A 115343-nucleotide genomic window follows, 5' to 3' on the forward strand; every position below is an offset into this window, starting at 1 on the left:
TTGGTAAAGACCGGGAAAGGCGAAAAGACTTTGGGCAAGACCCTACCGGCAGGCACCTTGATTTACGACGATCTGGCGGCGATTGCCGCAGAACTTATCCACAAATAGAGCGCTTTCGACAGATCGGGAGTGCGCTTGAATAGTCGGGCAATGCCCGTAACGGTAAACGTCGCCATGTCGATACTGCAGGCCATCAGAATCTTCCTCTTTTACCTGCTGCTGGGTACCACTTCCCTGCTGTGGTGCAGCCTCAGCTTTTTTATTGCGCCCTTTCTGCCATTCAAGGCGCGCTATCGCTTCATCAACGTTTACTGGTGCCGCTGCGCCTTGTGGTTGAGCAAGGTGTTCCTCGGTATCCGCTACGAAGTAAAGGGCGCAGAGAACGTACCTGACCGCCCGTGCGTGATCGTGTCGAATCACCAGAGCACCTGGGAGACGTTCTTCCTGTCGGCCTACTTCTCGCCACTGAGCCAGGTGCTCAAGCGCGAACTGCTGTATGTGCCATTCTTCGGCTGGGCCATGGCGATGCTGCGACCGATTGCCATCGATCGTGACAATCCGAAAGCCGCACTCAAGCAAGTCGCGTCGAAGGGCGACGAGCTGCTCAAGGACAACGTCTGGGTGCTGATTTTCCCTGAAGGCACCCGCGTTCCGTACGGCACTGTTGGCAAATTCTCCCGCAGCGGCTCGGCCCTGGCGGTCAATGCCGACCTTCCGGTACTGCCGATTGCGCATAACGCCGGCAAGTTCTGGCCCAAGCTGGGTTGGGGCAAGAAGCAGGGGGTGATCACCGTGATCATCGGCGCACCGATGCATGCCGAGGGAAGCGGGCCACGCGCCATCGCCGATTTGAATGATCGGGTGCAGGCCTGGAACGAGCAAACGCAGCGTGAAATGGGTTCGCTGCCACCGTCTCCGCAGGCCCCGGCTGCCAGTGATCAGGTGGCCGTCTGAGATTCTGTGGATAACCTGTGTACCAATTAATTGACAGGTTTCGAATTTCCTCACTAAACACATGATTTATATAGTTATTTTTTAAAGCTCTAAAATTCCGAAAAACGTGCATAAGTTTTTTTCGGGCGCAAAAAAACCGGCTGATATAGCCGGTTTTTTTATGCCTGCAATTGGGCCGTTTCACTCTTCGTACAACGGGAACTGCAGACTGAAACAAGTGCCTTCTCCAACCACGCTGCGGCAATCGATACGCCCACCATGACGATCCACCACGGCCTTGACCATCGACAGTCCAAGCCCCACGCCATCAATTCCTTGAGCCGAGGAAAACCGTCGGTATTGGCTGAACAGATCCGGCAACTCATGCGTAGCGATCCCCTTGCCCTGATCGATAAGTTCGCAGTTGAGCCATCCGTCACTGCAACTGACCCGCAAACTCACACAGGTACCACTGTCGCTGTACTTGATAGCGTTCTCCAGCAAATTGAACATCGCACGGGTCAGCAAGGCCTGATCCGCCATGATCAGGCTTTCCTGAGCCTGCTCGTCGATCTGCTGGGACAATTCGATCTGTTTCTGCTGGGCAATGGGCAAGGCCTGGTCGAACACATCCAGCACGACCATGGCAAAAAGACTTGGCTGAAACGCATAGGCTTCGGATTCGGCCTTGGCCAACTGGACGAAACCGTCAGTCAAATTCAATGCTCGGCGCACCTGTAACTCGATCTGATCGAACAATTGCGCATCACCACCGACCTGATGGCGATGCACATCCAGCAGGGCAAGAATGGCCGAGTGGGGCGCTCGCAGGTCGTGTGACAGAAAGCGCAGCATCACGCTGCGTTGTTCCTCCGCTTCACGCTCAACGCTCAGGTCCGTCAGGCTCAGCAGCCAGCCGACTGGCGTATCACCATCCACTGGAAGCAAAGGCGCGCTTTCCAGACGCAGGCTGCGCTCCTTGATATCGCGGAACTCCAGCAACGGTAATTCCGATAACAGTGTTGGCGCACCGTGCGCCAATGCCGGATAGCCCAATTGCTTCAATTGTTCAAAAACGTCATCGCCCACCAAGTCAGCGCTGAACAATTCACGGGCCTTGCGGTTACCCAACAGGATGCGTCCCTTGGGGTCGCTGATGAGCGTTGCGACGGGCAGATACTCCAGCCCATCCGCGATGAAACGTCGCGCATCGCGAGTACGGCTGATGGCTTGCTCCAGCGCAATGACCTGGCCGCGCAAACGGTCGCCTGTAGGGAAATGTGAGCGACGGCGCTCGGGGAAGATTTTCGGTTCGCTATCGAGTCGCGCCAACTCCCAACCGAAATAGGTCAACACCACACTCAGGCGTCGCCAGTTCCAGATCAGATAGCCGAACAGAATGCCCAATATACTCGGGGTCGGGGACCACCAATATCGTTGGTCCGCCAGACCAGCGCTGGTCAGAAAGGCAATCCCCATGCCTGCCAGCGTCAGCCAAAGCGCCAGGCGCGGAAGCCACAGCAACAGTCCCAGCACCGAGATCAGCAGCGAAAAAGATAGAAGCGCGCCGAGGGCTGGAGTGTCATCGTGCAGGTTCATTTGCGTGCGATAAGACAGCAGGGCGGTCAGCGGCAACAACACAACGCTTATCCACAACCATTCGCGGACCATTTTCCTGAACAGTCGCTGGACTTGCGTCGGTTCCCGGCTTTCCCGGCGGCGCTCTTTTATCTTGGATACCCTGTCGCGAGTGAATTCGTTCATGGGGCACAGGTCTGGGTGGGTGACTGAAATCATAGCGGACGTCGACCAGCGGCGGGCTTCTTACTTTCACTCCTTCCAGCGAGAAGCTATCGTCCTTTCATTCTGGAGAGCTTTCAGAGCCAAGGAACCACCGCCCATGCGAATTGCAGTTCTCGACGACGAACCGGCTGAGTTGCGCCGGGTGGAACAGACGCTCCATCAGATGGCCGAACCTGGCGAGGACGCCTGGGCCTTGCACAGCTTTGAGAGGGGAGAGGACCTGCTGCGCCAGCTGCGCAGGGAAACCTACGATCTGCTGATCCTTGACTGGCAGTTGCCGGATCTCACCGGTATAGCGCTTCTGCAATGGACCCGCGAACACATGGACGCCCCTCCCGCGGCCATCATGCTCACCAGCCGCGATGCCGAAAGCGATATCGTCCAGGCGTTGAATGCCGGGGCCGATGATTACGTGAGCAAACCCTTCCGTCCCAACGAGCTGAAAGCCCGTGTGACGGCGGTGCTGCGTCGGCGTAGCCAGCAGCGTACCGCGGCGAGCGAAGTGCTGAGCTTTAATGACCTGGTGTTCGATGATGCAGACCTGACCATCAAGCGCGCAGGCAAGCCCATTGTCCTGACCGAGCGGGAGTACCGCCTGGCCCGCTGCCTGTTCACCAATCTCGGTCGGCCGTTGTCGCGGGAATACCTGTACCAACGGTTCTGGACGCACGAGGAAATAGACTCCTCCCGACCGCTGGACACGCACATCTATCGACTGCGCAACAAGCTCGGTTTGACCGCCGACCGAGGTTGGCAGTTGCTGACCATCTATGGGTATGGGTATCGCCTGGAGAGCGTGACGACTGCGACTTCGTAAATGGCGGAATGTTGAAGGCAATAAAAAAGGCCAACGCTTGCGCGTTGGCCTTTTTTTGGCGGCAGACCCCGAATCAGAAGTCCAGGTTGGAAACCGCCAGGGCGTTGCTTTCGATGAAGTCACGGCGAGGTTCGACCGCATCACCCATCAGGGTGTTGAAGATCTGGTCTGCACCGATGGCGTCTTCGATGGTCACTTTGAGCATCCGGCGTACGCTTGGGTCCATGGTGGTTTCCCACAGCTGATCCGGGTTCATTTCGCCCAGACCTTTGTATCGCTGAATGGTGTGACGCTTGGTGCTTTCAGCCATCAGCCAGTCCAGTGCTTCCTTGAACTCGGTGACCGCTTTCTTGCGCTCGCCACGCTGAACGTACGCGCCATCATCCAGCAGCGTGCTCAACTGCGCGCCCAGCGAAACGACGGTCTTGTAGTCGTTACTGCCGAAGAAGTCACGGTTGAAGGTGACGTAGTTCGACAGGCCATGGGAGATCAGTTCGACCTCTGGCAGCCATACGCCGCGTTCACGGTCTTCACGCAAGCTGGCCTTGTAGACCAGGCCGGACTTCTCGACGGTACGCAGACGCGCTTCGTACTGAGCCAGCCAGTCTTGCATCTTGGCATGATCGCCGAGCATTTCCAGGCTCACGGCCGGAAGGTAGATGAAGTGCTCGGTCAGTTCCTGCGGGTACAGGCGCGACAGACGCTTGAGGGTCTTCATCACCATGCGGAAGTCGTTCACCAAACGCTCCAGCGCTTCGCCAGAGATGCCCGGGGCGTCTTCGTTCAGGTGCAGGCTCGCATCTTCCAGAGCCGACTGGGTCATGTACTCTTCCATGGCCTCGTCGTCTTTGATGTATTGCTCTTGCTTGCCTTTCTTGACCTTGTACAGCGGCGGCTGGGCGATGTAGATGTAGCCGCGCTCGATCAGTTCCGGCAGCTGACGGAAGAAGAAGGTCAGCAGCAGGGTACGGATGTGCGAACCGTCGACGTCAGCATCGGTCATGATGATGATGTTGTGATAACGCAGCTTGTCGATGTTGTACTCTTCGCGGCCGATACCGCAGCCCAGCGCGGTGATCAAGGTGCCCACTTCCTGGGAAGAGATCATCTTGTCGAAGCGCGCCTTTTCGACGTTCAGGATTTTACCCTTGAGCGGCAGAATGGCCTGGGTCCTGCGGTTACGTCCCTGCTTGGCGGAGCCGCCAGCAGAGTCACCTTCCACGAGGTACAGTTCGGACAGGGCAGGGTCCTTCTCCTGGCAGTCGGCCAGTTTGCCCGGCAGACCGGCAATATCCAGGGCGCCCTTACGGCGGGTCATCTCACGGGCCTTGCGCGCCGCTTCACGGGCACGTGCGGCGTCGATCATCTTGCCGACAACCAGCTTGGCTTCGTTCGGGTTCTCCAGCAGGAAGTCGGAGAAGTACTTGCCCATTTCCTGTTCAACCGCCGTCTTCACTTCGGAAGACACCAGCTTGTCCTTGGTCTGGGAGCTGAACTTCGGATCCGGCACTTTCACCGAGATGATCGCGGTCAGGCCTTCACGGGCGTCGTCACCGGTGGTCGCGACCTTGTGCTTCTTGGCCAGGCCTTCCTGCTCGATGTAGTTGTTCAGGTTACGCGTCAGTGCAGAACGGAAGCCCACCAGGTGAGTACCGCCATCGCGCTGTGGAATGTTGTTGGTGAAGCACAACAGGTTCTCGTTGAAGCTGTCGTTCCACTGCAGGGCGATTTCCACGCCAATGCCGTCTTCACGCTGGATGTTGAAGTGGAACACCTGGTTGACCGCAGTCTTGTTGGTGTTCAGGTATTCAACGAACGCACGCAGGCCGCCTTCGTACTTGAACAACTCTTCCTTGCCGCTGCGCTCATCCTTGAGGACGATGCCGACGCCGGAGTTGAGGAAGGACAGTTCACGAATGCGCTTGGCCAGGATGTCCCAGCTGAAGTGAATGTTCTTGAAGGTTTCGCTGGAAGCCTTGAAGTGGATCTGGGTGCCAGTGGTCTCGCTGTCACCAACGATGGCCATCGGCGCCTGTGGAACACCGTGGACGTAGGTCTGTTCCCAGATCTTGCCGCTGCGGCGAACAGTCAGGACCAGCTCTTCGGAAAGGGCGTTCACTACCGAAACACCTACACCGTGCAGACCGCCGGATACCTTGTAGGAGTTGTCGTCGAACTTACCGCCAGCGTGGAGGACGGTCATGATGACCTCGGCAGCGGAAACGCCTTCCTCTTTGTGCACGTCTACCGGGATGCCACGGCCGTTGTCGCGAACGGTGATGGATTCATCCGGGTGAATGATGATGCTGATGTCGTCGCAATAGCCGGCGAGTGCTTCGTCGATCGAGTTGTCGACCACCTCGAACACCATGTGGTGCAGGCCGCTACCATCATCGGTGTCGCCAATGTACATACCGGGACGTTTGCGTACGGCATCCAGGCCTTTCAGCACTTTAATGCTCGTTGAGTCGTACGTATTTTCTTCGCTCAATGCCTTCACTCCCGATGGTCGTGGGTCTGGGTGATACGGCCCTGTTCCACGTGGAACAGAGCGACTGGCGTTTCCGTCTGCCAGCCCTCCCTCAATAATTCGTCATCTACACAGGTGATAAAGACCTGGCAGCGTAAGTCTTCCAGCAAGCGGCAAAGCGCGCGACGGTGGTGCTCGTCCAGCTCGGACGGCAAGTCATCCACCAGATAAATACACTGACCGCGCCGAGCCTGGCTGACCAGATGCCCTTGGGCAATCCGCAATGCACACACCACCAACTTCTGCTGTCCACGGGACAAGATGTCCGCGGCATTGTGTGCGCCCAATCTGAGACGCAAATCTGCGCGTTGTGGTCCTGCCTGGGTATGACCCATTTGCTGGTCCCGATGAAGGGAGCCGGCAAGCACGTCGCTCAATTCGCGGTCTTTGTCCCAGCCTCGGTAATAGCTGAGCGTTAAGCCCTCAAGCTCAACCAATTCGCTCAAAGTTTGTTCAAAGACTGGTTTCAACGCTTTGATGTAGGCGCGGCGGTATTCATCGATTTCAGCGCTGGCCTGGCACAGTTCCCTGTCCCAAACCGCTTGCGAAACGGCGTCAAGTGTACCATGCCGCAGCCAAGAGTTTCTCTGGCGCAGGGCCTTCTGCAAACGCTGCCAGGTTGACATGAAGCGAGGTTCCACGTGGAACACACCCCAATCGAGAAACTGGCGACGAATCTTCGGCGCACCTTCCAGCAAGCGAAAGCTATCCGGGTTAATCAACTGCAGCGGCAGCATTTCCGCCAGTTGTGCCGCACTGCGAGCGTTCTGCCCATCAATGCGAATCTGGAACTCCCCCTGGCGATCTCGGGAAATGCCGAGCGCGCTGTGCCCACCCTCAGCCAATTCAACTTGGCCGAATACCGTGCAGGCCAGTTGTTCGTACTGAATGACCGGTAAAAGGCGGGTGCTACGGAACGAACGGGCAAGCCCCAGCAGGTGAATGGCTTCCAGAACACTGGTTTTGCCGCTGCCGTTGGCGCCGTAAAGAATATTGATTCGGGGGGAGGGGGAGAAGGTCACCGGGTGCAGATTGCGCACCGCGGTGACCGAAACGCGACTTAAGGACATCTAGCTTCTGCTGAGCATGATCACAGACGCATCGGCATGACAACGTAAGCCGAATCGTCGTTGTCGGACTCTTGCACCAGTGCACTGCTGTTGGAGTCGGACAGGATCAGGCGAACTTGCTCGGTGGTCATCACGCCCAGCACGTCGAGCAGATAGCTGACGTTGAAGCCGATTTCCAGGGAGCCGCCGTTGTACTCAACGCCCACTTCTTCTTCCGCTTCTTCCTGCTCCGGGTTGTTCGCCTGGATCTTCAGTTGACCATTGGCCAGTTGCAGGCGAATGCCGCGATATTTCTCGTTGGACAGGATCGCGGTACGGCTGAAGGCTTCGCGCAGTGCCTGGCGATCACCGAGAACCAGCTTGTCACCACCTTTAGGCAGCACACGCTCGTAATCCGGGAACTTGCCGTCGACCAGCTTCGAGGTGAAGGTGAACTCGCCGGTGGTGGCGCGAATGTGATGCTGACCCAGAACGATACTGACGATGCCTTCAGGCTCCGTCAGCAGACGCGCCAATTCAAGAATACCCTTGCGTGGCACGATGACCTGGTGGCGATCCTGCTGACCGATGTCCGCTTGCATGGAGCACATGGCCAGGCGGTGACCGTCGGTGGCTACGGCGCGAATAATGCCGGCGGACACTTCCAGCAGCATGCCATTGAGGTAGTAACGCACGTCCTGTTGGGCCATGGCGAAGCTGGTGCGCTCGATCAAGCGGCGCAGCTTGCTTTGCTCGAGGCTGCAGGTCAGCGAGCCCGGGCCTTCTTCTACGGTCGGGAAGTCATCGGCAGGCAGGGTCGACAGGGTGAAACGGCTACGGCCAGCTTTTACGACAAGCTTCTGCTCGTCGACCTTGATGTCGATCAGCGCATCGTTCGGCAAGCTTTTGCAGATGTCCATCAGCTTGCGCGCAGGCACGGTGATGGAACCGGATTCCGCCGGCTCTTCGAGTTGAACCCGACCGACCAGTTCGACTTCCAGGTCGGTACCGGTCAGCGACAGTTGCTGGCCTTCGACAACCAGCAGCACATTGGAGAGCACCGGCAAGGTCTGGCGGCGCTCGACGACGCCTGCGACCAGTTGCAGGGGTTTCAACAGGGCTTCGCGTTGAATGGTGAAATGCATGGTCTAGTCCCTTGCCTTAATAAGCTGCGCTGGTGTTCATCAAGTGGTCAGTGTACGCAGCAGGTTCTTGTAGTCCTCGCGGATGTCCGCGTCGGATTCCTTAAGTTCGTTGATCTTGCGGCAGGCGTGCAACACGGTGGTGTGGTCACGCCCGCCGAACACATCGCCGATTTCCGGCAGACTGTGGTTGGTCAGCTCCTTGGACAATGCCATGGCGACCTGACGCGGACGGGCGACCGAACGCGACCGGCGTTTGGACAGCAAGTCGGAGATCTTGATCTTGTAGTACTCGGCGACGGTGCGCTGAATGTTATCCACAGAGACCAGCTTGTCTTGCAACGCCAACAAATCCTTGAGGGATTCGCGAATCAGCTCGATAGTGATATCGCGCCCCATGAAGTGGGAGTGGGCGATCACGCGTTTGAGTGCGCCTTCCAGTTCTCGGACGTTGGAACGAATGCGTTGGGCAATGAAGAACGCCGCATCGTGTGGCAGTTCGACTTTGGCCTGGTCGGCCTTCTTCATCAAAATCGCCACGCGGGTTTCCAGCTCAGGAGGCTCGACGGCTACTGTCAGGCCCCAGCCGAAGCGGGATTTCAGACGCTCTTCCAGGCCTTCGATTTCTTTCGGGTAGCGGTCACTCGTGAGAATGACCTGCTGGCCACCTTCGAGCAGGGCGTTGAAGGTGTGGAAAAACTCTTCCTGGGAACGTTCCTTGCGGGCGAAAAACTGAATGTCGTCGATCAGCAAGGCGTCCACAGAACGATAGAAGCGCTTGAACTCGTTGATCGCGTTCAGTTGCAGCGCCTTGACCATGTCGGCCACGAATCGCTCGGAATGCAGGTACACGACCTTGGCATTCGGGTTCTTCTTTAATAGGTGGTTACCCACAGCATGCATCAAGTGGGTTTTACCCAGGCCCACGCCGCCATAAAGGAAGAGCGGGTTGTATCCATGCTTGGGATTGTCCGCCACCTGCCAGGCAGCAGCCCGGGCCAGTTGGTTGGACTTGCCCTCAACGAAGTTTTCGAAGGTGAAAGTGCGGTTCAGGTAACTGGTGTGCTTGAGCGCACCCTCGACCTGCACGGTGCGTTGTTCAGTACGAACCGGAGCCTGCTGCGAGCTGGCGCCGGCCATCGGGTCGAAGCTTTCGCGCGAAGGTTCTTCTTCAATGACTTCGGCGGCCTTTTGAGTCGCACGCTTGGTCGGTGCGGCGACTGGCGCCGGAGCGGCGGGTGCCGGAGCAACCTGAGCCTGAGCTGCAACAGCCGCGGCAGCCAACGGTGCATTGGGTGCGGCACGCGGAGCAGAGCTGCGTTTACTACCTATTAATAAGGAAAGCGCAGGCGTCGACCCGTTGCCGTGCTCGTCGAGCAATTCCAGGACGCGGCCCAGATACTTTTCGTTGACCCAGTCCAGAACAAAACGGTTGGGCGCATAGACACGCAACTCGTCGCCTTCGGCTTCGACCTGTAGTGGACGGATCCAAGTGTTGAATTGTTGGGCAGGCAGCTCATCGCGAAGAAGCTCCACGCACTGCTGCCAAAGTTCCACTGACACGGACATCCCCTAAGTTGAAAGCCGGTGAGGCAAAAACAAGCGGCCATTGTAACGATCAGACGCCGACTTATCCACACGTAGGTGGGTGATCGGCCAAGAAGAATCAACGCTTTATATGCCAGAAAGACGACCAATGGTCTGTGTATAAGCTCTGTGGATAACCAGCCTTGAGATCATTGCACAACTGGGGGCGAAACTCAGTGGATAACCCGCCTGTGGATAAACTCCACTTTCACACACAGGTTTTCCGACAGTGCAGCACAGGCTCATCACTGTTTTCCACCGTAGTTGTCATTCTCTGTACAGCCCGTCAAATAAGGCCTAGAACTAGTTATCCACAGATGAGGTCGTCCCTAGCCTTTATAAGCTTTACAGAAAAGCTTTAAATACTTTCCTTCTTTATTTTTATGTTTGATGAACGATCAGTGTCCAGGCAGAAGCACGGAAAGCTGCTTATAAGGAAATGTTGGTTGGAAATTGACCTGCGGGCTTGCTTTCTCTAGAATCCCCGGTCTCTTAAAACGGGGGCCATTCCGGCCCGTTGTGGACGAACCAGGTAACACGACATGAAACGTACTTTCCAACCAAGCACTATCAAACGCGCTCGTACCCACGGTTTCCGTGCTCGCATGGCTACCAAGAACGGTCGTGCCGTCCTGTCGCGTCGTCGCGCCAAAGGTCGCGCACGTCTGGCAGTTTGATAATCCGGCACTGGAGGTGAGTCAGGACTTCAGTCGGGAAAAGCGTCTGCTTACACCCCGGCATTTCAAGGCAGTCTTTGACTCCCCTACCGGCAAGGTTCCGGGGAAAAATCTCCTGCTCCTTGCACGCAACAATGATCTCGATCACCCCCGTCTCGGGCTGGTTATCGGGAAAAAGAGCGTAAAGCTCTCGGTTGAACGCAATCGCCTCAAACGTCTGATGCGCGAATCGTTTCGCCTGAACCAGGATTCACTGGTCGGCTGGGACATTGTTATCGTCGCGCGCAAGGGTTTGGGTGATGTAGAAAACCCCGAATTGATTCAGCATTTCGGCAAGCTCTGGAAACGTCTGGCACGCAGCAAGCCGGTACCGGCAGTCAAAACCGAAACTGTAGGGGTAGACAGTCCAGATGCGTAAACTGGCACTCGTTCCGATCCAGTTTTACCGCTATGCCATTAGTCCCCTGATGGCCAATCACTGTCGTTTCTACCCCAGTTGTTCCTGCTACGCGTTGGAAGCCATCGAAAATCATGGCCTTCTGCGCGGTGGCTGGCTGACCTTTCGTCGTTTAGGTCGCTGTCATCCGTGGAATCCCGGTGGTTATGACCCGGTTCCACCTATCCCTACCTCCCGTTCTTCTTCGATGGCCGAGTAATCATGGATATCAAACGCACGATCCTGATCGTCGCCCTGGCAATCGTGTCCTACGTCATGGTTCTTAAATGGAACCAGGACTACGGTCAGGCTGCCTTGCCGACTCAGAATGTTGCTTCCAGTACGACCGCACCGGGTCTCCCGGATACGGCAACTGGCAATAAAGCGTCCGTCAGTGACGACATTCCACACGCCGCAAACGATACCAGTGCACCTGCCGAAACTCCGGTCGCTGCAAGCACAGACCTCATCCAGATCAAAACGGATGTGCTCGACCTGGCCATCGATCCACAAGGTGGTGATGTCGCCCAGCTCAAACTGCCGCTGTATCCGCGTCGCCAGGACCATCCGGAAATTCCATTCCAGCTGTTCGACAATGGCAACGAGCGTACTTATCTGGCTCAGAGCGGTCTGATCGGCACCAACGGTCCGGATGCAAGTCCTGCCGGTCGTCCGGTTTACTCCTCGGAGAAGAAGGTTTATCAACTGGCCGACGGTCAGGACCAATTGGTCGTGGACCTGAAGTTCAGCAAGGACGGTGTCAATTACATCAAGCGTTTCACTCTGAAACGCGGACTGTATGACGTAACCGTCAGCTATTTGATCGATAACGAGAGCGCGCAGCCGTGGTCCGGCGCGATGTTCGCGCAATTGAAACGTGACGCCAGCTCGGATCCTTCCTCCAGCACTGCTACCGGCACCGCGACTTACCTGGGCGCCGCCCTGTGGACAAGTTCCGAGCCGTACAAGAAAGTGTCCATGAAAGACATGGACAAGGGCGCGCTGAAGGAAACCGTTACCGGTGGTTGGGTTGCCTGGTTGCAACACTACTTCGTGACTGCGTGGATTCCGGCGAAGGGCGAAAACAACATCGTCCAGACCCGCAAAGACAGCAAAGGCAACTACATCATCGGCTACACCGGTCCTTCGCTGACCGTTGCACCGGGTGCCAAGGCTGAAACCAGTGCCATTCTGTACGCCGGTCCGAAAAGCCAGGCCGTACTGAAAGAGTTGTCCCCAGGTCTGGAATTGACCGTCGACTACGGCATTCTGTGGTTCATCGCTCAACCGATCTTCTGGTTGCTGCAACATATCCACGCCATTGTGGGTAACTGGGGCTGGTCGATCATTTTCCTGACTATGCTGATCAAAGGGCTCTTCTTCCCGTTGTCGGCCGCCAGCTACAAATCCATGGCCCGCATGCGTGCAGTGGCTCCGAAACTGGCTGCGCTGAAAGAGCAACATGGCGACGACCGGCAGAAAATGTCGCAAGCCATGATGGAGCTGTACAAGAAAGAGAAGATCAATCCGCTGGGTGGTTGCTTGCCAATCCTCGTGCAGATGCCGGTTTTCCTTTCGCTGTACTGGGTTCTGCTGGAAAGCGTTGAAATGCGCCAGGCGCCATTCATGCTGTGGATTACTGACCTGTCGATCAAGGATCCGTTCTTCATTCTGCCGATCATCATGGGTGCAACCATGTTCATCCAGCAGCAGTTGAACCCGACTCCACCGGATCCGATGCAGGCCAAGGTGATGAAGCTGATGCCAATCATCTTCACCTTCTTCTTCCTGTGGTTCCCGGCTGGTCTGGTGCTGTACTGGGTAGTGAACAACTGCCTGTCGATCGCCCAACAGTGGTACATCACTCGTAAGATCGAAGCGACTACCAAAGCAGCCGCCTGATTTACACTGTGGACAACCACTCAAAACGCCCCCTAGTGGGGCGTTTTGCTATCTGTCATTTTTGTCTGGATACCGGTTTATGAGCCCTCCCCGCGAAACCATTGCCGCCGTCGCCACTGCTCAAGGTCGTGGCGGTGTCGGCATCGTCCGTATTTCCGGGCCGTTGGCCAGTGTGGCGGCCAAGGCCTTCAGCGGTCGCGAACTCAAGCCGCGATTTGCCCACTATGGTTCGTTCCTTGGTGAAAACGACGAAGTGCTGGATCAGGGACTCGCACTGTATTTTCCGGGTCCGAACTCGTTCACCGGTGAAGACGTGCTCGAGTTACAAGGTCACGGCGGACCGATCGTTCTGGATATGTTGCTCCAGCGCGCTCTTGGATTGGGCTGCCGTCTGGCCCGACCAGGAGAATTCAGCGAACGTGCGTTCCTGAATGACAAACTCGACCTGGCCCAGGCCGAAGCCATTGCCGATCTGATCGAGGCCAGTTCTGCACAGGCTGCTCGCAATGCATTGCGCTCGTTGCAGGGTGCATTCTCGGCGCGTGTGCATAACCTGACCGAGCAGTTGATCGGTTTGCGCATCTACGTCGAGGCGGCGATCGACTTTCCAGAGGAAGAAATCGACTTTCTTGCCGATGGCCATGTGTTAAGCATGCTCGATAAAGTACGCGACGAACTATCCACAGTCATGCGTGAGGCCGGGCAGGGTGCCTTGCTTCGCGATGGTATGACGGTGGTGATCGCTGGTCGGCCAAATGCCGGCAAATCAAGCCTGCTCAATGCCTTGGCCGGTCGCGAAGCCGCCATCGTTACCGAAATTGCCGGTACGACCCGGGATGTCCTCCGCGAACATATCCACATCGATGGCATGCCGCTGCATGTGGTCGATACCGCGGGTTTGCGTGATACCGATGATCATGTGGAAAAGATCGGTGTCGAGCGTGCTTTGAAAGCCATTGGCGAAGCGGATCGCGTTCTGTTGGTAGTCGATGCCACGGCTCCCGAAGCACTCGATCCCTTTGCACTGTGGCCGGAGTTTCTCGAAACCCGCCCCGATCCCGCGAAAGTCACCCTGATCCGTAACAAGGCTGATCTGACAGGTGAAGCGATTGCTTTGGATGTCAGCGACGATGGCCATGTCACCATCAGTCTGAGTGCGCGGTCTGCAGGTGCCGGGCTGGAGCTGCTGCGCGAACACCTCAAGGCCTGCATGGGTTACGAACAGACCTCGGAGAGCAGTTTTAGCGCTCGCCGGCGCCATCTCGAGGCGTTGCGCCACGCCAGTGATGCACTTGAACACGGCCGTTCACAGCTGACTTTGGCGGGTGCCGGAGAGCTGCTGGCCGAGGATTTGCGCCAGGCCCAGCAATTCCTGGGAGAAATCACCGGCGCATTCAGCTCCGATGATCTGCTTGGACGGATTTTCTCCAGCTTCTGCATCGGTAAATAGCCCCTTCTGTTGTCCACAGACAGGCCATTCGTGCCTGTCTGTTTCCTCCTTTTTCTGAAAAACAACACCAGTGCTGAGCAGGTTCATCCTGCTTGAGCGGATTTTCTGCGCCTGGATATCCTTCAATTAGCAAATTTCTGTGGATTAAGCCCTGTGAATAACCGCAGCTGAGCACAGTTGATAACAGGGCCCGAAAACTGAATATAAACGCCGTTGTGGATAACCATCACTCTAATCCACAGGCTTACACCGGTTATCCAAGGGCCTCATTGGCACATGAACACAGGGTTATGAATCTCTGTACATCACGAATATAAAGGCTTACATAAATCTATCCACAGAAAGGCAGGTCCGTAGAAATAAACATAAAAACAAAGGTTTTATAAATTTCTCTCTTTTTAATTTCTATAACGCCGACTTCTCCACAGCTGGTTAAATTTTGTGCAAAGGGTTCTTTAGGAAGGGCGAAGTCCCTATACTTGTCGACCAGGTCCAGAAACCTGAGCCCAACTATTCCTGAATTACCTACTTAAGCAGGCACGAGGTGCGTGGTGGATTTCCCTTCCCGTTTTGAAGTGATCGTCATCGGCGGCGGTCATGCCGGTACCGAGGCAGCACTGGCCTCAGCACGTATGGGGGTAAAAACCCTGTTGCTGACGCATAACGTGGAAACCCTCGGTGCCATGAGCTGCAATCCCGCGATTGGCGGGATTGGCAAAAGCCATCTGGTCAAGGAAATCGATGCCCTGGGTGGCGCGATGGCTCTGGCCACCGACAAAGGTGGTATCCAGTTTCGTGTATTGAACAGCCGCAAAGGCCCAGCTGTACGTGCAACCCGGGCTCAGGCAGACCGGGTTCTGTACAAGGCCGCTGTCCGCGAAATCCTGGAAAACCAGCCCAACCTGTGGATATTTCAACAGGCCGCCGACGATCTGATCGTCGAGCAGGAACAAGTCCGTGGTGTTGTTACCCAGATGGGCCTGCGTTTTCTCGCGGACTCTGTGGTTTTGACCACAGGTACCTTCCTCGGTGGACTTATCCACATTGGTTTGCAGAATTTTTCTGGCGGTCGCGCCGGTGATCCACCGTCGATCGCGTTGGCTCACCGTCTGCGTGAACTGCCGTTGCGCGTGGGTCGCTTGAAAACCGGCACTCCGCCGCGCATCGACGCCCGGTCTGTGGATTTCTCCGTGATGACCGAACAACCGGGTGATACGCCGATCCCGGTGATGTCGTTCATGGGCAACAAGGAACAGCATCCACAGCAGGTCAGTTGCTGGATTACCCACACGAATGCGCGTACCCATGAAATCATTGCTGCGAACCTCGACCGTTCGCCGATGTATTCCGCAGCCGGTGAGATCGAAGGCATCGGTCCGCGTTATTGCCCGTCAATTGAAGACAAGATCCATCGCTTTGCCGACAAGGCGAGTCACCAGGTCTTCATCGAACCGGAAGGTCTGACCACAAACGAGTTGTACCCGAACGGGATATCCACATCCCTGCCGTTCGACGTGCAATTGCAAATCGTGCAATCGATCCGCGGCATGGAAAACGCGCACATCGTTCGCCCGGGCTACGCCATCGAGTACGACTATTTCGATCCGCGAGATCTCAAGTACAGCCTGGAAACCAAAGTGATCGGCGGGTTGTTCTTTGCCGGTCAGATCAACGGTACAACCGGTTACGAAGAAGCCGGCGCACAGGGTTTGCTGGCCGGAACCAACGCTGCGCTGCGTGCACAGGGCAAAGAAGCCTGGTGCCCGCGTCGCGACGAGGCCTACATTGGGGTGTTGGTCGACGACCTGATTACACTCGGGACCCAAGAGCCTTACCGGATGTTCACGTCCCGTGCCGAATACCGATTGATCTTGCGTGAAGACAACGCCGATCTGCGCCTGACCGAAAAAGGCCGCGAACTTGGCCTGGTGGATGATACGCGTTGGTCTGCTTTCTGCAAAAAACGCGAAAGCATCGAACTGGAAGAGCAGCGTCTGAAAAGCACCTGGGTTCGTCCGAATACTGAACAAGGCGATGCCATTGCCGAAAAATTCGGCACGCCGCTGACGCATGAGTACAACTTGCTCAATCTCTTGAGTCGTCCGGAAATCGACTACGCTGGTCTGGTCGAAGTGACCGGTGGCGGCGCAGAAGATCCACAGGTTGCCGAGCAGGTCGAAATCAAGACCAAATACGCGGGGTACATCGACCGTCAACAGGACGAAATCGCTCGCCTGCGCGCCAGCGAAGACACGAAACTGCCTGTGGATATCGATTACACGAATATTTCCGGTCTCTCCAAAGAGATCCAGAGCAAACTCGGCGCGACCCGTCCGGAGACCTTGGGCCAGGCATCACGTATTCCGGGTGTTACCCCGGCAGCGATTTCGCTGTTGATGATTCATTTGAAAAAACGCGGCGCGGGCCGTCAGTTGGAGCAAAGCGCTTGAGTTCGTTGGTCACCTCGCAACATTCCGAAGAGTTATCCACAGGTGCTCGCCAGCTTGGTGTCACGCTGACAGAAACCCAGCACACACAGCTGCTGGGTTATCTGTCCCTGTTGATCAAATGGAACAAGGCTTACAACCTGACCGCTGTACGTGATCCGGATGAGATGGTGTCGCGCCATCTGCTCGACAGCCTCAGCGTGATGTCATTCATCGAAAACGGTCGCTGGCTGGATGTTGGTAGCGGCGGCGGAATGCCCGGCATTCCGCTGGCTATCCTGTTTCCGGAGTCTCAAGTGACTTGCCTGGACAGCAATGGCAAGAAAACCCGCTTCCTGACCCAGGTCAAACTCGAACTCAAGTTGGATAACCTGCAAGTTATCCACAGTCGTGTCGAGGCGTTCCAGCCCGCCCAGCCGTTCAACGGGATCATTTCCCGTGCGTTCAGCAGCATGGAAAACTTCACCAACTGGACACGTCACCTCGGGGACGCCGATACGCGCTGGCTGGCAATGAAGGGCGTTCATCCCGCTGATGAACTGGTAGCATTGCCGACAGACTTCCACCTCGATAGCGAACACGCCCTGGCCGTACCCGGTTGCCAAGGCCAACGCCATCTGCTGATACTGCGCCGCACGGCATGATTGGGAACACAAGCAAGAATGGCTAAGGTATTCGCGATAGCGAACCAGAAGGGTGGTGTGGGCAAGACCACCACCTGTATCAACCTCGCTGCATCACTCGTCGCAACCAAGCGCCGGGTGTTGTTGATCGATCTCGATCCACAGGGCAACGCCACCATGGGTAGCGGTGTGGATAAACATGGCCTGGAGAATTCGGTCTATGACCTGCTTATCGGTGAATGCGATCTGGCTCAGGCCATGCATTTCTCCGAGCACGGCGGTTATCAACTGCTGCCGGCCAACCGTGACTTGACCGCGGCCGAAGTGGTTCTGCTGGAAATGCAGATGAAGGAGAGCCGCCTGCGCAGTGCGTTGGCGCCTATCCGTGAAAACTACGATTACATTTTGATCGACTGCCCGCCGTCGCTGTCGATGCTGACGTTGAATGCCCTGGTTGCCTCGGATGGGGTCATTATCCCCATGCAGTGCGAATACTTTGCACTCGAAGGTCTGAGCGACCTTGTGGATAACATCAAGCGCATCTCTGAGCTGCTTAATCCGGACCTCAAGGTAGAAGGGCTGTTGCGTACGATGTACGACCCGCGCCTGAGCCTGATGAACGATGTGTCGGCGCAACTCAAGGAACACTTCGGTGATCAGCTCTACGACACCGTCATTCCGCGCAACATCCGCTTGGCCGAAGCTCCGAGCTACGGCATGCCTGCGTTGGCTTACGACAAGGCGTCGCGTGGTGCTGTCGCTTATCTGGCCCTGGCAGGCGAAATGGTGCGCCGTCAGCGCAAAAACTCACGTATCGCCGCCGCTCAGGCAACTTAAGGAATCCCCATGGCCGTCAAGAAACGAGGTCTCGGACGTGGACTGGATGCACTGCTGAGTGGTCCGACCATCAGCTCGCTGGAAGAACAGGCCGCGCAAGCCGATCACCGCGAGCTGCAGCATTTGCCTCTGGATTTGCTCCAGCGCGGCAAATATCAACCGCGGCGCGATATGGATTCGCAAGCGCTCGAAGAGTTGGCGCAGTCGATCAAGGCCCAGGGCGTCATGCAGCCAATCGTGGTTCGTCCGATCGGCAGCGGTCGCTATGAAATCATCGCGGGCGAGCGCCGCTGGCGCGCCAGCCAGCAAGCCGGGCAGGAAACCATTCCGGCGATGGTGCGCGATGTTCCGGATGAAACCGCGATCGCCATGGCGCTGATCGAGAACATTCAGCGCGAAGACCTCAATCCGATCGAGGAAGCGGTTGCCCTGCAGCGCTTGCAGCAGGAGTTTCAGCTGACTCAGCAACAAGTCGCCGAGGCCGTGGGCAAATCCCGGGTGACCGTGGCCAACCTGTTGCGCCTGATCTCGCTGCCGGAAGTCATCAAGACCATGCTGTCCCACGGTGACCTGGAAATGGGCCACGCACGTGCATTGCTCGGTTTGCCGGACAATCAACAGGTTGAAGGGGCGCGACATGTTGTCGCACGCGGACTGACCGTGCGCCAAACTGAAGCACTGGTTCGCCAGTGGTTGAGTGGCAAACCGGAGCCTGTCGAACCTGCAAAACCGGACCCGGATATTGCCCGTCTGGAGCAGCGTCTGGCCGAGCGCCTAGGCTCTGCGGTGCAGATTCGCCACGGTAAGAAGGGTAAAGGCCAGTTGGTGATTGGCTATAACTCCCTTGATGAACTACAAGGTGTACTCGCACATATTCGCTGAAACATTTCCTCATGTAGCGCGCAGTCGGAAATCACTACCCGATAGTTGAATAGGGGCCAAACCGCCCCTATACTCTGCGCGCATTTTGTCGGCACAAATTATGCCAAGTTATTGAATTTCGGCAGCCGACCATTGGAGAGCAATAGTGATGGAAACCCGCACGCCAAACCGCTTGCCGTTCCATCGCCTGGCAGTTTTTCCGGTGTTGATGGCCCAATTTATCGTTTTGCTCATCGCCGCTTTGGCGCTTTGGAAATGGTACGGAGTCGTCGCTGGATACTCAGGTCTTTGCGGAGGCTTGATAGCCTTGCTGCCCAATGTTTATTTCGCTCATAAGGCATTTCGGTTTTCCGGCGCCCGAGCAGCCCAGTCCATCGTCCGGTCGTTTTATGCCGGCGAGGCAGGGAAACTGATTTTGACGGCAGTGCTGTTTGCACTGGTGTTTGCAGGTGTGAAGCCATTGGCACCGATTGCTGTATTCGGTGCCTTCGTGCTGACTCAGTCGGTCAGCTGGTTCGCTCCCCTGCTGATGAGAACAAGACTTTCGAGACCTTAGGGCGTTTGAGGCAACCATGGCAGAAACAACGGCTTCGGGCTATATCCAGCACCACTTGCAGAACCTGACTTTCGGTCAGCACCCTACCGGCGGCTGGGGCTTTGCCCACACCGCAGCAGAAGCCAAGGAAATGGGCTTCTGGGCATTCCACGTCGATACTCTCGGCTGGTCGATTGCACTGGGTCTGATCTTCGTTTTCCTTTTCCGCATGGCGGCAAAGAAAGCGACTTCCGGTCAGCCAGGCGCTTTGCAGAACTTCGTTGAAGTATTGGTCGAATTCGTCGATGGCAGCGTGAAAGACAGCTTCCATGGCCGTAGCCCGGTGATCGCACCGCTGGCACTGACCATCTTCGTCTGGGTCTTCCTGATGAACGCCGTCGACCTGGTACCGGTCGACTGGATTCCTCAGTTGGCCATCCTGATCTCCGGTGACCATCACATCCCGTTCCGCGCCGTGTCGACCACCGACCCGAACGCGACCCTGGGCATGGCGTTCTCGGTTTTCGCACTGATCATTTTCTATAGCATCAAGGTCAAGGGCATCGGCGGCTTCATCGGCGAACTGACCCTGCACCCGTTCGGCAGCAAGAATATCTTCGTTCAGGCGCTGCTGATTCCGGTGAACTTCCTGCTGGAATTCGTGACCCTGATCGCCAAACCGATCTCTCTTGCTCTGCGTCTGTTCGGCAACATGTATGCCGGTGAGCTGGTGTTCATTCTGATCGCTGTGATGTTCGGCAGCGGCCTGCTCTGGCTCAGCGGCCTGGGCGTTGTCCTGCAGTGGGCGTGGGCGGTATTCCACATCCTGATCATCACCCTGCAGGCGTTCATCTTCATGATGCTGACCATCGTTTACCTGTCGATGGCGCATGAACAAAACCATTAAGACCAGTTTCGACTAGTCTGATGTCCCTCTCGGTCAAACGGGAGGGTGCCCTTCACAGGGCCTCTGAAACGATTTGTTTTACCGCTTTAAATTAAAAAAACCTAAACCATACGACGTAAAAGTCGGGAGGAAAGATGGAAACTGTAGTTGGTCTAACCGCTATCGCTGTTGCACTGTTGATCGGCCTGGGCGCACTGGGTACCGCAATTGGTTTCGGCCTGCTGGGCGGCAAGTTCCTGGAAGGCGCAGCGCGTCAGCCAGAAATGGTTCCAATGCTGCAAGTTAAAATGTTCATCGTTGCCGGTCTGCTCGACGCCGTAACCATGATCGGTGTTGGTATCGCTCTGTTCTTCACCTTTGCGAACCCGTTCGTTGGTCAGATCGCTGGCTAATTACTCGGATCTTCCGGGTAATTTGGTGTGATGGACAACGTAACTGCGAGGTGTTGGCGTGAACATTAATGCGACCCTGATTGGCCAGTCCGTTGCGTTCCTGATTTTTGTACTGTTCTGCATGAAGTGCGTATGGCCTCCGGTCATCGCAGCACTGCGTGAACGTCAAAAGAAGATCGCTGATGGTCTGGACGCTGCCAGCCGAGCAGCTCGCGACCTGGAGTTGGCCCAAGAGAAAGCGGGTCAGCAACTGCGCGAAGCGAAAGCTCAGGCAGCTGAAATCATCGAGCAAGCCAAGAAACGCGGTACCCAGATTGTCGACGAAGCCCGTGAACAGGCTCGCGTCGAAGCTGACCGTGTGAAGGCTCAGGCTCAGGCCGAGATCGAACAGGAACTGAACAGTGTCAAAGACGCGCTGCGCGCCCAAGTGGGTAGCCTGGCCGTTGGTGGTGCTGCGAAGATCCTGGGCGCCACAATCGATCAAAACGCGCACGCAGAGCTGGTTAACAAACTGGCTGCTGAAATCTAAGCGAGGGCGATCATGGCAGAACTGACCACGTTGGCCCGACCTTACGCTAAGGCGGCCTTCGAGCACGCTCAGGCCCACCAGCAACTGGCCAATTGGTCAGCCATGCTCGGCCTGGCAGCAGCGGTGTCGCAAGACGACACCATGCAGCGCGTGCTCAAGGCCCCGCGACTGACGAGCGCACAAAAGGCCGCCACGTTTAATGACGTGTGCGGCGACAAGTTTGATGACAAGGCACAGAACTTCATTACCGTCGTTGCCGAAAACGACCGTCTCTCGCTGTTGCCGGAGATTGCCGCTCTGTTCGACCTGTACAAGGCCGAGCAAGAGAAGTCGGTAGATGTTGAAGTCACCAGTGCGTTTGCATTGAACCAAGAACAGCAAGACAAACTCGCCAAGGTTCTCAGTGCACGACTCAACCGGGAAGTGCGCCTGCAAGTCGAGGAAGACAGCTCCCTTATTGGTGGTGTTGTCATCCGCGCCGGCGACCTGGTTATCGATGGCTCGATTCGCGGCAAAATCGCGAAACTTGCCGAAGCATTGAAATCTTGAGTTTGAAGGGGCAGCAGAGCAATGCAGCAACTCAATCCTTCCGAAATAAGTGAAATTATCAAGGGCCGCATCGAAAAACTCGATGTGACCTCCCAAGCCCGTAACGAAGGCACTGTCGTCAGCGTATCTGACGGTATCGTGCGGATTCACGGTCTGGCCGACGTAATGTCCGGCGAGATGATCGAGTTTCCGGGCGGCGTCTACGGTATGGCCCTCAACCTGGAGCAAGACTCCGTAGGTGCCGTTATTCTGGGCGCTTACCAAGGTCTGGCTGAAGGCATGAGCGCCAAGTGCACTGGCCGCATCCTGGAAGTTCCTGTTGGTAAGGCACTGCTGGGCCGCGTAGTCGACGCACTGGGCAACCCGGTTGACGGCAAAGGTCCACTGAACAGCACCGAGACCGACGCGGTCGAGAAAGTTGCTCCAGGCGTGATCTGGCGTAAGTCGGTAGACCAGCCTGTACAGACTGGCTACAAGGCTGTCGATGCCATGATCCCTGTCGGCCGTGGCCAGCGTGAGCTGATCATCGGTGACCGTCAGATCGGTAAAACCGCTCTGGCGATCGACGCGATCATCAACCAGAAAGACAGCGGCATTTTCTGCGTCTACGTAGCCATCGGTCAGAAGCAATCGACCATCGCCAACGTGGTTCGCAAGCTGGAAGAAAACGGCGCACTGAAAAACACGATCATCGTGGCTGCCAGTGCTTCGGAATCTCCTGCGCTGCAATACCTGGCTCCGTACGCCGGTTGCACCATGGGCGAATACTTCCGCGACCGCGGTGAAGACGCGCTGATCGTTTATGACGATCTGTCCAAGCAGGCAGTGGCTTACCGCCAGATCTCCCTGCTGCTGCGCCGTCCACCAGGCCGTGAAGCTTACCCAGGCGACGTGTTCTATCTCCACTCCCGTCTGCTGGAGCGCGCATCCCGCGTTTCGGAAGAGTACGTAGAGAAGTTCACCAACGGCGCAGTGACCGGCAAAACCGGTTCCCTGACCGCACTGCCGATCATCGAAACCCAGGCTGGCGACGTTTCCGCGTTCGTTCCGACCAACGTGATTTCCATCACCGACGGTCAGATCTTCCTGGAATCGGCCATGTTCAACTCGGGCATCCGCCCTGCAGTGAACGCCGGTGTTTCGGTATCCCGTGTGGGTGGTGCCGCTCAGACCAAGATCATCAAGAAGCTGTCCGGTGGTATCCGTACCGCTCTGGCTCAGTACCGTGAACTGGCGGCATTCGCCCAGTTCGCTTCTGACCTGGACGAAGCGACCCGTAAGCAACTTGAGCATGGTCAGCGCGTTACCGAGCTGATGAAGCAGAAGCAATACGCGCCAATGTCGATCGCCGACATGTCGCTGTCGCTGTATGCCGCTGAGCGTGGGTTCCTGACTGACATTGAAATCGCCAAAGTCGGCAGCTTCGAACAAGCGCTGATTGCTTACTTCAACCGCGATCACGCCGATTTGATGGCCAAGATCAACGTGAAGGGTGACTTCAATGACGAAATCGACGCTGGCCTCAAAGCCGGTATCGAGAAGTTCAAGGCCACCCAAACCTGGTAAGCCGCAGCGGGAGTCGCAAGGCTCCCGCTTGCTAACCTGATAGGTGTTACATGGCAGGCGCAAAAGAGATTCGCAGTAAGATTGCGAGCATCAAAAGCACGCAAAAAATTACCAGCGCCATGGAAAAAGTGGCGGTCAGCAAAATGCGCAGGGCACAAATGCGCATGGCAGCTACCCGTCCTTATGCGGAGCGTATCCGCCAGGTTATTGGCCATCTGGCCAACGCTAACCCGGAATATCGCCACCCGTTCATGATCGACCGTGAAGTAAAGCGTGTCGGTTATGTCGTTGTGAGCAGTGACCGTGGTCTGTGTGGTGGCTTGAACACCAACCTGTTCAAGGCTTTGGTCAAGGACATGGCGGTAAACCGTGAAAACGGTGTAGAGATCGATCTGTGTGTGATTGGTAGCAAGGGTGCGGCTTTCTTCCGCAACTTCGGCGGCAACGTCGTTGCAGCTATCAGCCACCTGGGTGAAGAGCCGTCGATCAATGACCTGATCGGCAGCGTCAAGGTGATGCTGGATGCTTATCTGGACGGCCGTATCGACCGTTTGTCCGTGGTATCCAACAAGTTCATCAACACCATGACGCAACAGCCTACCGTGGAGCAGTTGGTTCCGCTGGTGGCAACCCCGGATCAAAACCTCAAGCACCACTGGGACTATCTCTACGAACCTGACGCCAAAGAGCTGCTTGACGGCCTGATGGTGCGTTACGTGGAGGCGCAGGTGTACCAGGCGGTGGTCGAGAACAATGCGGCTGAACAAGCTGCGCGGATGATCGCGATGAAGAACGCTACCGACAACGCCGGTGATTTGATCAGCGAATTGCAGCTGGTCTACAACAAGGCGCGTCAGGCTGCGATCACCCAAGAGATCTCGGAAATCGTCGGCGGCGCTGCCGCGGTTTAACGGTTCAAATTTTCAGAGGATCCAGCTATGAGTAGCGGACGTATCGTTCAAATCATCGGCGCCGTTATCGACGTGGAATTTCCACGCGACAGCGTACCGAGCATCTACAACGCGCTGAAAGTACAAGGCGCGGACACTACCCTGGAAGTTCAGCAACAGCTGGGCGACGGCGTAGTTCGTACCATTGCGATGGGTTCCACCGAAGGCTTGAAGCGCGGTCTGGACGTAGTCGACACCAACGCTGCCATCTCCGTACCGGTCGGTAAAGCGACCCTGGGCCGGATCATGGACGTTCTGGGCAACCCGATTGACGAAGCTGGCCCGATCGACACCGAAGAGCGCTGGGGTATTCACCGCGCTGCTCCGTCGTTCGCAGAGCAAGCGGGCGGCAACGACCTGCTGGAAACCGGCATCAAGGTTATCGACCTGGTTTGCCCGTTCGCCAAGGGTGGTAAAGTCGGTCTGTTCGGTGGTGCCGGTGTAGGCAAGACCGTAAACATGATGGAACTGATCCGTAACATCGCCATCGAGCACAGCGGTTATTCCGTGTTCGCCGGTGTGGGGGAGCGTACTCGTGAGGGTAACGACTTCTACCACGAGATGAAGGACTCCAACGTTCTGGACAAAGTGGCACTGGTTTACGGTCAAATGAACGAGCCGCCGGGAAACCGTCTGCGCGTTGCTCTGACTGGCCTGACCATGGCCGAGAAGTTCCGTGACGAAGGTAACGACGTTCTGCTGTTCGTCGACAACATCTATCGTTACACCCTGGCCGGTACCGAAGTATCCGCACTGCTGGGCCGTATGCCTTCCGCAGTAGGTTACCAGCCGACCCTGGCTGAAGAGATGGGCGTGCTGCAAGAGCGCATCACTTCGACCAAGCAGGGTTCGATTACGTCGATCCAGGCCGTATACGTACCTGCGGACGACTTGACTGACCCGTCGCCAGCGACCACCTTCGCCCACTTGGACGCCACCGTCGTTCTGTCCCGTGACATCGCTTCCCTGGGTATCTACCCAGCGGTAGACCCACTGGATTCGACTTCGCGTCAGCTGGACCCGAACGTGATCGGCAACGACCACTACGAAACCGCTCGTGGTGTTCAGTACGTTCTGCAGCGTTACAAAGAACTGAAGGACATCATCGCGATCCTGGGTATGGACGAGCTGTCGGAAGCCGACAAGCAGTTGGTAAACCGTGCTCGTAAGATCCAGCGTTTCTTGTCGCAGCCGTTCTTCGTGGCTGAAGTCTTCACTGGCTCCCCAGGCAAATACGTTTCCCTGAAGGACACCATTGCTGGCTTCAAAGGCATCCTCAACGGTGACTACGACCACCTGCCAGAACAAGCGTTCTACATGGTTGGCGGCATCGAAGAAGCGATCGAGAAAGCCAAGAAACTGTAATCCCGGCGCCCGGAAACGGGCGCTAATTTAGGGTGAGGCAATCAGATGGCTATGACAGTCCATTGCGATATCGTCAGCGCGGAAGGAGAAATCTTTTCCGGTCTGGTCGAGATGGTGATTGCGCACGGTGCACTGGGTGATCTTGGTATCGCTCTGGGTCACGCGCCGCTGATCACTAACCTGAAGCCAGGCCCGATTCGCCTGGTCAAGCAGGGCGGGGAAGAGGAGGTGTATTACATCTCTGGTGGTTTCCTCGAGGTTCAGCCGAACATGGTCAAGGTACTTGCAGATACTGTGCAACGTGCTGCCGACCTGGACGAAGCCTCCGCTCAGGAAGCCGTCAAGGCTGCCGAGAAGGCGTTGCATGACCGGGGCGCAGAATTCGATTACGGTTCTGCTTCCGCACGTCTGGCCGAAGCCGCAGCTCAGCTGCGCACCGTCCAGCAGATCCGCAAGAAGTTCGGCCACTAAGGCGCGCTTGTTGTGTGATTGATTAAAAAGGGTAGCCTCGGCTACCCTTTTTTCTTTTCCGATTTTCTTCACTTTGGTCGCAGCCGCTGACCACCCAGGATTGGTAGCCAGTCATGTCTCTCGAAATCGTTATTCTCGCTGCTGGCCAAGGTACGCGTATGCGTTCGTCCTTGCCGAAAGTCTTGCACCCGATCGCCGGCAACTCGATGCTTGGTCATGTTATCCACAGCGCCCGGCAACTTGATCCACAGCGGATTCACGTGGTGATCGGCCACGGTGCCGATGTCGTGCGCGAGCGTCTGGCCGCCGACGATCTGAATTTCGTCCTGCAAGACAAGCAATTAGGTACCGGTCATGCCGTAGCCCAAGCCGTTCCGTTCATCGAAGCTGACACCGTGCTGGTGCTTTACGGCGACGTGCCCTTGATCGAAGTCGAAACGCTGCAGCGCCTGCTCAAGCTGGTCACCCCAACGCAAATGGGGCTGCTGACTGTCGAACTGGACGATGCCACCGGCTATGGCCGAATCGTTCGTGACGCAGACGGCAAGGTTGCCGCCATCGTCGAGCACAAGGACGCCAACGAAACCCAACGCGCTATCAAGGAAGGCAACACCGGTATTCTCGCGGTGCCTGCCGACCGCCTGTCTGACTGGACCGGTCGCCTGTCGAACAACAACGTTCAGGGCGAGTACTACCTGACAGACGTGATCGAAATGGCGGTCAAGGATGGTTTGGTTGTGGCGACTGAACAACCGCACGATGCCATGGAAGTGCAGGGCGCCAATGATCGCAAACAGCTTTCCGATCTTGAGCGCCACTACCAGCTGCGCGCCGGTCTTCGACTGATGGCCCAGGGCGTTACGCTGCGCGACCCGGCTCGATTCGACGTTCGCGGAGAAGTGACGGTTGGCCGCGACGTGCTGATCGATATCAACGTGATCCTCGAAGGCAAGGTGGTCATCGAAGACGACGTGGTGATTGGCCCGAACTGCGTGATCAAGGACAGCACCCTGCGCAAAGGCGTGGTGATCAAGGCGAACAGCCATATCGAGGGTGCCATTCTGGGTGAAGGCAGTGATGCCGGTCCTTTCGCTCGACTGCGCCCAGGCTCCGTGCTGGAGGCAAAGGCGCATGTGGGTAACTTCGTGGAGCTAAAAAATGCACATTTGGGCGAAGGCGCGAAGGCCGGTCATCTGAGCTACTTGGGCGATGCCGAAATCGGAGCACGCACCAACATCGGCGCCGGCACGATCACCTGCAATTACGATGGTGTGAATAAGTGGAAAACCGTGCTGGGTGAAGACGTCTTCATCGGGTCCAACAATTCGTTGGTAGCGCCTGTGGATATCTCTTCCGGTGCAACCACCGCGGCGGGTTCGACCATCACCCAGAATGTGGATAAAGACCAGTTGGCTGTCGGTCGCGCTCGGCAGAAGAACATTGATGGCTGGAAACGGCCTGAGAAGGTCAAAAAAAGCTGAGCTATTCACAGCCTTGGATATTTAAAGTTATACACAACTTGATCCAATGAGTTCGCGGGCAATCCTCACTCCTACAGGAGCAAGGCTTGCCCGCGAATGCTTTTATCCACAGATTTTTTATCTCACCACGCTTGACGAAGTTTCACTGATAGGTTTTGATTGGCTCTGTTAACTTTCGAAACGAAACTTATCTCCTCATGTCGAAGCGCAACACACCCCAACGTCGGCACAACATTCTTGCCTTGCTCAACGAGCAGGGCGAAGTCAGTGTGGATGAGCTGGCAAAACGTTTCGAAACCTCAGAAGTTACGATTCGCAAGGATCTGGCTGCCCTAGAAAGCAACGGCTTGTTGCTTCGTCGTTATGGTGGCGCGATCACTATGCCGCAGGAGCTGGTGGCCGATCTTGGCCAGCCTGTCTCCAAGTACAAGCAAGCCATCGCTCGTGCTGCAGTCACACGAATTCGCGAGCATGCGCGGATCATCATCGATAGCGGCAGCACTACCGCCGCGATGATTCCGGAACTCGGTCAACAACCGAGTCTGGTGGTGATGACCAATTCCCTGCACGTCGCCAATGCCTTGAGTGAACTCGAGCACGAACCCGTGTTGCTGATGACCGGTGGAACCTGGGATCCGCATTCCGAGTCATTTCAAGGGCAGGTCGCCGAGCAAGTACTACGCTCCTACGACTTTGATCAGTTGTTCATCGGTGCCGATGGCATCGATCTGGTTCGCGGAACAACCACCTTCAACGAACTGCTGGGGCTGAGCCGCGTCATGGCCGAAGTTGCCCGGGAAGTGGTGGTGATGGTCGAGGCCGACAAGATCGGTCGCAAGATTCCCAACCTGGAGCTGCCCTGGAGCAGCGTCCATACCCTTATTACCGATGATCGACTGCCACGAGAGGCACGCGATCAGATTCAGGCCCGCGGCATCAATTTGATTTGCGCGGCTGTCAGTCAGGAGAAATAGCATGTGTGGAATTGTTGGAGCAGTTGCAGAACGTAATATCACCGCCATCCTGGTCGAGGGCCTGAAGCGTCTTGAATACCGTGGGTATGACAGCGCTGGTGTTGCCGTTTATACCGATGAAGAAAAGCTGGAGCGTGCGCGTCGTCCAGGCAAGGTCAGCGAGCTGGAACAAGCACTGGCAGAATCGCCGCTGAACGGACGCCTCGGGATCGCCCACACTCGTTGGGCCACTCACGGTGCCCCTTGCGAGCGCAACGCGCACCCGCATTTCTCTGAAGGTGTGGCCGTTGTGCACAACGGCATCATCGAAAACCACGAGGCGCTGCGTGAACAACTCAAGGCGCTGGGCTACGTCTTTACTTCGGACACCGATACCGAAGTCATCGCTCACCTGCTGAACCACAAACTCAAGGACCTGCCTGATCTGACCGAAGCCCTCAAGGCAACCGTCAAGGATTTGCATGGCGCCTACGGCCTGGCGGTCATCAGTGCCAAGCAGCCTGATCGCCTGGTTGCAGCCCGTAGCGGCAGCCCGCTGGTGATCGGTCTGGGCCTCGGGGAAAACTTCCTCGCCTCTGACCAGTTGGCCCTGCGCCAGGTCACCGACCGTTTCATGTACCTGGAAGAGGGCGATATCGCTGAGATTCGCCGCCACAGCGTGCAGATCTGGGACGTAACCGGCAAGGCCGTTGAACGCAAGATGGTGCAATACAACGATGGTGCGGAAGCCGCTGACAAAGGCGAATTCCGTCACTACATGCTCAAGGAAATTCACGAGCAACCGTCCGTTGTACAGCGCACCCTGGAAGGTCGCCTGAGCCCGAACCAGGTGCTGGTGCAGGCTTTCGGTCCGCAGGCTGCCGAACTGTTCGCCAAAGTGCGTAATGTGCAGATCGTTGCGTGCGGCACCAGCTATCACGCCGGCATGGTCGCGCGTTACTGGCTGGAAGAACTGGCCGGTATCCCGTGCCAAGTCGAAGTCGCCAGCGAGTTCCGCTATCGCAAAGTGGTGGTGCAGCCTGACACGCTGTTCGTCACCATCTCCCAATCCGGTGAAACCGCCGACACCCTGGCCGCGCTGCGTAATGCCAAGGAACTGGGTTTCCTCGCCAGCCTGGCAATCTGCAACGTTGGCATCAGCTCGCTGGTGCGTGAGTCCGATCTGACCCTGCTGACCCAGGCCGGTCGCGAAATCGGTGTGGCGTCGACCAAAGCCTTTACCACCCAACTGGTCGGCCTGCTGCTGTTGACCCTGTCCCTGGGTCAGGTTCGCGGCACTTTGGCCGATGGCGTTGAAGCCGCATTGGTCGAAGAACTGCGCCGTCTTCCGAGCCGTTTGGGTGAAGCGCTGGCGATGGACAGCACCGTGGAGAAAATCGCCGAGCTGTTCTCCGAGAAGAACCACACCTTGTTCCTGGGCCGCGGTGCGCAATTCCCGGTGGCAATGGAAGGTGCGCTCAAGCTCAAGGAAATCTCCTACATTCACGCCGAAGCCTATCCAGCCGGCGAGCTGAAGCACGGTCCATTGGCGCTTGTGGATAACGACATGCCTGTGGTGACTGTTGCACCGAACAACGAACTGCTGGAAAAACTGAAGTCCAACCTTCAGGAAGTCCGTGCCCGTGGTGGTCAGTTGATCGTTTTCGCCGACGAGAAAGCCGGCATGACCAATGGTGAAGGCACGCACGTCGTGAACATGCCGCACATCCACGACATTCTGTCGCCTATCCTCTACACCATCCCGCTGCAGCTGCTGTCGTACTACGTGGCGGTGCTCAAAGGCACTGACGTCGACCAGCCGCGCAACCTGGCGAAATCGGTGACTGTGGAATAAGTTATCCACAGTTGTTCGAACCCTTAAAAATCGCAGCCCATTGGTTGCGATTTTTTTTATCTGAATCAAGGAGCCGCCCATGGACCGCTTCCAGGAAATGCAGGTCTTCGCCGCCGTTGCCCAGGACCAGGGGTTTTCCGCGGCAGCGCGGCGATTGGGAATGTCCGCGGCCAGCGTCACCCGGGCGGTGGCGGGGCTGGAGAAGCGCATTGGTACTCAGCTACTTACGCGCACCACGCGCAGTGTGCATTTGAGCGAAGCGGGGCAACGTTTCCTCGAGGACTGTCGGAGAATTCTCGCGGAAGTGCAGGAGGCCGAAGATTCAGCGGCGGGCAGCCACATCCTGCCCCGCGGGCAGCTGACAATCACCGCGCCGGTTTTGTTTGGTGAGCTGTTTATCACACCGCTCATGGTGAGTTTTCTGACCCAATTTCCCGACGTCACCATCAATGCACTGTTGGTTGATCGAGTGGTCAGTGTGGTGGAGGAGGGGATCGACGTAGCGGTTCGCATCGGTGAACTGCCTGACAGCAATCAGCACGCGATTCGGGTGGGACAAGTGCGCAGGGTGATCGTGGCGTCGCCGCAGTTTCTCGCGACTCATGGCCGGCCAGCACACCCGCAGGATTTGGCAGAGGCGCCAATCATTGCAACGTCGGCGATTGGGCAGCTCAAGAATTGGCCGTTTCTTGAAGGTGATGAGCCCCTGTCCGTACGTGCAGATCCGCGACTGATGGTGACGGCGAACCGGGCCGCCATCAACGCGGCAGCGCTCGGGCTTGGTTATACCCGAGTGCTTTCTTATCAAGTCGCGAGCAAGGTGGCTGAAGGGGAATTGGAAATCGTCCTGGCCGATTATGAGCTGCCGCCGCTTCCCATCCACGTCGTGTATCAGGGCGGACGCAAGGCCCCGGCGCGGGTCCGCAGTTTTGTTGATTTCACCGTGAAGGCACTGCGGGAGAATTCGGCGTTATGGGGCTGATCAGTTATTTCGCTTATTGAAATAATGGATTGCGTTCGGTGGTTATTCTGTTGTCTGCGGGACTGGTAGAAGATGGCCGCCATCGGTGCTGATCCTTTCGAACAGCGCCACTCACCCGCGGAGTCGTCCATGCAAGCCATCAAACTCTACAACTTCCCACGTTCCGGCCATGCCCACCGTGTGGAGCTGATGCTCTCGCTGCTGAAACTGCCGACCGAGCTGATCTTTGTCGACCTGGCCAAGGGCGAACACAAGAAGCCTGAGTACCTTGCACTGAATGCATTTGGTCAGGTGCCGGTATTGGACGATCAAGGTGTGGTGCTCGCGGATTCCAACGCGATTCTGGTTTATCTGGCGCAAAAATACGGCAATGGCCGCTGGTTGCCTGCTGATCCGGTCGGTGCGGCAAAAGTGCAGCGCTGGTTGTCCGCCGCCGCAGGTCCGATTGCATTCGGCCCGGCCCGCGCCAGGCTGATCACTGTCTTCGGTGCGCCTTACAACGCTGAAGAAACCATTGCGTACGCCCATACCGTGCTCAAGGTCATCGATCAGGAATTGGCCAAGTCGCCCTATCTGGTGGGCAGCGAGCCGACTATTGCCGACGTGGCCGCCTACAGCTACATCGCCCATGCGCCGGAAGGCAATGTGTCGCTGGACGACTACGCCAACATCCGCGCCTGGCTGGCCCGTGTCGAAGCCTTGCCTGGTTTTGTCGGTATGCCGCGCACGGTTGCGGGTCTGCAAAAAACTGCCTGATGTGATGGGTTGTTGGTGAACGTTCCACGTGGAACACACCGGTGCCATCTTTCCATTGCCGGGCTGCGTTAGACTCGCAGCTCGGCAATTGCGAAGGGACCGGGAGCTTTATGGATTTTTACGTGCGTCTATCGGCGTTGCTGATAGCGCTGGCGCTGCTCCCAGGTTGCGAACGAAAAGCCGCACCACCGCTGGATCAGCAACTTTACGTTTGGCAGCGGCAGTGGACGGCGGAACATGCACCGGCTCTGAGTGACAGTCGTACCGATTTTTCAACCTTGCGCGTGCTGGCCTTGCAGGCCTTCCCCAAAGCGGGGTGGAGCCTGGCGCAGATTGATCCTGTTCTGCTCAAACGTGATGGTCGCCCACTGATTGCGGTGATTCGCCTCGATGGGCAGCTCAAGGCTTTGGATCAGCAAGACATCACTACGCGGATTCAACTGCTGATCAGTGATTGGCAAACCTCGGGATTGAGTCTTGCCGGCGTGGAAATCGATCACGATGCGGGCAATGCCCGGTTACCCGCCTATCGCGAATTTCTCACGCATCTTCGCGCCGTACTTCCTTCCTCCATGCCATTGAGCATCACTGCGTTGCCAGCCTGGCTCGACAGTCCCGAATTGCCAGCGTTGTTATCCACTGTCGATAGCAGTGTGCTGCAGGTGCATGCGGTGACGGATCCGCGTCGCGGTTTGTTCGATCCAGATCAAGCCCGGCAATGGGCGAAGGACTGGAGCCGCATCACGGTTAAACCTTTCTACCTGGCACTGCCCGCCTATGGCGTCGCGCTGTTGCCGAGCGCCGGCGGCGCACCCATCGTGGAAAGCGAAGTGAGCATTGAGCGCGATGGAAAACGCCAGGAGCTGATGGCCGACCCACGACAATTGAGTCAGCTGAGTAGCGAGTTGCGCGCTGATCCGCCGGTTCATCTGGCCGGTCTGATCTGGTTTCGCCTACCGTTGGCCAATGATCGCCGCGCCTGGAGCCGGACCACGTTGCGCGCGGTGGCCAGGGGAGATGCGTTGGTCAGCCATCTGAAGCTGAGCCTCTCAACGCAACAGGACCTGTATGACATTGGTCTTCGTAACGAAGGCAATCTCGACAGTGCCTGGCCGGAACGCCTGACATTGGTTGCGCACGGTTGCGAAGGCGCCGATGCACTGGCCGGTTATACATTGCAACAAGAGGCCGATCTGCTTACCTTCACTCGCCAGCGCGAAGGTCGGATTGCGGCCGGTGGGCAGCGCGCCATCGGTTGGGCGCGCTGTGCAATCATCAATCAAGGAGAGTCGAATGTTCAGCCGTAACTGGTCACGTCATCTGTTGTGTCTGAGCCTGAGCCTGCCGCTGGGTTCGGCGTTGGCGTGCGGTCCCGACTTTCCCGCGCGTTTGCTGGACAACCGAGAACAGTCGCTGGCAGAACTGCCGGAGGGCAACTTCCGATTTGAGATCAATCGCCTTGGCCATGCGATCGCAGGACTGAAAGAAGTCGCCGAAGTGACCTATGGCCTGTCCGCTACCGACTATGTGGAACAGCGCAACCAAGCCGAGCAAGACGGTCTGAGCGCAGAGCAACAGGTGTTGGTGAAACAGTTGCGCGAGCTGACCGATGCGCATCAGGTCGAGGCTCAAGGGGCGAGCCTGCCTGCCGAACTCAGGTTATATCTGGCCGGGGCCGTGGCCTTCGCTTCCGGCGATCAAGGTTTGGCGGCGGAGTATTTTCAGAAGGTGCTGGCCTTGCCGGCGGATCAACGTGCGTTGCGCAGTACCTGGGCCGCCTATTCGTTGGGCCGTGCATTGTTCGCCATGAGCTCGCAAGCAGGGGCCCAACCAGATCTCCTGGAACAATCCAGAAAGGCGTTCGAGCAAGCTCGGCAATTGAGTATCGATGGCTTCAGCGACCCGCTGGAATTGGGCGTCGCCAGCCTGGGTGAGGAGGCACGGGTGGCTCGTGCCGCAGGTGACTGGGACAACGCCATCGAACTTTACGCCACGCAAAACCGACACGGCTCAACGGTGGGTTACACATCGTTGAAACTGTTGATGGCGGACCTGGCGGCCATGCCAGAGGATCAACTGGCCGGGTTGCTCAAGGACAAACCGGTGCAGCAATTGGTGACGGCTGGCTTGATCAGCCGGCTGGGCTGGTCGTTCGGCGACCAGCCAGCGAACGATAAAAAGCTGATCGAGCTCCTGCAAAACAGCACCCGTGGCAGTCTGGATAATGCCGACCGCCTGGCGGCGATGAATTATCAACAGGGCGATTACGCCAGCGCCAAAGCCTTCCTCGATCACGCTGGCGAGGGTGGTCTGGCGTGGTGGCTACGAGCAAAACTGGCCGTGCGCGACGGCGATAAAAGCGCAGCGGCTGCGGCCTATGCGAAAGCGGCCCAAGCTTTTCCACAGAATGAATCCTGGGGCGAGCGACGCACGCCGGACTATGCGTTCGAAACCTTGCAGCCCAAGTGTCGTGTGGAAGGCGAAAGCGCGATTCTGGCCCTGCAACGCGGGGATTACCTGCAAGCTTTCGATCAGCTTTACCGCAGTAAGGACATCTACTGGTTCGATGCGGCGACGGTCGCCGAGCGGGTGCTGACCCTCGATGAGCTAAAGCATTACGTCGACACCCAGGTGCCGGCACCGCCACCGTTGACTCAGCAGGATCGCGATAACTATGTGCCGTTGCCGGTGGCGGCCAAGCTGCGCAACGTGCTCGCGCGACGATTGCTGCGTGAAGGGCACTACGAAGAAGCGCCCGCGTATTTCGATAACGACGGCCTACGCCACAAGGCCGAGTTGTATGGGCAGCAACGTCTCGCTGCCGATTCGGCGTGGTGGCCGACGCGTCGCGCTTCTGCACTGTTCAAGGCGGCGTGGACGGCGCGCGAGTGGGGAATGGATATCCTCGGCTACGAGATGTCCCCGGATTACGCCACGTTCGGTGGTAGCTACAGCCTCGAGGACACGCAGTTGAAGGTCGGCCCGCTGGTGGCCGAGGACGAGGTGAAGCGACAGCAGGCCAGCGCGGCTCAACCCGACCAGCGCTACCACTATCGGTTTGTCGCCACGGCGTTGGCCAGCCGCGCGGCCGACAATTTACCCCGCACCAGTCATGCGTTCGCCGCCGTGCTCTGTGAGGCGGCGGGGTGGAACAGCAGTCCGCAAGAGCAAAGTGCAATCTATCGACGTTACGTCAAGGAAGGCCCGTACGTGACATGGGCGGCGGATTTCGGTCATCAATGCCCGTATCCCGACTTCGAGAACGCGGATAAACGCTATGTCACCCAAGTCACTGATGCGACCCGCTCCGCACTGCGACCCTACAAGACACCGCTGCAGATAGGCGGTGGGCTGGTGGTGATCGCCACTGCGCTGTGGGTGCTCATTCGTCGTCGGCGCAAGGCTCAGTGAGCTCAAGCCTGCTGAACAAAGGTCAGCCGCACGGCGAATCCGATCAGCAGGCTGCCGAATAGCCATTGCTGCAGGCGCTGGGCCGATGGGCTGCGTTGCAGCCATCGGCCAAGAGCGGCACCGGCCAGGGCGTAGGTGCTGTCGAACAGCAAACCGACGGCAACCAGCACTACACCGAGCGCGGCGAATTGCCCGAGCACCGGTCCGGCCTGTGGATCGATGAACTGCGGCAGCAGTACCGAGCAGAACAACAGGGCCTTGGGATTGAGAAGATTGGTCAGCAAACCGCGCTGTATCGCTTCCCGATAGCGCGGCTGTTCGCTCGTTGTGTTTGAACCCTGCAGGCTTGGCAGCAAGGTGGTGCGCAGGCATTGGATACCGATCCACAACAGGTAAGCCGCGCCCGCCAGACGAACCACGTCGAAGGTCCAGGGCGCCGCCTTGAACAACGCCGCCAGCCCCAATGCCGCCAATGCCACATGACAGCCTCGGGCGATTGCCAATCCCACCGCGGTGGCCAACGCCGCCCCTTTTCCTTGTCGGGCGCCGGTCTGCAACAGCAGGATCATGTCAGGTCCCGGCAGCAGGTAAACCACCGCCAGCGCCATGAAAAACAGCCACAAACCTTCCATGTTGCACCCCATTCGTTGTCGATTCGGTAGGGCCAGTCTATGCCGCAAGGGCAGGGCAGGTGCTTGCGTAGTTCGCTTCCGGAAGGCCGTGGATTGGCATAACCTGCCACGTATTCACCACTCCACCATCAGGATCTGCCAAACGATGAAACTCGACGCTTACGACCGCAAGATCCTCGCCGCACTGCAACGGGACGGCCGTCTGAGTAATGTGCAACTGGCCGACGAGATCGGCCTGTCCGCCTCACCGTGCTTGCGCCGGGTGCGGATGCTGGAAGAGGCCGGAGTGATCCGTGGTTATCAGGCCAATCTGGATCGCGATGAGGTCGGGCTCGGTTTGACGGTGTTCGTCGGGGTGAAAGTCGAGCGCCATAACGACGAACAGGCCGAGGCCTTTCGACTTGCCGTGACGGCGCTGCCCGAGGTTATCTCGGCGTTTCTGGTGTCAGGGGAATCGGATTTTCTGTTGCAGGTGGTGGTACCGGATTTGCGCGCCTATGACCGGTTTCTCACCGGGAGCTTGCTCAAGTTGCCGGGGGTGAGTGATATCCGCAGCAATTTTGCGATTCATACGGTCAAGGCGCCTGGAGAGTTGCCGTTGGGGCATTTGCCGCTTTAAACCGAGTCGACCCATTCGCGAACAGGCTCGCTCCCACAGGGAATCATTGCTCTTCTGTGGGAGCGAGCCTGCTCGCGAATGCGGTAGCCCAACCACCGCCAATCACATGGCTTACATCTGCGTCGCCATCCCCTCCACATTCATCGCCGCCTGACGCAAAGCCTCGGAGCGGGTCGGGTGTGGATGGCAAGTCAGGGCAATGTCCTCGGCCGAAGCGCTGAACTCCATCGCCACGCAGTACTCGCCAATCATTTCACTGACGCTAGGTCCGACAAGGTGCACGCCAAGAATTTCGTCGGTGCGTTCATCGGCCAACACCTTGGCGAAGCCTTCGGTTTCGTGATTGATCTTCGCCCGGCTGTTGGCGGTAAAGGGGAATTTGCCGACCTTGTACGCGCGCCCTTCGGCCTTCAGTTGTTCCTCGGTACTGCCCACGCTGGCCAGTTCAGGCTTGGTGTAGATCACGTTGGGAATCAGCGCATAGTTGACCTCGCCGGCCTTGCCGACAATCTGCTCGACGCAGGCCATGGCCTCGTCTTCGGCCTTGTGGGCGAGCATCGGCCCGGACGTCACGTCGCCGATCACCCAGACGCCGGCAGCTTCGGTGCGATGACCTTTGTTGGCCAGCATGCCGCGTTTGTCGGTGGCGAGGCCGACGTTTTCCAGTCCCAGGCCTTGCGTATAAGGCCGACGCCCGATGGCCACCAGCACATAATCGGCTTCGAGCAGTTCGGCGCTGCCACCGGCCGCCGGTTCAATGCTGAGCTGCACGCCGGTATCGCTCGCGGTGGCGCGAGTCACCTTCGAACTCAACTTGAAGCTGATACCTTGCTTGCTCAGGGAACGCTGCAGGGTTTTGCCGGCTTCGCCATCCACTCCCGGGCAAATCCGGTCGAGGTATTCGACCACGGTGACTTGCGCACCCAACCGCCGCCACACCGAGCCAAGCTCCAGACCAATCACACCGGCGCCGATCACCACCAGATGTTTTGGCACTTGCGCCAGTGACAGCGCACCGGTGGAATCGAGGATGCGTTTGTTATCGATCTCTACGCCGGGCAGGGGAGTGGGTTCGGAGCCGGTGGCGATGATGATGTCCCTGGCGTTCAGTTCGGTCTTGCCGCCAGCGTGATCGGTCACTGTGACTTTGCCCGGCCCGTCGATGTGGCCCCAGCCCTTGATCCAGTCGACCTTGTTCTTGCGAAAGAGAAACTCGATGCCTTTGGTCAGCCCGGTCACGCTTTCATCTTTCTGTTTCATCATTTGGGCGAGATTGAGGGTGGGTTTGACCTCGATGCCCAGGTTGGCGAACTCGGTTCCCATGGCCGCGTCGTAGAGCTCGGAGGCGTGCAGCAATGCCTTGGAGGGCATGCAACCGACATTCAGGCAGGTGCCGCCGAGGGTGGCGCGTCCTTCCACGCAGGCCGCTTTCAAACCCAGTTGCCCAGCACGAATGGCTGCGTTGTAACCGCCGGGGCCACCGCCAAGTATCACGACATCATAAGTGCTCATGGATCTGCTCCTGGAGGGAAGGAATCGAGAGGGTAAACGTAGCCTTGAAGAAAAATTACGCTCGTAATATGAGCGTTTTGGAGCATTTCGGTCAAGGCTTCAGGCAAGCGACAGGTTTTCCGCTTTTAGATAGCGCGACTATGTACAGAAATTTCACTGTTATCGTTATATCGTAACGAATTTTGATGAGAACAAGCCGGCACTGGAGTGGTATGCAAGTCGATCTCGAAGTGGAGGAGACGCAGGTAGCCGAGCTGCCGCGTTTTCAGCAGGCAGTTTTTCAAGGGCGGCGATTGCGTCAGCTCGCGATTGGCTGCGGTGTTTTAGTGAGCATGGGGCTGGTGCTGGGATTTTTTGTCGGGTTGTTTGCGCCGCAATCCCTTTGGCCTGCCTTACTGTTCAATCAAAGCGCTGCCTTGCTGGTGGTGATGGCTGGCCTGCAATCGGCTTGGTTTGTGGCCCGATGGCGTGTGCGGGCCATGAGTCCGGAAGAGCCCCAGACGGTAGTCCAGGAGATGGAAAGCCCGTCGGGTTGGTATGAGCGACTGCTGGACCGCATTGGGCAGCGTTGGCTCAACCTGCTCCGGCAGATCGGCGCGCCAACGCTGTGGCTCGGCGGGTGGGCGTTGCTGACACTGTATTGCGTTGTGCAGGTGTGGAACCTCGGCTTGCCGCCCGCCGCGCTCGGATTGTCGGCCACCGTCGGCGCAGCCCTGGCATTGCTGCTGGCGTTCGGCTTGCTGGTGCTGGAGCGCCACCTGGCTCAGGAAAACCCGGCTCAATGGCCAGAAGCTAGCGCCTTGGCGCAGCTGGTTCGCGTGTCGATCATCAGCCTGGTGCTGGGCGCGTTGTGCCTGTTGTTTGCCAGTGAGAATGCGGTCTGGCCCATGCGCCTCGCGGTAGTGATCGGCGTGCTGCCGGGATTGGTCGCCGCTGAGCTGTTGCTGCGTGCGGTGTTGTCGTTGTTCAGCCCTCGCCGTGAACAGCTTGAACCAACGCTACTCGCGCGCAGTTTTGTCGCGGACATGCTGCGCTGGCCACCACAGCCGCTGTTGGCGTTGCAGCATGAATTGCACAACCGCTTCGGCATCGACCTGCGACAAATCTGGGCTTTCACTTACATGCGTCGCGCGTTTTTGCCGGTGCTGGCGGTGGTGGCCGTGGTCGGTTGGGCACTGACCGGTATTCACGAAATACCGCTGCAAGGGCGGGGCATTTATGAACGTTTCGGCAAACCGGCGACGGTGTTCGGCCCCGGTTTGCATGCCGGTTTGCCTTGGCCGCTGGGCCGGGTGCTGAGTGTCGAGAATGGCGTGGTGCATGAGCTGGCCACCAGTGTCGGCGAAACGCCGGCCCCGGTTCAGGCGGATCCCGCCGAAGGTCCACCGCCGATTACCGCCAATCGGTTGTGGGACGCCAGCCATGTGAATGACAAATCCCAGGTGATCGCCAGCAGCCGGGGCGATCAGCAGAGCTTTCAGATTGTGAACATGGACGTGCGCTTTGTTTATCGCATCGGCCTGAGCGATGAGGCGGCGCTGGCGGCAACCTACAACAGTGCGGATGTACCGACGCTGATCCGCAGTACCGCCAGTCGTATCCTGGTTCACGATTTCGCCTCGCGCACGCTGGACGGTTTGCTCGGTGAAGATCGGGTGGGACTTGCCCAGGAGATCGGTCGTGCGGTGCAGGCAGACTTGGAAAAACTCGACAGCGGTGTGGAAATTCTCGCCACCGTGGTCGAGGCAATTCATCCACCGGCCGGTGCGGCGAATGCCTATCACGGTGTGCAAGCTGCACAGATCGGTGCCCAGGCGTTGATCGCCCGGGAGCGTGGCGCCGCCACCGAAGCCACCAATCAGGCGCAGTTGCAGGCCAGCATCGCCCGCGATCAAGCCACCGCCAGCGCCCGTGAAATCAATGCGGGTGCACAAGCCGCCGATCTCAAGTTCAGCGCCGAGCAGAAGGCTTACGCCAGCGCCGGGCAGGCCTTTGTGCTGGAGCAATACCTCGGTCAACTGTCCCAGGGTTTGGCCAACGCCAAGTTGCTGGTGCTCGATCACCGCCTGGGCGGTAGCAGCAATGCACCGACCATCGACCTCAGAACGTTCACGTTGCCGGCTGACCCTGCGTCGCCGCGCAAGGCCGCTCAGCCAGGAGCTTCCAATTGAGCCAGTCGCACACTCACGACCACGATCACGATGACCACAGTGGCCATGATCACGGCCATGGCGGGCATCACCACCACGGACATCACCACCATCACCATCACGGCGATCCTCAGGAGGCGGGACCCTTCCCGTGGCGACGCATGGGGTGGGCGGCATTGCTGGTGGCATTCGCCGTGGCTGCTGCAAGCCTGGTGCAGGTGAGGTCGGGGGAGGCGACCGTGATCACGCGTTTCGGCAATCCGTCGCGGGTGCTGCTTGAGCCGGGTCTTGGCTGGCGCTTGCCAGCGCCGTTCGAGGCGGCGATTCCGGTTGATCTGCGACTGCGCACCACCTCCAGCGGACTGCAGGATGTCGGCACGCGGGACGGCTTGCGCATCATCGTTCAGGCCTATGTGGCCTGGCAGGTTCAGGGCGATCCGGACAACGTGCAGCGCTTCATGCGCGCCGTGCAGAATCAGCCGGACGAAGCCGCGCGGCAGATTCGTACTTTTGTCGGCTCTGCGCTGGAAACCACGGCCAGCAGTTTCGACCTGGCCAATCTGGTGAACACCGATGCCAGCCAGGTGCGCATTGCCGATTTCGAAGCGCAATTGCGCCAGCAAATAGATCAGCAGTTGCTGACCACCTATGGTGTGCGTGTGTTGCAGGTTGGCATCGAGCGTCTGACCTTGCCATCGGTGACCCTCACGGCAACGGTCGATCGCATGCGCGCGGAGCGTGAAACCATCGCCACCGAACGCACTGCCATCGGCAAGCGCGAGGCGGCGCAAATCCGTTCGGCTGCCGAGCGCGACGCGCGGATCGTACAGGCCGATGCCTCGGTGAAAGCCGCTGAGATCGAAGCGCAATCCCGGGTGGAAGCGGCGCAAATCTACGGCCGCGCCTACGCCGGTTCACCGCAGCTGTATAACTTGCTGCGCTCGCTCGACACCCTCGGCACGGTGGTCACACCGGGAACGAAACTGATTCTGCGTACCGATGCGGCGCCGTTCCGTGTGCTGGTGGATGGCCCGCCGAGCCTCGACAACAAAACCGGATCGCAACCATGAGTTGGGTTCCACGTGGAACACATGAGTTGAGCAGCCCGTGGATTCAAGCCGGGCGCCTGGCCTTTTTTGCTTTGTACGCGGTGACGGCCCTGGCCGCATTGGCATGGGCGTTCTCCAATGTGCGGCAGATCGATCCGCAGGATCGTGCGGTGGTTCTGCACTTTGGTGCGCTGGATCGCATCCAGAATGCCGGCCTGTTGTTGGCTTGGCCGCGGCCCTTTGAACAGGTCATCTTGCTACCGGCTGCGGAGCGGGTGATTGAGCGTCGCGTGGAAAATCTGCTGCGCAGTGACGCGGCACTGCAAGCCGATCGAGTGGTCAGTTTCGCCACGCCGATCAGTGATGCGCTGGCAGGCTCAGGGTATCTACTGACCGGGGATGCCGGCGTGGTGCAATTGGATGTGCGGGTGTTTTACAAAGTGACTGATCCCTATGCCTTCGTGCTGCAAGGTGAACATGTGTTGCCGGCACTGGATCGACTTGTCACGCGAAGCACCGTGGCGCTGACGGCGGCACGGGATCTGGACACCATTCTGGTGGCGCGACCGGAACTGATTGGTGCGGACAATCAGGCGGCGGAAAGGCGTGAACGTCTTCGCGGTGATCTGGTGCGGGGCATCAATCAACGTCTCGCCGAACTGGCCGCAACGGGGCAGGGACTGGGCATCGAAGTGGCGCGGGTGGATGTGCAGTCGAGTTTGCCCAGCCCGGCGGTGAATGCCTTCAACGCGGTGCTGACAGCCAGTCAGCAAGCCGATAAAGCCGTGGCCAACGCGCGCACGGAGGCTGAGAAATTGACCCAGTCTGCCAACGAGCAAGCGGATCGAACGCTGCAAGTCGCCCATGCCCAGGCCAGTGAACGATTGGCCAAAGCTTCCGCCGATACCGCCACGGTGTTGAGTCTGGCGAAGGCGCAACAACAGGGGACCGACCCGCAGATGCTGCTGCGAATCTACCGCGAACGGATGCCGAAAATTCTCGGACAGGCCGGTTCGGTAACCACTGTCGATCCCAAAGACGATTCCCGCCTGATCATTCAGGGAGCTGCACAATGACCGCGCAAACCGCCGCTGCACCGAGCCTGTTGTCCTCGGCTGAACAACGCAGCGCCGCCCGCCAATTGACCCTGGCCATGCTCGCACTCGGCTTGCTCGCACTCGGTCTTGTCTGGCGCTGGCTGGCGCCTGAGCAGTACGGCGTCAGCCAGTTGCTGTTGGGTTTTGCTTCTGTGCTGGTGGCCGTGCCGGTGATGCGTTCGGCCTGGTACAGCCTGCGTTATCCCAGCCTGCATGGCATCACCGATCAGTTGATCGCCCTGGCCATGCTCGGTGCCTGGGCAACCGGTGACCTGCTGACGGCGGCCTTGCTGCCGATCATCATGATCTTCGGCCACGTACTGGAAGAGCGCAGTGTCATCGGTTCACAGGAAGCCATTCACGCCCTCGGCAAACTGACGCGCAGCCACGCACGTTTGATTCAAGCCGATGGCTCCATCGTCGAAGTCGATAACGGCAAGCTCAAGGCCGGGGATCAGGTGGAGGTGCGGGCCGGGGATCGGGTGCCGGCCGATGGTCTGGTGTTGTCCGGCCAGGCGAGTCTCGACACCGCTTCCATCACCGGTGAATCGGTGCCCATCGAAGCAGGCGCCGGGATGCAGGTGTTCGGTGGTGCGATCAATCTCGATGGCCTACTGCACATCGAAGTGACCCGCACCGGGCGCGAATCAACCCTCGGCAAGGTCATTGCACTGATGCAAAACGCCGAGCGTTCCAAGCCGCCGATCACCCGGTTACTGGAGCGTTATGCCGGCAGCTACATGGTGCTGGTGTTGCTGTTGGCCGCGGTGACCTGGTTCATCACCAACAACGCCCAGGCGATGCTTGCGGTGTTGGTGGCAGCCTGTCCGTGTGCATTGGTGTTGTCGGCGCCGGCAACGGCGATTGCCGGCGTGGCGGTCGCCGCGCGCCACGGGATCCTGATCCGCAGCTCTGCGTTCCTGGAGGAACTGGCCGATCTCACTTCGCTGGTGGTCGACAAGACCGGGACCCTGACCTACGGCACCTTGCGCCTGCAAACCGTCGACAGTCCTTTGGACGATCATTCGCCAGTCCTCAGGCTTGCCGCCAGCCTCGGTTCGGCCAGCAGTCATCCGGTCAGTCGAGCGCTAGCCGGCCTGGTGACCCAAGACCACTTCCTGTTGATGAGCGATGTTCGTGAGCATCAGGGCCTGGGTGTGGTGGCCATGACCGAACAGGGCGAGGCGGCACTCGGACGACCTGAGTTGTTCGCCCAATTGCAGATTCCGACCTCGGCAGTTCCCGAGCACGATGGCCCGATTGCAGGGCTGGCGCTCAACGGTGAATTCCTCGCCTGGCTGCTGTTGGCCGATAGCGTCAAACCCGAAGCGAAATTCGCCCTCAATGAACTGCGCGACCTTGGCCTGGGTCGGCAATTGCTGCTCACCGGTGACCGCAAGAGCGTTGCGCACGCGCTCGCCCGTGATATCGGCATCAGCGATGTCGAGGCGCAGGCCCTGCCTGAAGACAAGCTCAATCGCGTGCTGAAAGAAATTGGTAACGGTTTCCGGCCTATGGTGGTGGGGGATGGCATCAACGATTCACTGGCCCTGAAGGCGGGTGTGGTGGGCGTGGCGATGGGCGCGGGTGGCGCGGACATTGCTCTGGCGTCGGCAGATGTGGTGCTGATCGGCAGCGATTTGCGCCGGCTTGGAACCTGCGTGCGCTTGAGTCGTCAGTGCCGCCGCACATTGCAGGTCAACGTGATCATCGGTCTGGGCTGGACCCTGGCGATTGTTGCCTTCGCTGCGTTTGGCTGGCTGGGCGCAGCGGGGGCGATGATCGCTGCCGTGTTGCACAACCTCAGCACCTTGCTGGTGCTGGGTAACGCCGGTCGCCTGCTGCGCTTTCAGGAGCCGCTGCTCAAACTGTAGGAGCGAGCATGCTCGCGATGGTCGTTAACGATGACGCGTGTGTTCTGGGTGAACGCGGCGCTCTTTAGTCCATCGCGAGCAGGCTCGCTCCTACAGGTTGGGTGGGTGAAGGTTTATAGAACTGTGGGGTGAATTCGCAGTCACTAGGGATATAGCAGTCATTTCCGTGGATTTTTTGCTTTTTTTGGATCATAGGAAACGGCTATAAAATCGATAGCCAGCTATTTTTCAATGATGGTCTAACCTCTCAGGCAGACGTCTGAAACAAGGGGGATTATCCATGCTCGCGCAACTTCCACCGGCCTTACAGAATCTGCAGTTACCGCTACGCCTGCGACTCTGGGACGGCCATGAATTCAATCTGGGGCCGACGCCCAGCGTCACGATTGTGGTCAAGGACCCGCAAATGGTCACCCAGTTCACGCATCCCAGCCTCGATGCGCTAGGCGCGGCGTTCGTCGAAGGCAAGCTGGAACTCGAAGGTTCCATCAGTGATGTGATCCGCGTCTGTGATGAGTGGAGTCAGGCACTGTTGGAAGAAGACGAGGGTGGAGAGACCATCCGCACTGCCCACGACAAGGAAACCGACGCCAAGGCGATTTCCTATCACTACGACCTTTCCAACGATTTTTATCAGCTGTGGCTCGACAGCGACATGGCCTATTCCTGCGCCTATTTCGAGACCGGCAGTGAAACCCTGGAGCAGGCCCAGCAAGCCAAGTTCCGCCATCTGTGTCGCAAATTGCGCCTGCAACCTGGGGAGTATTTGCTGGATGTCGGCTGTGGCTGGGGTGGGCTGTCGAGGTATGCGGCGCGTGAATTTGGTGCCCGGGTTTTCGGTATCACCCTCAGTAAGGAACAACTGGCGCTGGCGCGGCAGCGGGTGAAAGAAGAAGGCCTGGAGGACTTGGTCGAACTGCAACTGCTCGACTACCGCGACCTGCCGCAGGACGGTCGTTTCGACAAGGTGGTGAGTGTCGGCATGTTCGAACACGTCGGCCACGCGAACCTGGCGCAGTACTGCAAAACCTTGTTCGGTGCGGTGAAAGAGGGCGGCCTGGTGATGAACCACGGGATTACCGCCAAGCATACGGATGGCCGGCCAGTGGGACGCGGCGCCGGGGACTTCATCGAGAAGTACGTGTTCCCCAACGGCGAGTTGCCGCACCTGTCGATGATTTCCGCCGAGATCAGCGAAGCGGGGCTTGAGATTGTCGACGTTGAAAGCCTGCGCCTGCATTACGCCCGCACGCTGGATCACTGGAGCGAACGCCTGGAGGACAATCTTGAGGCGGCCGCGAAACTGGTGCCGGAACAAGCGCTGCGGATCTGGCGGTTGTATCTGGCAGGGTGCGCCTACGCGTTCGCCAGGGGCTGGATCAACCTGCACCAGATCCTGGCGGTCAAGGCACACGCCGATGGCAGTCATGAACTGCCATGGACGCGGGACGACATCTACAACCCCTAGAATCCCGTTAGAGAATCGGTGAGATAAGCCGGGCGATCCGCATGCCGACCTGTTGCAGTCGGTGGGTCTCCCGGCTTTCTTCCTTGGCGATCTCGTGGGCCTGGGCAAAGTCATCGTTGAGCATCTGTTCCACCTTGGCGGCGAACGCGCTGTCGACGGTCAGCAACATCACTTCGAAGTTCAGGCGGAACGAACGGTTGTCCATGTTGGCACTGCCGATCGCGCTGATCTCATTGTCGATCAACACCACTTTCTGATGCAGGAACCCGGGTTCGTAGCGGAATACCCGCACCCCGGCGCGCACGGCTTCGAAGGCAAAGAGGCTGGAGGCGGCGTAAACGATTCGGTGATCGGGACGGGAGGGCAGCAGGATCCGCACATCGACGCCGCGCAAGACGGCCAGGCGCAGGGCAGCGAACACCGCTTCGTCGGGGATGAAATACGGGCTGGTGATCCACACCCGTTCGGTGGCGGCATGGATTGATTCGACGAAGAACAGCGAGCAGGTCTCATAGGGGTCTGCCGGTCCGCTGGCGAGTAATTGGCATAGCACACCGTCGTCCGGGTACACCTCCGGCAGGATCAGCGGAGGCAGGGCGCGCGCCGCCCAGAACCAGTCCTCGGCGAACGACTCCTGCATGCTGGCCACCACCGGGCCGCGGACCTGCACGTGGGTATCGCGCCAGGGTGCCAGGGGCGGTTTCTCGCCCATGTACTCGTCGCCAACGTTGTGCCCGCCAACGAAGCCGAGAATGCCGTCGACGACGACTATCTTGCGGTGATTGCGGAAGTTGACCTGGAAGCGATTGAGCCAGCCGCTGCGCGTTGCGAAGGCTTTGACCTCGACACCACCCTCACGCAACGCCTGGACGTAACTGTGGGGCAGGGAGTGGCTGCCGATGCGGTCGTAGAGCAGGTGAATCGCCACGCCTTGGGCGGCTTTCTCCAGCAGCAGTTTTTGCAGGCGCTGGCCGAGGCGATCGTCGTGAATGATGAAGAACTGAATCAGCACCGCTTCCCTGGCCTGGCTGATGGCATTGAAAATCGCATCGAACGTGGCCCGGCCATTGATCAACAGCCGTACTTCGTTGTTGGCCAGGCAAGGCATGCGCCCGAGCTTCGGCATGGCCCGCAGGGATGCATAAGCGTTGGAGGCGCGGGCGGTGAGTGCTTCCTCCACCCAGGGCCGCCAGTTGAGCTCGGAGACGGCTTTGCGCATCTCTTCGTTGGCCTGGCGGCGGGCCTTGATGTAGCCGTCGAAGGTGCTGCGGCCGAAGACCAGGTAGGGGATGAGTGTCAGGTAGGGCATGAAGACCAGTGACAGGGCCCATGCGATCGCGCCCTGGGCGGTTCGTACGGTCAGTACGGCATGGATCGCTGCAATCGTGCCTAGCGAGTGCAGCAATGCGATGGTGTAGCCGAAAATATGGGGTCCAAAATAATCCATGGGGGCAGCCTTGCTCCTGAAGATTCAATGCGTAACAGACCATGTTCCGGGCAGAATGTCGCTATTTAATTGGCCCATGAACCGAAGCCCGTGGCTGGCGTCTAACGGCCACTACTGATCAGGAGTTACACGATGAACGTTCGTCTGCTGGGTTTGGCCATCTCGCTGGGTTTGGCACTTCCTGTGGCTGCGCAAGCGCAGATGCTTCAGCCGGGTTTGTGGGAATTGACCACCAGCAACATGAAGGTCGATGACCAGAACATGCCGGATCTGCAATTGATCCTGGGTCAGCTGCAAAGCCAGATGACGCCCGAGCAGCGCGCGCAGCTGGAAAAGCAGGGCATCACCATGGGTGGCAAAGGCATTCGCGCGTGCCTGACGCCGGAGCAGGTCAAGTCGGACGATATCCCGCTGACGGATCCGCAATCGGGCTGCAAACAGCAAATCACTGATCGCACGGGCAACCAGTGGAAATTCCGTTTCAGCTGCCCGAAAGCGCAGGGCGCGGGCGTCGCCACGTTCCTCAGCGATCGTGAGTTCACCACCAAGGTCAGCGGTACGTTCAATGCAACCGGCATTCAGCAGAAGGGCAGTCTGGATACCCGGGCTGTGTGGCTGGGGCAGGATTGCGGGACCGTCAAGCCAAGAGCTTAAAAGCATCGCGGGCAAGCCTCGCTTATTTGTAGGAGCAAGGCTTGCCCGCGATGGCGTCAGTAAGGTCGATATCAAACCTGAGGCTGCCCCAACCACTCACACACCGCCTCAACCTCCATCCTGCCCAAATCCTCCCCGCTGCGACTGCGCACACTGACAAACCCGCCTGCCTTTTCCTTCTCTCCGACCACCACCAGATACGGCACCGTCTGACTGTGCTGGCGAATCTTGTGATGGATTTTCTCGCTCCGCAGGTCCGCGAGGGCACGCACACCACTGCGGCGCAGGCGCTCGGTGACTCTATGGGCGTAGTGGGCCTGACGGTCGTCCATGCTGACGACCATCACCTGCGGCGGCAGACGCCATTGCTGCAGCTCCTCGTGGCTGGACCAGCACGTGCCGTAGATGCGTTGCTGCAAAGTGCCGCTGATGTGATCGAGGGCGAATGCCTGCAAGACCCTGGTGGTGGGGACGTGTGGGCCCGTCGTCAGATAGTCGGTGTCCCCGAGACGGTACAACGAGGGATGTTCGGAATAGGGGAAGGGCGTGGAGCGTCGGCGAATGGAGTGGTTCGAGGCTGCCAGCGATTGCATGCGTGATTCGATCTGAAGCAGATCGGTCGCCGTCAGAGGACGCTCGACCGAGAATTCGCAATAGAACCCGTCACCCAACTCGGAGCCCATTCGCCACTGCGCATGGGCATGCAATTGCTTGACCGCCATCGCCAGCATCAGTGCGCAGGAACGGCGCAGAATCTCCAGCCCATCGGGTTCCTGCGGTGTCACCAGGCTCACCCGGGCGTTTGCGCGGATCAGGAACTCACAATCCACCAGCACACCGTCCACCCGTCCCGCGACGGCTGCATTGGCCAGGCCCGGGCCGATGCTCGCGGCTACTTCATGCACAGTCAGTGGCTGATCGTATTCACGCAATGAACCATCCGGCAGGGTGATCTGGATCATGGTTATTGTTCTCTGCTTCGATCACATGCTCATTAACCTTAGAGGTAATTGGTAGCGGTTGTCATCTAGACGTTTGTCGAGGCGAACCCAGGGTCGATTTCACGGCTCCAGCGACTTTCAGCCACGGCGTCGTGGGCGTGGAGGCTTTCGGCGTGAACAACCCGAATATGAAAACCGTTGATGCCGGGCGAGTGTTTCATGGCCAGGTTAAGGCGTCGCGCGGCGTCTTCGCAGAACATCAGATTCTGGCCGTTGGCCAATGCGAAGGCTTGTTCATCGGCGCGTTTGACGGCGGTCTGCACGGCCGTTCCGAGGGCCGCTTCGGCGTTATTGATCAGTGCGATGTGCGGCAGGTCATCCAGATAATCATCGAGATGCAGCGTCAATTGCGCGGTGCTTCGTTGACTGTGCGGCGTGGCGACGATGCCTTTTGGAGAGCCAAGCCACGCCAAAACGTCGGCCTGATTGACCGTTCGATTAAGGAAATCTTCCGCGAATTTTTGCTGGATAAGCTGTCGAGACAGCGCTGCCGAGCAAGGGCAGGTTGAGGAATAAGCCATCTCGATTTTTAGTTCCACGTGGAACATCGCGTTTTCCAAACGGGCTTCGATGCTGATCGGATAGGTTTTCCATCCTGCCAAAGGACTGATAAGCGCCGGCCTTTTCAACAATAATTGGCTGTGGATTTTCAGGAAGGCGCTGTTCGACAGGCCTTCATGACTGTCGAGGAATTGCTGCAAGACCTGCCGAAGTAGCGCTGGCGAGAGGCTTTCCTGCTCAAGCTTTTCCAGCGTCAGATAGAGCCGCGACATGTGAATGCCACGTGCTTCGCCGTTATCGAGACTCACACCAGCATCGACTTTAGCGGGCAGACGCTCGCCATCAAGCAACACAGGAAGTGCAATGCCGCACATACCCACCCAATCCAGGGGCAGGGCTTGGTGTGAGATCTGCGCGGCGATATCCGGGAGAGTCAGCGCATTCATGAGCAGGTCCATGGTAAAGGTCGAATGTTCGTTACGTTATAACAATTATTGCGACGATGCCATTTTCATGAACAGTTATTCATTACGCACGGATGACCTGCTTGTCCTCCGAGCTGACCTTAACAGCCGGCGATCCGGCTGCAAGTGAACTTGCCGCTGCTGCCCCCAGAACTGGAAAACCGGTTGATCGTGGTCCAGCCAACACGCCGGTTGTAACCCACCCACGCTTCGCCGTCCGAGGCGATGCCGGTGAAGAAAGTCAGCTGGCCATAACGACTGTTGGTTTGAGCCCAGTAGCGATTTTCAGCGGCTTCGAAGCCGCGCAAATAGATCGTGCTACCGGCGGTATTGACGCTGTAGGCATTGCCCTGGCCGTCCACACAGGCCAGCAGGTTGGCGCTGCGAGTGCAGTTGGCGAGGGTTGGCACTTGCGCCTCGATATCGACTGCCACTAGCAGCGCAGCGATCAGCAGCGCGAATTTCAGGGCATTACCCATGGTTTTTCTCACCGATCAGGACGGCCTTCAGCATCGTGTGCTTTGGCACCGCAGACAACAGGGCTGGATAAATAATGTTGTTACACTATAACATTATAAAGGCCCGACGATATGACCGGGAAAACCTGTGAGGAACCTCAAATGCCTAATCGTTTACCCGTCACGGTGCTGTCGGGCTTTCTTGGAGCGGGGAAAAGTACACTTCTTAATTACGTACTACGTAATCGTACTAATCTGCGTGTTGCTGTAATCGTCAATGATATGAGTGAAATCAACATCGATGGCAGCGAGGTCCAGCGTGATGTCAGTCTCAATCGTGCCGAGGAGAAGCTCGTCGAGATGAGTAATGGCTGCATCTGCTGCACTCTGCGCGAGGATCTGCTGGAGGAGGTGAGCAACCTTGCCCGGGAAGGGCGTTTCGATTATCTGCTGATCGAGTCCACGGGCATTTCCGAGCCGCTGCCCGTGGCGGAGACGTTCACCTTTCGCGATGAGAGGGGTCAGAGCCTCAGCGATATCGCGCGCCTGGACACACTGGTTACCGTCGTCGACGGCCTGAATTTCCTTCCTGATTACCAGGCTGCGCAAAGCCTGGCTTCCCGTGGCGAAACCCTGGGCGAAGAGGATGAGCGGGCCATCACGGACCTGCTGATCGAGCAGATCGAATTTGCCGACGTCATCCTGATCAGCAAGATCGACATGATCAGTAGCCAGGAACGCCAGGAGCTGACGGCAATCCTCCAACGGCTTAATTCTCAGGCAGAGATCATTCCCATGGTCATGGGCGAGGTACCGCTGGAGAAAATCCTCAATACCGGTCGCTTCAACTTCGAGAAAGCCGCCCAGGCACCTGGCTGGTTGCAGGAGCTGCGCGGCGAGCACACACCGGAAACCCAGGAATACGGCATCGCTTCCAGTGCCTATCGCGCGCGCCGTCCCTTTCATCCACAGCGCTTTTTCAATTTCATCGATGGTGAATGGCTCAACGGTAATCTGCTGCGCTCCAAGGGCTTCTTCTGGTTGGCGAGCAAGCCGATGCACGCCGGCAGTTGGTCACAGGCAGGCGGGATGATGCGCCATGGCTACGCTGGTCGCTGGTGGCGTTTCGTGCCGAAGGAACAGTGGCCGCAAGACGAGGAAAGCACGGCCGCCATCATGAAGAACTGGAATGCCGATGCAGGCGATTGCCGGCAGGAACTGGTGTTCATCGGCCAGAATATCGATTTCGCGCAGCTCACCCGTGAACTGGACAATTGTCTGCTGACCGATGACGAAATGGCCTTGGGGGCCGAGGCTTGGCGCTTGTTGCCCGATCCGTTTGGTCCCTGGTTCGATGAGGCCGCCTGATCGCGCCACCGCTCAAGGTTTGAGCCAGGTTCCCTGGCTCTGGGCTTCGCAGAACGGTTTCAGATACGCCGCATCGGTGGCGACGCCGTAATAGTGAATATCCTGCCGGTAAGGCATATTGGCCACTTGAGCGTTGCTGCACACGCCGAATGCACCGCCGGGACACTGGTCAACGTATTGCACTTCGACTTTCTGCCCGGCCAGGGTGGGCTGGCAGAAACCGTCGGCGAACAGTTTTTCCGGGATGTTGCGATTCTGCTGACAGACTTTCACGTCCAGTCGTTCTGCCTGGCTGTGGACAACGCAGGCCTGGGCGAGCGCCTCATTGGCAGCCAGCATCAGCAATAATGACCATCCCATCCAACGCATCCGCACCTCCCAAGAAGCCTTCAATCATGTTGCAGAACATTCCCACCCACGTCATCGCAGGCCCCTTGGGGGCCGGCAAGACCAGCCTGATCAAGCACCTGCTGGCGCAACGCCCGGCCGGCGAGCGTTGGGCGGTGCTGATCAATGAGTTCGGCCAGATCGGTCTCGACGCTGCGTTATTGACCCGCGATGGCGATGGTATCGCACTGGGTGAAGTGGCCGGGGGCTGTTTGTGTTGCGTCAATGGCGCGCCGTTTCAAATCGGCCTCGGTCGGCTGCTGCGTAAGGCGCGACCGGACCGGCTGTTCATCGAGCCGTCGGGGCTGGGGCATCCGGCGCAATTGCTCAGGCAACTGAATGAAAAACCGTGGCAAGGTGTACTAAACGTACTACCAAGTGTACTGGTTTTGGACGCTGAGGCGCTCGCGACGGGCAAAACGCTGCCGCAAGCGCAGCAGGAGGCATTGGGTAGCGCTGGATTGCTATTGATGAACAAATCGGAAAACCTGGGTGAAGCAGATCGTCAGCGTCTTATTGCTCAGTTTCCAGGGCGGCCAATGTACTGGACGCAGCAGGCGGTAATGCCATTGAGCCAGTTGCCTGGCCTGTCAGTGCAGGCCGTAGCTGCTGTGGATAAAGCTGTATTGCCCAAAGGGGGGGAGCAACTGACAGCAATTTGGACTGACCCGGCATTACCGATTTGTCTGAGTCAGGAGCAGGAGGGCGGTTGGAGCATCGGCTGGCGCTGGCATCCGAGCCAGATCTTCGATACGGCGCTGGTGGATCAATGGCTCGCCAGCTTGGCCTGGCAGCGGGCAAAGCTGGTTATCCACAGTGCCGTGGGATGGGTATCAATGAATGCAGTGGATAACTCGGTACTGCAATGGCAGGCGAGCGAGTGGCGCAAGGATTCGCGGATGGAACTGATATTCAGTGAGCCGCAGAAGATTGAAGTACTGCAAAGAGGTCTGGATAGCTGTCGCGTGGGGTAGAAATCAAAAGATCGCAGCCTGCGGCAGCCCCTACAGTAGGCTGCGATCTTTCAATTCATGGGCGCCATTTACTGTGTTCCTGCCGCCAATGGCTCAGCTCGACCACATTGCTCCCGGGCTTGACCACATCGGCCACGGGTGGTGTTTCGTCGAAGGGCATCGGGTAGGGCGCCAGTTCAATCTGCGCACTGTGGGCGCCGAACTGGGTGATGGTGCCGTTATGACGGCTTTCACCGGTCACGGTGAATTCGAAGTTATACACACGAGCCAGGCGCCGCTTGCCGCGTCCGTCCTTGATGAAGGCGATTTTTTTCAGCGCCACGTTGCCATCCAGCAACTCGACCCCGAGGTTGCTGCAATGCTGCTTGACCCGCTCCAGTGCGCGCTCGCGCAAACCGTGGTTGTGCCACAGCCAGGCGCCGGCGGTGGCGAACAGCATCAGCACGAAAATATTTCCAAGGGTCAGCATCAACAGGGTGCTCCAACGAGAGAGTGTCAGCTTAACTGCGTCGCCGGTCTGTCGTACAGGCTGTGTTTCGTCGCATACTGCGCCGCTCGAATTTCAATCGTTTTACGGAAACTCACCGCATGAAACGCACGCCCCATCTGCTCGCTATCCAGTCCCACGTGGTGTTCGGTCACGCTGGCAACAGTGCCGCGGTTTTCCCGATGCAGCGGGTCGGGGTGAATGTCTGGCCGCTCAATACCGTGCAGTTCTCCAACCACACCCAATACGGGCAGTGGGCCGGCGAAGTGCTGGCTCCGCAACAGATACCGGATCTGGTGGAGGGCATTGCGGCGATTGGCGAACTGGGCAACTGCGATGCAGTGTTGTCGGGCTATCTGGGCAGTGCCGCGCAGGGCCGGGCGATCCTGACCGGTGTAGCGCGAATCAAGTCGATGAACCCGAAGGCGCTCTACCTGTGCGACCCGGTGATGGGGCATCCGGAGAAGGGCTGCAGCGTGCCGGCGGAAGTCAGTGACTTTCTGCTGGAAGAGGCTGCCGCCGTAGCCGATTTCATGTGCCCGAACCAACTTGAACTCGACAGTTTCTCGGGGCGCAAGCCGCAGTCGCTGTTCGACTGCCTGGCGATGGCTCGGGCGCTGTTGGCGCGTGGACCTAAGGCAGTGCTGGTCAAACATCTGGACTATCCTGGCAAAACGCCGGATGTGTTTGAGATGCTGCTGGTGACGGCGGAAGGCAGTTGGCATCTGCAGCGTCCACTGCTGGCGTTTCCGCGACAGCCGGTGGGTGTTGGCGATCTGACGTCCGGCTTGTTTCTGGCGCGGGTTCTGCTGGGTGACAGCCTGGTGGCCGCTTTCGAATTTGCCGCGTCGGCGGTGCATGAGGTGTTGCTGGAAACCCAGGCCTGCGCCAGCTATGAGCTGGAGCTGGTCAGGGCACAGGACCGGATTGCACATCCGCGGGTGCGGTTTGAGGCTATCCCGATCAGCCTCTGATCGGCGTTGTGCCAATCGCGAGCAAGCTCGCTCCCACAGGGTTCTGCGGCGTGCATATTTTTTGCGCAACACAGCGAATCACAGTGGGAGCGAGCTTGCTCGCGATGACTATCTCAACAACACCATCAGAATTGCTTGCCCAACTCAGGCATCGCCCTTGATTTCCTGATACCGCTTTTCCAGTTCCTGACGAATCTGCCGACGCTGCTGCGCCTGCATGAAGCGCCGCTTGTCTTCGCTGTTTTGCGGTTGCAGGGGCGGTACGGAGGCAGGTTTGCGCTGGTCGTCCACCGCGACCATGGTGAAGAAGCAGCTATTGGTATGGCGCACCGAGCGCTCGCGGATGTTCTCGGTCACCACCTTGATGCCCACCTCCATCGAAGTGTTCCCGGTGTAGTTGACCGAAGCCAGAAAGGTCACGAGTTCACCGACATGGATCGGCTCGCGGAAAATCACCTGGTCCACCGACAGGGTCACCACGTAGCGTCCGGCATAACGGGCTGCACAGGCGTAAGCGACTTCGTCGAGGTATTTGAGCAGGGTGCCGCCGTGAACATTGCCAGAGAAGTTGGCCATGTCGGGGGTCATCAATACCGTCATCGACAGCTGGGCGTTTCCGGGTTCCATAGCGCTCTCACGGGTCAGGGCAAGGTTTGAGGGATGCACCTCTGCGGGTGCCTTGCTGGTTTTTCAAACCAACAGTTATCGGGACGCCGGGCGAGAAGCCGCCGTCACGCCGGATCGATCTGTTTCCATATATTGCACCGCCTTTCTGCCGTAAGTCGCGGTGTTACCCTGCAAAAGCCCGCCCCGAAGGGAAAAATCCTACGCGGAAAACGAATTTTATCTCCGCTTGATCGGACGCTTCCCGCGTTCGCGATTGAGCGATGCGACCAAGGAGCCCCACGCCATGCATGCCATCAGTTTCATTCAAGATCTGGCAGTGATCATGTTGGTCGCAGGCGTGGTGACCGTGCTTTTCCACCGTTTCAAACAGCCGGTGGTATTGGGCTACATCGTGGCGGGTTTCATCATTGGCCCGCATACCCCTCCTTTCGGCTTGATCCACGACGAAGACACCATCAAGACCCTCGCGGAACTGGGGGTGATTTTCCTGATGTTCTGCCTCGGCCTGGAGTTCAGCCTGCGCAAGCTGTTCAAGGTGGGCGCCACGGCGTTTATTGCGGCATTCCTGGAAATCGTACTGATGATCTGGATCGGCTACGAAATCGGCCGCTGGTTCGACTGGAACACCATGGATTCGCTTTTCCTCGGCGCGATCCTGGCCATTTCCTCGACCACCATCATCGTCAAGGCACTCAACGATCTGAAGATGAAAAACCAGCGCTTTGCGCAGCTGATTTTCGGGGTACTAATCGTCGAAGACATTCTGGGCATCGGCATCATTGCGCTGCTGTCGAGCATCGCGGTCAGCGGTACGGTCAGCTCCGGCGAAGTGTTTTCCACCGTCGGCAAGCTCTCGCTGTTCATGATCGTCGCGCTGGTCATCGGTATTCTGCTGGTGCCGCGTTTGCTGGCCTATGTGGCCAAATTCGAAAGCAACGAGATGCTGTTGATCACCGTGCTGGGCCTGTGTTTTGGCTTCTGCCTGCTGGTGGTCAAGCTCGAATACAGCATGGTGCTCGGTGCGTTTCTGATCGGCGCGATCATGGCCGAATCTCGGCAGTTGCTGAAAATCGAGCGACTTATCGAGCCTGTTCGCGACTTGTTCAGCGCGATTTTCTTCGTGGCGATCGGCTTGATGCTCGACCCGATGATCCTGCTGCAATATGCGTGGCCCATCGCCGTGATCACGGTCGCCGTGGTGCTCGGCAAGATGTTGTCCTGCGGCCTTGGTGCCTATATCGCCGGGAATGACGGACGCACCTCGCTGCGCGTCGGCATGGGGCTTTCGCAGATCGGCGAGTTCTCTTTCATCATTGCTGCGCTGGGCATGACCCTGCAGGTCACCAGCAACTTCCTGTACCCGGTGGCCGTGGCGGTTTCGGTGATCACCACGCTGTTGACGCCTTATCTCATTCGCGCGGCTGACCCGCTGTCGATCAAGTTGGCCGCGGTCATGCCTCAGCGGCTAGGGCGGGTGCTGGGAATGTACGGTGAATGGTTGCGCAGCATCCAGCCTCAGGGCGAGGGCGCGCTTCTGGCTTCGATGATTCGGCGGATTCTGTTGCAGGTCGGCGTCAATCTGGCGCTGGTCGTTGCGATCTTTCTCGCAGGGGCGTTTTTCGCCGAGCGCATCTCGGTCAATCTGCAAGAGTGGATTGGTGACCCGAGTTGGCAGAAAGCATTGATCTGGGGAGGGGCGCTGCTGGTGTCACTGCCGTTCCTGATCGCCGCGTATCGCAAGCTCAAGGCCCTGTCGATGTTGCTGGCGGAAATGGGGGTGAAGCCGGAAATGGCCGGGCGCCACACGCAGCGAGTGCGCCGGGTGATCGCCGAAGTGATCCCGATTCTCTCGCTGTTGGTGATTTTCCTGCTATTGGCAGCCTTGTCGGCCAGTATTCTGCCGACCAACAAGTTGCTGATGCTGATTGCCGTGGTAGCGGCGGGTGTGGCGGCGCTGCTATGGCGCTGGTTTATCCGCGTCCACACGCGCATGCAGGTGGCTTTGCTCGACACCCTGGATAATCACAAGGATTCGCCAGGGCACTGACGCCGTGGGGCGTCAGCTGAATCAGCTTTCCAGCCAGACGTCCCGCGCCCAATGCCACACCGACTCCCAGGATTCTTCGGTGATCAATTCTTCTTCGCCCGACCACAACACCACGGTCCCGTCCTCTTCGACGCAATAGTAGTCGTCACCGTCCTGGCAGATCGGGATCAGGTCGCGCGCTACACCGGCATCCCAGGCATTGGCGGCAACGTCCGGCAGATAGGTATGGGATTGTGGGTCGGTGACGGTCACCGGCTCCAGGCTGCCGTAGACCACATCGCTGACAGTCAGCAGGAATTCCTTGAAGACAAATGGAATGTTGATGAAGAGTTCTTCTTCGATTTCGACCAACTGGTCTTCGTCGGGCAACTCCAAGGGGACCGGTACCGGTTCGTTGGCTTCACGCAGTTGTTCGATGATTTCTTCCACGTCCGGGATCCTCTTGCTTGAATGGCGCGGTTTATATGGGGCGGTTTATACAGTAGCTCGCTATGGATGCAACCGCGAAATAGAAAACCCCGGCCGAAGCCGGGGTTTTTTATTACAGCACGTGAAGCGCGAGGGGCAATCAGCCGTTCTGGCGGATGCCTGCCACCAGCCAAGGCTGGTTTTCGCCCTGGGCACGTTCCATGTTCCAGCTTTCGCTGAACACTTCGCCCTGGTCGAAACGAGAGGTTTTCGACACGCCGCTGAACGTCAGGGTAGCGATGGTCTTGTCGGCGCGATCATCCACACCGTCCAGTTGCACATTGAGGTTATCAATGTAGGTGGACTGGAAGCCGTCACCCAGATCGGCACGTTCGCGCTTGAGGAACTCCAGCATCTGAGGGGTGACGAACTCGGCGATCTTGTCCATTTCATTGGCGTCCCAGTGCTGTTGCAGGGACTGGAAGTGATTGCGGGCCGCTTCTACGAAGTTATGTTCATTGAACCAGGCGGGTGCGTTGATCACTGGGCGGGCGGCGGCAGGAGCGGCCGAGCCACCGAAGATCGAGCCCATGGCAGGTTTCTGTTCGAAGGCTTCACGCTGCATCGGCGCGTGACCGGCCGGAGCGTATTGCTCCTGCTGCTTGCGACGACGGGCGGCGATGAAACGGAAGACCAGGAACGCGATGACGGCCATGATCAGGATGTCGAAGATTTGCATGCCCTGGAAGCCACCGCCCATGAACATGGAAGCCAGCAGGCCACCGGCGGCGATACCGGCCAGAGGACCGAGCCAGCGCGAAGCACCGCCGGCCTTGGCAGCGGCGCCAGCGGCACCGGCAGCACCAGCGGTCGCCGCAGCGCCGCCCATGCCTGGAGAAGAAGGAGCCATCTGGCTGGTCTGGTGAGTAGGCGCAGCGCCTGCGCTTTTGCCACCACCGAAGCGCTTGGCGGCATTGACGTCGAGACTCATCGTCAGGCCGATGCACAACGCCATGGCGATGCTAAGAAAACGTTTCATAAAGGGAATTCCCGTTTGTGGAAGGCACGCGCGCCATGTTGCACAGCTGAGGTGTTACTGGCTAGCGGCAGAGTGTTTCGGGCTTTTGCCTGACAGGTCGGGTTCAGCTTCAGTCAGGCAATAAGGCTGTTCAATTTTGTCCGTCGGATGAAGGGATAAGTTCTGTAGGAAAGATGCCTAGCGTCTCAGCGCCAGCATGACCACCCCGGCTGTGATCAGACCGATTCCACCCCATTGGCGCAGATCGAGTTTTTCGCCCAGCAGGACCACGCCGAGGACGGCGACGAGCACCACGCTGAGTTTGTCCACCGGAGCGACCAGCGAGGCCGGGCCGACCTTGAGTGCGCGAAAGTAGCAGATCCATGATGCACCCGTGGCCAGGCCGGACAACAGCAGGAACAGGTAACTCCTGCCAGAGATCTCTCCCAGAGACTGATATTGGCCCGTGGCGTACAAAATCAAGGCCAGGCTGACCAGCACTACGATCGTCCTGAGCAGCGTGGCGAAGTCGGAGTTGACGTTCTCCACGCCGATCTTCGCGAAAATGGCAGTCAATGCCGCGAATGCTGCCGACAACAGGGCCCAGAATGTCCAGGAAGAAAAGAAGCCAGAGCCCATGTTTTAGCGCCTTTAGTCAGATCAACCTGTGGGAGCAGGCTTGCTCCCACAGAAAAGCATCCAGTTTGTCCTTAAATGGCTTCCAGCTTGGCGTACCCCAGCATCAACCACTTGCTGCCTTCGCTGAAGTTCACCTGAACCCGCGCCTGTGCACCTGCGCCTTCGAAGTTGAGGATCACTCCGTCACCAAACACTGAGTGCCGTACCGCCTGGCCCAGGGAAAAACCGGTCTGCGGAATCTCGCTGCCACTGAACAGGTTGCTGCCACTCATTGACTGAGTACCGCCGAACGGTCGACTGACGCTGTTTGACAGCCGCACTTCCTGAATCAGGCCCTTGGGCACTTCGCGTACGAAACGCGACACCTTGTTGTAGGTTTCGCTGCCGTAGAGGCGACGGGTTTCAGCATAGGTCATCACCAGATTCTGCATGGCCCGGGTGACGCCGACATAGGCCAGGCGACGTTCTTCCTCAAGACGTCCTGGCTCTTCCAGGCTCATCTTGTGCGGGAACAGGCCTTCTTCCATGCCCACCAGGAACACGTAGGGGAACTCCAGGCCCTTGGCACTGTGCAGGGTCATCAGCTGAATGCTGTCTTCGTGCTCGTCGGCCTGGGTATCCCCGGCTTCCAGCGAGGCGTGACCAAGGAAAGCCGCCAGCGGCGTCAGGTCCTCATCTTCTTCGCTGGTTTCGAAGTTGCGCGCGGCGCTGACCAGTTCCTCAAGGTTTTCTACCCGGGCCTGACCCTTCTCGCCTTTTTCCGCTTCGTGGTAGGCAATGAGTCCCGATTGCTCGATGACGGTTTGGGTCATCAGGTGCAACGGCATTTCCATGCACTTGGCGGCAAGGTTTTCGATCAGTTCCATGAACGCACCCAACGCGCTGGCGGCACGACCGGTGAGGCCCTTGTTGGCAACCAGCTGACGCATGGCTTCCCACATGGAGACATCGCTGTGGCGGGCGTGCTCGCGAATCGCTTCGACGGTTTTCTCGCCGATGCCGCGAGCGGGCACATTGATCACTCGCTCCAGCGCGGCATCGTTGCCACGGCCTTCGAGCAGGCGAAGGTAAGCCATGGCGTTCTTGATTTCCGCCCGTTCGAAGAAGCGCTGGCCGCCATAGATGCGGTACGGAATGCGCTCGCGCAGCAAGGCTTCTTCCAAAACCCGCGATTGGGCGTTGGAGCGGTACAGAATCGCGATGTCACTGCGGGACAAGCCGGTTTTCAGCGCGCTCTCGATGGTTTCGACAACATAGCGCGCTTCGTCGTGTTCATTGAACGCGGCGTAAAGGTTAATCGCTTCGCCATCGCCGCCTTCGGTCCACAGCTCTTTGCCCATGCGCCCGGTGTTGTTGGCGATCAAGGCGTTGGCAGCTTTCAGGATGCCGGCGGTGGAACGGTAATTCTGTTCCAGACGAATGAGTTCGGCATCCGGGAAGTCGTCGGAATATTGGTAGATGTTCTCGATTTTCGCGCCGCGCCAGCCGTAAATCGACTGATCGTCATCGCCTACCACCATCAGGCTGTCGCCGCCCTTGGCCAGCAGGCGCAACCAGGCGTACTGCACGGCGTTGGTGTCCTGGAATTCGTCCACCAGAATGTGCCGAAAGCGCTTTTGATAATGCGCCAGCAACCCGGGGTGATCGCGCCACAGGTCGAGGGCGCGCAGTAGCAGTTCGGAGAAGTCGATAACGCCGGCGCGCAGGCAGGCAGCCTCGTAGGCTTCATAGATGCTGCGCATGGTGGCCAGGAACAGATCGCCGCTGGCTTGAATGTGTTGCGGGCGCAGACCTTCGTCTTTCTGCCCGTTGATGAACCATTGGGCCTGGCGCGCTGGCCAGCGTTGTTCATCCAGGCCGAGCTCGCGGATCACCCGCTTGACCAGGCGTTGCTGGTCGTCGCTGTCGAGAATCTGGAAGGTCTGGCTCAAGCCCGCTTCCTGCCAGTGCGCCCGCAACAAGCGGTGCGCCAGGCCGTGGAAGGTGCCGACCCACATGCCGGCCGGGTTGATACCCATTAGCTGTTCGATGCGCTGGCGCATCTCGGCAGCGGCCTTGTTGGTGAACGTCACCGACAGGATGGAGTGCGGCGATGCGTTTTCGACCTGGATCAACCAGGCGATACGGTGCACCAGCACTCGGGTTTTACCGGAACCAGCACCGGCCAGGACCAACTGACGACCCACGGCGGCGGCTACGGCCTGGCGTTGGGCATCGTTGAGGGAGTTCAGCAGAAGGGAGAGATCATCGCGCATCGGGGCATTCTAGGGGGCGGCGACACACCGGGCAAACACCGCTTTGCTTTAGCCGATGAAAGAGGCGCGAGGACGACCGGTCAGTCACCGGCTGCAAGCGTTGTCAGGTCTCGCCTGATGGCTTTGACGCGAAGTCGGGGGGGCGAGAATTTTGTCTGTTTTTTGACCGGGAGCAGTTTGGTCCGATCATTTGCTTGTGTATGCTCCGTCGACGTTTCGGGCGCATGCCCACCCTAATAAGAACAAGAATATTGATTATGACCCTCAGTTCCGACCTGTCGGGCCCTTCTGTGGAACCCCGGGTTATCCGTAAACGATACGCCGTGGAAATGGCCGTCGAACGCACGCGCCTGCTCTATCAAGGCTCTTTGCTGCCTACGCTGTTCATGTTGATCAATGGTCTGGTCTGCGCCGGCTTGCTCTGGAGTCCGCAGCGCTACTTCCTGATCACTGTCTGGCTGGTTTGGTTGTTGTCGTTGGTGGCCTTGCGGGTGATTCAGGTCGCGGCCTTTGATTCGGCGATTCCCAATCGTCAGGCCCATCCCATCTGGTTGCGCATGTTTTTGCTGGGTTCGGGCCTCACCGGTCTGACCCTGGCGGGCGCCGGTATCGCCCTGGTGCCCGCCGACAACTTTATCCAGCAAGCCTGGGTTTTCGGCCTGATCGGCGCGGCAGCGCTCTCGGCCAGTGTGGCCTACGCCGTCAGCCTGCCGGCGTTTCTGTCGTTTACCTTGCCTTGTTTATTGCCAGCCATCGCCTACATGTTCTGGGGCGAGGAGCAGGGGTGGGGCTGGTTTGGCCTGATTCTGCTGGGTGCGTTGAGCGTGGTTGCCTGGCAGGTCAATCGGCTGATTGATCGCAGCTTGTTGCAACGTTTTCAGAATCAGGCGCTGATCGAGCACCTGCAGCAGGCGCAAAGCTGTAGCGACCAGCTTAATCAGAAGCTGGGCAGGGAAGTCGAGCAGCGTCGGCGTGCCGAGCAAGAGTTGCGTGAAATCCAGGTCGATCTGGAAAGCCGCGTGGAACAGCGCAGTCTGGAGCTGGATGCCGCCAATCAGGCGTTGAGCAAGAGCGAGGCGCGGCTGGCGCTGGCTTTGAAGGCCAGTGAGTTGGGGCTATGGGACTGGAACCTGCAAACCGACGAAGTCCATCACACGCATATCCAGGAGTTGTTCGGCCTCGACCCTGAGTATGTCACGGCCATGCTGCGCCACCTCAAGCCACGCTTGCATCCGGAGGACCTGCCTGCACTGAGAAGGGCCTTGGTCGAGCATTTGAAGGGCCTGACCGAGGACTATCAGGTCGAGTACCGCGTGCGACATAGCGATGGGCGTTGGGTCTGGATCGAGGACCGCGGTCGAGCGGTCGAGCGTACCGCCAGTGGTCGGGTGATTCGCATGGTCGGCACCCGCCGCGACATCAGCGTCAACAAGGCGCTCGAGGAGCAACAACAACTGGCGGCGATGGTGTTCGAGGCTGCCAGCGAAGGTATTGTGATTTTCGACCCCCAATACTCGCTGATCGCGGTCAACCAGGCGTTTAGTCGGGTAACCGGCTATGAGATCGACGACATCATTGGCCGCAACGTCGTCGAGTTACCGTGCAGCCGCGATGCCCGCCGTCATTACGCCGCGATCCATCATGCGCTGGAGCAGCACGGCAGTTGGCAGGGAGAGCTGGTGGAAACCCGCAAGAACGGCGAGATGTACCCGCAATGGCTGCATCTGAATGCCGTTCGCGATAGTCGGGGAAATGTCAGTCATATAGTCGGCTTCTTCGCGGATCTATCCGCTCGACGAGAGTCCGAAGAGCGCATGCGCTATCTGACCCATTATGACGAGCTGACAGGCCTGGCGAACCGCTCGATGTTCCGTGAACGGCTAAGCGAGGCCTACCAGCGCGTGCGCCAGGGTGGTTATCGCAGCCTGGCGCTGTTGCACATCAATCTGGATCGTTTCAAGCAGCTCAATGACAGCCTGGGACATGAAGTCGCCGATCAACTATTGCAGAAAATGGCCCGGAGACTGGTCAATGCACTCCCGGAAGCGGACACCATCGCCCGCCTGTCCGGCGATGAGTTTGCGGTGTTGTTCAACACCTATGGCAACCTGTCGAGCCTGGCGCGGGTGGCGACACGCTTGTCCAACAAATTACGTATACCGGTGACGATCGAGGGCCATGAACTGGTGGTTAGCGCGTCGATGGGCATCAGTCTGATACCCGACAACGCCCGGGATATTTCCGCGCTGGTCAGTCAGTCGAACATGGCCATGCAACACGCCAAGCATTTGGGGGGCAACAACTTCCAGTTCTACACCGACAGCCTGCAGGCCAGCACGCTGGAGCGTTTGCAGCTGGAAAACCAGCTGCGCAAGGCGGTTGAAGAGCGGCAACTGAAGGTGTTTTACCAACCGAAGCTGTGCCTGGCCACGGGCAAACTGAATGCTGCCGAGGCACTGGTGCGTTGGGATCACCCGACCATGGGGCGCGTGCCACCGGGGGATTTCATCGGTTTGGCTGAAGAGACCGGACTGATCGGCCCGATCGGGGAGTTCGTGTTGCGTCAGGCCTGCCTGCAAGCCTGTGAATGGCAGCGGCAAGGGCTCGAGCCTATTCGGGTTTCGGTCAATCTGTCGGTGCACCAACTGCGCCAAGGCAAGCTCGTCAGCCTGGTGCGGCAAGTGCTGGAAGACACCGGACTGGCGCCGCGCTATCTGGAACTGGAGCTCACCGAGAGCCAGTTGCTGGACAGCGTCGAGCACATCATTGCGACGTTCCAGCAACTGCGCGACATTGGGGTGAAGCTGGCGATCGATGATTTCGGCACCGGGTATTCATCCCTGAGCTACCTCAAGCGCATTCCCGTGGATTACGTGAAGATCGATCAGGCATTCATTCGCGGCCTGGGAGAGGGTACGGAGGATGCGGCGATTACGCGGGCAATCATTACCATGGCGCATGGTTTGTCGTTGAAAGTCGTGGCGGAGGGGGTGGAGCGGCTCGAGCAGTTGGACTTTCTCAAAAATGAGTGCTGCGATGAGGTTCAGGGGTATCTGATCAGTCGGCCGGTAGAGGCGGAGGGGCTGGCGAGTCTGCTACGTGAACAACCTGTGGATTGAAGAAACACTTCCCGCCGAACGCTTTAAAGCTCGGCGGGAAGTGGATTTGCTATTTAGTCGGTAATCATGATGTTGTCGATTTTGTGCAGCAGTTTTCCTTCATGGTAAATACTGACGCCGGTGACATTGGAATTGCCCATTACTTTGAATTCGACGGGTTTTTCAGTTACGACTTGCAGCGATGCCTCATTGGAAGTTTCGAGTTTCAACTCAAGCCGGATATTGAATGATTTGTCCTGCAGTTTCATATGTTCCAGCCTGGGTGCGACACCTGTGTGGGCAACGGTTACCGTGCCGTGGACGCGGAAGGATTGGTTACCTGGCATCCTGTCGATTTGTGCAGTCCAGTCTTTGGTTTCAATGCTCATGATGTGTAACTCCTGTAGTTAATTTAGTTGCTTCCTGCCGGATCAATATATCCATCTGAAAGTAAGAGTGGAGAGCGCTTATAGTTCGGTTTTGTAAGGTCGTATGTTTTGTTAGTTATGAGTTAGATGCGCAAGTATTTAGCTTTGATGTTGGGCAAAGCTTTTCATGCGTTGTAGGGGTGGAGGGGGTGAGGGTTGAGCACAGGGGCTACATGAAGCGCGAGCACCTGAAATCGTGGGATCCGGTTACGCATTGAGCAGGCAAAATGCCGTTTCATGTAGTATAACTACAAGCGTGCTACATCCCCGGCGCCTGCCAATAACAAAGAGTCCATACCTTTGAATCTGCTGCAACACATCGCCCAGTCTCGTCACCTGTTACGCAAGTCGGAGCTCAAGGTCGCCGATCACGTGCTGCTTGACCCCGCGGCCGTGATGCACAGTTCCATGGCCGACCTGGCCCACAGCGTCGGCATCAGCGAGCCGACCATCGTGCGTTTTTGCCGTGCCATCGGCTGCTCAGGGTTCCAGGACCTGAAGTTGAAGCTGGCCCAAAGCCTGGCGGCGGGTGCAAGTTTCGGCCAGTTCGCAATCCATGAAGATGATTCGGTCGCTGACTACAGCCTGAAAATTTTCGACACTACCCTGCACACCCTGATGGAGGTTCGCGAGAAGCTCGATCCGGTGGAGTTGCAGCGCGCGGTGACGCTGATGTCGCAAGCCCAGCGCGTGGAGTTCTACGGCTTCGGCGCCTCGGGCGCGGTAGCGGCGGATGCACAGCACAAGTTTTTCCGCCTGCTGCTGACCGCGGCGGCCTATTCCGACCCGCACATGCAGGCGATGTCGGCGGTAACCCTGAAGCCGACCGACGTGGCGATCTGTATTTCCCAGTCCGGGCGTTCCAAGGATCTGCTGATCACCGCCAACCTGGTGCGTGAAAGCGGTGCTTCGCTGATTACCCTGTGCCCCAGCCAGACGCCGCTGGCCGAACTGTCGACCGTCAACCTGGCGATCGATGTGCACGAAGACACCGAGATATATACACCGCTGACTTCGCGGATCGCCCACCTGGTGGTGATCGATGTGCTGGCAATGGGTGTGGCCATGGCTCGTGGTCCGAGCCTGGTGAATCACCTCAAGAGCGTCAAACGCAGCCTGCGCAGCTTGCGGTTGTCGCCCAAGTCGGTAAAAGCGCTGGATGATTAAAAAGATCGCAGCCTTCGGCAGCTCCTACACGAAACCCTGTAGGAGCTGCCGAAGGCTGCGATCTTTTGATTTTCATCCATCTGTAACGATCCCGCCGCTAAAGCGTAACCCCCTGCACCTATCTTGAAGCTCCCGTACTCGCCTTGGGAGACTCGAAATGGCCCAGCACTACGAAGAACGCAACAGCGCCGTCAGAACCCGCCGTCAGCAGGAAGATCAGCGCCGCATGGAGTTTCGCCGCGCTATTGAGTATCGCTCCGAACAGCGTCAACTTCTGGCCGAAATCGGCGATTTTCCGGAAGATTTCGAGCTTAATTTCTGGCAGACAGCGTCGTCGCCTTCCCGTCGAAACGCTCAACCAGCCCGCTGATCTGTACCCGCTCGCTGCGCACGAACGCAAGGAAAGCGTGGGCCACCGGTGACAGTCGCTTGGCTTTGGCCTGCACCAGGCACCAGCTGCGGTACAACGGCAATTCTTCGACCGGCAGTTCAATCAGTCCGCCGGTCGCCAGTTCCAGGTTCAGGGCGTGGCGCGTCAAAAGCGCAACGCCCAACCCGGCCAACACACATTCACGCTGGGCTTCGGCCGACGAGACTTCCTGGGTCTGGTTGAAGTGCACGCGCTTCTCCTTGAAATACTCCTCGCACGCCATCCGTGTTCCCGAGCCGGGTTCGCGCAGCAGCAACGTGTAAGGCTCAAGGTCCTGCAAGCGCAGCGGCCCCATGTGGCACAGCGGATGGTCCGGTGGAGCGACGGCGACGATCGGGTTGTTGAGGAATGGCAGGAATTCCAGCCCCATGTCTTGCGGCACCATCGACATGATCACCAGATCATCGCGGTTGTCAGAGAGACGGCGGATGACCTGGCCACGGTTGACTACCGTCAGTTGCAGGTTCACTTCCGGATGTTGGCGCTTGAACGCAGCGAACAGGTGCGGGACGAAATACTTGGCGCTGGATTCGACCGCCAGTTTCAACTGGCCCTGCAACGAACCCTGCATGTCGGACAGCTGCATATCGAGGTTTTCCAGGCGCCCGAAAATGTCGCGGCTGGCGCGTTGCAGTGCTTCAGCGGCCTCCGTCATGTAGAGTTTTTTGCCGACGTAATCGAACAAAGGTTGGCCAATCAGCTCCTCCAACTGGCGAATCTGCAGGCTGACCGCCGGTTGTGTGAGTGACATTTCGTCGGCTGCGCGGCTGTACGAGCGCAAATCACAGACTTCATTGAAAATCTGCAATTGACGCAATGTCATACGCATCAATGACTTACGCATTTTTAAAGCACCTTCGGCGCAGGCTGGAACATCAACTATAAGTCTTTACTTATGCGTGACCCAATTTTTATTCATTTTTTTTAATCCCTTGTGGGCGCTAGTGTGGCCCTGCGACCAAACTGAAACATTTGGTCACGCGTCGACCTGGGTCTAGCAGGTCGTGGGTACTACCGGCTCAAGGGAAACTCCAAGTGATAACAAAGATCCTGATCGCCAACCGTGGTGAGATTGCCGTACGAATCGTACGAGCCTGCGCCGAGATGGGTATTCGCTCGGTGGCGATTTATTCCGACGCCGACCGCCATGCCCTGCATGTGAAGCGCGCAGACGAGGCCCACAGCATTGGCGCCGAGCCACTGGCCGGTTACCTGAACCCGCGCAAGCTGGTGAACCTGGCGGTGGAAACCGGTTGCGATGCGCTGCATCCCGGCTACGGTTTCCTCTCGGAAAACGCGGAACTGGCGGAGATCTGCGCCGAACGCGGTATCAAATTCATCGGCCCATCGGCAGAAGTCATTCGCCGCATGGGTGACAAGACCGAAGCGCGCCGCAGCATGATCAAGGCGGGCGTGCCGGTCACTCCGGGCACCGAAGGCAATGTCTCGGGCATCGAAGAAGCCCTGAGCGAAGGCGACCGCATTGGTTATCCGGTGATGCTCAAGGCCACGTCCGGTGGTGGCGGTCGCGGTATCCGTCGCTGCAACAGCCGCGAAGAACTCGAACAGGCTTTCCCGCGGGTCATTTCCGAGGCCACCAAGGCTTTCGGTTCGGCGGAAGTGTTCCTGGAAAAGTGCATCGTCAACCCGAAGCACATCGAAGCACAGATCCTCGGCGACAGCTTTGGCAACGTGGTGCACCTGTTCGAGCGTGACTGCTCCATCCAGCGTCGCAACCAGAAGCTGATCGAGATCGCACCGAGCCCGCAACTGACCCCGGAACAGCGCGCCTACATCGGCGACCTGTCGGTGCGCGCAGCCAAGGCCGTGGGCTACGAGAACGCCGGTACCGTGGAGTTCCTGCTCGCCGAGGGCGAGGTGTACTTCATGGAGATGAACACCCGGGTTCAGGTGGAGCACACCATCACCGAAGAAATCACCGGCATCGACATCGTTCGCGAGCAGATCCGCATCGCTTCCGGCCTGCCGCTTTCGGTGAAGCAGGAAGATATCCACCATCGTGGTTTCGCCCTGCAGTTCCGGATCAACGCCGAAGACCCGAAAAACAACTTCCTGCCGAGCTTCGGCAAGATCACCCGTTACTACGCCCCCGGCGGTCCCGGCGTGCGTACCGACACGGCGATCTACACCGGTTACACCATTCCACCGTTCTACGACTCCATGTGCCTGAAACTGGTGGTGTGGGCGCTGACCTGGGAAGAGGCGATGGACCGTGGCTTGCGCGCCCTGGACGACATGCGTCTGCAAGGGGTCAAGACCACCGCCGCGTACTACCAGGAAATCCTGCGTAACCCGGAATTCCGTAGCGGCCAGTTCAATACCAGCTTCGTTGAAAGCCACCCTGAACTGACCAACTACTCGATCAAGCGCAAACCCGAAGAGCTGGCCCTGGCCATCGCCGCCGCCATCGCCGCCCACGCAGGCCTGTGAGGAATAAAACAATGTCCAAGAAGATTCACGTAACCGACACCATCCTGCGCGACGCCCACCAATCGCTGCTCGCGACCCGCATGCGCACCGAAGACATGCTGCCGATCTGCGACAAGCTCGACAAAGTCGGCTACTGGTCGCTGGAATGCTGGGGCGGCGCCACCTTTGACGCCTGCGTGCGCTTCCTCAAAGAAGACCCGTGGGAGCGTCTGCGCCAACTGCGCGCCGCGCTGCCTAACACTCGTCTGCAAATGCTCCTGCGCGGCCAGAACCTGCTGGGCTACCGCCACTACAGCGACGACGTGGTCAAGGCGTTCGTGGCCAAGGCAGCGGTCAACGGCATCGACGTGTTCCGTATTTTCGACGCCATGAACGACGTGCGTAACCTGCGCGTGGCCATCGAAGCGGTGAAAGCGGCGGGCAAACACGCCCAGGGCACCATCGCCTACACCACCAGCCCTGTGCACACCATCGACGCCTTCGTGACTCAGGCCAAGCAAATGGAAGCCATGGGTTGCGACTCGGTGGCAATCAAGGACATGGCCGGCCTGCTGACTCCGTACGCTACCGGCGAACTGGTCCGGGCATTGAAAGCCGAGCAGTCGCTGCCGGTGTTCATCCACTCCCACGACACCGCTGGCCTGGCCGCGATGTGCCAGCTCAAGGCCATCGAAAACGGTGCCGACCACATCGACACCGCGATCTCCAGCTTCGCCTCCGGCACCAGCCACCCAGGCACCGAGTCGATGGTCGCCGCCCTTAAAGGCACCGAATTCGACACCGGCCTGAACCTGGAACTGCTGCAGGAAATCGGCCTGTACTTCTACGCCGTGCGCAAGAAGTACCACCAGTTCGAAAGTGAATTCACTGCGGTCGATACCCGTGTGCAGGTCAACCAGGTTCCGGGCGGGATGATTTCCAACCTGGCCAACCAGCTCAAAGAGCAGGGTGCCTTGAACCGCATGGCTGAAGTGCTGGCGGAAATCCCGCGCGTTCGCGAAGACCTCGGCTTCCCTCCGCTGGTGACCCCGACCTCGCAGATCGTCGGCACCCAGGCGTTCTTCAACGTGCTGGCCGGCGAGCGTTACAAGACCATCACCAACGAAGTGAAGCTGTACCTGCAAGGCGGCTACGGCAAGGCGCCAGCCCCGGTGAACGAGCAACTGCGTCGTCAGGCCATCGGCAGCGAAGAAGTGATCGACGTGCGCCCGGCCGACCTGCTCAAGCCGGAAATGGCCAAGCTGCGTGCCGATATCGGCGCACTGGCCAAGTCTGAAGAGGACGTACTGACCTTCGCCATGTTCCCGGATATCGGTCGCAAGTTCCTCGAAGAGCGCGCGACCGGCACCCTGACACCGGAAGTGCTGCTGCCAATCCCGGAAGCGGGCAAGGTGGCCTCGGCAGGCGGCGAAGGCGTACCGACCGAGTTCGTCATCGACGTCCACGGCGAAACCTACCGTGTGGACATCACCGGTGTCGGCGTCAAGGCCGAAGGCAAGCGTCACTTCTACCTGTCCATCGACGGCATGCCGGAAGAAGTGGTGTTCGAACCGCTGAACGAATTCGTCGGTGGTGGCAGCAGCAAGCGCAAGCAAGCCACTGCACCGGGTCACGTCAGCACCACCATGCCGGGCAACATCGTTGATGTACTGGTCAAGGAAGGCGACACCGTCAAGGCGGGCCAGGCCGTGCTGATCACCGAAGCGATGAAGATGGAAACCGAAGTGCAGGCGGCCATCGCCGGCAAGGTCACCGCCATCCACGTGGCCAAGGGCGACCGGGTGAATCCGGGCGAAATCCTGATCGAGATCGAAGGCTGAGATAACAGCCTCGGTACAACGCTTTAAACCTCGGGGGAGCATGGGCTCCCCTTTTTTTTGCCTGCAATTTCGCTTCTGGAAAGGCCATGAGGGTGGTGTCGGTTGATTAGAACCTCATCCGCAATTACTCAATCAATCCGTGATTGCGGTTTATGCCGATCTCCTCGTTGTGTCCGATATCCAAGAACGGCCTGTGGAGAGGCGGATACCCACCTTGCATTCTTTTGCAGTTTTCTCGGGTATGAACACATTTATACGCAATTTAATGCATGTTACGACCAGTCTGCCGCTGTTGATATGCATTATTTTGCATGTCGTTATGCTTGTTGAGATGGAGGTGAGCGGTATGACGATGTCTGTCATGGAGCGGAGGATTCTGCTCGAAAGCATTCTTGAGGAGCTTGCGAATGACACACTCAGTATCCATCAAGCAGTTCGGCGTTTGCGAGTCGAGGTGACGGGTCTAAACCAAGCCAAGTTCGCAAGGATGTGTAAAATTTCGGTTCGGTCTTTGGTACAAATGGAACAAGGGGAAGGGAATCAGACGTTGAAATCTCTAAACAAGGTTTTCTGTTTGTTTGGAATGAGAGTTGGGGTTTTGAAGCTGCGGCGCGATAGTTGATGAGTTTGGATTAGGCGGAAAGATGCGAAAGGGCAGCCAGCAATATGCGGGGTTGTCATCTCAATCTCGGTTTCATGTAGGACGCATCTGAGATTAGAAAAGCGGGTATTACTTCGTTTGAGGCTTGCCTATCATCCCCCCGTCACCGACAAATCGGTGACCGACTTTAGCCGGTCGTAACAGATGATGCACAAGCGCCCGTATAATCGCGGCGCTTTTTGCTGCCTGGCATTCGTATGTCTATGGTGGCTGTGCGTGGGACACCTTCGGGTGTGCCGGGTGCATCTGTCCGGTCGGCTAACCTGCGTACAGCTACCACCCCAATTCGTTTAGCCGCGATGGGTGGGAGATTTTCCTATCAGATGAGAACAATGCCATGCCCGAATTCCGTCCGCTTCAAGGCAACTTCAGTGCCGGCAACACGTTGTATATCGATACCAATGCCCGCATTTCCGATCTTTTGGAAACCGCCACACACCGAATCAAAGCCGCACGCAATCTACTTAACAGCGTCACATGCCTGTGCGTGAAAGAGTCGGAAGGTCATGATCTTGAGCATTTCGCCAATGCAGCGCATATCTTGATTCAAGATGGCTGTGACGCTTTGGATGCGTTGGGGTGGAAGCTCGAAAAGGCTGCATCTTAAATATCATTAAAAGCTTCGCGGGCAAGCCTCGCTACTACAGAGGTCCGCGTTAAACCTGTAGGAGCGAGCCTGCTCGCGAAAGACGTAAGTTCAGAAGCTGATTAACTCCGACACTCGGCAAGCGTTTTCACCTGCCCCGAACCACTCTGGTTTTCATCACTCAACCACTTCTCGAACCCCGCGCCAATCGCCGGCCATTCCGAGTCCAGAATCGAATACCACGCGGTATCCCGGTTCTGTCCCTTGACCACCATGTGCTGGCGGAACACCCCTTCAAAACTGAAGCCCAGACGCTCGGCGGCGTACTTGGAGCGCGCATTGCCGTTGTTGCACTTCCACTCCAGACGCCGGTAGCCGAGGGCGAAGGATTCCTTGGCCAGCAGATAAATCGCCTCGGTGCTTTTCGGCGAACGCTGCATCGGCGCGCCGAAGGTCACGTGGCCGATTTCGATGCGGCCCTGGGCCGGGACGATGGACATCAGGCTGAGGATGCCTTGCACGTCGCCACTGGCGCGGTCGATCACGCTGAAGAAATACGGGTCGCTGTGGGCGGCGTGGTTGTTCAGCCAGTCGTTGAAGGCGCTGCGCTCGGGGAAGGGGCCATAAGGCAGATAGTCCCAAAGTTTCGGGTCGGCGCCCGGGCCTTGCAGGGCCTTGAACAAATCGTCGCCGTGACGCGCCGGATCAAGCTTTTCCAGGCGGATGAAACGCCCCTCAATGGTTTGAACCGTTGGCGCCGGGACGCCTTTCCAGTCCGCGAGTGAAGTCGACATGCTGTTCTCCTTGAACCTTAAATGGCCTTGCGAAACTGGATGAAACCGGGACGTTCGGCGATGCGCTCGTAGAGCTGGATCGCGGTGGCGTTGGTTTCGTGGGTCAGCCAGTGGACCTTGTTGCAACCGTCAGACTTGGCCGTGGCGTAGACGAACTCAATCAGCTTGCGACCGACTCCGGTGCCTCGGGTTTCCGGCGCCACCAGCAAGTCTTGCAGGTAGCAGGAGTTTTCGATGGCCCAGTTGGAGCGATGGTAGATGAAGTGCACCATGCCCACCGCCTTGCCATCGGCCCAGGCCAGCGCGGCATGGGTCGGCTCGTTCGAGTCGAGCATGCGCCGCCAGGTGCTTTCAGTCACCGCCTCGGGCAATTCGGTCTTGTAGAAACGCAGGTAGGCCTGCCACAGCGGCAGCCAAGCGGCGTGGTCATCGGCGCTGACCTGGCGAATGTCGATCTGACTCATGTTCATTCCTTATCGCATCAATTGGGCGAGGGCCTGGTCTTGCGCATCGGGGCTGGCGGACAGCCCTTCGCGCACACCGGCGATGTCGGCGGGATTGCGGTTCTGGCTGAGCTTGCGTTTGCCCTCCAGGCGTTCGATCGGCACGGCGAAACCGACGATGGCCTTGAGCATGCCGTCGATGTAATCGGCGGGTGCATCTTCGACTTTCCACGGTTGGGCACGGCCGCTCTCATGGCGGTCGGTCAGGGTGCTGACGATGTCGAGCAGCCGTCCGCCATCGCTGAAGGTTTCGGCGCGGCCATAGGCGTGTACGGCGACGTAGTTCCAGGTCGGCACGACTTTGCCGTGTTCGGCCTTGCTCGGGTAAAAACCCGGGCTGACGTAGGCGTCGGGACCGGAAAAAATCAGCAGGGCCTCGGCACCGTCACGCAGGTCTTTCCACTGCGGATTGGCCTTGGCCAGATGCCCATACAGCGTGCCGTTCGGGCCTTGTTCGCGATGCAGCAGTACCGGCACATGACTGGCCTGCAAGCCGTGTTCGCCGTGGGTGACCAATATGGCCAGGCGTGTGCCGAGGATCAGTTCGTGCATCTGTGGCAATTCATCGATGGCAAAAGCGCGGGGCGTGTACATGGCGAAATTTTCCTTGGCGAATACCTGCATCCTAGGCAGGCTATTGGTCTGTTGTAAGAGCCATTAATGACCAATTTCATAGGTCCATTGCCATGTCGGATTCGCCCGCACTGTCGTTGCCATTCAACCCGGCCGGGATTGAACTCGACCGCCGAAAAGGCTTGAGCCGCCAGCTCTATGAAGCCCTGCGCATGCGCGTGCTCGATGGGCGACTCTCCAGCGGCACACGGTTGCCGGCCAGTCGCGATCTGGCAGCGGCGCTGGCGATTTCCCGCAACAGCGTGGTGCGTGCCTACGATCAGCTCTACGCCGAAGGCTTTATCGAAGGGCGTGTGGGTGACGGCACTTATGTTGCGCAGCTGCCTCAGGCGAAAAAACTATCCACAAAAGTATCCACAGGGTTTTCAACAGGCTTACCCACAGCCTTATCCACAAAAACGCCGGAGTTACCTGGGATTTCATCCAGTAAAGTTATCCACAGCGGTGTTTTGCAACGCCTGGAAAACAATCATTTGCCTGCGCCACCAAGCGGGCCGCCGAGGGCTTTTCGGGTGGGCGTTCCGGCCTTCGATCTGTTCCCGTTCGACGTCTGGGCCAAGCTGAATGCGGCTTTCTGGCGAAAACCGGATCTGCAGCAGCTGTGTTATGGCGACCCGGCCGGCGATGCGAGGTTACGGGGGATGATTGCCGCTTATTTGCGCAGTTCCCGTGGCATGCAGTGCACGGCTGAGCAAATTGTGATCACCAGTGGTGCACAACAGGGGATCAGCCTTTGTGCACAGTTGCTGGTGGAGCCCGGCGACGGGGTGGCGGTTGAAAACCCAGGGTATCGAGCCGCCGGTCATGCCTTTGCTGTCGCCGGGGGCCGATTGCACGGCGTCGCAGTGGATAGCGAGGGCATCGACTGCGCCGAATTGAATGCACTCGGCGATTGTCGCCTGGCTTATGTCACGCCTTCGCATCAATACCCGACCGGCGTGGTCATGAGTCTGGCGCGGCGTCTTGAGTTACTGGCGTGGGCCGAGCGCACCGAGGGCTGGATCGTTGAGGACGACTACGACGGCGAATACCGTTACAGCGGCGCGCCATTGGCACCGTTGGCGGCGTTGGATCGGCAGGGACGGGTTTTGTACGTCGGGACGTTCGGCAAAGTGGCTTTCCCGGCCTTGCGCCTGGGATATCTGGTGTTGCCGCCGGCGCTGGCGCAGGCGTTTTCTCAACGCCGGGCGGTGGACGTTCGACATTCCGAAGTGAGCACTCAAGCGGTAATGGCCGAGTTCATGGCCGCCGGGCACTTTCAGCGACATATTCGTCGCATGCGCCGTGCGGCCTTGAGTCGGCGTAACGCCCTGTTGAACGGTTGGCCCCGGGACATCGTGGGTGTTGAAAGCCTACCGAGTGTCGCGGCGGGGCTGCATCTGACCATTGCAGTCGACTCACATGCTCGTGAGCAAGAACTGATCGCGAAGGCCGTCAGCGTTGATGTCGAGATCAATGCATTGAGCAGCTATTGGTTGCCCGACACACCTAAACCGCTGGACCAGCGCGCCGGGCTGGTCCTGGGATTTGCAGCGGTGCCTGAAGCAGCGATCAGCGCCGCATTGGAGCGGTTGGAAAAGATTTGGCGTTTGTAGGAGCGAGCACGCTCGCGATGGACTCAAGAACACCGCGTTTAACCAGTAAGCACGCGTAATCGTTAACGACCATCGCGAGCGGGCTCGCTCCTACAAATGGCTCTACGTGTTCAAGAACAGCGAATTGGCCAGTTGCGGGCTGATCTCGCTGCGATAGATGGCGATCATTTCACTGTTGGACGTGGCTGTTCGCATATCAAATCCACCACCCAATCTTCTTTGAGACACGGTTTTCAGATGGGCCGCGGTATAGCCCTCGACGGGCGTTCCAAGTGCGGGGTAATGAAAGTGCGCGTACCAAAGCACAGCGCCATCGGCGTCGTCAGTGCCTGCCTTTTTCCCGCGCTCACGAATTTCATACTCATCGAGAAAGTCCTTTCGCTGCCCCTTCAGCCGGGTTCGCCCCTTGAGCTTGACGATGTCGACCAGGCCTTCGCTATGCAGCCATTCAACGCGGGCAGCGGTGGGTGGTTGTTGTTTGGTCATGCGGACTCGGGCCAGGCGGCCCTTTTCGTAAAGGCCGGTCGCCTCATCATTGAGCCGCTTTTGCAGAGTCACAGCCGAATCCGGGCCATCATCGACGGAGTTCTTGTCAATCAGTGCTTTTTCAATCGCATTGGCCGCGTCTGTCATCCGACGGGCCTGCTGATGGAAGATCTCTTCGATTTCCACCGGGATACGTCCGGCCTGACTGGCGTGTGACTCGGTTCGACGGATAAAGGGCAGCAATTGATTGAGCAGCAATTTGCCGTTCTTGATGCTGGCCTCGAGCGTGACGCGCATGGGCATCGGCGCTTCGATCTGTTCGGGTACATGTTCGAGCCAATTGCCCGGTGTTTTTTCGTGGAACGTCGCGATGACTTGCCCGGTCAGGGGTGACGTTACGTCAATCAGGTCAAGCTCACTACCGGCCTCTCGTTGGCGAAGGGTGCCGACGACTGTCCCTTTGAAACGAGTCTTGATGATGCGTTTGGCAGCCGGTGCCGGTCGGGACGGTCCCGGTGTTGGCTCAAACACTCGTCGCTCGTGCAACAGGCTCGCGAGTTGCTTCACGGTGGGTTCGTTGAAGGCCTTGATTCGTTCGCGCATGAGCGCCAGAGGCTGCTCCAGCAACTGCTGGGGGAACTCTTCCGGCAGATCGGCAATCCGTTGATCGAGGTTGGCAAACTGCTCCACCAGATCACTCAAACCGTCTATTTGCTCGGACAATGGGAGTGCCTCGCCCGCTTCAGCCAGGTCCAGCGAAGACTGGACGGTCAGCCCCGCCGCTTCGACGACCCTGCGCATTGCCTGCCGGGCCGATGCCGTGTCGGACGTGGCGCTGTCGTTCAGGCATAGCTCCTGAGCCATGCTGATCTGGAACAGTTTCAGATCTTCCAGCTTGAACGCCGGTAACAGGGCAATGTGTTCCCGGGCCACTTCGCTGGCTTCTTTTCCGAGTCGTGCCAGTTCGTCGATTCGAGACCGGGCGAATTCGATCTTTTCGATAAACGCCTGTGTCAGGTCGCTCGTGAGCTGATGAGTCTGGCGTGGTGTCTGTGTACCTTTGACGGTTTCGTTGTCCAGCAGCGCAAGGGATTGACGCATGCGCTCACCGAAAACACGATTTTGCCGAACGAACCATTTGTGTATCAATGACAGCTGGAGGTCCAGGCAACTGACCATGACCGGGCGATAGTTGGTGATGGGCTCAAGGGCGTTGAAGGTCTTGAGTTGTTCGATGTAGGTGCCATACGCCAACAGCTGTGATTCCAGCGTCTGGATCAAGGTTGGAAGATTGGCATCGGTGGTGACTTTTTCCGCCGCTTCCAGTTGCGATTGCAATTCCAGTTTGCGGTTATCAAATGCCTTGAGCTGTTCCTTAAGGTTCTCCTTGCGTTGCCGGTTGGCCTGCTCCAGGGCTTTGCGACGTCCGCCACCACGCAGCCGAAGGCGTGTGTCGATGAACCATTCTCCCTTCGCGGAATGCCTCAGCAGTGGGCCTTTAGCCACAGGCGTCTTTCGTGAGTCGATGATCTGCACATCTTCGTTTTCGTTAAGTATGACTTCGAACCAGCGTTGACCGACCTTGGCGTACCACTGTCGGTTGAGTCTGCTGAGATGTTGATGGGGGCCTGCGGCGGTCGAAGGTGCTGTCAGGTCTCTGGGTTCGGCAATGCTCAGTTCATCGAGAAGGGCGCCCAGGCCAGTGGGCGTCAAAGTGCCGGCTGCGTGCAGTGAGGTTTCATGGGAGGTGGGTAGTTGACGTGCCTGATGGTCGGGCAAGCGAGTGACTGTCGGTTTGGGGGCGGGCAAGGATTCGGGGGCAGGACGCGCGGCGGTGGTTTTTTCAACGGATGGCCTGAACGGTTTGTGGCGAGTGGCAGCCTGATGAGCGAGGACCATGCCGAGTGTCAGCAGCAAGTCGGTCATGGCGGACCAGGCATCCTGGCTTTGGCCATTCTCGATGGCGTCGGTCGTGGCCTGCAGGTCGTCCATGATTTGCCAGATCCAGGCGGCCGTACCGACAGTAGAGCCAAGGAAAGGCAGTGCGATGTTGAACAGCATCCACGCGCCTTGCTTGAGCGTCGCCCAGCGCGCTTCGGCGTTGGATAGGGATTGGCGATCTGCCAGCGAGACCATTGCGTTGGCATTCGCTTTGAACAAGGCTGCGAACGGGTCCCCATCAAGCGCCTTGGTGCTGAAAGCCACGTCTCCCATCTTTGCCAACGTCGATGCGGGTTCTACCAGCCACTGCACCAGGGCCCAGACCGAAGGCAGTTCGCCGGGAAAAACATACTGGCAGTAGTTGAAACGCACACGGTCTGGCAGCCAGGCCAGTACCGATTGACGAAGGTCTTTGTTCTGCTTGATCGCATAGAGCAAATTTGTCTCGCTCGGAAATTGCCATAGCGGGTGGTCGAGCAGTGGCCGGTAGAGCAGGCAGGGGCCCTGCGCAGTGAGTCGCGGCCCGATTAAAAACATGTTGGCGACTTCATCGACCTTGCCGTCGGTGCGGTCTCCGGTAATGAACGCCAGCGGGCGAATGATGATTTCCTGTCCGTCGACAAAGCGGTCTGCCGGCTTTTCCTGCATGGCTGCGAGGACATGGCGATAGCCGCGCTCATCGAGGCCGGCCTGGCCGCGGATCTTGTATTGCAGTGCCAGCAGCGGTAATTGGAGGCGCAGATGTCGGCTATAGAGTCCTTGCCTTCTTAATGATTCCTGGGGATCCGTGAGCATTTTTCCCTTGATCAGGGCCAGGTAGGTAGCGCCGATGTCCACCTGCGTCACGAGCTTTTCCAGGTAAGCCGCCGTCATCCATGTAGGTGTTGCTTCACCGCTTTTGAGCCTTACTGCCTTGTCGCCAAACGGGGCGCTGATCAGGTTTTGCAGGGCAAGGTCCACCAGCGACAGGGTGAGGGTCTGGGTCTTGCCGGGCACTACGAAAGTCCCGAGGACGACAAGAGTGGTAATACTGAACTCGACATCCTCAAGATTCAGGGTGGCTGCTGCCGGATGATCCTTGATCATTTGCGCGCGCAGCCTTTGCAACGCAAACGCCGGCAGCGATGGAATATCGTCGAGGAAGGATTTTCCGGCGTCCTGATCACGCAGCTGGGCAATGTCCATCAAATGCCGGCTGTATCGGGTGAGGTCTGCCGGCGATGCATTTCTCAGCCAGTGCGGCAGCAATCGCAGGACCTGGCTGAAGCGTGATGCCGGTAGTGCATCAAGGTCAGTCAGGCTTTGTGCCGGGGAATTGTTGCGTGGTGAATCACTTGGCGGGGAATTGCCTTGAGAGGTGCTCAGCGCACCGATGGCGTCGACTTCAAGCGCAATCAGCGCGCAGGCCTGATGGTGGAAAAAATTGCCGTCGGGTTCATACAGGCGCCACTGCAAGTTCTGACGGGCGAGCAAGGTGGCGCCCAAAGCCTCTACTGAATCATAGCGCTGGAACCCCCCGGCGATGGAGTGTGTAAGCACTACCGTACGATTGCCCTGAGTGCCCAGGAGCACGGCGATATCCAGAATCAGTGAATGGTTGATTGTCGCTTCTTCGGCCAGGTCGATATCGATCAGGCAGGCCCTGGTCTGGTACCTGTCCTGCGCGAGTCGTGTCGCCCGGTCAGGGTGGTTGAACACCGCGCGGGCCATGGCCTTTTCATCCTCGCTCCAGTCTGTGTTTGTGTCGATGTTCCAGATGTTGCGCAGCGATTGTGAAAGCTGGTGCCAGCGCGGTGTCGTCGGGGCCGTTTCGTGATTCCAGTAATCAAGTTGCTGTTGCTGCCAGGCGTTGAACAGCAGTGGGGCGAGTGTGTTGATCAGCTGGCCTATTACATCGACTTTCGCCGCGAGCTGAACCACCGGTTCGACACCCGGCTGCAGGGTCAGAAAGTGCTCACCGTCGATGTAGGCAACGGTCGATCCCGAGAGGGCGAGGCGTACCAGGACATCGGTGAGGGATTCAAACAAGGGGTCGCCGGCCACCACCCGATCTTCGGTAATGATCCAGGTCGGGGTGACGACCATGACGAGCGACGGGTCGATCTTCAACTGCGGATACAGCGTGTTGAGTTCGGGCTTGAGGAATGTCGCAGCCACTTCAATGATGGATGGGCCGGAGACCAGTTCGGTCAGTATGTCTTCGGTTTTTTGCGCGGTGGTTTCGGGCATGTTCGTCTCCTGACGGCAGGTGCGAGCCGCATTACGCGGCTGCAAGGCAGGGGACGCTAACGAGTGATTGCAGATGCCTGGCGGTAGATAGCTATCGCCCAAAAAAAGACCCGCGCTACAGCGCGGGTCCCCCGATGCATAACGAAAATCAGGTTCCGGACTTGATCTTCGTCCAGGCCCGGGTGCGCGCACGTTCGGCATCGCGCGGCAGCGGTTGCAGGGTGTAGAGAGTAGCCATCGCCGTATCGGTCGGGTACAGGTTCGGGTTGTTGCGGATCGCCGGATCGACCAGTTCGGTGGCGTCCTTGTTCGGGTTCGGGTAGCCGACGAAATCGCTGACCGGCGCGATCACCTGAGGTTGCAGCAAGTAGTTGATGAAAGTGTACGCATCCTCTGTGTCCTTCGCGCCCTTCGGAATCGAGAGCATGTCGAACCAGATCGGCGCGCCTTCTTTCGGCAGGCGCATGTCGACGGTCACACCGTTCTTGGCTTCCTTGGCGCGGTTGGCGGCCTGGGAGAAGCTGCCGGAGTAACCGACTGCCACGCAGATGTCGCCGTTGGCGATGTCAGCCATGTACTTGGAGGAGTGGAAGTAGGTGACGTACGGGCGGATCTTCATCAGCAGCGCTTCAGCCTTGTCGTAGTCCGCAGGCTTCTTGCTGTTGGGGTCCAGGCCGAGGTGTTGCAGGGCCAGCGGCAGGATCTCCGACGGCGAGTCGAGCAGGGCGACGCCGCACTGCTTGAGCTTGCTGATGTTCTCTTCCTTGAAGATCAGGTCCCAGCTGTCCACCGGCGCATCGGCGCCCAGCGCGGCCTTGACCTTGTCCGGGTTGAAGCCGATCAGGATGGTGCCGTACATGTATGGCACGGCGAATTTGTTGCCCGGGTCGTTGGCCTCGATCAGCTTCATCAGTTTGGGGTCGAGGTGGTTCCAGTTCGGCAGTTTGCTGCGGTCCAGCGGCTGGAACACACCGGCTTCGATCTGCTTGGCCAGGAACACGTTGGACGGCACCACCACGTCATAGCCGGAGTTGCCGGTCAGCAGCTTGGCTTCGAGGGCTTCGTTGGTATCGAAGATGTCGTAGACCAGCTTGGTCTGGGGGTTCTGTGCCTTGAAATCTTCCAGGGCCTTGGGGGTGATGTAGTCGAACCAGTTGTAGACGCGCAGGGTTCGTTCCTCGGCGTGCACGGCGCTGCTGAGTACCGTTGCGCATAAAGCCGGCAAGACAAAACGCTTAAGATTTTTCATTGCTCTACTTCCTCATCAAGCGCTTTCAAAGCCTTCGAGAACGTTCACGGCGTTGATGCCGATTTCCTCAACCGCGTAACCGCCTTCCATCACGAACAGCGTCGGTTTGCCGAGGGCCGCGATGCGCTTGCCCATGGCCAGGTAGTCCGGGCTGTCGAGTTTGAATTGCGAGATCGGATCGTCCTTGAAGGTGTCGACGCCCAGGGACACGACGATGATGTCGGCACCGTAGCTTTCGATTTCCTTGCAGGCCTTTTCCAGCGCCGCGCTCCAGACATCCCAGCCCGAACCTGCGGCCAGTGGATAGTTGAAGTTGAAGCCTTCGCCGGGTCCTTCGCCCAACTCATCGTCATAGCCAAGGAAGAACGGGAATTCGGCTTCCGGGTGACCGTGAATCGAGGTGAACAGCACGTCGCTGCGCGCGTAGAAAATCGATTGGGTGCCGTTGCCGTGGTGGTAATCGACGTCGAGGATCGCAACCTTTTTGTGGCCTTGATCGAGGAACGCCTGTGCGGCGATGGCGGCGTTGTTGAGGTAGCAATAGCCGCCCATCAAATCGCTGGCGGCGTGGTGTCCCGGTGGACGGCACAGGGCGAAAGCACTGCGGGCGCCGCGCTGGATTTCCGCTTGCGCGGTCAGCGCCACTTGCGCCGCGCTGTACGCCGCTTGCCAGGTGCCTGCGGTGATCGGTGCGCCGCCGTCGAAGCTGTAGTAACCCAGTTCGCCGTGCAGGCTGGTGGGCTTGATGCGGCGCAGGGTGCGGGCTGGCCAGGTGTAGGGCAGCAAATCGCCGTCGGTGTTGAACTCGGTCCAGCGGGCCCAGGCGCCTTTGAAGAAGTCGAGGTAGTCGCGGCTATGGATACGTGCGATCGGATCGAGGCCGAAATCCTTCGGTCCTTCGACCGGGCCGAGGTTCTGGTTTTGCACGCGGGCCAGCACGTGGTCGGCACGGGACGGCATTTCGAAGCAAGGCTTGAGTTGCCCGTCGATCAATTCACAACGGCCGTGGTGCAGGTGGTGATCATCAGAGTAAATCGTCAGCATTTCTTGTTCTCCGCAGGCTGATTCGGTTGAACACAGTCTTGCGGCGCGGACGATTTTGGAGAACGGCAGGAAAGGCCAAAAGGGGATTAATATGGCCAAAACGTTTGACCGAAATTCGCCCCTTGATGATTCGGCTGTGCACTCGTACTGGGCATGGAATGCAGAACCTGTGGGAGCGAGCCTGCTCGCGAAAGCGGTGTGTCAGTCACAGTTTTATTGGATATTCCGACGCTTTCGCGAGCAGGCTCGCTCCCACAGATGGTCGTCAGTGCGGACGGAACTGGCTTGGCGCCACGCCGCTCCAGCGTACGAACGCATGACGGAAGCTCGCGGTTTCACTGAAACCCAGCGCTTCGGCGATCCGGTAGATCGGCATCTGATCCTCGCAGAGCATTTGCTTGGCTTGTTCGAAGCGCAGTTCGTCGAGCAGTTCCTGATAGCTGCAACCCATGTCCTTGAGGTGTCGACGCAAAGTCCGTGTGGAGCAGTTCATCTGTTCGGCCAGGCCTTCGAGGCCCGGCGCGGCATGCAGTTGGGCGCTGAGCAATTGGCGAATCCGCCCCAGCCAGGCCTGTCGCCCGGTGAACTCGGTGTTCTGCTTGCGGCAGCGTTCGGCCATGGCTTGGTGAGTGATGACATCCGCCAGCGGCAAGGGCTGGTCGAGCCACTTTTTATCGAAGGCAAAGGCGTTGTCTCGCGCACCAAAGTGCAACGGGCAATCGAAGTGTTCGGCATAGGTCGCTTCATAATCAGGCGCGGCATGTTCGAAGCGCGACGCCAGCAGCGGCAACGGGTGGCCGAGCAAGTCGTCGCAGATGACTTTTAGCGAGACCAGACAGAATTCAGCGTTGAACACGGCCATGGCCGGGCTTTCGCGGTAGTCGGCGGCGACGAACCAGACGCGCTCGCCGTCGTCCTCAAGGCTCAGTTCGAAAAGTGTTCCCAGCAACGCCGGGTAGCGTATCGCCAATCGTAATGCGTCACCGAAGGTGGCACAGGTGAGCAACGCGTAACCGAGAATGCCGTAGCAGGAAACATGCATCCGCCGGCCCAGTTCCAGGCCGATATCGCGCTTGAGGGCGACGGCGTTGGCACAGACCTGCATCTCCTGATTGGTGGTGATGCGCGTGTCGGCCCGGTTGAGGTCCGCCGCGCTGATGCCACTGCCGGCCAACAGCGCCTCGCTCGAGAGGCCTTGCGCCTTGAAGGTGTTGAGCACCAGTGAAACGGCGTTGAGGGTCGTGAGATGGGAGTGCAGCATGGTTGGCTTCCAGCCTTGGGATGGCTGGATTACAGCAAGTTACATGCCGGGCGATGGACCCTGTAGGAGCGAGCCTGCTCGCGATGGTCGTGAACGATAACGCTGGCAGCGGCACTGCGCGGCGATCTCGCTCATCGCGAGCAGGCTCGCTCCTACAGGTGTTTTGTGTGGTGTCAGCTCAATTCGCCGCACAGGTCGAGTTCGACCAGGCTTCGTACTTCAGCGGTTTCAATCCCTGCCCCCAGCAGTCCATGCAACTTGCCGAACGCTGCCTCACGGGTCATGCCGCCACCGGAAAGCACGCCAACGCCACGCAAGCGGCTGCCGGCTTCGTACACATCCAGCTCGACGCCGCCCTCATGACATTGAGTCACGGCAACCACCACTACGCCTTTGTCCTGCGCCCGTTTCAGGCTGGCGAGGAACTCGGGATTATCGCTGGGCCCGGTGCCGCTGCCGTAGCACTCCAGCACCAGGCCTTGAATGCCGCTATCGAGAAGACCATCCACAATCTCGGCGCGAATGCCGGGAAACAGCGGCAGCACGGCGACATTCGCCAGTTGCTTGCTCTGGTTGTAATTCAGCTGCGTGGGGATCGAGGACGCTTTCACGCCGCCGCCCTGACGCTCCAGGCGCTTGAACGGATGACGGCCGAAACTGCGCACCTTCGCGCATCGGGTCGGGTCCAGCAATTCGCCGTGGAAGTACAAGTGCACACCTGGCGCCAGGCCCTGGCCCAACGCAACCAACGCACCACCAAGGTTTTCCCAGGCATCGCTGTCAGTCACACCCGCCGGCAGCATCGAACCGGTGAAGCACACGCGGGCGTTCAGGCCCAGCAATTGGAAACTCATGGCCGCCGCGCTGTAGGCCAGGGTGTCGGTGCCATGCAGGATCAGCACACTGTCGCAGCCCTGCACATCAACTGCATCGACCACGGCTTCACGCAGTTGCTGCCAGTAGGTGGGCGTCATGTTGGCGCTGTCGATCAGCGGTGACATCTCGCGAAAGCGCCACTGCGGCACCACCAGATCAGGCTGGCTGTGCAGGTACTCGCGCATCCGCGCTTCGAAGCCCGACGCCGGGGCCAGGCCATTGGCGCTGGCTTGCATGCCGATGGTGCCGCCGGTGTAGAGGACCATGACGTGCTGGGCGGCAGGGTAAGTCGAGGAATTCATCGAGGTTCTCCGAGAACAATGACTTCCCTTGTAGGAGCGAGCCTGCTCGCGAATGCGGTTGATCATTCAACATTCATGTCGACTGACACAGCGCTATCGCGAGCAGGCTCGCTCCCACAGGGTTTTGCGCACTGTAACCGATCAGTGAAAAGGTCAGCATGAGCACTGCAAAATCCGAACAAAAAAAAGGGCCTGGAGAGTGATCTCCAAGCCCTCAAAAGGTGAGAGGTGTCTAGTCCCTCGACCTGGTGAGCGGTGCTACTAATGACGCGTCGGATCAGGCCTTCAGAGGCACCAGACGCGGGGCAATCATGTTTTCCGGGCGCAGGATGTCGGCGAGCATGGCGTCGTCGAGCAGGCCTTCTTCGCGCACCAGTTCCAGTACGCCGCGGCCGGTTTCAAGGGCGATACGGGCGATACGGGTGGCGTTTTCATAGCCGATGTACGGGTTCAGCGCGGTGACCAGGCCGATCGAGTGCTCGACCAGTTCACGGCAACGTTCTTCGTTGGCGGTGATACCGGTGATGCAGTGCTCGCGCAGCATGTCCATGGCGCGCTGCAGCAGGCGGATCGAGTCGAGGATCTTGAAGGCGATCAGCGGCTCCATCACGTTCAGCTGCAGTTGGCCGCCTTCGGCTGCCATGGTCAGGGCCAGATCGTTACCGATGACCTGGAACGCGACCTGGTTCACGGCTTCCGGAATGACCGGGTTGACCTTGCCTGGCATGATCGAGCTGCCTGGCTGACGCGCTGGCAGGTTGATTTCGTTGATGCCGGTGCGCGGGCCGCTGGACAGCAGGCGCAGGTCGTTGCAGATCTTCGACAGCTTGACCGCGGTGCGCTTGAGCATGCCGGAGAACAGCACGAAGGCGCCCATGTCGGAAGTGGCTTCGATCAGGTCGGCTGCCGGTACCAGCGGATGACCGCTGATGGTGGCCAGGCGCTGAACGGCCAGGTGCTGGTAGCGCGGGTCGGCGTTGATGCCGGTACCGATCGCGGTGCCGCCCAGGTTCACTTCGGTCAGCAACTCCGGTGCCAGAGTCTTCAGGCGTGCCAGGTCTTCGCCCAGGGTAGTGGCGAAGGCGCGGAATTCCTGGCCGAGGGTCATCGGCACGGCGTCTTGCAGCTGGGTACGGCCCATTTTCAGGACGTGTGCGAACTCTTCACCTTTGGCCGCGAACGACTGGATCAGGCTGTCGAGGCTGGCCAGCAGCGCGTCGTGACCCAGCAGCAGACCCAGGCGGATCGCCGTCGGGTAGGCGTCGTTGGTCGACTGCGCCATGTTCACGTCGTTGTTCGGGTGCAGGTACTGGTATTCGCCTTTCTGGTGACCCATGGCCTCCAGTGCGATGTTGGCGATCACTTCGTTGGCATTCATGTTGGTCGAAGTGCCAGCGCCGCCTTGAATCATGTCCACCACGAACTCTTCGTGGAAATCGCCGCGGATCAGACGGGCGCAGGCTTCGCTGATGGCTGCGTGCTTGGCTTCGCTCAGGTGACCCAGTTCGCGGTTGGCGTCAGCGGCGGCTTGTTTGACCATCGCCAGGCCGACAACCAGTTTCGGGTAGTGCGAAATCGGCACACCGGAGAGGCGGAAGTTATTCACCGCTCGCAGGGTCTGGATGCCGTAGTACGCATGAGCCGGTACTTCGAGTTTGCCAAGCAGGTCTTTTTCTGTGCGGAAGGATGCAGCGGAGGACATGATAGAAATCATCTCGATATGGACCCGGTCTGTGCCGGAACACTGCAAATGCTAGGCTTGTGGAGAATTTAGGGCCAATGCTGTTAAACACTGCCCTATGCATATTCGGCATAATGCCCGTGTGACGCCGTGTTCACGGCGAGCGTGTGACCTAATTTGGTGCGTGTCCGGGAGGACGTGATGAATCTCGAAAGTAAATGGCTGGAGGACTTCAGTGCCCTGGCCGCCACCCGCAGCTTCTCCCAGGCCGCGGAACGACGCTTCGTGACCCAGCCGGCGTTCAGTCGACGGATTCGCAGCCTGGAAGCCGCGCTGGGGCTGACTCTGGTCAACCGTTCGCGTACGCCGGTGGAGCTGACGGCGGCCGGGCAGTTGTTCCTGGTCACTGCGCGCACCGTGGTCGAACAGCTCGGCGAAGTGCTGCGCCATCTTCATCACCTGGAAGGCGGGCAGGGCGAAGTGATGCAGGTCGCTGCCGCGCACTCGCTGGCCTTGGGTTTTTTCCCGCGCTGGATCGCGCAACTGCGCAACGAAGGCCTGAACATCGCCACACGGCTGGTGGCGACCAACGTCGGCGACGCCGTGCATGCCCTGCGTGAAGGCGGCTGCGACCTGATGCTGGCGTTCTACGATCCGGATGCGGCGATGCAGATGGACCCGGAAATTTTCCCGTCGCTGCATTTGGGTCATACCGAGATGCTGCCGGTGTGTTCGGCGGACGCCGATGGCAAGCCGTTGTTCGATCTGGAGGGTGAGGGCAGTGTGCCGTTGCTGGCCTACAGTGCAGGTGCTTTTCTCGGTCGCTCGGTGAACATGTTGCTGCGCCAGCGGGCGCTGCGCTTCACCACCGTCTACGAAACTGCCATGGCCGACAGCCTGAAAAGCATGGCCCTGGAAGGCCTCGGCATTGCCTGGGTACCGCAGCTGAGCGTACGTGCCGAATTGGCCCGGGGTGAGCTGGTGGTGTGTGGCGGGCCGCAGTGGCATGTGCCGCTGGAAATTCGCTTGTATCGCTGCGCGCTGGTGCGCAAGGCCAACGTGCGATTGTTGTGGCGCAAGCTGGAAGGTGGTGCAGCACAAGGTACGACCGGTTCTTGAACACGATGACCCCCCCCCCTGTAGGAGCGAGCCTGCTCGCGATGAACCTGAGAGCAACACGGGGTGTCAGGCCTCCAGCATTATCGTTGACGACCATCGCGAGCAGGCTCGCTCCTACAAGGTTCGTTGGCTGACTTGAAGGTCAATAAAACCGGGCCTTTGCGCCGTATGACAGATGGTCGAAACAGGGGCTGTTTATCTGCCGTATTGCGGTATACTGCGCGGCCTTCGGCCGGTGTAACCGGCTATTTTTCGTACAATCAAGCCACGCATAATGCGTGGCTTGTTGTTTTATGACGCGCCCGCGGGCGCCCAGAGAGAAGAGGCACGACGATGAGTGCACTGGTTGGCGTGATCATGGGCTCCAAGTCCGATTGGTCCACCCTTAGCCACACCGCCGATATGCTGGAAAAGCTCGGCATCCCCTACGAGGTGAAAGTGGTCTCTGCCCACCGAACCCCGGACCTGCTGTTCCAGTACGCTGAAGAAGCCGAGGCGCGTGGCATCGAGGTGATCATCGCCGGTGCCGGTGGCGCGGCCCACTTGCCTGGCATGTGTGCGGCCAAGACCCACCTGCCGGTGCTGGGCGTGCCGGTGCAGTCAGCGATGCTCTCGGGCGTCGACTCGCTGCTGTCCATCGTGCAGATGCCGGCCGGCATCCCGGTCGCCACCCTGGCCATCGGCAAGGCCGGTGCGATCAACGCGGCGCTGTTGTCGGCCAGTATCCTGGGCGCCAAGCACCCGCAGTTCCATGAAGTGCTGAAAACCTTCCGTGCTGAGCAGACAGACAGCGTCCTGGAAAATCCAGACCCACGCATCGCCTGAGGTTGTTGACGATGAAGATCGGTGTAATCGGTGGCGGCCAGTTGGGTCGCATGTTGGCGCTGGCGGGCACTCCGCTGGGCATGAACTTCGCTTTCCTGGACCCGGCGCCGGACGCCTGTGCGGCTGCATTGGGCGAGCACCTGCGTGCCGATTACGGTGATCAGGACCATCTTCGTCAGTTGGCCGACCAAGTCGATCTGGTGACCTTCGAGTTCGAAAGCGTGCCGGCGGAAACCGTGGCGTTCCTGTCGCAATTCGTCCCGGTCTACCCGAGCGCCGAAGCGCTGCGCATCGCCCGCGATCGCTGGTTCGAAAAGAGCATGTTCAAGGACCTGGGCATTCCAACCCCGGCGTTCGCCGACATCCAGTCCCAGGCTGACCTGGAAGCCGCCGTGGCGTCCATCGGTCTGCCGGCCGTGCTCAAGACCCGCACCCTGGGTTACGACGGCAAGGGCCAGAAAGTCCTGCGCACCCCTGAAGATGTGGTCGGCACCTTTGCCGAACTGGGCAGTGTGGCGTGCCTGCTGGAAGGCTTCGTGCCGTTCACCGGTGAAGTCTCGCTGATCGCCGTGCGCGCTCGCGATGGTGAAACGAAGTTCTACCCACTGGTGCACAACACCCACGACAGCGGCATTCTCAAGCTGTCCGTGGCCAGCACCGATCACCCGCTGCAAGCCCTGGCTGAAGACTACTCCAGTCGTGTGCTCAAGCAGCTGGACTATGTCGGCGTGATGGCGTTCGAATTCTTCGAAGTCGACGGTGGCCTCAAGGCCAACGAAATCGCCCCGCGCGTGCATAACTCCGGGCACTGGACCACCGAAGGCGCCGAGTGCAGCCAGTTCGAAAACCACCTGCGGGCGGTGGCCGGCCTGCCGCTGGGTTCGACTGCCAAGGTCGGCGAAAGCGCGATGCTCAACTTCATCGGCAAAGTGCCCGAGACCGAAAAAGTCCTGGCCATCGCCGATTGCCATCTGCATCACTACGGCAAGGCGTTCAAGGTCGGCCGCAAGGTCGGTCACGCCAACCTGCGTTGTGCAGACCGCGAGACGCTGGCCGCGCAGATCCTCAAGGTCGAAGCGCTCATCGCCGAGTAGCATCACCCGGTAAATCCGGTTTCATGTGGCAGCGGCGGAACCATTCAGGTTTCGCCGTTCTCTCATGGCAGGATGCCAAAGTCTGACTAGGCTTTTGCATATCTTCCAATTCAGAGGGAAATGCCATGGGAATCATCGGAACCATCTTTATCGGCCTGATCGTCGGCCTGCTGGCGCGGTTCCTGAAACCGGGCGATGACAGCATGGGCTGGATCATGACCATCCTGCTCGGTATCGGCGGTTCGCTGGCGGCCACCTACGGCGGCCAGGCCCTGGGCATTTACCAGGCGGGTCAAGGTGCCGGCTTCATCGGCGCGCTGGTGGGCGCCATCGTGTTGCTGGTGATCTACGGCCTGATCAAAAAGAACTGATTCAAGCGGCAAAGTCCTCTCGGCTGCGCAGGCCGAGAGGACTAGAATGCTCGGCGTTTCATGTCCTTTCCTTTACCGAGCACCTTCATGCGCCGTTTTCTGTTGACTCTTCTCTTGGTGGGCACGGGTTTGGCCCACGCCGGCGAACTGCCGGAAACCGACTGGCTCGAATTGATGCCCAAATCGGACCAGAAAGCGCTCGAGGCCATGCCCGAGATCGATCACAACTCCCCCGAAGCCAATGGCACCTTTACCGCAAAGGGTGGCATGAAGCAGGCCAAAGGCCTGCCGGCGGTGATGTATTCGACCAAGACCGTGGCGTCGATGAACGACAAGAACATCCGTCTGGGCGGTTATCCGGTGCCGCTGGAAACCGACGCCAAGGGCCACAGCACCTTGTTCTTCCTCGTGCCGTATCCGGGCGCCTGCATCCACGTGCCGCCACCGCCGCCTAACCAACTGGTGCTGGTGCGCTATCCCAAGGGTTTGAAGCTCAATGATATCTACACGCCGCTGTGGGTCACCGGCACGCTGAAGATCGAGAAGGTCAGCAATGATTTGGCGGATGCGGCGTATGCGCTGGATGCGGCGAAGGTCAGAGTCGTGAAAGAGTCGGATTTGTAGGCACTCAAAACTGTAGGAGCGAGCCTGCTCGCGATAGCAGTCTATCAATCAACATGGATGTTGATTGTGATGACCTCATCGCGAGCAGGCTCGCTCCTACATTGGTTTTGCGGTGCTACAGAGACTTGCCGGCGATGCTCACACCCAGGGTATGACTGGCACCCGGCGCCAGTGTCACCACGTCGTCCATTACATTCGCCGTTTCGATGCACAGCATGCGCTGCCAGCCATCGTCGGCCATGTCGCTGAACGCCGCGGCGCGGTCGATCCATGGGTTCCAGATCACCGCCGTGCGCGAGCCGCTGCTGGTCAGCTCGATACGCCGTTCCCAGGCCGGGTCGACGATGCTCAGTTTCGAAGGGGCATTGAGGTAGATGCGGTCGGTTTCGCCGGTGAACTGCAGGTCACCGGTTTGCGACTTGGTCTTCCAGTCTTCCAGCGTTTCGATGTAGCTCAGGCCGTTCACGCCTTCAACGTGCACGTCGCGCACATCGCTGACGGCGAAATAGCTGTGCAGCGCCTGGCTGATGGTGACGGTATCAGTGCCCTGGTTATGGCTGGTCAGGCAGATGTGCAGTTGCTCATCCAGACGGATGCTCAGCTTCAGGTCCACCTGATGCGGCCAGCCTGGCAGGCCACCTTCGGGATACGGCAAGAGGAATTCGACCTTCAGGCTTTCGCCCTCGGTTTCGATGCCGCCCAGTTCCCAGTCCATTGCTCGCACCAAGCCATGGGCCGATGCCGGCTCCTGGCTGACGCGCATCGCTTTCACGCTCTGCGGGTTGCGCTCGAAGTTACCGAACCACGGCCAGCAAACCGGCACGCCGGCGCGGATGCTTTTACCGGTCTTGAACACGGCCTCGTCGTTGAGCCAGATCAGCGGCGGCTGACCTGCCACCTGATAGCTGAGGATGTGCGCACCTTGCTGGGCCACCAGTAATTCGGCCTGACCGTGGCGAATACGCCAGCAGTTCAGTTCATCCAGTTTTACGGCTTCAACATTGGGCGTGCTCATGGGACAGCTCTCGATCAGTAACAGGACTGCAATGGACCGCAAAACGGTCGCCGGGTTTAACGAGGCTCTTTAACGGGTTAACGGGCGCGAGGCGGAACCGAACGAGTGCGACCGCTGCCATCAATGGCAACGAACACGAAGACCGCTTCGGTCACCTTGCGCCATTCGCTCGATAGTGGGTCGTCGCTCCAGACCTCGACCATCATCTTGATCGAGCTGCGACCGATTTCCAGTGCCTGGGTATAGAAGGAGAGCTGAGCGCCCACCGCTACCGGGACCAGAAACGCCATGCGATCGATCGCCACCGTGGCGACGCGGCCACCGGCCACCTTGCTAGCCATCGCGGTACCGGCCAGATCCATCTGCGCCACCAGCCAGCCGCCGAAAATATCGCCAAAGCCGTTGGTCTCGCGGGGAAGCGCGGTGATTTGCAGGGCCAGGTCGCCTTGCGGGATCGGATCTTCTTGTTCGAGCTCTATCATGCCGGGGGTGCCTCTGACCCGTGACTCTTCGTTGGTCTTTCAGTGAATAGCCGTCTTCGGAAAAACGATTCAGCACCGAACATACTACGTTCGTCACGTTTTCCATAAAGGCGTCTAAAGGGAAACTCTGCGAAATCGCCTATGAACCTGACAGGCGTTTTCGCACAGCAACCCTTTCAAGATGTTGCATGGTTGCGAGTATATCGGTCGGTAGACTCCGATACGACCGTCCGGTTCTCATTTTGACTGTCAAATACGCGCTTCTATGTGCTTTTTCGAACAATTTGTTATCGTGCCGGACCTGCCCGAGCCCTTGCCAGCGTTGTTGGGGCGACAGACCTGACTATAAGAGAAACCTTTGCCATGACCCCAGCGCCCTCGAGTATCGCGCAGCCAACCCCCTCCGCACGCCCGCTGACCCGCAGCGACTACAAGACCCTCTCGCTGTCCGCTCTGGGCGGTGCGCTGGAGTTCTACGACTTCATCATCTTCGTGTTCTTCGCCACGGTGGTGGGCAAGCTGTTCTTCCCGGCGGACATGCCCGAGTGGCTGCGCCTGATGCAAACCTTCGGCATCTTCGCCGCCGGTTACCTGGCGCGGCCGCTGGGCGGCATCGTGATGGCGCACTTCGGTGACCTGTTGGGACGCAAGAAGATGTTCACCCTGAGCATTTTCATGATGGCCGTACCGACCCTGATCATGGGCATGCTGCCGACCTATGCGCAGATCGGCATGTGGGCGCCGATCCTGTTGCTGCTGATGCGGGTGATCCAGGGCGCGGCGATTGGTGGTGAAGTACCAGGCGCGTGGGTCTTCGTTTCCGAACACGTGCCGCAACGCCATATCGGCTATGCCTGCGGCACCCTGACCAGTGGCCTGACGGCGGGCATTCTGCTTGGCTCCTTGGTCGCCACGGCGATCAACAGCATTTATACCCCGGTGGAAGTGTCGGATTACGCCTGGCGGATCCCGTTCCTGCTGGGCGGTGTGTTCGGTCTGTTCTCGGTGTACCTGCGCCGCTGGCTGCACGAAACCCCGGTGTTCGCCGAACTGCAACAGCGCAAGGCTCTGGCCGAGGAAGTGCCATTGCGTGCGGTGCTGCGTGATCATCGCGGCGCCATCGCCATTTCCATGTTGCTGACCTGGCTGCTGTCGGCGGCGATCGTGGTACTGATCCTGATGACCCCGACCGTGCTGCAGACGGTCTATCACTTTTCGCCAACCACCTCCCTGCAATCCAATAGCGTGGCCATTGTGTTGTTGAGCTTTGGTTGCGTGATTTCCGGTGCGCTGGCGGACCGTTTTGGTGCCGGTAAAGTCTTTGTGTTCGGCTGTGCCGCGTTGCTGGTCAGTTCCTGGACCTTCTATCACAGCCTGGCCGACCATCCCGATTGGCTGTTCCCGATGTACGCCCTGACCGGCCTGCTGGTGGGTACCATCGGCGCCGTACCGTATGTGATGGTCAAGGCGTTCCCGCCGGTGGTGCGTTTCAGCGGCCTGTCGTTTTCCTACAACGTCGCTTACGCGATTTTCGGCGGCCTGACGCCGATGGTCGTCAGCCTGCTGCTCAAGGAAAGCGCGATGGGGCCTGCTTACTATGTGGCGGTGCTGTGCGGGGTCGGGATTCTGGTAGGGGCGTATCTCTGGAAGAAAGGGCGCTAGGGCGAACTTCTTCATCGTCTTTACTGGCGTCATCGCGAGCAGGCTCGCTCCTACATGGGTTCTGTGTTCAACACGGATCTTCTGTAGGAGCGAGCCTGCTCGCGATTGGAGCGCGCGAAATATCTTGTAGAAGCCGAATACTGGCCTTTCATCCAATTGTCATATTTCAGCCATAGAGTGTTCACACGGCCTGCTGATACTTGGCCCCGAATTAACACACCCTATCTGCTAGGAGTAAGGCATGAAACTGAAGCGTTTGATGGCGGCAATGACTTTTGTCGCTGCTGGCGTTGCGACCGCCAACGCGGTTGCCGCTGTTGACCCTGCTATCCCGAGCTACACCAAGACCACTGGTGTGTCGGGCAACCTGTCCAGCGTCGGCTCCGATACCCTTGCCAACCTCATGACCCTCTGGGCTGAGAACTACAAGAAAGAATACCCGAACGTAAACATCCAGATTCAGGCCGCCGGTTCCGCCACCGCGCCACCTGCGCTGACTGAAGGCACCTCCAACCTGGGCCCGATGAGCCGCAAGATGAAGGACACCGAACTGGCTGCCTTCGAACAGAAGTACGGCTACAAGCCAACCGCTATCCCGGTTGCCGTGGACGCCCTGGCTGTATTCGTGCACAAGGACAACCCGATCCAGCACCTGACCATGGAACAAGTTGACGCGATTTTCTCGTCCACTCGTCTGTGCGGCGCTAAAACCGAAGTGAAAACCTGGGGCGACCTGGGCGTGACCGGCGACCTGGCCAACAAGCCGGTTCAACTGTTCGGTCGTAACTCGGTATCCGGCACCTACGGCTACTTCAAGGAAGAAGCCCTGTGCAAAGGCGACTACAAGGCTAACGTGAACGAGCAACCAGGTTCGGCTTCGGTCGTGCAGTCGATCAGCTCCTCGCTGAACGGCATCGGTTACTCGGGTATCGGTTACAAGACCGCTAGCGTGAAGACTGTGGCCCTGGCCAAGAAAGGCAGCACTGACTTCATCGAAGACACCGAAGAAAACGCCCTGAACGGCAAGTACCCGCTGTCCCGCTTCCTGTACGTCTACGTCAACAAAGCCCCGAACAAGCCTCTGGCCCCGCTGGAAGCCGAGTTCGTGAAACTGGTTCTGTCCAAACAGGGTCAGGAAGTTGTAGTGAAAGACGGCTACATCCCACTGCCAGCCAAGGTTGCTGCAAAAGCACTGGCTGACCTGGGTCTGGCGGAAGGCGGCGCTGAAGTCGCAAAAAAGTAACAAATTGAGTCCGGGGTGAACCCCACCCGGACTCCGACTGGGGGCGGCAGGAGCCGCCTCCATTCACTTCCCAATTCCTATCCACTGCTGGTTACGCCAGCGGCGGATTAGTTGCGTCTCAGCACTGTCATCTTTCTGTCATACAGGATCGCTAGGGTGTGCGAATGAATGATCTGGCCAATTCCAACATGACTACAAATCCCCCCAAGCGAATTGATTTCAATACGCCTGAGCTACAACGCAAGCGTCGCATTCGCGCGCTCAAAGATCGCCTGACCCGCTGGTACGTCCTTGTGGGCGGCCTCGCTGTTCTGGGTGCGATTACCCTGATTTTCTTCTTCCTTGCCTACGTCGTCGCGCCTCTGTTCCAGGGTGCCAGCCTGACGTCCAAGGACGCCATCTCGCCTGCCTGGATGCAAGATGCCGGCAAGCCGCTGATGATCTCCCTGGAAGAACAGAACCAGGTGGCCATGCGGGTTTCCGACAAGGGCCAGGCACTGTTTTTCGACATCGACAGTGGCGCTGAACTCAAGCGCGTCGATCTGCCTGTTCCAGCCGGGACTACCGTAACTTCCATCGGCGAAGACCAGCCAGGTCACCCATTGGTTGCAGTAGGTCTGTCCAACGGCCAGGCCCTGGTGTTCCGTCACACTTATAAAGTCAGCTATCCGGACGGCAAGAAGACCATCACACCGGCCGTCGAGTATCCATACGGCGAAGCGCCTATCGCGGTGAACGAAGCCGGCGGTGCGCTGGAGCATGTCAGCCTCAACGCTACCGACTCGACCCTGATGCTGGTCGGTGCCACCGGTTCGCAACTCAATGTTCTGTCGCTCACCAGCGAAGAAAACATGATGACCGGCGAAGTCACCAACGAGCAGAAGCGCATCGACCTGCCGCAAATGACTGAAGCGGTGAAGAACATCTTCGTCGACCCGCGCCAGCAGTGGCTGTACGTGGTCAACGGTCGTGCCCAGGCCGACGTGTTCAACCTGCGCGACAAGAGCCTCAATGGCCGCTACAAACTGCTGGAAGACGCTGACGCCCAAGTCACCGCCAGCACTCAGCTGGTCGGCGGTATTTCGCTGATCGTCGGCGATTCCAAGGGTGGCCTGGCCCAGTGGTTCATGGCTCGTGATCACGATGGCGAGCAACGCCTGAAGCAGATCCGCACCTTCCAGATGGGCACGACGCCGATCGTGGAAATCACCGCTGAAGAGCGCCGCAAGGGCTTCGTTGCTCTGGATGCATCGGGCAAGCTCGGCGTGTTCCACAGCACCGCGCATCGCACCTTGCTGGTCGACCAGGTGGTCGAAGGCCAGGGCCTGTTCGGTCTGTCGCCACGGGCCAACCGCGTGATCGTGGAAGCCGGCGGCAAGATCCATCCGTTGCTGCTGGACAACCCGCACCCGGAAGTGTCGTGGAGCGCGCTGTGGAGCAAGGTCTGGTACGAGAACTACGACGAACCTAAGTACGTCTGGCAATCGACCGCCGCCAACACCGACTTCGAACCCAAGCTGAGCCTGTCGCCGCTGACCTTCGGTACCCTGAAAGCCGCGTTCTACGCCATGCTGCTGGCCGCGCCTCTGGCCGTCGCCGCTGCAATCTACACCGCGTACTTCATGGCACCGGGCATGCGCCGCAAGGTCAAGCCGGTGATCGAGCTGATGGAAGCGATGCCGACGGTGATCCTCGGTTTCTTCGCCGGTCTGTTCCTTGCGCCATATGTGGAAGGACGCCTGCCGGGCATCTTCAGTCTGTTGATGCTGCTGCCGATCGGCATTCTGGTCGCCGGCTTCACCTTCAGCCGCCTGCCTGAGTCGGTTCGCCTGAAAGTCCCTGATGGCTGGGAAAGTGCCCTGCTGATTCCGGTGATCCTGTTCGTGGGCTGGCTCTCGCTGTACATGAGCCCGTACCTGGAGAACTGGTTCTTCGGTGGCGACATGCGTCTGTGGATCTCCCACGACCTGGGCATCACCTACGACCAGCGCAACGCACTGGTGGTCGGTCTGGCCATGGGCTTCGCGGTGATCCCGAACATCTACTCCATCGCCGAAGACGCCGTGTTCAGCGTGCCTCGCGGCCTGACCCTCGGTTCCCTGGCCCTCGGCGCCACGCCGTGGCAGACCATGACCCGCGTGGTGATCCTCACCGCCAGCCCGGGCATTTTCTCGGCGCTGATGATCGGCATGGGTCGTGCGGTCGGTGAAACCATGATCGTGCTGATGGCCACCGGTAACACCCCGGTCATGGAGATGAACCTGTTCGAAGGCCTGCGCACCCTGGCCGCCAACGTCGCGGTGGAAATGCCCGAGTCGGAAGTCGGCGGCAGCCACTACCGCGTGCTGTTCCTCTCGGCGCTGGTGCTGCTGTTGTTCACCTTCGTCATGAACACCCTCGCGGAACTGATTCGTCAGCGTCTGCGCAAGAAATACTCGTCGCTTTAAGAAAGGTAGAAGTCTGTGAAACAGAACTCCTTGAAAGGATGGTTCAAGAGCGGCGCCCCAGGCGTCTGGATCAGCGGTGGCGCGGTGTCCATTGCGGTCATCATGACCATTGGCCTGCTGGCGGTGATCGCCGTGCGCGGTCTGGGTCACTTCTGGCCGGCGGATCTGATCCACGCCAGCTACGACGTACCGGGCCAGGCCAATCACCTGGTCATCGGTGAAGTGGTGCAGAAGGAAGAAGTCCCGCGCGCTCGCCTGAAGAGTGCTGGCTTGCCAGTTCCGGACGAAGGTCCGGAGTTCATGACCCGCGAGCTGATCAAGGTCGGCAACCGTGACCTGAACGGCAACGACTTCACCTGGATCGTGGGCGAGTGGCTGACCAATCAGAAAACGCCGGTGGAGCTGATGGCCATCGAACGTCGCGAGTGGGGCAACTTCTACGGTTACCTGGTCAACGTCAAACAGGATGGCAAAGTCATCGCTGAAGGCGAGGCGGCATGGCCTGAGCTGCAAGCGCGGATCAACCGCGTGAACCAGCTGGCCGCGCAACTCAAGACCCTGGAAAAAACCGACATCGGCGCGATCAACGCCGGTCTCGAGCGCATCCGCCTGCACGGCCGCAAACTGGAACTGGAAGGCAAGCTCGACCCGGCCGCGCAAGCGGACATGGATGCCGAGCGCGCCGAGCTCAATGCCCGTTATCAGGACGTGGAAGCGCGCCTGAGCGACCTGCATGCACAGTTCAACCGCGACAGCCTGACCGCCCGTGATGCCAACGGCAAGGAAGTCGAAATCGGCCTGGGCAAAGTGGTTCACGCCTATCAGCCGAACGCCATGGGCACCTTTACCAAGGTCGGTTTCTACTTCAACAAGGTCTGGGAATTCCTGAGCGACGACCCGCGTGAAGCGAATACCGAAGGCGGTATTTTCCCGGCGATCTTCGGCACCGTGATGATGACCCTGATCATGGCGATGATCGTGACCCCGTTCGGCGTGCTGGCGGCGGTGTACCTGCGTGAATACGCCAAGCAGAACGCGCTGACCCGGGTGATCCGCATCGCGGTGAACAACCTGGCGGGTGTACCGGCCATCGTTTACGGCGTGTTCGGCCTGGGCTTCTTCGTCTACGTGCTGGGTGGCTCGCTTGACCGGCTGTTCTTCCCCGAAGCCTTGCCGGCACCGACCTTCGGTACGCCGGGCCTGCTGTGGGCTTCGTTGACCCTGGCGCTGCTGGCGGTGCCGGTGGTGATCGTGGCCACTGAAGAAGGTCTGGCGCGGATTCCTCGCACCGTGCGTGAAGGTTCGTTGGCACTGGGCGCCACCAAGGCGGAAACCTTGTGGAAGATCGTGCTGCCAATGGCCAGCCCGGCCATGATGACCGGCATGATCCTCGCCGTGGCCCGTGCCGCGGGCGAAGTGGCGCCGCTGATGCTGGTGGGTGTAGTGAAGCTGGCGCCGTCGCTGCCGGTGGATGGCAACTACCCGTACCTGCACCTGGACCAGAAGATCATGCACCTGGGCTTCCACATTTATGACGTCGGCTTCCAGAGCCCGAACGTAGAAGCCGCGCGGCCGCTGGTGTACGCCACGGCGCTGCTGCTGGTGCTGGTGATCGCGACCTTGAACCTGTCGGCCGTTTATATCCGTAACCACCTGCGCGAGAAGTACAAGGCGCTGGATAGCTGATACCGCCGCCGCTCCCTGTAGGAGCACAGCTTGCTGGCGATGGCGATTTCAAGGACGCCATCGCGGGCAAGCCTTGCTCCCACAAGAGCGGTGCCACCGCAGGCCTTGATGCCCGCGGCCAATTGAACCGAATTTGTTAGCACAGGGAGCCTCCCATGCAGCACGAAGCACATACCCACGGCATCAACATGTCGGCCCTGGGTCGCGACAAACAGAGCCTGAGCCTCGAGCAGGAAACCGTAGCCATCGAAGTGCCGGGCCTGAGCCTGTTCTACGGCGAGAAACAAGCGCTGTACGACGTCAGCATGAACATTCCGAAACAGCGCGTGACTGCCTTCATCGGCCCGTCCGGCTGCGGCAAGTCGACCCTGCTGCGTACCTTCAACCGCATGAACGACCTGGTCGATGGCTGCCGTGTTGAAGGCGAAATCAACCTGTACGGCAACAACATCTACCGCAAGGGCGAAGACGTGGCCGAGCTGCGCCGTCGCGTCGGCATGGTGTTCCAGAAGCCGAACCCGTTCCCGAAAACCATTTACGAGAACGTGGTTTACGGCCTGCGCATCCAGGGCATCAACAAAAAGCGCGTGCTCGACGAAGCCGTTGAGTGGGCGTTGAAAGGCGCGGCCCTGTGGGATGAGGTCAAGGATCGCCTGCACGATTCGGCACTGGGCCTGTCCGGTGGTCAGCAGCAGCGTCTGGTGATTGCTCGCACCATCGCCGTTGAGCCGGAAGTGTTGCTGCTCGACGAACCGTGCTCGGCACTCGACCCGATCTCCACGCTGAAAGTCGAAGAGCTGATCTACGAACTGAAATCCAAGTTCACCATCGTCATCGTGACCCACAACATGCAGCAGGCCGCGCGGGTTTCCGACTACACGGCGTTCATGTACATGGGCAAACTGGTGGAATTCGGCGATACCGACACGCTGTTCACCAACCCGGCGAAGAAGCAGACCGAAGACTACATCACCGGTCGTTACGGCTAGCAGCAGCTACACGCCGCAAGCTTCACGCGGCAAGTATTGGCGGTTCGGGTTCGACACACATCAGCTTGCAGCTTGTAGCTTGCAGCTCACAGCTTTTGCGGAGCAGACAACATGATTTCTAAGGAAGGCCTTACACACCACATCTCCCAGCAGTTCAACGCCGAGCTCGAGGAGGTGCGTAGTCACCTGCTGGCCATGGGCGGGCTGGTCGAGAAGCAGGTCAATGACGCGGTCACCGCGCTGATCGAAGCCGACTCCGGTCTGGCGCAGCAGGTGCGTGAGATCGACGACCAGATCAACCAGATGGAACGCAACATCGACGAAGAGTGCCTGCGCATCCTGGCCCGTCGTCAACCGGCGGCGTCGGACTTGCGTCTGATCATCAGCATCTCCAAATCGGTGATCGACCTGGAGCGCATCGGTGACGAAGCGACCAAGATCGCCCGTCGCGCCATTCAGTTGTGCGAAGAAGGCGAAGCGCCACGCGGTTACGTCGAGGTGCGTCACATCGGCGACCAAGTGCGCAACATGGTGCGCGATGCCCTGGACGCGTTCGCCCGTTTCGACGCCGACCTGGCGTTGTCGGTGGCGCAGTACGACAAGATCATCGACCGCGAATACAAGACCGCCCTGCGCGAGCTGGCAACCTACATGATGGAAGACCCACGCTCTATCTCGCGGGTCTTGAGCATCATCTGGGTGCTGCGTTCGCTGGAGCGTATCGGCGACCACGCGCGCAACATTTCCGAGCTGGTGATTTACCTGGTGCGCGGTACCGACGTGCGTCACCTGGGCCTCAAGCGCATGAAAGAAGAAGTTGAAGGAACAAGCGGCGAAACCGCTAATGTTCCGGGCAAAGCTGACGATAAGTAAGGTTGCCCCTGGACGCGCCCGGCCCTATGGCCGGGCGTTTTCATTTGTGGCTCTCGAATTCGAAAAGCAGCACCCGCGAACGAAAAGTCCCGGCGTGACTGAAGGTTTTTTGGCAAAGTGCTATCAGTAAAGCGGTATGCTGGCCGGGATTTTTTAAAGGGGTGTTGGATGAGTAAGGTCAGTGTATTGGTCGTGGACGACGCCTCGTTCATTCGTGACCTGGTGAAAAAATGCCTGCGCAATTATTTTCCGGGCATGCGCATCGAAGATGCGGTCAACGGCAGAAAGGCTCAGGCCCTGCTGGCTCGGGAAGCGTTCGACCTGGTGCTGTGCGATTGGGAAATGCCGGAAATGTCGGGTCTGGAACTGCTGACCTGGTGCCGTGAGCAGGAAAGCCTCAAAGGCATGCCTTTCGTCATGGTGACCAGTCGTGGCGACAAGGAGAACGTGGTTCAGGCGATCCAGGCGGGTGTGTCTGGCTACGTCAGCAAGCCGTTCACCAACGAGCAACTGATCACCAAGGTCAAGCAGGCGCTGCACAAGGTCGGCAAGCTCGATGCCTTGATCAACACCGCCAGCACCAAAACCGTCTCGGCGTACGCCAATGATTCGCTGAATGCGTTGACCGGTGGCAAGGCGCCCGTGGCGACGCCGACTGTCGCTGCCCCCGCAGCGCCTGCGGCCGCGGCCCCATCGCGCGGTGGCTTGCTCAACAGCCCGCCGGTCAAGGCGCCTGTCGCCGCTGCGGCAGCCGGGGGAGGGCGTGGTCAAGGGCAACTGCGCTTGCCGAACGGCATCCAGCAATGCGTGATCAAGGCCTTGAGCCTCAAGGAGGCGTTGCTGGTGGTCAAGCGTGCCGAGAGCCTGCCGCAAGTGCTCGACAGCGCGGTGCTTGACCTGGAGCAGGGCGAGAGTGCTGAGACGGCACGTCTGAACGGTTATCTGCATGCGATCGTCGCCCATGAGCAGAAGCCTGACAGCGAATGGCTGCAGCTGACCTTCCGCTTTGTCGATCAGGATGCGCAGAAGCTTGATTACATTTCGCGATTGATTGCGCGGGGTACTGCGCAGAAGCACTTCATTCCAGGAGCGTGATTTTCGTCGCCTGTTGGTCCGTCATCGCGAGCAGGCTCGCTCCCACAGTTGAAATGCATTCCAATGTGGGAGCGAGCCTGCTCGCGAAGGGGCCATTACATACACCACACATCACTCTGACCCACCCCTCCTGAAACATCTGCCGACTACGCCGGTCAATTCCGACTGCTAGGCTCACTCCCAGGCCTTACTCGACAGACTTCTGCCCATGCTCGCGCGCCTGTTTTTTCTCTGTGGTCTTATCGTGGCCTCCACCCCGACTGTGGCCATGACGATCTACACCTCAAAAGACGCCAATGGCGTGGTCTCCTACAGTGATCGTCCCACCAAGGGCGCGAAGGTCTTCGTTTTTCGCGATCAGATGGTCGAACACCTGGAGCGTCAGGTTTACCTCGATATCAAGAAGCTCAAGGGCATGGACAGCGTGTTCGTGCGCAATGACCTGTATGCGCCGGTAGAAATCGAGTTGAGTTTCGCCGGCCTGAACAATGTCAGCGGCGGGCCGAGTCGACCGATTCGCAGGGTGATGCCGGCACGCAGCAGCATTCGCCTGGCGCTGCTCAAGGCGACGCGGCCCGGGAAGCCGCTGACATACACCCCAAGCTTCCAGTACTTCCTAGGGGACCCGTCAGGGGCTGCCATGGCCTATCAATACCCGTTCCCCTGGCGTGGCGGACCCTTTCGCCTGAGTCAGGGCGCCAACGGCCAATACAGCCACTACGGGCCGAAGAACCGCTACGCCATGGACATCGCCATGCCCGAAGGCACGCCGATCATCGCCGCAAGGGGCGGGGTGGTGGTGAAAACCGAAAACGGCCAGACCGGGCGCGGCTCCGACCCCTCAGGCAATTTCGTGCGGGTGCTGCACGATGACGGCACCATGGGTGTGTACCTGCACCTGAAAAAAGGTTCGGTGTGCGTTCGCGAGGGGCAGCGGGTGGCGGTGGGCAGTGCTTTGGCGCTGTCCGGCAATACCGGCAACAGCAGCGGGCCGCATCTGCACTTCGTGGTGCAGCGCAATACGGGGATGGGGTTGGTGTCGATACCGTACCGGTTCAAACAGCCGGTGGGGGCGTTGCCCAACTTTGCGTTGGGCAAGCCGTAGGAGCAAAGTTTGCTCGCGATAGCGGTGTGTCAGTTACTCCAATATCGGATGTTCCGCCATCATCGCGAGCAAGCTTTGCTCCTACAGGTAGTGCAATTAATCCAGCATCAACACCTTGGCCAGAATGATCTTCGGTCCTTTCATCTTCTTGATGATGATCCGCAAACCCTCGACTTCCAGCACCTCTTCTTCTTCCGGCACCCGCTTGAGGCTCTCGTAGACCAGCCCGGCGAGTGTTTCGGCTTCGACGTGATCCAGGTCGATTCCCAGCAGGCGCTCGACCTTGAACAGCGGTGTGTCGCCACGTACCAGCAACTTGCCCGGCTGGTAGGCGAGGATGCCGCGCTCGGCCTTGCGGTGTTCGTCCTGAATGTCGCCCACCAGCACTTCCAGCACGTCTTCCATGGTCAGGTAGCCGATGATGTTGCCGTCGGCCTCTTCAACCACGGCAAAGTGCGAGCCACCCTTGCGAAATTGTTCCAGCAGTTGCGACAGCGGCATGTGCCGGGATACACGCTCCAGCGGACGGGTCAGTTCAGCCAGGTTGAACGACTCGGGAATGTGGTCCAGGGCCGCCAGTTCCAGCAGCAGGTCCTTGATGTGCAGCAGGCCCACGAACTCCTGGCGCTCGCTGTCGTACACCGGATAACGGCTGAACTTGTGGCGACGGAACATCGCCAGGATTTCCTTGAGCGGTGCGTTGAACTCCAGGGTCACCAGGTCTTCGCGGGAGTTGGCCCAGTCGACCACTTCCAGCTCGCCCATTTCCACCGCCGAGGCCAATACGCGCATGCCCTGGTCGCTCGGGTCCTGACCCCGGCTGGAGTGCAGGATCAGCTTCAGTTCTTCGCGGCTGTAATGGTGCTCGTGGTGCGGGCCAGGTTCGCCTTGCCCTGCGATACGCAGGATCTGGTTGGCGCTGGCGTTGAGCAGGTAGATGGCCGGGTACATGGCCCAGTAGAACAGGTACAGCGGAACGGCCGTCCACAACGACAGCAACTCCGGTTTGCGGATGGCCCAGGATTTCGGCGCCAGTTCGCCGACCACGATGTGCAGGTACGAAATGATGAAGAACGCGGTGAAGAACGAAACCGCCTTGACCACCTCCGCCGATTGCACGCCGACCATTTCCAGCACCGGACCGAGCAGGTGCGCGAAGGCCGGCTCACCGACCCAACCCAGGCCCAGGGAGGCGAGGGTGATACCCAACTGGCACGCCGACAGGTAGGCATCGAGCTGACTGTGTACGGTGCGCAGGATGTGCCCGCGCCAGCCGTGCTGTTCAGCGATGGCCTCGACACGGGTCGAGCGCAACTTGACCATGGCAAATTCCGCCGCAACGAAAAATCCGTTGAGCAAAACCAGGATCAGAGCAAAAAGAATCATGCCGAAGTCGGCGAATATTGTTGCGAGGGTCAAGCCAGGGGAAGGGTCCATGATGGAGTTTTGCGGGTTCCGTGTATTCGAATGGAAAGAAAAAAGTGCGCCTGAAAAGGCAGGCGCAAGTCAGCCAATGTAGCGGCTGACTTGGCGATTGCCTAGTGGGCAGTGCTGGCCGGTATCAGTCGGCGGTGCTGATTACCCGGGTTTTGCTGACCTGGGCGGGGGCGAAATGGCAGGTAAAGGTACTGCCGTGGCCGGGCACGCTGCTGATCTCCATGCGTGCGCGATGGCGCAGCAGCACATGTTTGACGATTGCCAGGCCGAGTCCGGTGCCGCCGGTGTTGGAGTTGCGGCTGGAGTCGACGCGGTAGAAGCGTTCAGTCAGGCGTGGCAAGTGCTTGGCGTCGATGCCGATTCCGGAATCCTGCACGCTCAGGTGCGCACCTTGCTCGTCACCCCACCAGCGAATGCGGATATTGCCTTCGGCCTGGGTGTATTTCACCGCGTTGAACACCAGGTTGGAAAAGGCGCTGCGCAGTTCCGCTTCGCTGCCCTTGAGCAGAATGGTCGGATCGGCTTCGAGGGTAATGCGCTGGTTTTTCTGCCCCGACAACTGCTGTGCATCGCTCTTGATCGATTGCAGCAGACCGTCGATGGCCACCGGTTGGTTGTCCGAGGGGTAATCGGTGGCTTCAAGCTTGGCCAGCAACAGCAAGTCGTTGAGCAGGGTCTGCATGCGTCCGCCCTGTTGCTGCATTTGCTGCAGGGCGCGGGTCCAGCGCGGGTTCACTTCCTCGACGTTGTCGAGCAGGGTTTCCAGGTAGCCGCAAATCACCGTCAGCGGCGTGCGCAGCTCATGGGAAACGTTGGCGATGAAGTCTTTGCGCATTTGCTCGAGCTGATGGATGCGCGTGACATCGCGCACCAGCATCAGGTGCTCGTTGTTGCCGTAGCGGGTGATGTACAGCTGGATGCGCATCCGATCGTTGGTCGGCGAAGGGATTTCCAGCGGTTCGGCGTAGTTGTCCTGCTCGAAGTATTCCTTGAAGCGCGGATGGCGCACCAGGTTGGTCACCGGTTGGCCGCTGTCCTGGGGCGTCTTGAGGCCCAGCAGGGTTTCGGCGGCGCGGTTCCACCATTCCAGGTTGCCGTCGGTGTCGAGCATGACGACTGCGTCTTTCAAGGCCGCGGTGGACTCCTGAACCCGGTCGATCACCGCTTGCAGGCGCCCGCGTACTCGTTGGTCACGACGTTGCAGGTGGTAGATGCTGTCGAACACCTCGCCCCACAGGCCGTAGCCATCGGGTGGTGCTTCATCGGGTTTGTGCAGGCGCAGCCATTCGTGAAGACGTAGCAGCTGTTTGAGGGTCCAGGCCAGGTAAATACCCAGCCCGGCAGCGAGGCTCCAGCCGTAGTAGCCGGTGATCAAGCCGATCACCAGGCAAGCGGTGACCAGTAGCAGCATGTGGCGAATCAGGGTGCCATGCCAGTTTTGGTTCACTTTAACGCGCTTCCTTGTCTACTTCTGAAGCGGGAGAGGTCCGGGTCAGGCTTTTGTAGAAAAGCGGTAACCGGTGCCGCGCACGGTTTGTACCAGATTTTCGTAGGCATCGCCGAGGGCTTTGCGCAGGCGACGGATGTGTACGTCGACGGTGCGCTCCTCGACATACACGTTGCCGCCCCAGACCTGATCCAGCAACTGGCCACGGGTGTAGGCGCGTTCCTGGTGGGTCATGAAAAATTGCAGCAGACGGTATTCGGTCGGCCCCATTTCCGCGGGCTTGCCATCGATGGTCACGCGGTGGCCGATCGGGTCCAGCAGCAGGCCGCCGACTTCGATCGGCGCTTCGCCATCGGTCGGGCCAGCGCGGCGCAGTACGGCCTTCAGGCGCGCAACCAGTTCGCGAGGGGAAAAGGGTTTGGTGATGTAATCGTCGGCACCGACTTCCAGGCCCTGGATCTTGTTGTCCTCTTCGCCCTTGGCGGTGAGCATGATGATCGGGATATCCCCGGTCAGCTCATCGCGCTTGAGGCGGCGGGCCAGCTCGATACCGGAGGTGCCGGGCAGCATCCAGTCGAGCAGGATCAGGTCCGGCTTGCGGTCAACGATAATGGCGTGGGCCTGCTGGGAGTTCTCGGCCTCCAGGCAGTCATAGCCGGCCATTTCCAATGCAACGGCGATCATTTCGCGAATAGGCGCTTCGTCGTCGACGATCAGAATGCTCCTGCCAACCATGCCTTAACCCTCTTGTCATTTAACTGTCTTGCGCCGCATTAGATAACGGAATTATTGCAGTCGTGTGACAGTATTTTAGCCGCCCGGCGATTGTCACGAACCTGAACTAAGCTCTAAGTCCGAATCCTGACAACCACAAAAGGAAGGTTTCCATGAAGCACGTTGCTCAATCCTGGAAGGCTCTGCTGGTCACTGCTGCGCTAACGCTGCCGACACTGGCTTTCGCCGCTGAGCCGGCGATGATGAAAGACGGGATGATGGTCGATCACAAGGGCATGACCCTTTACACGTTCGACAAGGACTCCGGTGGCAAGTCGATGTGCAATGACGAGTGCGCCAAGAACTGGCCGCCAATGATGGCCCCGGCGGGCGCCAAGGCCGAAGGCAAGTGGACCGTCATCAAGCGTGACGATGGGCATATGCAATACGCCTACGACGGCAAGCCGCTGTACACCTTCATCAAGGACAAGGCGCCTGGCGACATGACGGGCGACAAGATGAAGGACGTCTGGCACGTCGTTCACGAGTCGCAGAAGTAACGACAGCGCTTATCTGCAGGAGCAAAGCTTGCTCGCGATAGCGCCTTCAAAATCGCCATCGCGGGCAAGCCTTGCTCCTGCAAAAGCGATCTAGCGCAACGCGTAATCCAGCACGATCCCGACAAAAATCGCCAAGCCCGCCCAGTGGTTGTGCAAAAACGCCTTGAAACAGCGCATCCGGTCCTTGCCCCGGGTGTACCAGAACTCCCAGGCAAAGCATCCCGCCGCCACGGCCAGGCCCAGGTGGAACCAGCCGCCCAGCTCGAATTTCGAACCGGCCAACAGCAGGCAACCCAGCGCCAGGCTTTGCAGGGTCAGGATGATCACCCGGTCCGCCTCGCCAAACAGAATCGCCGTGGATTTCACGCCAATCTTCAAGTCGTCGTCACGATCGGTCATCGCGTAATAGGTGTCGTAGCCCACCGTCCACATCAGGTTGGCGATCCATAGCAGCCACGCCGCTGCGGGCAGTTCACCCGTTTCGGCGGTGAATGCCATCGGCATCCCCCAGGAAAACGCCGCGCCCAGCACCACCTGCGGGTAGTAGGTGTAGCGCTTCATGAACGGATAAGTGCACGCCAGCGCCAGGCCGCCGAACGACAACCAGATGGTTGCCGCGTTGGTGCACAGCACCAGCAGGAAACTCAGGCCCATCAACAAGGCGAAGAACACCAGCGCTTCTTTGGAACTGATCTTGCCGCTCGGCAGCGGCCGTTGCTCGGTGCGCTTCACATGACCGTCAACCTTGCGGTCTGCCCAATCGTTGATCACGCAGCCGCCGGCGCGGGTCAGCACCACACCGAGGACGAAGATCACGATATTGGCCAGCGACGGCGAGCCCTTGCCGGCAATCCACAGCGCCCATAGCGTCGGCCACAGCAGCAGGTAAATGCCGATCGGCTTGTCCATGCGCGTCAGTTGAATGAAGTCCCAGGCCCGAGGGTTCACGCGATTCAGGGACTTGAGCAGGCTCTGGTACATCAGCAGTTCTCCGCTTGGGCGCGGGCGGCGCTCCACAGGGTCGGCAGGAAGATTTCGGCCACCAGCACGCTCAGCGTCCCGCGATCGAAGCGCGAGCGGCGACCCCACAGTTCAGGCGCGCTGACTTCGTTGGGCAGCCATGCTTGAGGATAGTGGCAAACCTCGATGGCGCGGCGCTGGAAGGCGTGATCGCAAAACAGCAGTTCGCCCAGTGAGCGGCTGCCCAGCTCGTCCATATGCAAGCCGTCGCCCTGCAACGCGCTGCGTGCGGCAACGCTGCGGGCGAACACCCAGGCCTCGCCATGCCCGCGCAAATACACTTCGCGCACCCAGCCTTCGCTGCCTTCGGCCAGGTCCAGGGCGAGACATTCATCGTCGCGCAGGGTTTGCCAGCCTTCGAACAGCGGCGTGACGCTGAAGCCGTCATTCGACAGGCGGGTCAGGCGTCGGGTCAGCGATCCTTCGTCGAACAGCCAGTCGAGGGTAAACGGGTCGGGGAGGGGCATCAGCAGGCTTTGAGGGAGCCAGGGCGGGGCCGAACGGGGGGAGTTTGAGTGCGGCACAGTGAGTCATTATTGGCAGCAAATGAGGCGGCGAGCTTAACATGTCAGCTTATAAATTTGAGTGATCCGGCAGCCGGTTGCGCCGAACAGGCTTGCATCCGGCTGCCCCCATCAGTACAAAACGCCCTGAGCCGGACGGCAGCGCTTCAATCATCGACCGTTCGCGCCGGCACAAGCCTGAACCCTGAGGAAGTACCTGAATGAAAAAGTGGCAATGTGTGGTCTGCGGCCTGATCTACAACGAGGCCGACGGCTGGCCGGATGACGGCATTGCGCCGGGCACCCTGTGGCAAGACGTGCCAGAAGACTGGCTGTGCCCGGATTGCGGCGTCGGCAAAATGGATTTCGAAATGATCGAAATCAACTAAGACTTTGACAAAGGAGTAGGGAATGAACGCACCTGTCGTAATCGTCGGCACCGGCCTGGCGGGCTATAACCTGGCCCGGGAGTTTCGCAAACTCGATGGTGAAACCCCGCTGCTGTTGATTACCGCCGATGACGGGCGCTCCTACTCCAAGCCGATGCTGTCCACCGGTTTCGGTAAAAACAAAGACGCCGATGGATTGAGCATGGCCGAGCCCGGCGCAATGGCCGAGCAATTGAAGGCCGAAGTGCGGACCCACACCCGCATCAGCGGCATCGACCCGGGCCACAAACGTCTGTGGATTGGTGAAGAAGCGGTGCATTACCGTGACTTGATCCTGGCCTGGGGCGCGGAAACCGTGCGGGTGCCCATCGAAGGTGACGCTGCAGATTGCGTATTCCCGATCAATGACCTGGAAGATTACGCGCGCTTTCGTGCGGCGGCGGACGGCAAGCGCCGTGTGTTGTTGCTCGGCGCGGGACTGATTGGCTGCGAATTCGCCAACGACCTGAGCCTGGGCGGCTATGAGGTGCAACTGGTTGCACCGTGCGAGCAGGTCATGCCGACCCTGCTGCACCCGGCGGCGGCCGCTGCGGTGCAGGCAGGCCTGGAAAGCCTTGGTGCTCGCTTTCATCTCGGGCCGGTGCTCAACCGCCTGCAACGAGTCGCCGGTGGCCTGGAAGCTCACCTTTCCGACGGCCAGATCATTGCCTGTGACGTGGTGGTTTCCGCCATTGGCCTGCGTCCGCGCATCGACTTGGCTGCGGCGGCGGGTTTGCAGGTCAATCGCGGCGTAATGGTCAATCGTCACCTGCAAACTTCCCACGCCAACATCTACGCCCTGGGCGACTGCGCCGAGGTCGATGGGCTGAATCTGCTGTACGTCATGCCTTTGATGAGCTGCGCCCGGGCGCTGGCGCAGACCCTCGCCGGCAACCCGACTGCGGTCAACTACGGCCCAATGCCAATCACCGTGAAAACCCCGGTGTGCCCGTTGGTGGTGTCCCCACCGCCACGGGGGTTGGAGGGCAGTTGGACGGTGGAAGGGCAAGGCACCGATATCAAGGCGCTGTGTCGCGATGCCAGCGGCAAACTGCTTGGTTATGCCCTTACGGGGGCTGCGGTGATGGAAAAACTGGCCCTGAACAAGGAGCTTCCGGCACTGCTGGCGTAAATACCGGTCGTTCTGTCGGAATCACCCTCAAGTTGACCCGATAAAGGCCTGATCGATACTGGCGCGGCTCTTCGGTGCGTGCCATCCTCACTCCCGTCTGCCGCAGAGTAGAGCACCTGCGGCGCTTTGGGCGCTGCTCCGCAGAGAGCAGCACGGACATAACAACAAAAAACCGTCAAAGGGGCTTCACTAACATGCGTAAACCAGAACTCGCCGCCGCTATTGCTGAAAAAGCAGACCTAACCAAAGAGCAGGCCAACCGCGTCCTCAACGCCGTTCTCGAAGAAATCACCGGCGCCCTGCACCGTAAAGACAGCGTGACGCTGGTAGGTTTCGGCACCTTCCTGCAACGCCACCGCGGTGCCCGCACCGGCAAAAACCCGCAAACCGGTGAACCCGTAAAGATCAAGGCCAGCAACACCGTTGCATTCAAGCCAGGTAAATCGTTGAAAGACAGCGTCAATCCGTAATCTGTTTCCCGACCCTGCATGGCGGGGGAGCGGAATGAAAAATGGGCACGCCAACGTGGTTGGGTGCCCATTTTTTGTGACTTAAAACTGCACTTGAACAGCTGTCAGACAACTCCTGACGCCGCAATCAAACCAAGTACTACCGAGCCAGTGAGTAGCGTCAGCAAACTCCATTGCAGCATTACAAGTTTGCGTCTGAGGTCATTGGGGAATTCGTCGATATCTTCAGCACTGACGAGGCCGCGTTTCATAAATAAGCGGGGAAACGTAACGACACTGGATACTGAGTAAACCAGCCGAACTTTACCTCTAAGCCCTTTATCGATGCGCGCCGGTAGAGTTATGAGTGAAGAGCTGTTTTTGAAGTGATCCGATAGGACATCTCCCTTGGTGTATCCCAAGTACAGTGCAATCCCAAAAACAATCAGTGCTCCGCCAACAATTGTCAGCCCAACGATTACGAACAGTGCATCTGCAAAGCTGATATTCATTGGGTCGCCTCAAAAATCCTCTCGCCGATCATTTCACCTGCAATCCCCCCAAGAGCGCTTGAACCATATGAGCCTGCACCCGCAACAAGAATGCCGCAGGCCAACATCCCCAATCCGCCTGTTGGAACACTCAATCCCACACAAATTACTCCGACAGTCGTGGTTGAGAGAGCCGCACCCGCAATACCACCAACTACAACTCCTCCAGTAAAACTGCCCGCCTCAGTAAACCTAACTCGCTCACACGCCTCGGTGTTTCCCGCAGTGCATACCTCCTGAATCTTCAACGCAGACGCTCCTCCACCAATCGCCGTCCCCAACCAACCCCCGTACTTAACGTACTTAGAAGCCTTCGCCACCCCCTCAAGATGAGTCGCATGCCCCGGTATCTGCCCCGTCGGACTGGCCTCGGTCCACAGGTGCACCAGGCTTTGACTGGAAATCCCCAACTTCTTTTTCAAGTTGACATGGTCAGGCATCCCGATGCTCTTGCGGGTCAGTTTCGTCAAATGGGTATTGAGTTGCGCCAGCAGGCGTTGGCGTTCTGCGAAAAACTTCGGCGAGCGCAGGTTTCCATCTCTTTGCAGCGTTTTTTGCTGCAACTCTTCGAGATCCTTGATGGCCTGGCCAACGTTATCCAGATTGTTTTTGAAGATGCTCGCGCCGACACCGATTGCGTTCGAGCCATAACCGAGGAATGCCTGGAGCGTGTCGCGGTGTTGCGCCAGAAAGTCCGCCTCTTGTGCACTGAGCGTTTCGATAATCCGGTTGGTCTTCGCCGCCACATCCATGAGCAAGACTTCTTGCCGGGTGCATTGGTAATTGTTCGGATCACTGAGCACGATCATCGAGCCGGCTTTCACATCCCCCAAGTTGGGATTGAGCAACTTGAATTTGCCCATCACCGCCGGATCACGAAGGGTGAACAGACTGGATTCCAGTTGTTCGCGGGTCGTGCTCTTGGGAACGATGTAGAAGCCGGGCTCCGCCGCCGGCGTGTCGTTGGCGCGCTCGGGTAGCGGATTGTTTCGCCGAGTCACGACGCCCGATGGATACGAGGCTACGAATTCACTCGGTGATGGGGCTGGCTGAGCTCCAGTCAGAGCGGCTCGCAGTGAAGTGGCGCGGCGGGACTCATATTTGTGCTGGGTAAACGAATGGATCAGCTCGGCTGTACAGGGGCAGCTGCTGACGCTGTCCAGCGTGCCCGCAACCAATCGTCCATGACTGTTGATGAATGAAATGCCGCCCTCAATGTGGTAGGTCTTGCCGTCCTTGCCGCAGGTGACCGGATCCCCTGCGCGAGCATGGGCGATGCCAAACATCGAGACCCGTGTATCGGCGTCCATCACCTCGCCACCGCAGGTGGTCTTGTCGCCCTTGCGAATGAAATAGCCTTTATCCATTGATTGCGTTCCTTGTCTATTACGTTGCGAGACACCCACTCGGGATCAAGTAGGCGTCACGCAAGGTACGGCGGCAAAGACACAATTCAAGGCAATTGGGGTAAGTTCAGACGTTTCCTACGCGCACCTCAGAAAGAGAGAAGAGAACCTGTGAGATTTTTGCTTCAGGTGGTGTGCTGCGAGTCATGGCGTGCCAAAAGAGAAACCCTTGATGAGTGGTGCACACTCATCAAGGGTTTCCGTTTCGCGATTCAGCGGGTTTACCTTCCGCGCTCATTTGAGCGTTGATATCAAGGTAACTCCAACCCCCCCGAAGCCTTGTGCAGTTTGCGCAGATGCTCGCCAATCTGTTTCACGTTCTCCTCATTGGCCGCCATCTCCGCCGCTCGCTCCGGTTCCAGCAGCGCCCGTACTTCCTTATCCAGATCGCCGCTCAACCGCAGCAACTGTTTCTGACGCTCGCTGCTTTCCGATTCCAGGCGCTGCCATTCATTCGGTTGCGGCAGGCCATAGCCGCCGCTGCCGAGCAGTTCGGCCGGGCGGCTGAGGAAGCCGCTGTTGTCGAGGATTTCTCGCAGGGTCTGGTTGGCCCTGTCCATGCCGCCGTTTTTCAGCTCTCGGGCACCCAGGTAGCGTTGCTTCACTTCATCCTGAGCCAGCAATAGTTGCCGGCGGAAGCTGGCTTGTTCGAGCAGTAGCAGGGCGGCGCTGGCGCGCAAATCCGCCTGTTCGAACCATTGGCGGCGCTCCTGGGCTTTCAGGTCCAGCCAGTCTTCGACCTTGTCCTGTTTGATCGGCAGGCGTTTTTTCAATACCTCGAACATGGCCTGATAGCGGTCGCGGAAGGAGTCGAAGCGATAGCCCAGGCGCAGTGCTTCCTTGGGATCGTCCAGCACGCTGGTATCGGCCAATCCCCGACCCTTGAGCACTTCGAGCAGGCCGTTGGGCATGATGTTGTCCAGGGCGACCAGTTTTGAATTGCCAGTGCCGACGCGCAGCAGTTTCAGCTCCTCGACCGCGCAATTGTTGGAGAGGAAGAAGTAGTTGCCGTCGTAACTCCAGTGCATCTCGGCGGCGCGTTCCACCATGTTTTCGATTTCATCGCGCGACAGGTTCAACGGCACTGAGGCCAGGCTGCGCAGTTCGGTCTTGGTGTATTCATCGATCACCTGGGCCAGCGGCAGCACGAACAGACGGGAAGGGTATTTGCCCACCAGCCCATCCCAACTCGACAGCTGCACGTCGCCGACGAAGGCGCGGTAGGACAGCACCAGATGCTGGTCCAGGTCGAGCCGACAATCAGGGCCGCGTGGGCGTCCCGGTTTGCAGATCACCAGCCGCAACATGCTGTGCCCCCAGCGGCTGACCCAGTTCTGATTGGCCTCGGCCAGCAGATAGTCGACGGCGTACACGCGCTCCGGGTCGACCTGACCCAGCGGCGTCTTGGCGAAGTCGTTGCCGGCATTGAGGAAGGCGAAGGTTTTGCTGCAGGCGTCCTTTGCAGCGGGTGCCCAGCCGAAATGTTCCTTGTAGTAGCGGTACAGCGCTGGACGGCGGCAGGCGTAACTCGGATCGAGGAGGAAGTACTCCATGTTCACCGCGACGAATTCCTTGGGGCTGCTCGTCTCGTAGATGTCCGGGCTGCGCGCGATCTGGCGGTTGTGCTGTTCGCGCTCGCCGCGACGGCCGACATATTGCTGCCAGCCGGCGAGGTCGAGCAGGCGCGGGTCGTCGCTGAGGGTAAAGCGGCGGCCGGGCTGGCTACGGCATTCGTCGGGAATGCCGACCAGTCCCGAGCTGTTGTCCAGGCGGGTGCAGCGTTGGATCAACGTGCGTTCCGCCTTGGACCACAGGCGTGATCGATCGTAGATGTGGGTCAGCTCGTGCAGGACCGTGGCGAGCATTTCCCGGCGCACGGTGCCGTGCGGGCGATAGGTTTTTTT

General features: G+C 58.9%; 103 protein-coding genes (2 of these 103 running past the window's edge). 64 read left to right on the top strand and 39 right to left on the bottom strand.

Annotated features, from left to right (window positions below; genetic code table 11):
• Both gmhB and DKY63_RS19810 read left to right on the top strand, forming a co-directional pair.
• Nucleotides 1–108, top strand: the 3' portion of a protein-coding gene (gmhB, locus tag DKY63_RS19805; protein WP_110965634.1) for a D-glycero-beta-D-manno-heptose 1,7-bisphosphate 7-phosphatase. The gene continues 426 nt to the left of window position 1, outside the view; the window shows 108 of its 534 coding nt (coding positions 427–534); its start codon lies beyond the left edge, outside the window; it ends in the stop codon at nt 106–108.
• A 66-nt stretch (nt 109–174) separates the two neighbouring features.
• Entirely contained in the window at nt 175–954 is a 780-nt protein-coding gene (locus DKY63_RS19810; RefSeq protein WP_110965635.1) for a lysophospholipid acyltransferase family protein, read from the top strand.
• 180 nt (nt 955–1134) lie between these two features.
• Here the strand turns inward: DKY63_RS19810 and DKY63_RS19815 are convergent, their stop codons facing one another.
• Nucleotides 1135–2697, bottom strand: coding sequence for a sensor histidine kinase (locus DKY63_RS19815; RefSeq protein ID WP_110965636.1), 1563 nt, complete (start codon nt 2695–2697; stop codon nt 1135–1137).
• A 136-nt stretch (nt 2698–2833) separates the two neighbouring features.
• Between DKY63_RS19815 and DKY63_RS19820 the strand changes: the two genes are divergently transcribed.
• Nucleotides 2834–3553, top strand: a complete 720-nt coding sequence (locus DKY63_RS19820; RefSeq protein WP_110965637.1) for a response regulator transcription factor — start codon at nt 2834–2836, stop codon at nt 3551–3553.
• A 73-nt stretch (nt 3554–3626) separates the two neighbouring features.
• On the opposite strand, the gene gyrB is transcribed toward DKY63_RS19820, so the two are convergent.
• The 4 genes from gyrB to dnaA are packed head-to-tail and all read right to left on the bottom strand — an operon-like array spanning nt 3627 to nt 9837.
• Nucleotides 3627–6044, bottom strand: a complete 2418-nt coding sequence (gyrB, locus tag DKY63_RS19825; protein ID WP_110965638.1) for a DNA topoisomerase (ATP-hydrolyzing) subunit B — start codon at nt 6042–6044, stop codon at nt 3627–3629.
• Nucleotides 6045–6049: 5 nt separating this feature from the next.
• Nucleotides 6050–7153, bottom strand: coding sequence for a DNA replication/repair protein RecF (gene recF / locus DKY63_RS19830; RefSeq protein WP_110965639.1), 1104 nt, complete (start codon nt 7151–7153; stop codon nt 6050–6052).
• A 20-nt stretch (nt 7154–7173) separates the two neighbouring features.
• On the bottom strand, nt 7174–8277 hold the full coding sequence (gene dnaN / locus DKY63_RS19835) for a DNA polymerase III subunit beta (RefSeq protein ID WP_110965640.1): 1104 nt from the start codon (nt 8275–8277) through the stop codon (nt 7174–7176).
• A 39-nt stretch (nt 8278–8316) separates the two neighbouring features.
• Nucleotides 8317–9837, bottom strand: coding sequence for a chromosomal replication initiator protein DnaA (dnaA, locus tag DKY63_RS19840; RefSeq protein ID WP_110967949.1), 1521 nt, complete (start codon nt 9835–9837; stop codon nt 8317–8319).
• A 566-nt stretch (nt 9838–10403) separates the two neighbouring features.
• Here dnaA and rpmH point away from each other — a divergent pair.
• From rpmH to DKY63_RS19970, 25 genes are all read left to right on the top strand, one after another.
• Nucleotides 10404–10538, top strand: a complete 135-nt coding sequence (rpmH, locus tag DKY63_RS19845; protein ID WP_003213577.1) for a 50S ribosomal protein L34 — start codon at nt 10404–10406, stop codon at nt 10536–10538.
• 16 nt (nt 10539–10554) lie between these two features.
• A complete protein-coding gene (gene rnpA / locus DKY63_RS19850) occupies nt 10555–10956 on the top strand; it encodes a ribonuclease P protein component (protein ID WP_010465490.1) in 402 nt (133 codons plus the stop codon).
• Complete coding sequence (gene yidD, locus DKY63_RS19855) at nt 10949–11194, top strand: membrane protein insertion efficiency factor YidD (RefSeq protein ID WP_003213574.1); 246 nt, start codon at nt 10949–10951, stop codon at nt 11192–11194. Before rnpA ends, yidD begins: the two co-directional genes overlap by 8 nt.
• A 2-nt stretch (nt 11195–11196) precedes the next feature.
• Nucleotides 11197–12876 (top strand): membrane protein insertase YidC, encoded by a 1680-nt coding sequence (yidC, locus tag DKY63_RS19860; RefSeq protein ID WP_110965642.1) that lies wholly within the window; start codon nt 11197–11199, stop codon nt 12874–12876.
• 79 nt (nt 12877–12955) lie between these two features.
• On the top strand, nt 12956–14326 hold the full coding sequence (mnmE, locus tag DKY63_RS19865) for a tRNA uridine-5-carboxymethylaminomethyl(34) synthesis GTPase MnmE (protein ID WP_110965643.1): 1371 nt from the start codon (nt 12956–12958) through the stop codon (nt 14324–14326).
• Between the two features lie 551 nt (nt 14327–14877).
• Complete coding sequence (gene mnmG, locus DKY63_RS19875; protein WP_110965644.1) at nt 14878–16776, top strand: tRNA uridine-5-carboxymethylaminomethyl(34) synthesis enzyme MnmG; 1899 nt, start codon at nt 14878–14880, stop codon at nt 16774–16776.
• Nucleotides 16773–17417: a 16S rRNA (guanine(527)-N(7))-methyltransferase RsmG gene (gene rsmG / locus DKY63_RS19880; protein WP_110965645.1), complete on the top strand. Its 645-nt coding sequence runs from the start codon at nt 16773–16775 to the stop codon at nt 17415–17417. The genes mnmG and rsmG overlap by 4 nt, the downstream gene beginning before the upstream one ends.
• An 18-nt stretch (nt 17418–17435) precedes the next feature.
• Nucleotides 17436–18233 carry a ParA family protein gene (locus DKY63_RS19885; protein WP_110965646.1) on the top strand — a complete coding sequence of 266 codons (798 nt, stop codon included), beginning with the start codon at nt 17436–17438 and terminating at the stop codon, nt 18231–18233.
• Between the two features lie 9 nt (nt 18234–18242).
• Nucleotides 18243–19115, top strand: a complete 873-nt coding sequence (locus DKY63_RS19890; RefSeq protein WP_110965647.1) for a ParB/RepB/Spo0J family partition protein — start codon at nt 18243–18245, stop codon at nt 19113–19115.
• A 148-nt stretch (nt 19116–19263) separates the two neighbouring features.
• A complete protein-coding gene (locus DKY63_RS19895; protein ID WP_110965648.1) occupies nt 19264–19671 on the top strand; it encodes a F0F1 ATP synthase subunit I in 408 nt (135 codons plus the stop codon).
• 16 nt (nt 19672–19687) lie between these two features.
• Nucleotides 19688–20557 carry a F0F1 ATP synthase subunit A gene (gene atpB, locus DKY63_RS19900; RefSeq protein ID WP_110965649.1) on the top strand — a complete coding sequence of 290 codons (870 nt, stop codon included), beginning with the start codon at nt 19688–19690 and terminating at the stop codon, nt 20555–20557.
• 134 nt (nt 20558–20691) lie between these two features.
• Complete coding sequence (gene atpE, locus DKY63_RS19905; RefSeq protein ID WP_003097235.1) at nt 20692–20949, top strand: F0F1 ATP synthase subunit C; 258 nt, start codon at nt 20692–20694, stop codon at nt 20947–20949.
• A 58-nt stretch (nt 20950–21007) separates the two neighbouring features.
• Nucleotides 21008–21478 (top strand): F0F1 ATP synthase subunit B, encoded by a 471-nt coding sequence (locus DKY63_RS19910; RefSeq protein ID WP_110965650.1) that lies wholly within the window; start codon nt 21008–21010, stop codon nt 21476–21478.
• Between the two features lie 12 nt (nt 21479–21490).
• The gene (locus tag DKY63_RS19915; protein ID WP_110965651.1) at nt 21491–22027 is read left to right on the top strand and encodes a F0F1 ATP synthase subunit delta; all 537 of its coding nucleotides are present in this window, start codon (nt 21491–21493) and stop codon (nt 22025–22027) included.
• Nucleotides 22028–22048: 21 nt separating this feature from the next.
• Nucleotides 22049–23593, top strand: coding sequence for a F0F1 ATP synthase subunit alpha (gene atpA, locus DKY63_RS19920; protein WP_110965652.1), 1545 nt, complete (start codon nt 22049–22051; stop codon nt 23591–23593).
• Between the two features lie 50 nt (nt 23594–23643).
• Nucleotides 23644–24504, top strand: a complete 861-nt coding sequence (atpG, locus tag DKY63_RS19925) for a F0F1 ATP synthase subunit gamma (RefSeq protein WP_110965653.1) — start codon at nt 23644–23646, stop codon at nt 24502–24504.
• A 27-nt stretch (nt 24505–24531) separates the two neighbouring features.
• Entirely contained in the window at nt 24532–25908 is a 1377-nt protein-coding gene (gene atpD, locus DKY63_RS19930; protein WP_110965654.1) for a F0F1 ATP synthase subunit beta, read from the top strand.
• Nucleotides 25909–25953: 45 nt separating this feature from the next.
• Entirely contained in the window at nt 25954–26379 is a 426-nt protein-coding gene (locus tag DKY63_RS19935; RefSeq protein WP_110965655.1) for a F0F1 ATP synthase subunit epsilon, read from the top strand.
• A gap of 113 nt (nt 26380–26492) precedes the next feature.
• Nucleotides 26493–27860, top strand: a complete 1368-nt coding sequence (glmU, locus tag DKY63_RS19940; protein ID WP_110965656.1) for a bifunctional UDP-N-acetylglucosamine diphosphorylase/glucosamine-1-phosphate N-acetyltransferase GlmU — start codon at nt 26493–26495, stop codon at nt 27858–27860.
• Between the two features lie 197 nt (nt 27861–28057).
• Nucleotides 28058–28834: a DeoR/GlpR family DNA-binding transcription regulator gene (locus DKY63_RS19945; protein ID WP_110965657.1), complete on the top strand. Its 777-nt coding sequence runs from the start codon at nt 28058–28060 to the stop codon at nt 28832–28834.
• A gap of 1 nt (nt 28835) precedes the next feature.
• Nucleotides 28836–30668, top strand: a complete 1833-nt coding sequence (gene glmS / locus DKY63_RS19950) for a glutamine--fructose-6-phosphate transaminase (isomerizing) (RefSeq protein WP_110965658.1) — start codon at nt 28836–28838, stop codon at nt 30666–30668.
• Between the two features lie 79 nt (nt 30669–30747).
• The gene (locus DKY63_RS19955; protein ID WP_110965659.1) at nt 30748–31650 is read left to right on the top strand and encodes a LysR family transcriptional regulator; all 903 of its coding nucleotides are present in this window, start codon (nt 30748–30750) and stop codon (nt 31648–31650) included.
• 129 nt (nt 31651–31779) lie between these two features.
• Complete coding sequence (locus DKY63_RS19960; RefSeq protein ID WP_110967950.1) at nt 31780–32406, top strand: glutathione S-transferase family protein; 627 nt, start codon at nt 31780–31782, stop codon at nt 32404–32406.
• A gap of 110 nt (nt 32407–32516) precedes the next feature.
• Nucleotides 32517–33713 carry a DUF3142 domain-containing protein gene (locus DKY63_RS19965; RefSeq protein ID WP_110965660.1) on the top strand — a complete coding sequence of 399 codons (1197 nt, stop codon included), beginning with the start codon at nt 32517–32519 and terminating at the stop codon, nt 33711–33713.
• Nucleotides 33700–35817 carry a hypothetical protein gene (locus DKY63_RS19970; RefSeq protein WP_110965661.1) on the top strand — a complete coding sequence of 706 codons (2118 nt, stop codon included), beginning with the start codon at nt 33700–33702 and terminating at the stop codon, nt 35815–35817. The genes DKY63_RS19965 and DKY63_RS19970 overlap by 14 nt, the downstream gene beginning before the upstream one ends.
• Before the next feature lie 2 nt (nt 35818–35819).
• On the opposite strand, the gene DKY63_RS19975 is transcribed toward DKY63_RS19970, so the two are convergent.
• On the bottom strand, nt 35820–36449 hold the full coding sequence (locus tag DKY63_RS19975; protein WP_110965662.1) for a LysE family translocator: 630 nt from the start codon (nt 36447–36449) through the stop codon (nt 35820–35822).
• 145 nt (nt 36450–36594) lie between these two features.
• Here DKY63_RS19975 and DKY63_RS19980 point away from each other — a divergent pair, with 145 nt between their 5' ends.
• Nucleotides 36595–37068: an Lrp/AsnC family transcriptional regulator gene (locus DKY63_RS19980; RefSeq protein ID WP_110965663.1), complete on the top strand. Its 474-nt coding sequence runs from the start codon at nt 36595–36597 to the stop codon at nt 37066–37068.
• Between the two features lie 111 nt (nt 37069–37179).
• Here DKY63_RS19980 and lpdA read toward each other — a convergent pair whose 3' ends face one another.
• Nucleotides 37180–38580, bottom strand: a complete 1401-nt coding sequence (lpdA, locus tag DKY63_RS19985; RefSeq protein WP_110965664.1) for a dihydrolipoyl dehydrogenase — start codon at nt 38578–38580, stop codon at nt 37180–37182.
• Nucleotides 38581–38792: 212 nt separating this feature from the next.
• On the opposite strand from lpdA, the gene hflK (DKY63_RS19990) reads away from it, so the two are divergent.
• The 5 genes from hflK (DKY63_RS19990) (at nt 38793) to cfaB (ending at nt 46218) form a co-directional block, all read left to right on the top strand.
• Nucleotides 38793–40751 (top strand): protease modulator HflK, encoded by a 1959-nt coding sequence (gene hflK / locus DKY63_RS19990; protein ID WP_110965665.1) that lies wholly within the window; start codon nt 38793–38795, stop codon nt 40749–40751.
• Nucleotides 40748–41800 (top strand): protease modulator HflC, encoded by a 1053-nt coding sequence (gene hflC / locus DKY63_RS19995; RefSeq protein WP_110965666.1) that lies wholly within the window; start codon nt 40748–40750, stop codon nt 41798–41800. Before hflK (DKY63_RS19990) ends, hflC begins: the two co-directional genes overlap by 4 nt.
• Nucleotides 41797–42855, top strand: coding sequence for a protease modulator HflK (gene hflK / locus DKY63_RS20000; RefSeq protein WP_110965667.1), 1059 nt, complete (start codon nt 41797–41799; stop codon nt 42853–42855). Before hflC ends, hflK (DKY63_RS20000) begins: the two co-directional genes overlap by 4 nt.
• The gene (locus DKY63_RS20005) at nt 42852–44750 is read left to right on the top strand and encodes a cation-translocating P-type ATPase (protein WP_110965668.1); all 1899 of its coding nucleotides are present in this window, start codon (nt 42852–42854) and stop codon (nt 44748–44750) included. Before hflK (DKY63_RS20000) ends, DKY63_RS20005 begins: the two co-directional genes overlap by 4 nt.
• Nucleotides 44751–45030: 280 nt before the next feature.
• Entirely contained in the window at nt 45031–46218 is a 1188-nt protein-coding gene (gene cfaB / locus DKY63_RS20010) for a C17 cyclopropane fatty acid synthase CfaB (protein ID WP_110965669.1), read from the top strand.
• 7 nt (nt 46219–46225) lie between these two features.
• Here cfaB and cls read toward each other — a convergent pair whose 3' ends face one another.
• Nucleotides 46226–47665, bottom strand: coding sequence for a cardiolipin synthase (gene cls, locus DKY63_RS20015; protein ID WP_110965670.1), 1440 nt, complete (start codon nt 47663–47665; stop codon nt 46226–46228).
• 132 nt (nt 47666–47797) lie between these two features.
• On the opposite strand from cls, the gene DKY63_RS20020 reads away from it, so the two are divergent.
• Nucleotides 47798–48319, top strand: a complete 522-nt coding sequence (locus tag DKY63_RS20020) for a DUF3617 domain-containing protein (RefSeq protein ID WP_110965671.1) — start codon at nt 47798–47800, stop codon at nt 48317–48319.
• Between the two features lie 71 nt (nt 48320–48390).
• Here the strand turns inward: DKY63_RS20020 and DKY63_RS20025 are convergent, their stop codons facing one another.
• The 3 genes from DKY63_RS20025 to DKY63_RS20035 all read right to left on the bottom strand — a co-directional run bounded on the left by DKY63_RS20025 (nt 48391) and on the right by DKY63_RS20035 (nt 50764).
• Nucleotides 48391–49281: a His/Gly/Thr/Pro-type tRNA ligase C-terminal domain-containing protein gene (locus DKY63_RS20025; RefSeq protein ID WP_110965672.1), complete on the bottom strand. Its 891-nt coding sequence runs from the start codon at nt 49279–49281 to the stop codon at nt 48391–48393.
• A gap of 65 nt (nt 49282–49346) precedes the next feature.
• A complete protein-coding gene (gene folE2, locus DKY63_RS20030) occupies nt 49347–50267 on the bottom strand; it encodes a GTP cyclohydrolase FolE2 (protein WP_110967951.1) in 921 nt (306 codons plus the stop codon).
• 119 nt (nt 50268–50386) lie between these two features.
• Entirely contained in the window at nt 50387–50764 is a 378-nt protein-coding gene (locus DKY63_RS20035; protein ID WP_110965673.1) for a glutamine synthetase, read from the bottom strand.
• A gap of 141 nt (nt 50765–50905) precedes the next feature.
• Between DKY63_RS20035 and zigA the strand changes: the two genes are divergently transcribed.
• Nucleotides 50906–52111 (top strand): zinc metallochaperone GTPase ZigA, encoded by a 1206-nt coding sequence (gene zigA / locus DKY63_RS20040; protein ID WP_110965674.1) that lies wholly within the window; start codon nt 50906–50908, stop codon nt 52109–52111.
• 12 nt (nt 52112–52123) lie between these two features.
• On the opposite strand, the gene DKY63_RS20045 is transcribed toward zigA, so the two are convergent.
• Entirely contained in the window at nt 52124–52480 is a 357-nt protein-coding gene (locus tag DKY63_RS20045; RefSeq protein WP_110965675.1) for an NADH:ubiquinone oxidoreductase, read from the bottom strand.
• Between the two features lie 26 nt (nt 52481–52506).
• Between DKY63_RS20045 and DKY63_RS20050 the strand changes: the two genes are divergently transcribed.
• On the top strand, nt 52507–53472 hold the full coding sequence (locus DKY63_RS20050) for a CobW family GTP-binding protein (protein ID WP_110965676.1): 966 nt from the start codon (nt 52507–52509) through the stop codon (nt 53470–53472).
• Between the two features lie 55 nt (nt 53473–53527).
• On the opposite strand, the gene DKY63_RS20055 is transcribed toward DKY63_RS20050, so the two are convergent.
• Nucleotides 53528–53941: a DUF3301 domain-containing protein gene (locus DKY63_RS20055; RefSeq protein WP_110965677.1), complete on the bottom strand. Its 414-nt coding sequence runs from the start codon at nt 53939–53941 to the stop codon at nt 53528–53530.
• Between the two features lie 119 nt (nt 53942–54060).
• Between DKY63_RS20055 and pdxY the strand changes: the two genes are divergently transcribed.
• Nucleotides 54061–54933, top strand: a complete 873-nt coding sequence (gene pdxY, locus DKY63_RS20060) for a pyridoxal kinase PdxY (protein ID WP_110965678.1) — start codon at nt 54061–54063, stop codon at nt 54931–54933.
• A gap of 144 nt (nt 54934–55077) precedes the next feature.
• Here the strand turns inward: pdxY and DKY63_RS20065 are convergent, their stop codons facing one another.
• Nucleotides 55078–55560: an acyl-CoA thioesterase gene (locus tag DKY63_RS20065; protein ID WP_110965679.1), complete on the bottom strand. Its 483-nt coding sequence runs from the start codon at nt 55558–55560 to the stop codon at nt 55078–55080.
• A gap of 283 nt (nt 55561–55843) precedes the next feature.
• Between DKY63_RS20065 and DKY63_RS20070 the strand changes: the two genes are divergently transcribed.
• Nucleotides 55844–57607 (top strand): cation:proton antiporter, encoded by a 1764-nt coding sequence (locus DKY63_RS20070; RefSeq protein ID WP_110965680.1) that lies wholly within the window; start codon nt 55844–55846, stop codon nt 57605–57607.
• A 21-nt stretch (nt 57608–57628) separates the two neighbouring features.
• Here DKY63_RS20070 and DKY63_RS20075 read toward each other — a convergent pair whose 3' ends face one another.
• The 4 genes from DKY63_RS20075 to uvrD form a co-directional block, all read right to left on the bottom strand.
• Nucleotides 57629–58036, bottom strand: a complete 408-nt coding sequence (locus DKY63_RS20075; protein ID WP_110965681.1) for an SMI1/KNR4 family protein — start codon at nt 58034–58036, stop codon at nt 57629–57631.
• A gap of 139 nt (nt 58037–58175) precedes the next feature.
• Nucleotides 58176–59054, bottom strand: coding sequence for a Tim44 domain-containing protein (locus DKY63_RS20080; RefSeq protein WP_110965682.1), 879 nt, complete (start codon nt 59052–59054; stop codon nt 58176–58178).
• A 177-nt stretch (nt 59055–59231) separates the two neighbouring features.
• The gene (locus DKY63_RS20085; protein ID WP_110965683.1) at nt 59232–59672 is read right to left on the bottom strand and encodes an EamA family transporter; all 441 of its coding nucleotides are present in this window, start codon (nt 59670–59672) and stop codon (nt 59232–59234) included.
• Between the two features lie 71 nt (nt 59673–59743).
• On the bottom strand, nt 59744–61927 hold the full coding sequence (gene uvrD / locus DKY63_RS20090) for a DNA helicase II (RefSeq protein ID WP_110965684.1): 2184 nt from the start codon (nt 61925–61927) through the stop codon (nt 59744–59746).
• 257 nt (nt 61928–62184) lie between these two features.
• Between uvrD and DKY63_RS20095 the strand changes: the two genes are divergently transcribed.
• The gene (locus DKY63_RS20095) at nt 62185–65046 is read left to right on the top strand and encodes an EAL domain-containing protein (protein WP_110965685.1); all 2862 of its coding nucleotides are present in this window, start codon (nt 62185–62187) and stop codon (nt 65044–65046) included.
• 53 nt (nt 65047–65099) lie between these two features.
• Here the strand turns inward: DKY63_RS20095 and DKY63_RS20100 are convergent, their stop codons facing one another.
• A complete protein-coding gene (locus DKY63_RS20100; protein ID WP_110965686.1) occupies nt 65100–65414 on the bottom strand; it encodes a hypothetical protein in 315 nt (104 codons plus the stop codon).
• Between the two features lie 339 nt (nt 65415–65753).
• On the opposite strand from DKY63_RS20100, the gene hexR reads away from it, so the two are divergent.
• Together hexR and DKY63_RS20110 are read left to right on the top strand one after the other, a co-directional pair.
• Nucleotides 65754–66620: a transcriptional regulator HexR gene (gene hexR, locus DKY63_RS20105; protein ID WP_007927594.1), complete on the top strand. Its 867-nt coding sequence runs from the start codon at nt 65754–65756 to the stop codon at nt 66618–66620.
• A 157-nt stretch (nt 66621–66777) separates the two neighbouring features.
• The gene (locus DKY63_RS20110; protein WP_110965687.1) at nt 66778–66990 is read left to right on the top strand and encodes a PA3496 family putative envelope integrity protein; all 213 of its coding nucleotides are present in this window, start codon (nt 66778–66780) and stop codon (nt 66988–66990) included.
• On the opposite strand, the gene DKY63_RS20115 is transcribed toward DKY63_RS20110, so the two are convergent.
• Complete coding sequence (locus DKY63_RS20115; RefSeq protein ID WP_110965688.1) at nt 66932–67894, bottom strand: LysR family transcriptional regulator; 963 nt, start codon at nt 67892–67894, stop codon at nt 66932–66934. The two genes, DKY63_RS20110 and DKY63_RS20115, sit on opposite strands and share 59 nt — an antisense overlap.
• A 191-nt stretch (nt 67895–68085) precedes the next feature.
• On the opposite strand from DKY63_RS20115, the gene DKY63_RS20120 reads away from it, so the two are divergent.
• From DKY63_RS20120 to DKY63_RS20135, 4 genes are all read left to right on the top strand, one after another.
• Nucleotides 68086–69501 carry an acetyl-CoA carboxylase biotin carboxylase subunit gene (locus tag DKY63_RS20120; protein WP_110965689.1) on the top strand — a complete coding sequence of 472 codons (1416 nt, stop codon included), beginning with the start codon at nt 68086–68088 and terminating at the stop codon, nt 69499–69501.
• A gap of 11 nt (nt 69502–69512) precedes the next feature.
• Complete coding sequence (gene oadA, locus DKY63_RS20125; protein WP_110965690.1) at nt 69513–71321, top strand: sodium-extruding oxaloacetate decarboxylase subunit alpha; 1809 nt, start codon at nt 69513–69515, stop codon at nt 71319–71321.
• A 346-nt stretch (nt 71322–71667) separates the two neighbouring features.
• Complete coding sequence (locus DKY63_RS32710; protein WP_110967952.1) at nt 71668–71943, top strand: helix-turn-helix domain-containing protein; 276 nt, start codon at nt 71668–71670, stop codon at nt 71941–71943.
• 376 nt (nt 71944–72319) lie between these two features.
• The gene (locus DKY63_RS20135; protein WP_110965691.1) at nt 72320–72589 is read left to right on the top strand and encodes a hypothetical protein; all 270 of its coding nucleotides are present in this window, start codon (nt 72320–72322) and stop codon (nt 72587–72589) included.
• Between the two features lie 101 nt (nt 72590–72690).
• Here DKY63_RS20135 and DKY63_RS20140 read toward each other — a convergent pair whose 3' ends face one another.
• The 3 genes from DKY63_RS20140 to DKY63_RS20150 are packed head-to-tail and all read right to left on the bottom strand — an operon-like array spanning nt 72691 to nt 74459.
• Entirely contained in the window at nt 72691–73362 is a 672-nt protein-coding gene (locus DKY63_RS20140; RefSeq protein ID WP_110965692.1) for a GNAT family N-acetyltransferase, read from the bottom strand.
• A 17-nt stretch (nt 73363–73379) separates the two neighbouring features.
• A complete protein-coding gene (locus DKY63_RS20145) occupies nt 73380–73826 on the bottom strand; it encodes a GNAT family N-acetyltransferase (protein WP_110965693.1) in 447 nt (148 codons plus the stop codon).
• A gap of 9 nt (nt 73827–73835) precedes the next feature.
• Nucleotides 73836–74459, bottom strand: a complete 624-nt coding sequence (locus DKY63_RS20150; RefSeq protein WP_110967953.1) for an FMN-binding negative transcriptional regulator — start codon at nt 74457–74459, stop codon at nt 73836–73838.
• A gap of 92 nt (nt 74460–74551) precedes the next feature.
• On the opposite strand from DKY63_RS20150, the gene DKY63_RS20155 reads away from it, so the two are divergent.
• Entirely contained in the window at nt 74552–76093 is a 1542-nt protein-coding gene (locus DKY63_RS20155) for a PLP-dependent aminotransferase family protein (RefSeq protein ID WP_110965694.1), read from the top strand.
• 102 nt (nt 76094–76195) lie between these two features.
• Here the strand turns inward: DKY63_RS20155 and DKY63_RS20160 are convergent, their stop codons facing one another.
• The 6 genes from DKY63_RS20160 to aspA form a co-directional block, all read right to left on the bottom strand.
• The gene (locus DKY63_RS20160; RefSeq protein ID WP_110965695.1) at nt 76196–80749 is read right to left on the bottom strand and encodes a dermonecrotic toxin domain-containing protein; all 4554 of its coding nucleotides are present in this window, start codon (nt 80747–80749) and stop codon (nt 76196–76198) included.
• Nucleotides 80750–80897: 148 nt separating this feature from the next.
• Nucleotides 80898–81998: a polyamine ABC transporter substrate-binding protein gene (locus DKY63_RS20165; RefSeq protein WP_110965696.1), complete on the bottom strand. Its 1101-nt coding sequence runs from the start codon at nt 81996–81998 to the stop codon at nt 80898–80900.
• A gap of 15 nt (nt 81999–82013) precedes the next feature.
• On the bottom strand, nt 82014–83042 hold the full coding sequence (locus DKY63_RS20170; protein WP_110965697.1) for a histone deacetylase family protein: 1029 nt from the start codon (nt 83040–83042) through the stop codon (nt 82014–82016).
• Between the two features lie 265 nt (nt 83043–83307).
• A complete protein-coding gene (locus tag DKY63_RS20175) occupies nt 83308–84303 on the bottom strand; it encodes an AraC family transcriptional regulator (protein WP_110965698.1) in 996 nt (331 codons plus the stop codon).
• Nucleotides 84304–84476: 173 nt separating this feature from the next.
• Entirely contained in the window at nt 84477–85481 is a 1005-nt protein-coding gene (locus DKY63_RS20180) for an asparaginase (protein WP_110965699.1), read from the bottom strand.
• 277 nt (nt 85482–85758) lie between these two features.
• Nucleotides 85759–87183: an aspartate ammonia-lyase gene (aspA, locus tag DKY63_RS20185; RefSeq protein ID WP_110965700.1), complete on the bottom strand. Its 1425-nt coding sequence runs from the start codon at nt 87181–87183 to the stop codon at nt 85759–85761.
• A 180-nt stretch (nt 87184–87363) separates the two neighbouring features.
• Between aspA and DKY63_RS20190 the strand changes: the two genes are divergently transcribed.
• From DKY63_RS20190 to DKY63_RS20210, 5 genes are all read left to right on the top strand, one after another.
• Nucleotides 87364–88281, top strand: coding sequence for a LysR substrate-binding domain-containing protein (locus DKY63_RS20190; RefSeq protein WP_110965701.1), 918 nt, complete (start codon nt 87364–87366; stop codon nt 88279–88281).
• Nucleotides 88282–88614: 333 nt separating this feature from the next.
• Nucleotides 88615–89106 (top strand): 5-(carboxyamino)imidazole ribonucleotide mutase, encoded by a 492-nt coding sequence (gene purE / locus DKY63_RS20195; protein ID WP_034149342.1) that lies wholly within the window; start codon nt 88615–88617, stop codon nt 89104–89106.
• An 11-nt stretch (nt 89107–89117) separates the two neighbouring features.
• Complete coding sequence (locus DKY63_RS20200) at nt 89118–90200, top strand: 5-(carboxyamino)imidazole ribonucleotide synthase (protein ID WP_110965702.1); 1083 nt, start codon at nt 89118–89120, stop codon at nt 90198–90200.
• 125 nt (nt 90201–90325) lie between these two features.
• Nucleotides 90326–90571: a GlsB/YeaQ/YmgE family stress response membrane protein gene (locus DKY63_RS20205; protein WP_003229635.1), complete on the top strand. Its 246-nt coding sequence runs from the start codon at nt 90326–90328 to the stop codon at nt 90569–90571.
• An 87-nt stretch (nt 90572–90658) separates the two neighbouring features.
• Nucleotides 90659–91195: a DUF3299 domain-containing protein gene (locus tag DKY63_RS20210; protein WP_110965703.1), complete on the top strand. Its 537-nt coding sequence runs from the start codon at nt 90659–90661 to the stop codon at nt 91193–91195.
• 115 nt (nt 91196–91310) lie between these two features.
• On the opposite strand, the gene DKY63_RS20215 is transcribed toward DKY63_RS20210, so the two are convergent.
• Nucleotides 91311–92210, bottom strand: a complete 900-nt coding sequence (locus tag DKY63_RS20215; protein WP_110965704.1) for a D-hexose-6-phosphate mutarotase — start codon at nt 92208–92210, stop codon at nt 91311–91313.
• 77 nt (nt 92211–92287) lie between these two features.
• The gene (locus DKY63_RS20220) at nt 92288–92692 is read right to left on the bottom strand and encodes an acyl-CoA thioesterase (RefSeq protein ID WP_007942704.1); all 405 of its coding nucleotides are present in this window, start codon (nt 92690–92692) and stop codon (nt 92288–92290) included.
• Between the two features lie 363 nt (nt 92693–93055).
• Between DKY63_RS20220 and DKY63_RS20225 the strand changes: the two genes are divergently transcribed.
• From DKY63_RS20225 to DKY63_RS20260, 8 genes are all read left to right on the top strand, one after another.
• Nucleotides 93056–94354 carry an MFS transporter gene (locus DKY63_RS20225; RefSeq protein WP_110965705.1) on the top strand — a complete coding sequence of 433 codons (1299 nt, stop codon included), beginning with the start codon at nt 93056–93058 and terminating at the stop codon, nt 94352–94354.
• A gap of 241 nt (nt 94355–94595) precedes the next feature.
• Nucleotides 94596–95597 carry a phosphate ABC transporter substrate-binding protein PstS family protein gene (locus DKY63_RS20230; RefSeq protein WP_110965706.1) on the top strand — a complete coding sequence of 334 codons (1002 nt, stop codon included), beginning with the start codon at nt 94596–94598 and terminating at the stop codon, nt 95595–95597.
• 164 nt (nt 95598–95761) lie between these two features.
• Nucleotides 95762–98044 (top strand): ABC transporter permease subunit, encoded by a 2283-nt coding sequence (locus DKY63_RS20235; protein ID WP_110965707.1) that lies wholly within the window; start codon nt 95762–95764, stop codon nt 98042–98044.
• Nucleotides 98045–98059: 15 nt separating this feature from the next.
• Complete coding sequence (gene pstA / locus DKY63_RS20240; protein WP_110965708.1) at nt 98060–99730, top strand: phosphate ABC transporter permease PstA; 1671 nt, start codon at nt 98060–98062, stop codon at nt 99728–99730.
• Between the two features lie 155 nt (nt 99731–99885).
• Nucleotides 99886–100719 carry a phosphate ABC transporter ATP-binding protein PstB gene (pstB, locus tag DKY63_RS20245; RefSeq protein WP_110965709.1) on the top strand — a complete coding sequence of 278 codons (834 nt, stop codon included), beginning with the start codon at nt 99886–99888 and terminating at the stop codon, nt 100717–100719.
• A 111-nt stretch (nt 100720–100830) separates the two neighbouring features.
• Nucleotides 100831–101592 (top strand): phosphate signaling complex protein PhoU, encoded by a 762-nt coding sequence (phoU, locus tag DKY63_RS20250; protein ID WP_095194608.1) that lies wholly within the window; start codon nt 100831–100833, stop codon nt 101590–101592.
• A 168-nt stretch (nt 101593–101760) separates the two neighbouring features.
• Nucleotides 101761–102687 (top strand): response regulator, encoded by a 927-nt coding sequence (locus tag DKY63_RS20255; protein WP_110965710.1) that lies wholly within the window; start codon nt 101761–101763, stop codon nt 102685–102687.
• Nucleotides 102688–102895: 208 nt separating this feature from the next.
• Entirely contained in the window at nt 102896–103792 is an 897-nt protein-coding gene (locus tag DKY63_RS20260) for a peptidoglycan DD-metalloendopeptidase family protein (RefSeq protein ID WP_110965711.1), read from the top strand.
• Between the two features lie 96 nt (nt 103793–103888).
• On the opposite strand, the gene DKY63_RS20265 is transcribed toward DKY63_RS20260, so the two are convergent.
• The 3 genes from DKY63_RS20265 to phoB form a co-directional block, all read right to left on the bottom strand.
• On the bottom strand, nt 103889–105229 hold the full coding sequence (locus tag DKY63_RS20265; protein WP_110965712.1) for a hemolysin family protein: 1341 nt from the start codon (nt 105227–105229) through the stop codon (nt 103889–103891).
• 124 nt (nt 105230–105353) lie between these two features.
• Complete coding sequence (gene phoR / locus DKY63_RS20270; protein ID WP_239499415.1) at nt 105354–106640, bottom strand: phosphate regulon sensor histidine kinase PhoR; 1287 nt, start codon at nt 106638–106640, stop codon at nt 105354–105356.
• 81 nt (nt 106641–106721) lie between these two features.
• Nucleotides 106722–107411, bottom strand: a complete 690-nt coding sequence (gene phoB, locus DKY63_RS20275; protein ID WP_034149326.1) for a phosphate regulon transcriptional regulator PhoB — start codon at nt 107409–107411, stop codon at nt 106722–106724.
• 152 nt (nt 107412–107563) lie between these two features.
• On the opposite strand from phoB, the gene DKY63_RS20280 reads away from it, so the two are divergent.
• On the top strand, nt 107564–107950 hold the full coding sequence (locus DKY63_RS20280) for a COG4315 family predicted lipoprotein (protein WP_110965714.1): 387 nt from the start codon (nt 107564–107566) through the stop codon (nt 107948–107950).
• A 90-nt stretch (nt 107951–108040) separates the two neighbouring features.
• Here DKY63_RS20280 and ubiA read toward each other — a convergent pair whose 3' ends face one another.
• Complete coding sequence (gene ubiA, locus DKY63_RS20285; RefSeq protein ID WP_110965715.1) at nt 108041–108931, bottom strand: 4-hydroxybenzoate octaprenyltransferase; 891 nt, start codon at nt 108929–108931, stop codon at nt 108041–108043.
• Complete coding sequence (locus DKY63_RS20290; RefSeq protein ID WP_204354249.1) at nt 108931–109437, bottom strand: chorismate lyase; 507 nt, start codon at nt 109435–109437, stop codon at nt 108931–108933. Before DKY63_RS20290 ends, ubiA begins: the two co-directional genes overlap by 1 nt.
• A 257-nt stretch (nt 109438–109694) precedes the next feature.
• Here DKY63_RS20290 and DKY63_RS20295 point away from each other — a divergent pair, with 257 nt between their 5' ends.
• The 3 genes from DKY63_RS20295 (at nt 109695) to DKY63_RS20305 (ending at nt 111503) form a co-directional block, all read left to right on the top strand.
• Complete coding sequence (locus DKY63_RS20295; RefSeq protein WP_007954349.1) at nt 109695–109862, top strand: rubredoxin; 168 nt, start codon at nt 109695–109697, stop codon at nt 109860–109862.
• Nucleotides 109863–109884: 22 nt separating this feature from the next.
• Nucleotides 109885–111033 (top strand): NAD(P)/FAD-dependent oxidoreductase, encoded by a 1149-nt coding sequence (locus tag DKY63_RS20300; RefSeq protein WP_110965717.1) that lies wholly within the window; start codon nt 109885–109887, stop codon nt 111031–111033.
• Between the two features lie 194 nt (nt 111034–111227).
• Nucleotides 111228–111503 (top strand): HU family DNA-binding protein, encoded by a 276-nt coding sequence (locus tag DKY63_RS20305; protein ID WP_003213368.1) that lies wholly within the window; start codon nt 111228–111230, stop codon nt 111501–111503.
• Nucleotides 111504–111607: 104 nt separating this feature from the next.
• Here the strand turns inward: DKY63_RS20305 and DKY63_RS20310 are convergent, their stop codons facing one another.
• The 3 genes from DKY63_RS20310 to DKY63_RS20320 form a co-directional block, all read right to left on the bottom strand.
• A complete protein-coding gene (locus DKY63_RS20310) occupies nt 111608–111994 on the bottom strand; it encodes a hypothetical protein (protein WP_110965718.1) in 387 nt (128 codons plus the stop codon).
• Nucleotides 111991–113400 carry a PAAR domain-containing protein gene (locus DKY63_RS20315; RefSeq protein ID WP_110965719.1) on the bottom strand — a complete coding sequence of 470 codons (1410 nt, stop codon included), beginning with the start codon at nt 113398–113400 and terminating at the stop codon, nt 111991–111993. The genes DKY63_RS20310 and DKY63_RS20315 overlap by 4 nt, the downstream gene beginning before the upstream one ends.
• Nucleotides 113401–113690: 290 nt before the next feature.
• A protein-coding gene (locus tag DKY63_RS20320; protein WP_110965720.1) for a DUF4105 domain-containing protein crosses the window boundary here: on the bottom strand, nt 113691–115343 show its 3' portion. It continues 309 nt past the right edge of the window; the window shows 1653 of its 1962 coding nt (coding positions 310–1962); the start codon falls outside the window, past its right edge; its stop codon occupies nt 113691–113693.

The organism is Pseudomonas putida, from assembly GCF_003228315.1.
In the GTDB taxonomy this organism is placed as follows: domain Bacteria; phylum Pseudomonadota; class Gammaproteobacteria; order Pseudomonadales; family Pseudomonadaceae; genus Aquipseudomonas; species Aquipseudomonas putida_S.

What these genes read in the sequence shown, in the direction of transcription:
- DKY63_RS19810 (WP_110965635.1), top strand. Translation starts at nt 175, where the DNA reads ATGTCGATACTGCAGGCCATCAGAATCTTCCTCTTTTACCTGCTGCTG.
- DKY63_RS19815 (WP_110965636.1), bottom strand. Translation starts at nt 2,697, where the DNA reads ATGAACGAATTCACTCGCGACAGGGTATCCAAGATAAAAGAGCGCCGC.
- DKY63_RS19820 (WP_110965637.1), top strand. Translation starts at nt 2,834, where the DNA reads ATGCGAATTGCAGTTCTCGACGACGAACCGGCTGAGTTGCGCCGGGTG.
- recF (WP_110965639.1), bottom strand. Translation starts at nt 7,153, where the DNA reads ATGTCCTTAAGTCGCGTTTCGGTCACCGCGGTGCGCAATCTGCACCCG.
- dnaN (WP_110965640.1), bottom strand. Translation starts at nt 8,277, where the DNA reads ATGCATTTCACCATTCAACGCGAAGCCCTGTTGAAACCCCTGCAACTG.
- rpmH (WP_003213577.1), top strand. Translation starts at nt 10,404, where the DNA reads ATGAAACGTACTTTCCAACCAAGCACTATCAAACGCGCTCGTACCCAC.
- yidD (WP_003213574.1), top strand. Translation starts at nt 10,949, where the DNA reads ATGCGTAAACTGGCACTCGTTCCGATCCAGTTTTACCGCTATGCCATT.
- yidC (WP_110965642.1), top strand. Translation starts at nt 11,197, where the DNA reads ATGGATATCAAACGCACGATCCTGATCGTCGCCCTGGCAATCGTGTCC.
- mnmE (WP_110965643.1), top strand. Translation starts at nt 12,956, where the DNA reads ATGAGCCCTCCCCGCGAAACCATTGCCGCCGTCGCCACTGCTCAAGGT.
- DKY63_RS19885 (WP_110965646.1), top strand. Translation starts at nt 17,436, where the DNA reads ATGGCTAAGGTATTCGCGATAGCGAACCAGAAGGGTGGTGTGGGCAAG.
- DKY63_RS19890 (WP_110965647.1), top strand. Translation starts at nt 18,243, where the DNA reads ATGGCCGTCAAGAAACGAGGTCTCGGACGTGGACTGGATGCACTGCTG.
- DKY63_RS19895 (WP_110965648.1), top strand. Translation starts at nt 19,264, where the DNA reads ATGGAAACCCGCACGCCAAACCGCTTGCCGTTCCATCGCCTGGCAGTT.
- atpB (WP_110965649.1), top strand. Translation starts at nt 19,688, where the DNA reads ATGGCAGAAACAACGGCTTCGGGCTATATCCAGCACCACTTGCAGAAC.
- atpE (WP_003097235.1), top strand. Translation starts at nt 20,692, where the DNA reads ATGGAAACTGTAGTTGGTCTAACCGCTATCGCTGTTGCACTGTTGATC.
- DKY63_RS19915 (WP_110965651.1), top strand. Translation starts at nt 21,491, where the DNA reads ATGGCAGAACTGACCACGTTGGCCCGACCTTACGCTAAGGCGGCCTTC.
- atpA (WP_110965652.1), top strand. Translation starts at nt 22,049, where the DNA reads ATGCAGCAACTCAATCCTTCCGAAATAAGTGAAATTATCAAGGGCCGC.
- atpG (WP_110965653.1), top strand. Translation starts at nt 23,644, where the DNA reads ATGGCAGGCGCAAAAGAGATTCGCAGTAAGATTGCGAGCATCAAAAGC.
- atpD (WP_110965654.1), top strand. Translation starts at nt 24,532, where the DNA reads ATGAGTAGCGGACGTATCGTTCAAATCATCGGCGCCGTTATCGACGTG.
- DKY63_RS19935 (WP_110965655.1), top strand. Translation starts at nt 25,954, where the DNA reads ATGGCTATGACAGTCCATTGCGATATCGTCAGCGCGGAAGGAGAAATC.
- glmU (WP_110965656.1), top strand. Translation starts at nt 26,493, where the DNA reads ATGTCTCTCGAAATCGTTATTCTCGCTGCTGGCCAAGGTACGCGTATG.
- DKY63_RS19945 (WP_110965657.1), top strand. Translation starts at nt 28,058, where the DNA reads ATGTCGAAGCGCAACACACCCCAACGTCGGCACAACATTCTTGCCTTG.
- glmS (WP_110965658.1), top strand. Translation starts at nt 28,836, where the DNA reads ATGTGTGGAATTGTTGGAGCAGTTGCAGAACGTAATATCACCGCCATC.
- DKY63_RS19955 (WP_110965659.1), top strand. Translation starts at nt 30,748, where the DNA reads ATGGACCGCTTCCAGGAAATGCAGGTCTTCGCCGCCGTTGCCCAGGAC.
- DKY63_RS19960 (WP_110967950.1), top strand. Translation starts at nt 31,780, where the DNA reads ATGCAAGCCATCAAACTCTACAACTTCCCACGTTCCGGCCATGCCCAC.
- DKY63_RS19965 (WP_110965660.1), top strand. Translation starts at nt 32,517, where the DNA reads ATGGATTTTTACGTGCGTCTATCGGCGTTGCTGATAGCGCTGGCGCTG.
- DKY63_RS19970 (WP_110965661.1), top strand. Translation starts at nt 33,700, where the DNA reads ATGTTCAGCCGTAACTGGTCACGTCATCTGTTGTGTCTGAGCCTGAGC.
- DKY63_RS19975 (WP_110965662.1), bottom strand. Translation starts at nt 36,449, where the DNA reads ATGGAAGGTTTGTGGCTGTTTTTCATGGCGCTGGCGGTGGTTTACCTG.
- DKY63_RS19980 (WP_110965663.1), top strand. Translation starts at nt 36,595, where the DNA reads ATGAAACTCGACGCTTACGACCGCAAGATCCTCGCCGCACTGCAACGG.
- lpdA (WP_110965664.1), bottom strand. Translation starts at nt 38,580, where the DNA reads ATGAGCACTTATGATGTCGTGATACTTGGCGGTGGCCCCGGCGGTTAC.
- hflK (WP_110965665.1), top strand. Translation starts at nt 38,793, where the DNA reads ATGCAAGTCGATCTCGAAGTGGAGGAGACGCAGGTAGCCGAGCTGCCG.
- hflK (WP_110965667.1), top strand. Translation starts at nt 41,797, where the DNA reads ATGAGTTGGGTTCCACGTGGAACACATGAGTTGAGCAGCCCGTGGATT.
- DKY63_RS20005 (WP_110965668.1), top strand. Translation starts at nt 42,852, where the DNA reads ATGACCGCGCAAACCGCCGCTGCACCGAGCCTGTTGTCCTCGGCTGAA.
- cfaB (WP_110965669.1), top strand. Translation starts at nt 45,031, where the DNA reads ATGCTCGCGCAACTTCCACCGGCCTTACAGAATCTGCAGTTACCGCTA.
- cls (WP_110965670.1), bottom strand. Translation starts at nt 47,665, where the DNA reads ATGGATTATTTTGGACCCCATATTTTCGGCTACACCATCGCATTGCTG.
- DKY63_RS20020 (WP_110965671.1), top strand. Translation starts at nt 47,798, where the DNA reads ATGAACGTTCGTCTGCTGGGTTTGGCCATCTCGCTGGGTTTGGCACTT.
- DKY63_RS20025 (WP_110965672.1), bottom strand. Translation starts at nt 49,281, where the DNA reads ATGATCCAGATCACCCTGCCGGATGGTTCATTGCGTGAATACGATCAG.
- folE2 (WP_110967951.1), bottom strand. Translation starts at nt 50,267, where the DNA reads ATGAATGCGCTGACTCTCCCGGATATCGCCGCGCAGATCTCACACCAA.
- DKY63_RS20035 (WP_110965673.1), bottom strand. Translation starts at nt 50,764, where the DNA reads ATGGGTAATGCCCTGAAATTCGCGCTGCTGATCGCTGCGCTGCTAGTG.
- zigA (WP_110965674.1), top strand. Translation starts at nt 50,906, where the DNA reads ATGCCTAATCGTTTACCCGTCACGGTGCTGTCGGGCTTTCTTGGAGCG.
- DKY63_RS20045 (WP_110965675.1), bottom strand. Translation starts at nt 52,480, where the DNA reads ATGCGTTGGATGGGATGGTCATTATTGCTGATGCTGGCTGCCAATGAG.
- DKY63_RS20050 (WP_110965676.1), top strand. Translation starts at nt 52,507, where the DNA reads ATGTTGCAGAACATTCCCACCCACGTCATCGCAGGCCCCTTGGGGGCC.
- DKY63_RS20055 (WP_110965677.1), bottom strand. Translation starts at nt 53,941, where the DNA reads ATGCTGACCCTTGGAAATATTTTCGTGCTGATGCTGTTCGCCACCGCC.
- pdxY (WP_110965678.1), top strand. Translation starts at nt 54,061, where the DNA reads ATGAAACGCACGCCCCATCTGCTCGCTATCCAGTCCCACGTGGTGTTC.
- DKY63_RS20065 (WP_110965679.1), bottom strand. Translation starts at nt 55,560, where the DNA reads ATGGAACCCGGAAACGCCCAGCTGTCGATGACGGTATTGATGACCCCC.
- DKY63_RS20070 (WP_110965680.1), top strand. Translation starts at nt 55,844, where the DNA reads ATGCATGCCATCAGTTTCATTCAAGATCTGGCAGTGATCATGTTGGTC.
- DKY63_RS20080 (WP_110965682.1), bottom strand. Translation starts at nt 59,054, where the DNA reads ATGAAACGTTTTCTTAGCATCGCCATGGCGTTGTGCATCGGCCTGACG.
- DKY63_RS20085 (WP_110965683.1), bottom strand. Translation starts at nt 59,672, where the DNA reads ATGGGCTCTGGCTTCTTTTCTTCCTGGACATTCTGGGCCCTGTTGTCG.
- uvrD (WP_110965684.1), bottom strand. Translation starts at nt 61,927, where the DNA reads ATGCGCGATGATCTCTCCCTTCTGCTGAACTCCCTCAACGATGCCCAA.
- DKY63_RS20095 (WP_110965685.1), top strand. Translation starts at nt 62,185, where the DNA reads ATGACCCTCAGTTCCGACCTGTCGGGCCCTTCTGTGGAACCCCGGGTT.
- DKY63_RS20100 (WP_110965686.1), bottom strand. Translation starts at nt 65,414, where the DNA reads ATGAGCATTGAAACCAAAGACTGGACTGCACAAATCGACAGGATGCCA.
- DKY63_RS20110 (WP_110965687.1), top strand. Translation starts at nt 66,778, where the DNA reads ATGGCCCAGCACTACGAAGAACGCAACAGCGCCGTCAGAACCCGCCGT.
- DKY63_RS20115 (WP_110965688.1), bottom strand. Translation starts at nt 67,894, where the DNA reads ATGCGTAAGTCATTGATGCGTATGACATTGCGTCAATTGCAGATTTTC.
- oadA (WP_110965690.1), top strand. Translation starts at nt 69,513, where the DNA reads ATGTCCAAGAAGATTCACGTAACCGACACCATCCTGCGCGACGCCCAC.
- DKY63_RS32710 (WP_110967952.1), top strand. Translation starts at nt 71,668, where the DNA reads ATGACGATGTCTGTCATGGAGCGGAGGATTCTGCTCGAAAGCATTCTT.
- DKY63_RS20135 (WP_110965691.1), top strand. Translation starts at nt 72,320, where the DNA reads ATGCCCGAATTCCGTCCGCTTCAAGGCAACTTCAGTGCCGGCAACACG.
- DKY63_RS20140 (WP_110965692.1), bottom strand. Translation starts at nt 73,362, where the DNA reads ATGTCGACTTCACTCGCGGACTGGAAAGGCGTCCCGGCGCCAACGGTT.
- DKY63_RS20145 (WP_110965693.1), bottom strand. Translation starts at nt 73,826, where the DNA reads ATGAGTCAGATCGACATTCGCCAGGTCAGCGCCGATGACCACGCCGCT.
- DKY63_RS20150 (WP_110967953.1), bottom strand. Translation starts at nt 74,459, where the DNA reads ATGTACACGCCCCGCGCTTTTGCCATCGATGAATTGCCACAGATGCAC.
- DKY63_RS20155 (WP_110965694.1), top strand. Translation starts at nt 74,552, where the DNA reads ATGTCGGATTCGCCCGCACTGTCGTTGCCATTCAACCCGGCCGGGATT.
- DKY63_RS20160 (WP_110965695.1), bottom strand. Translation starts at nt 80,749, where the DNA reads ATGCCCGAAACCACCGCGCAAAAAACCGAAGACATACTGACCGAACTG.
- DKY63_RS20165 (WP_110965696.1), bottom strand. Translation starts at nt 81,998, where the DNA reads ATGAAAAATCTTAAGCGTTTTGTCTTGCCGGCTTTATGCGCAACGGTA.
- DKY63_RS20170 (WP_110965697.1), bottom strand. Translation starts at nt 83,042, where the DNA reads ATGCTGACGATTTACTCTGATGATCACCACCTGCACCACGGCCGTTGT.
- DKY63_RS20175 (WP_110965698.1), bottom strand. Translation starts at nt 84,303, where the DNA reads ATGCTGCACTCCCATCTCACGACCCTCAACGCCGTTTCACTGGTGCTC.
- DKY63_RS20180 (WP_110965699.1), bottom strand. Translation starts at nt 85,481, where the DNA reads ATGAATTCCTCGACTTACCCTGCCGCCCAGCACGTCATGGTCCTCTAC.
- aspA (WP_110965700.1), bottom strand. Translation starts at nt 87,183, where the DNA reads ATGTCCTCCGCTGCATCCTTCCGCACAGAAAAAGACCTGCTTGGCAAA.
- DKY63_RS20190 (WP_110965701.1), top strand. Translation starts at nt 87,364, where the DNA reads ATGAATCTCGAAAGTAAATGGCTGGAGGACTTCAGTGCCCTGGCCGCC.
- purE (WP_034149342.1), top strand. Translation starts at nt 88,615, where the DNA reads ATGAGTGCACTGGTTGGCGTGATCATGGGCTCCAAGTCCGATTGGTCC.
- DKY63_RS20200 (WP_110965702.1), top strand. Translation starts at nt 89,118, where the DNA reads ATGAAGATCGGTGTAATCGGTGGCGGCCAGTTGGGTCGCATGTTGGCG.
- DKY63_RS20205 (WP_003229635.1), top strand. Translation starts at nt 90,326, where the DNA reads ATGGGAATCATCGGAACCATCTTTATCGGCCTGATCGTCGGCCTGCTG.
- DKY63_RS20210 (WP_110965703.1), top strand. Translation starts at nt 90,659, where the DNA reads ATGCGCCGTTTTCTGTTGACTCTTCTCTTGGTGGGCACGGGTTTGGCC.
- DKY63_RS20215 (WP_110965704.1), bottom strand. Translation starts at nt 92,210, where the DNA reads ATGAGCACGCCCAATGTTGAAGCCGTAAAACTGGATGAACTGAACTGC.
- DKY63_RS20220 (WP_007942704.1), bottom strand. Translation starts at nt 92,692, where the DNA reads ATGATAGAGCTCGAACAAGAAGATCCGATCCCGCAAGGCGACCTGGCC.
- DKY63_RS20225 (WP_110965705.1), top strand. Translation starts at nt 93,056, where the DNA reads ATGACCCCAGCGCCCTCGAGTATCGCGCAGCCAACCCCCTCCGCACGC.
- DKY63_RS20230 (WP_110965706.1), top strand. Translation starts at nt 94,596, where the DNA reads ATGAAACTGAAGCGTTTGATGGCGGCAATGACTTTTGTCGCTGCTGGC.
- DKY63_RS20235 (WP_110965707.1), top strand. Translation starts at nt 95,762, where the DNA reads ATGAATGATCTGGCCAATTCCAACATGACTACAAATCCCCCCAAGCGA.
- pstB (WP_110965709.1), top strand. Translation starts at nt 99,886, where the DNA reads ATGCAGCACGAAGCACATACCCACGGCATCAACATGTCGGCCCTGGGT.
- phoU (WP_095194608.1), top strand. Translation starts at nt 100,831, where the DNA reads ATGATTTCTAAGGAAGGCCTTACACACCACATCTCCCAGCAGTTCAAC.
- DKY63_RS20255 (WP_110965710.1), top strand. Translation starts at nt 101,761, where the DNA reads ATGAGTAAGGTCAGTGTATTGGTCGTGGACGACGCCTCGTTCATTCGT.
- DKY63_RS20260 (WP_110965711.1), top strand. Translation starts at nt 102,896, where the DNA reads ATGCTCGCGCGCCTGTTTTTTCTCTGTGGTCTTATCGTGGCCTCCACC.
- DKY63_RS20265 (WP_110965712.1), bottom strand. Translation starts at nt 105,229, where the DNA reads ATGGACCCTTCCCCTGGCTTGACCCTCGCAACAATATTCGCCGACTTC.
- phoR (WP_239499415.1), bottom strand. Translation starts at nt 106,640, where the DNA reads ATGCTGCTACTGGTCACCGCTTGCCTGGTGATCGGCTTGATCACCGGC.
- phoB (WP_034149326.1), bottom strand. Translation starts at nt 107,411, where the DNA reads ATGGTTGGCAGGAGCATTCTGATCGTCGACGACGAAGCGCCTATTCGC.
- DKY63_RS20280 (WP_110965714.1), top strand. Translation starts at nt 107,564, where the DNA reads ATGAAGCACGTTGCTCAATCCTGGAAGGCTCTGCTGGTCACTGCTGCG.
- ubiA (WP_110965715.1), bottom strand. Translation starts at nt 108,931, where the DNA reads ATGTACCAGAGCCTGCTCAAGTCCCTGAATCGCGTGAACCCTCGGGCC.
- DKY63_RS20290 (WP_204354249.1), bottom strand. Translation starts at nt 109,437, where the DNA reads ATGCCCCTCCCCGACCCGTTTACCCTCGACTGGCTGTTCGACGAAGGA.
- DKY63_RS20295 (WP_007954349.1), top strand. Translation starts at nt 109,695, where the DNA reads ATGAAAAAGTGGCAATGTGTGGTCTGCGGCCTGATCTACAACGAGGCC.
- DKY63_RS20300 (WP_110965717.1), top strand. Translation starts at nt 109,885, where the DNA reads ATGAACGCACCTGTCGTAATCGTCGGCACCGGCCTGGCGGGCTATAAC.
- DKY63_RS20305 (WP_003213368.1), top strand. Translation starts at nt 111,228, where the DNA reads ATGCGTAAACCAGAACTCGCCGCCGCTATTGCTGAAAAAGCAGACCTA.
- DKY63_RS20310 (WP_110965718.1), bottom strand. Translation starts at nt 111,994, where the DNA reads ATGAATATCAGCTTTGCAGATGCACTGTTCGTAATCGTTGGGCTGACA.
- DKY63_RS20315 (WP_110965719.1), bottom strand. Translation starts at nt 113,400, where the DNA reads ATGGATAAAGGCTATTTCATTCGCAAGGGCGACAAGACCACCTGCGGT.